The 115,343-nt window shown below is 54.2% G+C and carries 98 protein-coding genes, 3 tRNA genes, 1 pseudogene, 1 riboswitch and 1 other annotated feature (2 of these 104 only partly in view); of the genes and pseudogenes, 64 read left to right on the top strand and 38 right to left on the bottom strand.

The genetic code is table 11. The features are described from left to right. Together KGP22_RS14490 and KGP22_RS14485 are read left to right on the top strand one after the other, a co-directional pair. Nucleotides 1–239, top strand: the 3' portion of a protein-coding gene (locus KGP22_RS14490; RefSeq protein ID WP_182272015.1) for a major capsid protein. It extends 778 nt beyond the left edge of the window; only the last 239 of its 1,017 coding nucleotides appear in the window; its start codon lies off the left edge, out of view; the stop codon is at nt 237–239. Between the two features lie 62 nt (nt 240–301). Beyond that, nucleotides 302–514, top strand: coding sequence for a hypothetical protein (locus KGP22_RS14485; protein ID WP_223579673.1), 213 nt, complete (start codon nt 302–304; stop codon nt 512–514). A 25-nt stretch (nt 515–539) separates the two neighbouring features. On the opposite strand, the gene KGP22_RS14480 is transcribed toward KGP22_RS14485, so the two are convergent. Further along, entirely contained in the window at nt 540–788 is a 249-nt protein-coding gene (locus KGP22_RS14480) for a hypothetical protein (protein WP_223579670.1), read from the bottom strand. Nucleotides 789–1,022: 234 nt separating this feature from the next. Between KGP22_RS14480 and KGP22_RS14475 the strand changes: the two genes are divergently transcribed. The 4 genes from KGP22_RS14475 (at nt 1,023) to KGP22_RS14460 (ending at nt 3,888) form a co-directional block, all read left to right on the top strand. Continuing rightward, nucleotides 1,023–1,199: a DUF3606 domain-containing protein gene (locus KGP22_RS14475; RefSeq protein ID WP_071579603.1), complete on the top strand. Its 177-nt coding sequence runs from the start codon at nt 1,023–1,025 to the stop codon at nt 1,197–1,199. Nucleotides 1,200–1,399: 200 nt separating this feature from the next. After that, nucleotides 1,400–1,496, top strand: a riboswitch (TPP riboswitch). Between the two features lie 35 nt (nt 1,497–1,531). After that, nucleotides 1,532–2,302, top strand: coding sequence for a hydroxyethylthiazole kinase (gene thiM, locus KGP22_RS14470; RefSeq protein WP_223579668.1), 771 nt, complete (start codon nt 1,532–1,534; stop codon nt 2,300–2,302). Further along, nucleotides 2,299–3,099 (top strand): bifunctional hydroxymethylpyrimidine kinase/phosphomethylpyrimidine kinase, encoded by an 801-nt coding sequence (gene thiD, locus KGP22_RS14465; RefSeq protein WP_149366503.1) that lies wholly within the window; start codon nt 2,299–2,301, stop codon nt 3,097–3,099. The genes thiM and thiD overlap by 4 nt, the downstream gene beginning before the upstream one ends. Nucleotides 3,100–3,141: 42 nt before the next feature. Further along, entirely contained in the window at nt 3,142–3,888 is a 747-nt protein-coding gene (locus KGP22_RS14460) for a GntR family transcriptional regulator (protein ID WP_032646519.1), read from the top strand. On the opposite strand, the gene KGP22_RS14455 is transcribed toward KGP22_RS14460, so the two are convergent. Genes KGP22_RS14455 through KGP22_RS14445 form a run of 3 tightly spaced genes read right to left on the bottom strand, consistent with a single transcriptional unit; the run spans nt 3,862 to nt 7,090 of the window. Next, on the bottom strand, nt 3,862–4,815 hold the full coding sequence (locus KGP22_RS14455; RefSeq protein ID WP_149366504.1) for a PfkB family carbohydrate kinase: 954 nt from the start codon (nt 4,813–4,815) through the stop codon (nt 3,862–3,864). The two genes, KGP22_RS14460 and KGP22_RS14455, sit on opposite strands and share 27 nt — an antisense overlap. Then, nucleotides 4,812–5,816, bottom strand: a complete 1,005-nt coding sequence (locus KGP22_RS14450) for an ADP-ribosylglycohydrolase family protein (RefSeq protein WP_149366505.1) — start codon at nt 5,814–5,816, stop codon at nt 4,812–4,814. The genes KGP22_RS14455 and KGP22_RS14450 overlap by 4 nt, the downstream gene beginning before the upstream one ends. After that, a complete protein-coding gene (locus KGP22_RS14445) occupies nt 5,813–7,090 on the bottom strand; it encodes a nucleoside permease (protein WP_047174535.1) in 1,278 nt (425 codons plus the stop codon). Before KGP22_RS14445 ends, KGP22_RS14450 begins: the two co-directional genes overlap by 4 nt. A gap of 259 nt (nt 7,091–7,349) precedes the next feature. Here KGP22_RS14445 and fbaB point away from each other — a divergent pair, with 259 nt between their 5' ends. Beyond that, entirely contained in the window at nt 7,350–8,402 is a 1,053-nt protein-coding gene (gene fbaB / locus KGP22_RS14440) for a class I fructose-bisphosphate aldolase (protein ID WP_008500869.1), read from the top strand. Between the two features lie 53 nt (nt 8,403–8,455). Here fbaB and yegS read toward each other — a convergent pair whose 3' ends face one another. Beyond that, nucleotides 8,456–9,355 carry a lipid kinase YegS gene (yegS, locus tag KGP22_RS14435; protein WP_047174536.1) on the bottom strand — a complete coding sequence of 300 codons (900 nt, stop codon included), beginning with the start codon at nt 9,353–9,355 and terminating at the stop codon, nt 8,456–8,458. Nucleotides 9,356–9,496: 141 nt separating this feature from the next. Between yegS and KGP22_RS14430 the strand changes: the two genes are divergently transcribed. Next, entirely contained in the window at nt 9,497–9,997 is a 501-nt protein-coding gene (locus KGP22_RS14430; protein WP_223579665.1) for a DUF523 domain-containing protein, read from the top strand. Between the two features lie 161 nt (nt 9,998–10,158). Here KGP22_RS14430 and yegQ read toward each other — a convergent pair whose 3' ends face one another. The 8 genes from yegQ to yegD form a co-directional block, all read right to left on the bottom strand. Continuing rightward, complete coding sequence (gene yegQ / locus KGP22_RS14425; RefSeq protein ID WP_111965797.1) at nt 10,159–11,520, bottom strand: tRNA 5-hydroxyuridine modification protein YegQ; 1,362 nt, start codon at nt 11,518–11,520, stop codon at nt 10,159–10,161. Between the two features lie 168 nt (nt 11,521–11,688). After that, complete coding sequence (baeR, locus tag KGP22_RS14420; protein ID WP_111965796.1) at nt 11,689–12,411, bottom strand: two-component system response regulator BaeR; 723 nt, start codon at nt 12,409–12,411, stop codon at nt 11,689–11,691. Next, on the bottom strand, nt 12,408–13,811 hold the full coding sequence (gene baeS, locus KGP22_RS14415; RefSeq protein WP_149366507.1) for a two-component system sensor histidine kinase BaeS: 1,404 nt from the start codon (nt 13,809–13,811) through the stop codon (nt 12,408–12,410). Before baeS ends, baeR begins: the two co-directional genes overlap by 4 nt. Then, nucleotides 13,808–15,223: an MFS transporter gene (locus KGP22_RS14410; protein WP_223579663.1), complete on the bottom strand. Its 1,416-nt coding sequence runs from the start codon at nt 15,221–15,223 to the stop codon at nt 13,808–13,810. Before KGP22_RS14410 ends, baeS begins: the two co-directional genes overlap by 4 nt. Beyond that, the gene (gene mdtC, locus KGP22_RS14405; protein WP_223579661.1) at nt 15,224–18,301 is read right to left on the bottom strand and encodes a multidrug efflux RND transporter permease subunit MdtC; all 3,078 of its coding nucleotides are present in this window, start codon (nt 18,299–18,301) and stop codon (nt 15,224–15,226) included. Continuing rightward, on the bottom strand, nt 18,302–21,424 hold the full coding sequence (locus tag KGP22_RS14400) for an MdtB/MuxB family multidrug efflux RND transporter permease subunit (RefSeq protein ID WP_149366510.1): 3,123 nt from the start codon (nt 21,422–21,424) through the stop codon (nt 18,302–18,304). Beyond that, a complete protein-coding gene (locus KGP22_RS14395; RefSeq protein WP_149366511.1) occupies nt 21,424–22,626 on the bottom strand; it encodes an MdtA/MuxA family multidrug efflux RND transporter periplasmic adaptor subunit in 1,203 nt (400 codons plus the stop codon). The genes KGP22_RS14400 and KGP22_RS14395 overlap by 1 nt, the downstream gene beginning before the upstream one ends. A gap of 212 nt (nt 22,627–22,838) precedes the next feature. Continuing rightward, the gene (gene yegD / locus KGP22_RS14390; RefSeq protein ID WP_149366512.1) at nt 22,839–24,191 is read right to left on the bottom strand and encodes a molecular chaperone; all 1,353 of its coding nucleotides are present in this window, start codon (nt 24,189–24,191) and stop codon (nt 22,839–22,841) included. Between the two features lie 172 nt (nt 24,192–24,363). Here yegD and alkA point away from each other — a divergent pair, with 172 nt between their 5' ends. Then, entirely contained in the window at nt 24,364–25,188 is an 825-nt protein-coding gene (gene alkA / locus KGP22_RS14385) for a DNA-3-methyladenine glycosylase 2 (protein ID WP_223579659.1), read from the top strand. Here alkA and KGP22_RS14380 read toward each other — a convergent pair. After that, on the bottom strand, nt 25,159–28,488 hold the full coding sequence (locus KGP22_RS14380) for a diguanylate cyclase (RefSeq protein ID WP_149366514.1): 3,330 nt from the start codon (nt 28,486–28,488) through the stop codon (nt 25,159–25,161). The two genes, alkA and KGP22_RS14380, sit on opposite strands and share 30 nt — an antisense overlap. 343 nt (nt 28,489–28,831) lie before the next feature. On the opposite strand from KGP22_RS14380, the gene udk reads away from it, so the two are divergent. From udk to asmA, 3 genes are all read left to right on the top strand, one after another. Next, nucleotides 28,832–29,473 (top strand): uridine kinase, encoded by a 642-nt coding sequence (gene udk / locus KGP22_RS14375; protein ID WP_008500855.1) that lies wholly within the window; start codon nt 28,832–28,834, stop codon nt 29,471–29,473. A 91-nt stretch (nt 29,474–29,564) separates the two neighbouring features. After that, nucleotides 29,565–30,146 (top strand): dCTP deaminase, encoded by a 582-nt coding sequence (gene dcd / locus KGP22_RS14370; protein ID WP_111965787.1) that lies wholly within the window; start codon nt 29,565–29,567, stop codon nt 30,144–30,146. Between the two features lie 22 nt (nt 30,147–30,168). Beyond that, nucleotides 30,169–32,019, top strand: coding sequence for an outer membrane assembly protein AsmA (asmA, locus tag KGP22_RS14365; protein WP_111965786.1), 1,851 nt, complete (start codon nt 30,169–30,171; stop codon nt 32,017–32,019). 119 nt (nt 32,020–32,138) lie between these two features. Here asmA and KGP22_RS14360 read toward each other — a convergent pair whose 3' ends face one another. Then, on the bottom strand, nt 32,139–33,722 hold the full coding sequence (locus KGP22_RS14360) for a TerC family protein (RefSeq protein ID WP_115875802.1): 1,584 nt from the start codon (nt 33,720–33,722) through the stop codon (nt 32,139–32,141). A 692-nt stretch (nt 33,723–34,414) separates the two neighbouring features. Here KGP22_RS14360 and KGP22_RS14355 point away from each other — a divergent pair. The 36 genes from KGP22_RS14355 (at nt 34,415) to ugd (ending at nt 74,402) form a co-directional block, all read left to right on the top strand. Beyond that, on the top strand, nt 34,415–35,554 hold the full coding sequence (locus KGP22_RS14355; RefSeq protein WP_014170829.1) for a polysaccharide export protein: 1,140 nt from the start codon (nt 34,415–34,417) through the stop codon (nt 35,552–35,554). A gap of 6 nt (nt 35,555–35,560) precedes the next feature. Further along, the gene (wzb, locus tag KGP22_RS14350; protein ID WP_023312405.1) at nt 35,561–36,004 is read left to right on the top strand and encodes a low molecular weight protein-tyrosine-phosphatase Wzb; all 444 of its coding nucleotides are present in this window, start codon (nt 35,561–35,563) and stop codon (nt 36,002–36,004) included. Between the two features lie 2 nt (nt 36,005–36,006). Further along, complete coding sequence (gene wzc / locus KGP22_RS14345) at nt 36,007–38,169, top strand: tyrosine-protein kinase Wzc (protein WP_223579657.1); 2,163 nt, start codon at nt 36,007–36,009, stop codon at nt 38,167–38,169. Nucleotides 38,170–38,234: 65 nt separating this feature from the next. Further along, nucleotides 38,235–39,077, top strand: a complete 843-nt coding sequence (gene wcaA, locus KGP22_RS14340; protein ID WP_023312403.1) for a colanic acid biosynthesis glycosyltransferase WcaA — start codon at nt 38,235–38,237, stop codon at nt 39,075–39,077. Then, the gene (gene wcaB, locus KGP22_RS14335) at nt 39,077–39,568 is read left to right on the top strand and encodes a colanic acid biosynthesis acetyltransferase WcaB (RefSeq protein WP_115875801.1); all 492 of its coding nucleotides are present in this window, start codon (nt 39,077–39,079) and stop codon (nt 39,566–39,568) included. Before wcaA ends, wcaB begins: the two co-directional genes overlap by 1 nt. Beyond that, nucleotides 39,565–40,782, top strand: coding sequence for a colanic acid biosynthesis glycosyltransferase WcaC (wcaC, locus tag KGP22_RS14330; RefSeq protein ID WP_143345305.1), 1,218 nt, complete (start codon nt 39,565–39,567; stop codon nt 40,780–40,782). Before wcaB ends, wcaC begins: the two co-directional genes overlap by 4 nt. After that, on the top strand, nt 40,757–41,977 hold the full coding sequence (wcaD, locus tag KGP22_RS14325) for a colanic acid polymerase WcaD (protein WP_008499419.1): 1,221 nt from the start codon (nt 40,757–40,759) through the stop codon (nt 41,975–41,977). The genes wcaC and wcaD overlap by 26 nt, the downstream gene beginning before the upstream one ends. Before the next feature lie 16 nt (nt 41,978–41,993). Then, nucleotides 41,994–42,740, top strand: coding sequence for a colanic acid biosynthesis glycosyltransferase WcaE (gene wcaE, locus KGP22_RS14320; RefSeq protein ID WP_219368862.1), 747 nt, complete (start codon nt 41,994–41,996; stop codon nt 42,738–42,740). 15 nt (nt 42,741–42,755) lie between these two features. Further along, complete coding sequence (gene wcaF / locus KGP22_RS14315) at nt 42,756–43,304, top strand: colanic acid biosynthesis acetyltransferase WcaF (RefSeq protein WP_045908623.1); 549 nt, start codon at nt 42,756–42,758, stop codon at nt 43,302–43,304. A gap of 24 nt (nt 43,305–43,328) precedes the next feature. Further along, nucleotides 43,329–44,450 carry a GDP-mannose 4,6-dehydratase gene (gene gmd, locus KGP22_RS14310; RefSeq protein WP_003863514.1) on the top strand — a complete coding sequence of 374 codons (1,122 nt, stop codon included), beginning with the start codon at nt 43,329–43,331 and terminating at the stop codon, nt 44,448–44,450. Between the two features lie 2 nt (nt 44,451–44,452). Continuing rightward, nucleotides 44,453–45,418, top strand: coding sequence for a GDP-L-fucose synthase (locus KGP22_RS14305; protein ID WP_013097874.1), 966 nt, complete (start codon nt 44,453–44,455; stop codon nt 45,416–45,418). A gap of 2 nt (nt 45,419–45,420) precedes the next feature. Beyond that, nucleotides 45,421–45,900, top strand: a complete 480-nt coding sequence (locus tag KGP22_RS14300) for a GDP-mannose mannosyl hydrolase (RefSeq protein WP_115875796.1) — start codon at nt 45,421–45,423, stop codon at nt 45,898–45,900. Next, nucleotides 45,897–47,120, top strand: a complete 1,224-nt coding sequence (gene wcaI, locus KGP22_RS14295; protein WP_223579647.1) for a colanic acid biosynthesis fucosyltransferase WcaI — start codon at nt 45,897–45,899, stop codon at nt 47,118–47,120. Before KGP22_RS14300 ends, wcaI begins: the two co-directional genes overlap by 4 nt. Before the next feature lie 3 nt (nt 47,121–47,123). Beyond that, nucleotides 47,124–48,560: a mannose-1-phosphate guanyltransferase gene (cpsB, locus tag KGP22_RS14290; protein WP_047174549.1), complete on the top strand. Its 1,437-nt coding sequence runs from the start codon at nt 47,124–47,126 to the stop codon at nt 48,558–48,560. A 111-nt stretch (nt 48,561–48,671) separates the two neighbouring features. Further along, entirely contained in the window at nt 48,672–50,042 is a 1,371-nt protein-coding gene (cpsG, locus tag KGP22_RS14285) for a colanic acid biosynthesis phosphomannomutase CpsG (protein ID WP_223579644.1), read from the top strand. A 46-nt stretch (nt 50,043–50,088) separates the two neighbouring features. Beyond that, nucleotides 50,089–51,483, top strand: coding sequence for an undecaprenyl-phosphate glucose phosphotransferase (wcaJ, locus tag KGP22_RS14280; protein ID WP_223579641.1), 1,395 nt, complete (start codon nt 50,089–50,091; stop codon nt 51,481–51,483). 1 nt (nt 51,484) lies between these two features. Beyond that, nucleotides 51,485–52,963, top strand: coding sequence for a colanic acid undecaprenyl disphosphate flippase WzxC (gene wzxC, locus KGP22_RS14275; RefSeq protein ID WP_149367528.1), 1,479 nt, complete (start codon nt 51,485–51,487; stop codon nt 52,961–52,963). A 17-nt stretch (nt 52,964–52,980) separates the two neighbouring features. Continuing rightward, nucleotides 52,981–54,261 (top strand): colanic acid biosynthesis pyruvyl transferase WcaK, encoded by a 1,281-nt coding sequence (gene wcaK / locus KGP22_RS14270; RefSeq protein ID WP_032658813.1) that lies wholly within the window; start codon nt 52,981–52,983, stop codon nt 54,259–54,261. Next, nucleotides 54,258–55,478 carry a colanic acid biosynthesis glycosyltransferase WcaL gene (gene wcaL, locus KGP22_RS14265; protein ID WP_149367529.1) on the top strand — a complete coding sequence of 407 codons (1,221 nt, stop codon included), beginning with the start codon at nt 54,258–54,260 and terminating at the stop codon, nt 55,476–55,478. The genes wcaK and wcaL overlap by 4 nt, the downstream gene beginning before the upstream one ends. Nucleotides 55,479–55,490: 12 nt before the next feature. Next, the gene (gene wcaM / locus KGP22_RS14260; RefSeq protein WP_223579638.1) at nt 55,491–56,882 is read left to right on the top strand and encodes a colanic acid biosynthesis protein WcaM; all 1,392 of its coding nucleotides are present in this window, start codon (nt 55,491–55,493) and stop codon (nt 56,880–56,882) included. A 176-nt stretch (nt 56,883–57,058) separates the two neighbouring features. Beyond that, nucleotides 57,059–57,955: a GalU regulator GalF gene (gene galF, locus KGP22_RS14255; RefSeq protein WP_017383282.1), complete on the top strand. Its 897-nt coding sequence runs from the start codon at nt 57,059–57,061 to the stop codon at nt 57,953–57,955. Nucleotides 57,956–58,310: 355 nt separating this feature from the next. Further along, complete coding sequence (gene rfbB / locus KGP22_RS14250; RefSeq protein ID WP_149367531.1) at nt 58,311–59,399, top strand: dTDP-glucose 4,6-dehydratase; 1,089 nt, start codon at nt 58,311–58,313, stop codon at nt 59,397–59,399. Then, complete coding sequence (rfbA, locus tag KGP22_RS14245; protein ID WP_115875788.1) at nt 59,396–60,259, top strand: glucose-1-phosphate thymidylyltransferase RfbA; 864 nt, start codon at nt 59,396–59,398, stop codon at nt 60,257–60,259. Before rfbB ends, rfbA begins: the two co-directional genes overlap by 4 nt. 15 nt (nt 60,260–60,274) lie before the next feature. Beyond that, complete coding sequence (rfbC, locus tag KGP22_RS14240) at nt 60,275–60,826, top strand: dTDP-4-dehydrorhamnose 3,5-epimerase (protein ID WP_087822992.1); 552 nt, start codon at nt 60,275–60,277, stop codon at nt 60,824–60,826. Beyond that, nucleotides 60,827–61,657: an SDR family oxidoreductase gene (locus KGP22_RS14235; protein ID WP_136196081.1), complete on the top strand. Its 831-nt coding sequence runs from the start codon at nt 60,827–60,829 to the stop codon at nt 61,655–61,657. It abuts the gene before it with no gap. Then, nucleotides 61,654–62,997 carry an O-unit flippase-like protein gene (gene wzx, locus KGP22_RS14230; protein ID WP_115875786.1) on the top strand — a complete coding sequence of 448 codons (1,344 nt, stop codon included), beginning with the start codon at nt 61,654–61,656 and terminating at the stop codon, nt 62,995–62,997. Before KGP22_RS14235 ends, wzx begins: the two co-directional genes overlap by 4 nt. Beyond that, nucleotides 62,984–64,108, top strand: a complete 1,125-nt coding sequence (locus KGP22_RS14225) for a glycosyltransferase (RefSeq protein WP_149367532.1) — start codon at nt 62,984–62,986, stop codon at nt 64,106–64,108. Before wzx ends, KGP22_RS14225 begins: the two co-directional genes overlap by 14 nt. Further along, on the top strand, nt 64,101–65,234 hold the full coding sequence (gene wzy / locus KGP22_RS14220; RefSeq protein ID WP_127731604.1) for an oligosaccharide repeat unit polymerase: 1,134 nt from the start codon (nt 64,101–64,103) through the stop codon (nt 65,232–65,234). Before KGP22_RS14225 ends, wzy begins: the two co-directional genes overlap by 8 nt. After that, a complete protein-coding gene (locus tag KGP22_RS14215) occupies nt 65,234–66,310 on the top strand; it encodes a glycosyltransferase family 4 protein (RefSeq protein ID WP_115875783.1) in 1,077 nt (358 codons plus the stop codon). The genes wzy and KGP22_RS14215 overlap by 1 nt, the downstream gene beginning before the upstream one ends. Further along, the gene (locus tag KGP22_RS14210) at nt 66,307–67,113 is read left to right on the top strand and encodes a glycosyltransferase family A protein (RefSeq protein WP_136196085.1); all 807 of its coding nucleotides are present in this window, start codon (nt 66,307–66,309) and stop codon (nt 67,111–67,113) included. The genes KGP22_RS14215 and KGP22_RS14210 overlap by 4 nt, the downstream gene beginning before the upstream one ends. A 1-nt stretch (nt 67,114) precedes the next feature. After that, entirely contained in the window at nt 67,115–67,663 is a 549-nt protein-coding gene (locus KGP22_RS14205; RefSeq protein ID WP_115875781.1) for a DapH/DapD/GlmU-related protein, read from the top strand. Continuing rightward, nucleotides 67,656–68,627, top strand: coding sequence for a lipopolysaccharide biosynthesis protein (locus KGP22_RS14200; protein ID WP_149367534.1), 972 nt, complete (start codon nt 67,656–67,658; stop codon nt 68,625–68,627). Before KGP22_RS14205 ends, KGP22_RS14200 begins: the two co-directional genes overlap by 8 nt. Further along, nucleotides 68,627–70,054: a mannose-1-phosphate guanylyltransferase/mannose-6-phosphate isomerase gene (locus KGP22_RS14195; protein ID WP_136196087.1), complete on the top strand. Its 1,428-nt coding sequence runs from the start codon at nt 68,627–68,629 to the stop codon at nt 70,052–70,054. Before KGP22_RS14200 ends, KGP22_RS14195 begins: the two co-directional genes overlap by 1 nt. Nucleotides 70,055–70,064: 10 nt before the next feature. Beyond that, nucleotides 70,065–71,435, top strand: coding sequence for a colanic acid biosynthesis phosphomannomutase CpsG (gene cpsG / locus KGP22_RS14190; protein WP_223579635.1), 1,371 nt, complete (start codon nt 70,065–70,067; stop codon nt 71,433–71,435). A 167-nt stretch (nt 71,436–71,602) separates the two neighbouring features. Beyond that, a complete protein-coding gene (gene gndA / locus KGP22_RS14185; protein WP_028013772.1) occupies nt 71,603–73,009 on the top strand; it encodes an NADP-dependent phosphogluconate dehydrogenase in 1,407 nt (468 codons plus the stop codon). Between the two features lie 226 nt (nt 73,010–73,235). After that, nucleotides 73,236–74,402: a UDP-glucose 6-dehydrogenase gene (gene ugd / locus KGP22_RS14180; protein ID WP_111966133.1), complete on the top strand. Its 1,167-nt coding sequence runs from the start codon at nt 73,236–73,238 to the stop codon at nt 74,400–74,402. 48 nt (nt 74,403–74,450) lie between these two features. On the opposite strand, the gene KGP22_RS14175 is transcribed toward ugd, so the two are convergent. Further along, nucleotides 74,451–75,455, bottom strand: a complete 1,005-nt coding sequence (locus KGP22_RS14175; RefSeq protein ID WP_149367476.1) for an NAD-dependent epimerase — start codon at nt 75,453–75,455, stop codon at nt 74,451–74,453. A gap of 192 nt (nt 75,456–75,647) precedes the next feature. Between KGP22_RS14175 and wzzB the strand changes: the two genes are divergently transcribed. Continuing rightward, nucleotides 75,648–76,628: an LPS O-antigen chain length determinant protein WzzB gene (gene wzzB, locus KGP22_RS14170; protein WP_149367477.1), complete on the top strand. Its 981-nt coding sequence runs from the start codon at nt 75,648–75,650 to the stop codon at nt 76,626–76,628. A gap of 39 nt (nt 76,629–76,667) precedes the next feature. Here the strand turns inward: wzzB and hisIE are convergent, their stop codons facing one another. From hisIE to hisL, 9 genes are all read right to left on the bottom strand, one after another. Further along, entirely contained in the window at nt 76,668–77,279 is a 612-nt protein-coding gene (hisIE, locus tag KGP22_RS14165; RefSeq protein WP_111966135.1) for a bifunctional phosphoribosyl-AMP cyclohydrolase/phosphoribosyl-ATP diphosphatase HisIE, read from the bottom strand. Further along, entirely contained in the window at nt 77,273–78,049 is a 777-nt protein-coding gene (hisF, locus tag KGP22_RS14160) for an imidazole glycerol phosphate synthase subunit HisF (protein WP_111966136.1), read from the bottom strand. The genes hisIE and hisF overlap by 7 nt, the downstream gene beginning before the upstream one ends. Beyond that, a complete protein-coding gene (hisA, locus tag KGP22_RS14155; protein WP_149367478.1) occupies nt 78,031–78,768 on the bottom strand; it encodes a 1-(5-phosphoribosyl)-5-[(5-phosphoribosylamino)methylideneamino]imidazole-4-carboxamide isomerase in 738 nt (245 codons plus the stop codon). The genes hisF and hisA overlap by 19 nt, the downstream gene beginning before the upstream one ends. Continuing rightward, the gene (gene hisH / locus KGP22_RS14150; protein WP_127731590.1) at nt 78,768–79,358 is read right to left on the bottom strand and encodes an imidazole glycerol phosphate synthase subunit HisH; all 591 of its coding nucleotides are present in this window, start codon (nt 79,356–79,358) and stop codon (nt 78,768–78,770) included. The genes hisA and hisH overlap by 1 nt, the downstream gene beginning before the upstream one ends. Then, the gene (gene hisB, locus KGP22_RS14145; RefSeq protein WP_127731588.1) at nt 79,358–80,425 is read right to left on the bottom strand and encodes a bifunctional histidinol-phosphatase/imidazoleglycerol-phosphate dehydratase HisB; all 1,068 of its coding nucleotides are present in this window, start codon (nt 80,423–80,425) and stop codon (nt 79,358–79,360) included. The genes hisH and hisB overlap by 1 nt, the downstream gene beginning before the upstream one ends. Then, nucleotides 80,422–81,483, bottom strand: coding sequence for a histidinol-phosphate transaminase (gene hisC, locus KGP22_RS14140; protein ID WP_149367479.1), 1,062 nt, complete (start codon nt 81,481–81,483; stop codon nt 80,422–80,424). The genes hisB and hisC overlap by 4 nt, the downstream gene beginning before the upstream one ends. Next, nucleotides 81,480–82,784 carry a histidinol dehydrogenase gene (gene hisD / locus KGP22_RS14135; protein ID WP_149367480.1) on the bottom strand — a complete coding sequence of 435 codons (1,305 nt, stop codon included), beginning with the start codon at nt 82,782–82,784 and terminating at the stop codon, nt 81,480–81,482. The genes hisC and hisD overlap by 4 nt, the downstream gene beginning before the upstream one ends. Before the next feature lie 5 nt (nt 82,785–82,789). Next, nucleotides 82,790–83,689, bottom strand: a complete 900-nt coding sequence (gene hisG / locus KGP22_RS14130; RefSeq protein WP_000886595.1) for an ATP phosphoribosyltransferase — start codon at nt 83,687–83,689, stop codon at nt 82,790–82,792. Nucleotides 83,690–83,734: 45 nt separating this feature from the next. Continuing rightward, nucleotides 83,735–83,858: a sequence feature (His leader region), on the bottom strand. Continuing rightward, on the bottom strand, nt 83,834–83,884 hold the full coding sequence (hisL, locus tag KGP22_RS14125) for a his operon leader peptide (RefSeq protein ID WP_001364200.1): 51 nt from the start codon (nt 83,882–83,884) through the stop codon (nt 83,834–83,836). It overlaps the preceding feature by 25 nt. A 175-nt stretch (nt 83,885–84,059) precedes the next feature. On the opposite strand from hisL, the gene KGP22_RS14120 reads away from it, so the two are divergent. From KGP22_RS14120 to plaP, 3 genes are all read left to right on the top strand, one after another. Beyond that, a complete protein-coding gene (locus KGP22_RS14120) occupies nt 84,060–84,884 on the top strand; it encodes an SDR family oxidoreductase (RefSeq protein WP_111966141.1) in 825 nt (274 codons plus the stop codon). Nucleotides 84,885–84,925: 41 nt separating this feature from the next. Beyond that, entirely contained in the window at nt 84,926–85,855 is a 930-nt protein-coding gene (locus KGP22_RS14115) for a LysR substrate-binding domain-containing protein (protein ID WP_111966142.1), read from the top strand. 271 nt (nt 85,856–86,126) lie between these two features. Further along, a complete protein-coding gene (gene plaP / locus KGP22_RS14105) occupies nt 86,127–87,485 on the top strand; it encodes a putrescine/proton symporter PlaP (RefSeq protein ID WP_023312362.1) in 1,359 nt (452 codons plus the stop codon). A gap of 123 nt (nt 87,486–87,608) precedes the next feature. On the opposite strand, the gene sbcB is transcribed toward plaP, so the two are convergent. After that, the gene (gene sbcB / locus KGP22_RS14100) at nt 87,609–89,036 is read right to left on the bottom strand and encodes an exodeoxyribonuclease I (protein WP_187695497.1); all 1,428 of its coding nucleotides are present in this window, start codon (nt 89,034–89,036) and stop codon (nt 87,609–87,611) included. 207 nt (nt 89,037–89,243) lie between these two features. Here sbcB and dacD point away from each other — a divergent pair, with 207 nt between their 5' ends. The 4 genes from dacD (at nt 89,244) to KGP22_RS14080 (ending at nt 92,648) form a co-directional block, all read left to right on the top strand. Then, nucleotides 89,244–90,410, top strand: a complete 1,167-nt coding sequence (gene dacD / locus KGP22_RS14095) for a serine-type D-Ala-D-Ala carboxypeptidase DacD (RefSeq protein WP_032646438.1) — start codon at nt 89,244–89,246, stop codon at nt 90,408–90,410. Between the two features lie 119 nt (nt 90,411–90,529). Continuing rightward, complete coding sequence (gene sbmC, locus KGP22_RS14090) at nt 90,530–91,003, top strand: DNA gyrase inhibitor SbmC (RefSeq protein WP_149367481.1); 474 nt, start codon at nt 90,530–90,532, stop codon at nt 91,001–91,003. 92 nt (nt 91,004–91,095) lie between these two features. Next, nucleotides 91,096–92,154 carry an FUSC family protein gene (locus tag KGP22_RS14085; RefSeq protein ID WP_133294755.1) on the top strand — a complete coding sequence of 353 codons (1,059 nt, stop codon included), beginning with the start codon at nt 91,096–91,098 and terminating at the stop codon, nt 92,152–92,154. 158 nt (nt 92,155–92,312) lie between these two features. Further along, nucleotides 92,313–92,648 carry a DUF496 family protein gene (locus KGP22_RS14080; protein ID WP_008499467.1) on the top strand — a complete coding sequence of 112 codons (336 nt, stop codon included), beginning with the start codon at nt 92,313–92,315 and terminating at the stop codon, nt 92,646–92,648. A 48-nt stretch (nt 92,649–92,696) separates the two neighbouring features. On the opposite strand, the gene KGP22_RS14075 is transcribed toward KGP22_RS14080, so the two are convergent. Further along, on the bottom strand, nt 92,697–93,032 hold the full coding sequence (locus KGP22_RS14075) for a gamma-glutamylcyclotransferase family protein (protein WP_111966146.1): 336 nt from the start codon (nt 93,030–93,032) through the stop codon (nt 92,697–92,699). 53 nt (nt 93,033–93,085) lie between these two features. Beyond that, nucleotides 93,086–93,161, bottom strand: a tRNA-Asn gene (locus tag KGP22_RS14070). 161 nt (nt 93,162–93,322) lie between these two features. Between KGP22_RS14070 and emmdR the strand changes: the two genes are divergently transcribed. Further along, nucleotides 93,323–94,777, top strand: a complete 1,455-nt coding sequence (gene emmdR, locus KGP22_RS14065) for a multidrug efflux MATE transporter EmmdR (protein ID WP_149366528.1) — start codon at nt 93,323–93,325, stop codon at nt 94,775–94,777. A 103-nt stretch (nt 94,778–94,880) separates the two neighbouring features. Next, nucleotides 94,881–94,956: transfer RNA gene (locus KGP22_RS14060), tRNA-Asn, on the top strand. 142 nt (nt 94,957–95,098) lie between these two features. Here the strand turns inward: KGP22_RS14060 and KGP22_RS14055 are convergent. The 3 genes from KGP22_RS14055 to shiA all read right to left on the bottom strand — a co-directional run bounded on the left by KGP22_RS14055 (nt 95,099) and on the right by shiA (nt 99,725). Further along, nucleotides 95,099–96,865, bottom strand: a complete 1,767-nt coding sequence (locus tag KGP22_RS14055; RefSeq protein ID WP_223579632.1) for an aminopeptidase P family protein — start codon at nt 96,863–96,865, stop codon at nt 95,099–95,101. Nucleotides 96,866–96,883: 18 nt separating this feature from the next. Next, nucleotides 96,884–98,338, bottom strand: a complete 1,455-nt coding sequence (locus KGP22_RS14050; RefSeq protein ID WP_111966061.1) for an AMP nucleosidase — start codon at nt 98,336–98,338, stop codon at nt 96,884–96,886. Between the two features lie 73 nt (nt 98,339–98,411). Continuing rightward, nucleotides 98,412–99,725, bottom strand: coding sequence for a shikimate transporter (shiA, locus tag KGP22_RS14045; RefSeq protein ID WP_223579629.1), 1,314 nt, complete (start codon nt 99,723–99,725; stop codon nt 98,412–98,414). A gap of 253 nt (nt 99,726–99,978) precedes the next feature. Here shiA and pagP point away from each other — a divergent pair, with 253 nt between their 5' ends. Beyond that, the gene (gene pagP / locus KGP22_RS14040; RefSeq protein ID WP_149366530.1) at nt 99,979–100,554 is read left to right on the top strand and encodes a lipid IV(A) palmitoyltransferase PagP; all 576 of its coding nucleotides are present in this window, start codon (nt 99,979–99,981) and stop codon (nt 100,552–100,554) included. On the opposite strand, the gene KGP22_RS14035 is transcribed toward pagP, so the two are convergent. Genes KGP22_RS14035 through KGP22_RS14025 form a run of 3 tightly spaced genes read right to left on the bottom strand, consistent with a single transcriptional unit; the run spans nt 100,551 to nt 105,660 of the window. After that, nucleotides 100,551–101,516, bottom strand: a complete 966-nt coding sequence (locus tag KGP22_RS14035; RefSeq protein WP_223579626.1) for an acyltransferase family protein — start codon at nt 101,514–101,516, stop codon at nt 100,551–100,553. The genes pagP and KGP22_RS14035 overlap by 4 nt on opposite strands. Then, nucleotides 101,513–104,575, bottom strand: coding sequence for an efflux RND transporter permease subunit (locus tag KGP22_RS14030; protein WP_223579623.1), 3,063 nt, complete (start codon nt 104,573–104,575; stop codon nt 101,513–101,515). The genes KGP22_RS14035 and KGP22_RS14030 overlap by 4 nt, the downstream gene beginning before the upstream one ends. Then, nucleotides 104,575–105,660 carry an efflux RND transporter periplasmic adaptor subunit gene (locus KGP22_RS14025; protein WP_188035086.1) on the bottom strand — a complete coding sequence of 362 codons (1,086 nt, stop codon included), beginning with the start codon at nt 105,658–105,660 and terminating at the stop codon, nt 104,575–104,577. The genes KGP22_RS14030 and KGP22_RS14025 overlap by 1 nt, the downstream gene beginning before the upstream one ends. Before the next feature lie 396 nt (nt 105,661–106,056). Between KGP22_RS14025 and KGP22_RS14020 the strand changes: the two genes are divergently transcribed. The 3 genes from KGP22_RS14020 to ldtA all read left to right on the top strand — a co-directional run bounded on the left by KGP22_RS14020 (nt 106,057) and on the right by ldtA (nt 110,187). Further along, on the top strand, nt 106,057–106,488 hold the full coding sequence (locus tag KGP22_RS14020; RefSeq protein WP_127731568.1) for a universal stress protein: 432 nt from the start codon (nt 106,057–106,059) through the stop codon (nt 106,486–106,488). 47 nt (nt 106,489–106,535) lie between these two features. Then, on the top strand, nt 106,536–109,229 hold the full coding sequence (locus KGP22_RS14015; RefSeq protein ID WP_223579619.1) for a cation-transporting P-type ATPase: 2,694 nt from the start codon (nt 106,536–106,538) through the stop codon (nt 109,227–109,229). Nucleotides 109,230–109,290: 61 nt separating this feature from the next. Continuing rightward, a complete protein-coding gene (ldtA, locus tag KGP22_RS14010) occupies nt 109,291–110,187 on the top strand; it encodes a L,D-transpeptidase (RefSeq protein ID WP_115875759.1) in 897 nt (298 codons plus the stop codon). A 145-nt stretch (nt 110,188–110,332) separates the two neighbouring features. Here the strand turns inward: ldtA and KGP22_RS14005 are convergent. Beyond that, nucleotides 110,333–110,408: transfer RNA gene (locus KGP22_RS14005), tRNA-Asn, on the bottom strand. Nucleotides 110,409–110,728: 320 nt separating this feature from the next. Between KGP22_RS14005 and nac the strand changes: the two genes are divergently transcribed. Continuing rightward, nucleotides 110,729–111,646 (top strand): nitrogen assimilation transcriptional regulator NAC, encoded by a 918-nt coding sequence (gene nac / locus KGP22_RS14000; protein ID WP_111966053.1) that lies wholly within the window; start codon nt 110,729–110,731, stop codon nt 111,644–111,646. 96 nt (nt 111,647–111,742) lie between these two features. Continuing rightward, nucleotides 111,743–112,693: an HTH-type transcriptional regulator Cbl gene (cbl, locus tag KGP22_RS13995; protein WP_111966052.1), complete on the top strand. Its 951-nt coding sequence runs from the start codon at nt 111,743–111,745 to the stop codon at nt 112,691–112,693. 43 nt (nt 112,694–112,736) lie between these two features. On the opposite strand, the pseudogene KGP22_RS13990 reads toward cbl, so the two are convergent. The 3 genes and pseudogenes from KGP22_RS13990 to KGP22_RS13980 form a co-directional block, all read right to left on the bottom strand. Beyond that, nucleotides 112,737–113,009, bottom strand: a pseudogene (locus tag KGP22_RS13990) (glutathione S-transferase); the annotation flags it as partial. A gap of 19 nt (nt 113,010–113,028) precedes the next feature. Further along, complete coding sequence (locus KGP22_RS13985) at nt 113,029–113,910, bottom strand: nucleoside-specific channel-forming protein Tsx (protein WP_111966051.1); 882 nt, start codon at nt 113,908–113,910, stop codon at nt 113,029–113,031. Nucleotides 113,911–114,105: 195 nt separating this feature from the next. Then, a protein-coding gene (locus tag KGP22_RS13980) for a bifunctional UDP-sugar hydrolase/5'-nucleotidase (protein ID WP_111966050.1) crosses the window boundary here: on the bottom strand, nt 114,106–115,343 show its 3' portion. Its footprint extends 316 nt past the window's final position; only the last 1,238 of its 1,554 coding nucleotides appear in the window; its start codon lies beyond the right edge, outside the window — the gene reads right to left on this strand; the stop codon is at nt 114,106–114,108.

Raw genomic sequence — 115,343 nt, 5'->3', positions numbered from 1 at the left:
AAGGCTACATGCTGGCGACGTTCTCCAATGTTGTTGAAGGCGACCTTTCACCTTATATGACTTATCAGACTCCGGCGAGCCGTCATGCTGAAGTTGCTAATGGTCCGGTTTATCCGTCTTACCATTACGTTCTGCGTGATAAGTTCATGAACTATGAGGTGGTCAGTGAGTTATCACAGATTCAGATCCCAATGCGTCCGGACTTCGTTCTGAAGGTCACTATGGACGACGCAGCGTAAGACAGCGGATTTTGGGGGCGCATTGCCCCCGCTGCTGGCGAGGCAAAGAAGAGGAGATACATATGAAATTAGCTTTGATCGGTACTGGCAACATGCCGCTGATGCAGTGGATTCTGGACGGTAAAGGCGATGATGCGATCATCAACATGTCAGCGTTAGCACGCAGGCTTGAGTGTAGTCGTTCCAGCCTACTTGACCGCATCCATACGTATGGATTCGACAGCGCTATCAGGTACTACTTGAGCGAACAGCGACAACGAAAACTGAAAACATGAGAGCCGGGTTAATCCCGGCTTTTTTTTAGCGCTTTTTATTCGATTGGGAAACAACCGAACCAGCTAAGGTTTTAGTAACCTCGCTTGAACGTGGGTTTTTCAATGCTGCTGATGCTTTGGCTTCCATGTCCGCGCCAGTCTGATTTTTTGTTCCTGCTTGTGATAGCACCGAACCCGCTAAACTTTTCTGAATCGCAGAGGCGTTTGGGTTGTTTAGAGTCTCAGCTGCCAGATGAGCTACATCTTTCGAGGATTGCTTATCATTGTTCGCCATGTTAACACCTATTCACGGGATGGATGTTTGGATATATTGTATTTGTTATATCAATAAACACAATATGTAGTGGTTATGATAGAAGCTAAGCGGCAAAGTTAGCAAGCTCGGAAAAAAGTTTTTACTGGTTTTATGACCAGTGTCAATTGTTTGATAACTGACCGTTTACGAAGCTGCAGAGTAGTCATATAGGTAGTGTGCAGGCATAAGCTTGTAATACTCAGGACAAACCAAATGGCAGATAACTTACAGCGTCGCCAGCCAGAAGATAAACGTTTCATCAGCTTGAGTGAATCTTGGGAAGTGGCATATTGGACCCAAGCGTTAGGTGTTACTGAATCTCAGCTTAGGGCTGCTGTTAGAGCTGTTGGTAATGGCACCGCTAAGGTAAGAGCACATCTAGGTAAATAGGTTTGTGAAGGCACCTTCAATGTGCTGTTGAGGCTGGGGAAACCCGGCCTTTTTTGTGTTCGGTGTTTGGTGCTGTGAGCCACAACCTGGGACACAAGCTGGCACACAGAGCATTTTTTAGGGTTGAGTCTTTGGCTTCCCGCTGGCATGATCCAGAACAGGGATTAACGGGACGTTAATCGCAAGCTTTTGATTTTGTTTTATTTGACTCGGGGTGCCCTTCTTTGTGAAGGCTGAGAAATACCCGTATTACCTGATCTGGATAATGCCAGCGTAGGGAAGTCAGATGCCTTCCCGGTCATCGCTTCTTCACGCAAGGCAGGAGCGAACCCATGCAGCCTGACCTGCTCGATTTACACGTTTTACATCACTTCCGCACCCGTTCTCCGCTGACCCATTGTATGACCAATGATGTCGTACAGACCTTTACGGCCAACGTTCTGCTGGCGCTTGGCGCATCCCCGGCGATGGTGATTGAGGCCGAAGAGGCCGAGCAGTTTGCCGCGATCGCCGATGCGCTGCTGGTCAACGTTGGCACGCTGACCGCGCCGCGCGCCCAGTCGATGCGCCGGGCGATTGAGAGCGCGGTGGCGGCAGGCAAGCCCTGGACGCTGGACCCGGTTGCCGTGGGCGCCCTGACGTTCCGCACCCGGTTTTGCCATCAAATCCTTGCCCTGAAACCGGCGGCCATTCGCGGCAATGCCTCTGAAATCCTTGCTCTTGCCGGGATGAGCCCGGGCGGGCGCGGCGTTGATACGACCGATACCGCAGCCAGCGCGGTGCCCGCTGCACAGGCGCTGGCTCGCCAGACCAATGCCGTTGTGGTCGTCACCGGCGAGGTGGATTACATCACGGACGGGCAACGTACCCGAACGGTTACCGGCGGTGACCCGCTGATGACGCGCGTGGTGGGCACCGGGTGCGCGCTCTCTGCCGTTGTGGCGGCGAGCTGCTCGCTGCCGGGTGACCGGCTGGATAACGTCGCTGCCGCCTGCGGATGGATGAAACGAGCCGGAACGGTCGCGGTTGCGCAGTCGCGTGGCCCGGGCAGTTTTGCCAGCGCGTTCCTGGATGCGCTCTATACGCTGGAGGAGCAGGCATGAAGCGGATTAACGCCCTGACCATTGCCGGCACCGATCCCAGCGGCGGCGCGGGTATCCAGGCTGACCTGAAAACATTCTCGGCCCTTGGCGCGTACGGCTGCTCGGTCGTTACCGCGCTGGTGGCGCAAAACACGCGCGGCGTGCAGTCGGTCTACCGTATCGAGCCGGATTTTGTTGCCGCGCAGCTGGATTCTGTGTTCAGCGACGTGCGCATCGATACCACCAAGATCGGCATGCTGGCCGAGACGGATATTGTGGAAGCGGTGGCCGAGCGGCTTAAACGCTATCAGGTGCAAAACGTGGTGCTGGATACCGTCATGCTGGCAAAAAGCGGCGACCCGCTGCTTTCGGCCTCCGCCGTGGAGACGCTGCGTACAAAACTGCTGCCGCAGGTGGCGCTTATCACGCCCAATCTGCCGGAAGCCGCCGCGCTGTTAGGCACATCGCATGCGCAAACGGAACGCGAGATGAAAGCGCAGGGAAACGCGCTGCTGGCGATGGGCTGCGGCGCGGTGCTGATGAAGGGCGGTCATCTTGACGATGCTGAAAGCCCGGACTGGCTCTTTACCCGCGATGGCGAAGTACGTTTTACCGCGCCGCGCGTGCAGACCAAAAACACCCACGGCACGGGCTGCACGCTCTCCGCCGCGCTGGCGGCGCTGCGTCCCCGGCATGAAGGCTGGGCCGATACGGTTAGCGAAGCGAAAGCCTGGCTCTCGGCGGCGCTGGCAAAAGCCGATACTCTGGAAGTCGGTCACGGTATTGGGCCGGTTCATCATTTTCATGCATGGTGGTAACCCAGTATACTGGCAGGAAACACCACGCCTGAGAAAACAGAGATGGAACAAGCGCATACCCGGTTAATCGCTCAACTGAATGAACGGATCGCCGCGCCGGACAACACGCCGCTGTACCTGAAATTTGCCGAAACGGTAAAAAATGCGGTGCGCAGCGGGGTGCTGGAGCACGGGAATATTTTGCCCGGCGAGCGCGATCTGAGCCAGTTAACCGGCGTGTCGCGCATCACCGTGCGAAAGGCAATGCAGGCGCTGGAGGAAGAGGGCGTGGTGACGCGTTCCCGTGGATATGGCACGCAAATCAACAACATCTTTGAATATTCGCTGAAAGAGGCGCGCGGGTTCTCGCAGCAGGTGGTGCTGCGCGGCCAAAAGCCCAATACGCTGTGGGTCAACAAGCGGGTGGTGAAATGCCCGGAAGAGGTGGCTAATCACCTGTCGATCTCCCCGGACAGCGAGGTTTTTTTACTTAAGCGCATTCGCTATGTGGATGACGATGCGGTGTCGATTGAAGAGTCCTGGGTCCCGGTCGGGTTAATTCCCGATCCGGATGCAATTGGCATTTCGCTGTACGACTACTTCCGCAGTCAGAACATCTTCCCGCAGCGCACCCGCTCAAGGGTGAGCGCCCGCATGCCGGACAGCGAGTTTCAGGCGCACATTAAGATGGATGAAAAAATACCGGTGCTGGTGATCAAGCAGGTTGCGCTTGACCAGCAGCACCGTCCGATTGAGTACAGCATCAGCTACTGTCGCAGCGATCTATACGTCTTTGTGTGCGAGGAGTAATTCCTCACGAGTCGGGGCGCAATCGCCGCCGCGGTGGCTGACCACCCAGGACGCCACGGCATTCCCCAGCAAAACGGCGTCTGCCAGTGACCATCCCGCTGCCAGCCCTGCCAGCGTGCCGCCCGCGTGGCTGTCGCCAGCACCAATGGTGTCCACAACCGTCGCCGGGAACGCCGGAACAACGCCCGAGGCGTCACCCTCATACCACATAGCACCGTCTTTATCATGGCGCACAATTAGCGCGGCGCCGAAGCGTTGCTGCCACACTTCACCCAGGTTTTCAGACTCCACACCTAATCTTTCAGCTGCAAGTTCCGCTTCCTGACGATTGAGCGACACGATTGGCCTGCAGGCCATAATCCGCTCCATCAGCGCGTCGGGAATATCCGCGATGCGGGGGCCGAAATCGATCAATGCCGTCACGTCCTGTAATCCCTCCAGCCAACGTGTCAGCAGCTCGCCGCACGGCGATGCCAGCTGGTAGCCGGACAAATAAACCAGACTGTTTTGCGGAACGTAAAGCGCATCCAGCCAGCGCTGCTGCCACTGGTTCTCCACGCCGCTAAAGGACATAAAGGTACGTTCGCCGTCAGGCTCAACCAGCGCCAGGCACCAGCCGTTGTCGCCCGTATCGGCCTCCACGGCGCTGTGCAGATCCTGCTTCGCCATGGCGTTGCGGATAATATCCGCCCAGACGCCGTGACCGACGGGCAGAGCGTTTTGCGCCATAATGCCGAGCCGCTTCAGGGCGATGGCGATATTCAGCGCGCAGCCGCCGATATTCACGCCCTGCTGTTTAAGCTCGATATCGCACCCGCGCCAGGGCAGGGCGTAGGCGTCGGCGATGACGTCTATCACCGCTGCGCCCAGCACCGTCACCGGGCGCGTGGCGTGCAGGGTGTCGAGACGTTGGGCAAATGCATTCATACGCCCTCCCTTTGCTCCCGATAGTGCAGCAGTTTCTCGCAATAGTGACCGAAATCGAGCCGGTTAACGGCGTCGAGCTCGGCCTTCAGCGCCGGGTCAATCGCCTGAACGCCGTGGAGCGCGCCGCAGATGGCTGTCGCCATGGCGCCAATGGTGTCCGTATCGCCGCCCAGGTTGGCGCATAAAATGGCGCAGCGGTTCGGATCGGTTTCCGCCAGTTCGACCATCGCAATGGCCGCCGGGACGGACTCAATGGTGCTGGTTCCTGCGCCGACAAGCTGATAAATCTGCTCGCTGGCGGAGTCGATGCCGTTGGCTTCCCGTACGGTCTTAAGCGCCAGCTCAATACGCGCCGCCAGCGACGCGCTGAAGGTGGTGGTTTTCGCCTCCTGCGCATAGCGGGCGATACCCGGCAGGGCATCGACGATGTTCTGCCAGCTTTCGCCGTCGACGGCACGGGAAACCGCCCACGCAATCACCACCGCGCCGGCAATGGCGAGGTCCGATTTATGGGTCGGGCTGGAGGCCAGCGCCACCTGCTCAACAAAGTGTTCCAGACGCGTCGCCGGAAGCAGGCAGCCCAGCGGGGAGGCGCGCATCGCCGCCCCGTTGGTCACGCCGTTGTTTTCCAGCTCGCTGACCGGCTTGCCGTCACGAATTGCGTTAAGCGCGATTTTGGAGGTCGGGCCGAGCACGTTCTTATTAAACGCATCGAAATCCAGAGCCCAGCGCAGAATATGCTTGCCGATAACGTCCGCGTTGATCTCCCCGTCGCACTCGACGATCGCATCAGCCAGGCACAGCGCCATTGAGGTATCGTCGGTAAACTCTGCCTGTTTGAAATAGCAGGCCGCATTATTCTCTGCCGGGCCGGGTAAAAAGCGGTCAATCCAGCCGAAGTGCGCCTTGACGCGCTTTCTCGGCCACAGCTCCGACGGCATGCCCATCGCATCCCCTAAAGCCTGCCCGTAAAGGGCACCGAGAACACGTTCTTGTTTCATTTAACTTCCCCTTGTGTCAGCGCGGTATCGCCATCAACCACCGCAATTGCGGCGATCTCTTTGTCCGATTCGCGGAAAAACAGCATAAACAGCACGGCAATCACGGCAATCATGATTGCACCAAACGTCCACATTCCGGCCCAGTTGAAGGTCAGCCCATTCACCGGCTCTTTGTATGCGAACATTTTTTCCATCATCACGCCGCCCAGGCGGTAACCCAGCAGGCTACCAAAGCCCTGGCAGCACAGCGTAATCAGGCCCTGTGCGGCGGTGCGCATGTGCACCGGCGCTTTTTTATCCACGTAGATATACGCGGTGACGTAGTAGAAGTCGTAGCTCACGCCGTGCAGCAGAATCCCGAGGAACAGCAGGGCGTAGGTGAAGTACTGTTCCGCACCACCGTATACGAAGAACCCGTAGCGGATGGCGGCGGTAATCAGACCCAGCAGTAAGACCTTCTTAATACCAAAGCGTTTGGTAAAGAACGGCAGGGCGAGCATAAAGAAGATTTCGGAGAACTGGCCGAGCGTCATCCAGCCGGTGGCGTTTTTCATTCCCACTTCGGTGAGATAGCCGTTGGCGAAAATGTAGTAGAAGGCCAGCGGCATGGCGAACAGGAACGAGCAGAAGAAGAACACGAGGAAGTTTCTGTCGCGCAGCAGGATCAGCGCGTCCAGCCCGAGCATCACTTTGAAGTCCAGCTTGCCGGTACTTTTCGGCGGGGTGTTCGGCAGGAACAGGGCAAAGACGCCGAGCAGGGCGGAGCTGGCGGCCGTCATCAGCAGCGGAATATTGGTATCGGAAATATCGCTGTAGCCCAGCATCTGCGGCAGGAACCCACACGCCAGACCGGAGGCGATCCAGCCGATAGTGCCCATCACGCGGATACGCGGGAAATCGGCTTCGACGTCATCCACGTTCGCGAAGGCAATACTGTTGGTCAGCGCGATGGTGGGCATGTAGGTCAGGGAGTAAACCAGCAGCAGCGGGAAGAAGGTGCTGAACTGGGTTTGCTGTGCGGCGAAGTACATCAGAATCGCGCCGGCAAACATCAGCACCGCCAGCACTTTCTGCGCGGCGAAGAAGCGGTCCGTCAGTGAGCCGACCAGAATCGGGGAGAGGATAGCGGCAATGGCAGTACAGGCGTAAGACCACCCAATTTCCCCCGCGGTAAAACCGCTTTTGCTCAGCCACAGCCACAGCGGCACAAACCACGCGCCCCAGATAAACCATTCAACAAACATCATGAATGACAGTTGGACTTTCGTTTTCATTTTTTAATCCTGCATGTCAGAGAGGGTACGCCTTTAACATACCATTCAATAATACCTTTTAAATACCTTTGTGGCGATTGTTTGATCAATGTAACAGTTTTGTTGTACACGAATCGAGCCAGCAGATTGTGCTGAAAAAAAATGCAAAGGCTGGAAAATCTGGAAAATCTGTTAAGTCGGTACCAGGCTTAGTCTGCCCATAAATAATGGGACTGGATTAACGCACACCGACATGACGTCGAACTTACGGGAGTATCACATGACTGATATTGCGCAGTTGCTTGGCAAAGACGCCGACAGCCTTTTACAGCATCGTTGTATGACCATTCCAGCCGACCAGCTTTACCTGCCTGGTCATGATTACGTTGACCGCGTGATGGTCGACAACAACCGTCCCCCTGCCGTGCTGCGAAATATGCAGACGCTCTACAACACCGGACGGCTCGGCGGCACCGGGTATCTCTCTATTCTGCCGGTAGACCAGGGCGTTGAGCACTCGGCGGGCGCCTCCTTTGCGGCGAATCCGCTCTACTTCGATCCGAAGAACATTGTTGAACTGGCGATTGAAGCGGGCTGTAACTGTGTAGCCTCCACCTACGGCGTGCTGGCCTCCGTCTCGCGTCGCTATGCCCACCGCATTCCGTTCCTCGTGAAGCTGAACCACAACGAAACCCTGAGTTACCCTACCGAATATGACCAGACGCTCTACGCCAGCGTCGAGCAGGCGTTCAATATGGGGGCGGTTGCCGTTGGGGCGACGATTTACTTTGGCTCTGAACAGTCCCGTCGTCAGATTGAAGAGATCTCTGCGGCGTTTGAGCGCGCTCATGAGCTCGGCATGGTGACCGTGCTGTGGGCGTACCTGCGTAACTCGGCGTTCAAAAAAGACGGCGTGGATTACCACGTGTCGGCCGACCTGACCGGCCAGGCGAATCATCTGGCGGCGACCATTGGCGCTGATATCGTGAAGCAGAAAATGGCCGAGAATAACGGCGGCTATAAAGCGGTGAACTTTGGCTACACCGATGACCGCGTTTACAGCAAGCTGACCAGCGATAACCCGATCGATCTGGTGCGCTACCAGCTGGCGAACTGCTATATGGGACGTGCTGGGCTGATTAACTCCGGCGGCGCGGCGGGCGGCGATACTGACCTGTCAGATGCGGTGCGTACGGCGGTTATTAACAAACGTGCGGGCGGCATGGGGCTGATCCTGGGCCGTAAGGCGTTTAAGAAATCGATGGCCGACGGCGTGAAGCTGATCAATGCGGTGCAGGACGTCTATCTGGACAGCAAAGTCACGATTGCCTGACCTGAGGGCGAAGTGTAGGCCGGGTAAGGCGTAGCCGCCACCCGGCAATACCATCAGCGCAAAAGCACACAGTCCGGCGGCAACCGACACTGCAGCGCGCCGGGCAACACCTCAATGCGGAACTGCGTCCCGCTCAGCGGCTCTCCGTCGAGGTTAAACGTCATCCCGTGCGGCGCATTTACCTCAAACCACGCCGATTTCCCGTCAATGATATTTGGACTCTCTTCCGGCTGCGTCAGCGTGGTAAACAGCGCGGGCAGCAGGCCGTCGCCCGTGAAAATCCTCAGCTGTAGCTGACCGTCATTGATTAGCGCCTCCGGGCACAGCTGCTGACCGCCGCCTGCCTGTCGACCATTGCCAATGCCAATTACCAGCGCGTCACCCTGCCACTGAAAATCCTCGCCGCGAATTTCACAACGGTCAGGCTTGAGGGTGTCCATGCGCATCAGGCCGTGGATCAGGTATGACACGCCGCCCAGCGCCGCCTTCAGCTTTTCCGGCGTTTCGCTGGTGATGCGCGTGCCAAACCCGCCGGTCGCCATATTGATAAAGCAGGTTTTATCATTCACCTGCGCAATATCTACAGCGGTGGCTTTACCGAGGATCGCCAGCTGGAGCGCCTTCTCTAACTCCTCCGGGATCCCGGCGCTGGTGGCAAAGTCATTGGCGGTGCCGAGCGGTAAAATGCCCATCACCGGGCGGTTTGCCGGGGGCAGGTCGATTAGCGCTGAGGCAATCTCATTGATAGTGCCATCGCCGCCGCCGGAAATGATGGTCTCAACGCCAAGCCCGAGGGCTTCATTGATATAGCGTGCCGCGTCGCCTTTTTCCCACGTCACCCTGACGTGAATGCGCGCGCCGTCGTCGCGCAAGCCGTGAATTGCCTGACGCAACAGATCGTTGCCCGCGCTTTTGCCGTTGAGAATCAATAGACTGTCTGGATAGGTTGCCATCCGCGCTGCTCCCTTTTTTAGCGTTAGTAAGAGTGTATAGCAGAGAGGAAAAAAGCGGGTAAGAACAGGATGAAAGGAACAAAATATGCCCGAAAGCGCGTTACACTCCAGCGATGATATGAACGTAATCACAGGAAAGTGATGATGAATACAATTTTGGTAAGCGCGTGCCTGATGGGCTTCAGGGTTCGTTATAACGCAAGTGAGAAAGCGCGAATGGGTGAGCAACTTGCTCGCTGGCAACAGGAACAACGTCTGGTTATCCACTGCCCTGAACTGGCGGCCGGGTTGCCTGTACCTCGTCCTCCGGCAGAGATTATGTCCGCTGATGGGAAAGACGTGATGCACGGGCAAGCCAGAATTATTGAAAATACCGGGCAGGATGTGACCGCACATTATCAGCTTGCAGCCTGGCTTGCGCTACGCGCTGCTCAGGAGTCGGGGTGTAGCGCTGCATTGTTAACCGATGGCAGCCCAACGTGCGGCAGCGAGTTCATTTATGACGGATCGTTTCGCGGCATACATAAAGCGGGGAGGGGGGTTGCGGCATCGTTGCTCGCTGAGCATGGGATCGCCGTGTTCTCAGAGAAGCAAATCGACGAACTCATTGCCTGGATTGAGGAGAGAGAAGGCAAAAAATAAGCCCGCGTAAGGGAGATTACGCAGGCTAAGGAGGTGGTTCCTGGTACAGCTAGCATTTATGGGTTATGTTTTTCAGCGGGGGGATAATACCCGTATTGAACGAAGCGGTATGTGATCCGATTCTAAGAATTATCCCAGCGCGAAAAAATTTCCCTGATTGACTATTTGCCGTGTGGGTTTCGGGTGCTTTCACCGTTGAAGTTACGCATCAGCAGCGCGAACTTCAGCTCCACCTCTTCCGGAACCGGCAGCCAGACGGTATGCCCGTCACCCGGCGCCACGTCAATCGCTTCGCCTTTGCCGTTTTCCAGATGCTCCAGCGTGAAGTTCATGTTGCCCTGCGGGGTCATCAGCTCCAGGCTGTCGCCTTTGGTGAACTTGTTTTTCACCGCGACGGCCGCCAGCGCGCCTTTACGCTCGCCGGTGAAGTCACCGACAAACTGCTGGCGCTCGGAAACGGAGTAGCCGTGCTCGTAGTTCTGGTAGTCGTCGTGGGTATGACGGCGCAGGAAGCCTTCGGTATAGCCGCGATGCGCCAGGCCTTCCAGAGTTTCCAGCAGGCTGGTATCGAACGGTTTACCGGCGACCGCATCGTCGATGGCTTTACGGTACACCTGCGCGGTACGCGCGCAGTAGTAATAGGATTTGGTGCGGCCTTCAATCTTCAGGGAGTGCACGCCCATCTGCGTCAGACGCTCGACGTGGGCGATGGCGCGCAGATCTTTTGAGTTCATGATGTAAGTGCCATGTTCGTCTTCAAAGGCGGTCATGTACTCGCCAGGACGTTTGGCTTCTTCAATCATAAACACGCTGTCGGTTGGCGCGCCGATGCCCAGCGTCGGCTCAACGTTGGTCACCGGAATAGGCTCGTGCTTGTGGACGATGTTGCCGATGTCATCCTCTTTGCCTTCCTGGACGTTATATTCCCAGCGGCAGGCGTTGGTGCAGGTGCCCTGGTTCGGGTCGCGCTTGTTGATGTAGCCGGAAAGCAGGCAGCGGCCGGAGTAGGCCATGCACAGCGCGCCGTGGACGAAGATTTCGATTTCCATATCCGGCACCTGAGTGCGGATCTCTTCGATCTCTTCCAGAGACAGTTCGCGGGACAGAATGACGCGGGTCAGCCCCATCTGCTTCCAGAACTTCACCGTCGCCCAGTTGACGGCGTTAGCCTGTACGGAGAGATGAATATCCATCTCCGGGAAATTCTCCCGAACCAGCATGATTAAACCCGGGTCCGACATGATCAGCGCGTCCGGCCCCATATCCACCACCGGCTTCAGGTCGCGGATGAACGTTTTCAGCTTGGCGTTGTGCGGCGCGATGTTCACGACCACGTAGAATTTTTTGCCCAGAGCATGCGCTTCGTTGATGCCGAGCTGCAGGTTCTCGTGGTTGAATTCGTTGTTACGCACGCGCAGCGAGTAGCGCGGCTGGCCCGCATACACGGCGTCGGCGCCATAGGCGAAAGCGTAACGCATATTTTGCAGCGTTCCCGCCGGGGAAAGGAGTTCCGGTTTAAACATGTTTGTTCTCGTTCTGATGACAGGTCAGATCCGCGTGCACCTGGTGCAGCGGTAAGGGGAGATCCCCCACTTTAAGGGCGGGCATTGTAGCGCTGCGGGGCAGGGAGGTAAAGTTATTGTGCCGGGTGGCGGCTTCGCCTTACCCGGCCTGGATTGACCTGCGGATGACTAGGCAATCCTGCACGCATCCGCTTCCCAGCGATACCCCACGCCATACACCGCGCGAATAAACGACTGTTCGGCGTCCAGCGCTTCCAGCTTGCGGCGCAAGTTTTTGATATGGCTGTCGATGGTGCGGTCGGTCACTACGCGGTAATCGTCGTACAGGTGGTTCAGCAGCTGTTCGCGGGAAAAGACTTTCCCCGGCTCGTGGGAGAGGGTTTTCAGCAGGCGGAACTCCGCAGGGGTCAGGTCCAGCAGCTTGCCGCGCCAGCTTGCCTGGAAGCGGCTTTCATCCACAATCAGCGGGCTTTCAGCGTCCAGCACCTGAAGCTCGCGCTGCGGCCTGCAGCGGCGCAGAATGGTCTTCACGCGGGCTACCACCTCGCGCGGACTGTAGGGCTTGCAGATGTAGTCGTCCGCGCCGATTTCGAGCCCCAGCAGGCGGTCAATCTCTTCAATTTTGGCGGTGACCATGACGATCGGCACGTCGGAGAAGCGACGAATTTCCCGGCACAGGGTCAGGCCATCAACGCCTGGCAGCATTAAATCAAGCAGGATAAGATCCGGCGGAGTCTGGCGTACATACGGCAGCACCTGGTCGCCGTGGCTTATCAGAGTCGGGGCATAGCTGGCCGCGCGTAAGTAGTCGATCAGCAGCTGTCCCAGCTTGGGTTCGTCTTCGACGATCAAAATGCGCGGCGTGTTTTCGTCAATCGGTAACTCGGTCATACTTCTCTCGATAAATCCCGTTCCAGAGGTAACTCTACTGTAATGCTAACCCCGCCAAAAGGCGAATGGGCGGCGCGGATCGTGCCATTATGCGCCTCGACGATGTTAACGCAAATCGCCAGCCCCAGGCCGGAGCCGCCGCTGGCGCGGTTGCGGGAGCCTTCGGTACGGTAGAAACGTTCAAACAGTTTTTCCAGCTGCACGTCCTGCACGCCGGGGGCGGAATCCGCGAAGGTGAGGGCAAAGCGCCCGTTTTCCTGCCTGCCGGAGATGTGCAGCCCTCCGCCGCTGTCGGTGTAACGCAGGCTGTTTTCCAGCAGGTTGTTGAACAGCTGCATCAGCCGGTCTTTGTCGCCAAACACCACCGCGCTGTCCGGCAGGGAGAGGTCGATTTTCAGGTCGCGGCTGGCAAACCGCTCGCGGAAGGCGCCGCTCGCCACTTCCAGAATGTTAATCACGTCCACCGGCGCTTTCTGGTAGGCCAGCGCGCCTTCGTCAGACATGGAGAGCTGGTGGAGATCGTCCACCAGCTTGGTGAGCGTACCCACCTCCGCCTGCAGGGAGGCCACCGATTCGGGCGTAAACTGGCGCACGCCGTCCTGAATGGCCTCCAGCTCGCCCCGCAGCACCGCCAGCGGGGTGCGCAGCTCGTGCGAGATATCGGCCATAAAGTCGCGGCGCATCTGCTGGTTTTTCTCCAGCGTGCTGGCGAGCTGGTTAAAATCCTGCGCCAGCTTGCCCAGTTCGTCCTGGCTGCGGGTATCGACGCGGGTGGTGAAATCCCCGGCGGCCAGCTTGTGCGTGCCTTCCACCAGCCGTTTCACCGGGGCGAGCAGGCCGCGCGCCAGCGGGAAGGTGGCGAGCGCGGCGAGCAGCGTGGAGAGGGCGACAATCAGCCAGCTTGTGCGGCGCTGCTGGCGGTCAAAGTTGATGTCGGTGTTGCGCGTCAGGCGCTCCACCGGCGAGGCGATCACCCAGCCCACGGTGGCGTTATTCACTTTAATTGCCCGCCGGGTGCCGTCCGGCGGTATCGGCGCGCGCGGGCCAACCAAGGGGCGCATATCCTGGTCGATCACCCAGAACTGGGTGCGCCAGCCGTGCGGCGGCATGCCCGGCCCCGGGCGATCGTCACCGGTATCGTGCTCCAGCGAGCGCAGGATCTGGAAAATAAAGCGGTCGTTATTGCGCAGAAAACGCCAGTTGCCGTGTTGGGCGTACTGTTCACTCAGCGCATCGCTTAAGCCCTGTAAACGCTGTTCATTGCCATGCTTGATGTAATCAATAAAGCCGCGCTCGAAGCTTACCCGCACCGCCCAGTGCATGGTGATCAGCAGGACGATACAGGTGGCGAAGATCGCTACAAAGAGCTTGCCGGTAATACCCGGACGCCAGAATTTCATGAGCCACTCCTTTTGCCGCGCCTAATCACGACGTTCTTGCTGGTATCATCCGGCACTCTGGCGAAGATGAAAGCGGGCAGGGCGATGATGACCGCCATGCTGAGGTAGGTATACAAAAAGACCTGATGCGCCACCGGCGTGTCGACGCTGAGATGGTGCTGGCCGTACATGCCGAGCAGCAGGCCGGCAATGGTGACGCCCACGCTCATTGAGAGCTGCATGATCATCGACAGCAGGCTGTTGCCGCTGCTCGCCAGATCGTCCGGCAGGTCCTTCAGCGTCAGGGTGTTCATCGACGAGAAGCGCATGGAGTTGACAATCCCCTGGCAGAACAGCACCAGCGGTAGAGCGTAGTACCAGCCCATCAGCGCCACGGCCATAAACAGTAGGCTGACCAGCGCCAGCCCCAGCGTGGCGGCCACCAGCACGTGCCGGTAACCAAAGCGGTTGACGACCTGCACCACGATGCGCTTCATCCCCATGCTGCCGAGCACCATCGGGATCATCATCAGGCCCGCGTGGAACGGCGAAAAGCCCATGCCAATTTGCAGAAAAACGGGCGTCATAAACGGCAGCATCCCGCTGCCGACGCGCCCGGCGAAGCTGCCGAACAGGCCAAGGCGGTAGGTAGGGTTTTTAAACAGGTTCAGGCTGAACAGCGCCTTATCGTTACCTCTGGCATGCCGCAGATACCACAAAATAGCGATGACGCCGAGAGCGACCAGAATACCCAGCGTCAGGGGGGAAATCCCGAGCCCTTTTTGCCCGTCCAGCGCCAGGGTAAGCGTAGCCATGCCCGCCGCCAGCAGGATAAAACCGAAGAAATCAAAGCGCCGCGTCTGCATTTTGTAGTTCGGCATCAGCGCCAGGGTGGCGATGGCACCGATGATGCCCACCGGCAGGTTGATTAAGAAGATCCAGTGCCACGAGGCGTACTCCACCAGAATGCCGCCCAGCGCCGGGCCCAGCAGCGGCCCCACCTGACCGGGTAGGGTCACAAAGGTCATCGCCGCCATGTACTGCTCGCGCGGCACAATCTTCATCACCGTTAGCCGCCCGACGGGCACCATCATCGCCCCGCCGATGCCCTGCAGCACGCGCGCCGTCACCAGCTGGTCGAGGGTATTGGCCTGGGCGCAAAACAGCGAGCCGGTGGTAAACAGCACGATGGCGGTAAAAAAGATGTTCCGCACGCCGACCTTATCGGCCAGCCAGCCGCTGGCGGGCAGCATCACGGCCACCGTCAGCACGTAGGAGACAATCACCATGTGCATATGCAGCGGGCTCTCCCCCAGGCTTTTCGCCATGGAGGGGAGGGCGGTGTTGACGATGGTCGTATCCAGCGACTGCATAAAGAAGCCGAAGGCGACTATCCATAACTGCCAGCGAACGTTGGCGGGGAGATCGGTCATTTACTCGGTCACCGTGGTTCTGTTTTTACGCGAGAAGCGCAGCCGCAGGCGGTCGAAGAACAGATAGACCACCGGCGTGGTGTACAGCGTCAGCAGCTGGCTCATCACCAGGCCGCCGACAATGGTGATCCCCAGCGGCTGGCGCAGTTCTGAGCCGTCGCCGCCCGAGATAACCAGCGGCAGCGCGCCAAAAAGCGCCGCCAGGGTGGTCATCATAATCGGACGGAAGCGCAGCAGGCAGGCCTGGAAGATGGCTTCTTCCGGCGACAGATTGCCGTTGCGCTGGGCGTCCAGCGCGAAGTCCACCATCATGATGGCGTTTTTCTTCACGATACCGATCAGCAGCATGATCCCGATGAGCGCGATAAGGCTGAACGGCGCGCCGAACAGCTCCAGGGCCAGCAGTGCCCCCACGCCCGCCGACGGTAGCGTCGAGAGAATGGTCAGCGGGTGCACGTAGCTTTCGTACAGCACGCCCAGCACAATATAGACCGTGGCGATGGCGGCCAGAATCAAAATTACCTGCGAGTTCATCGTCTCCTGGAACACCTGCGCGGTCCCGGCAAAGCTGCCGCGCACGGTGGACGGCACGCCAAGCTGGGTCATCGCGCGGTTGATTGCGTCGCTGGCCTCAGAAAGTGACGAACCGGCGGGCAGGTTAAAGGAGATGGTCGATGCCGCCGAAAGCCCCTGATGGTTCACCGACAGCGGCGCGTTGGCAGGCTGCCAGCTGGCGAAGTAGGAGAGTGGAATCGCCTTGCCGTCGTTGTTAATCACAAACATTTTGTCCAGGGCGCTGATGTCCTGGGTGTAGCGCGGGTCAACTTCCATTACCACCTTGTACTGGTTCATCGGCTGGTAGATGGTGGAGATCTCGCGCTGGCCGAAGGCGTTGTTCAGCAGGCTGTTGGCGGCTTCAACATTAATACCCAGCCGCGACATGGTTTCGCGGTCGTAGGTCAGCGCCATCTCGGCACCGTTGTCCTGCTGATCGGAGTTCACGTCCGCCAGCTCCGGCAGGGCGGCTAGCGCCTTGCGGATCTTCGGCTCCCACTCGCGCAGGGCGGCCAAATCGTCCGAGAGCAGCGTGTACTGATAGCTGGCGTTCGCCTGTCGCCCGCCGACGCGGATATCCTGAACGGCCATCAAAAACAGGTTTGCCCCCGGCTCTTTGGCGAGCTTCACCCGCAGGCGGTCAATCACCTGCTGGGCGGTTTCGTTGCGCTCGCCGCGCGGTTTCAGGGTAATAAACATCATCCCGCTGTTAACGCGTGACCCGCCGGTAAAGCCGGTGACGTTATCCACGGCGTTGTCTTCACGAATGATCTTCATAAAGTCCTGCAGCTTGCCGCGCATCGCCTGGAACGAAATGCTCTGGTCCGCCTGAATCCCCCCCATCAGCACGCCGGTGTCCTGCTCCGGGAAGAAGGTTTTCGGGATGGTGATGTACATCCAGACGTTAAGCACGATGGTGCCGATCAGCACCAGACCGACCAGTCGGGTATGGTTCAGCACCCACTTCAGCGATTTGCCGTAGCCTTCCTGCATGGCGATCAGGAGGCGACCAAAGCCTTTGCGGCGCGGCTGCGAATGGGGTTTGCTGCGCTTGAGCATCCAGCCGCACATCATTGGCGTCAGCGTTAAGGAGATGACCAGCGAAATGCCGATGGCGACGGAGAGAGTGACGGCAAACTCGCGCAGCAACCGGCCCGGCAGCCCGCCCATCAGCAGCAGCGGCAGGAACACCGCGACCAGCGACAGGCTCATGGAGAGTACCGTAAAGCCCACCTCGCGCGTGCCCTGCAGCGCGGCCTGCAGCGGTTTCACGCCCGCTTCCAGATGGCGGGAAATGTTCTCCAGCACCACGATGGCGTCATCCACCACGAAACCCGTCGCAATCGTCAGGGCCATCAGCGACAGGTTGTTGAGGCTAAACCCGCACAGATACATGGCGGCAAAGGTACCGATCAGCGAGACCGGCACGGCGACCGCCGGAATAAGCGTCGCGCGGCCGGATCGCAGGAACAGGAAGACCACCAGGATCACCAGCGCGACGGAGATCACCAGCGTTTGCTCTACCTCTTCCAGCGAGGCGCGAATGGTCGGGGAGCGATCCTGGGCAATTTGCAGATCGATCGCCGCCGGTATGGTCTCCTGCAGGTCCGGAAGACGGGCGCGAATGCTGTTCACCGTCTCGATAATGTTGGCCTCCGGCAGCTTGCGGATCATCAGCAGAATCGCCGGCTTTGCGTTAGTCATCCCGGCGTTACGCACGTCCTGCACCGAATCGGTGACGCTGGCAACGTCGCTTAATCGCACCGCCGCGCCGTTGTTATAGTGGATGATGAGCGGTTGATATTCCGCCGCGGTTTTCAGCTCGTCGTTGGTGTGGATCTGCCAGCGGTGGCTGCCGTCCTCAATCGCTCCCTGCGGTTTACGCACGTTGGCGTTGCTGATGGCGGAGCGCACGTCGTCCAGCGACACGCCCTGGTTAAACAGCGCCTGCGGGTTTAACCCCACGCGCACCGCGGGCAGGGAACTCCCGCCAACGCTCACGTCGCCGACGCCGTTAATTTGTGAGATTGTCTGCGCCAGCTGGGTGGATGCAAAGTCGTACAGCTGCCCCTGCGAGTACGTATCCGAGGTCAGCGTCAGGATCATGATCGGCGCGTCGGACGGGTTGGCCTTGCGGTAGGTTGGGCGGCTCGGCATCCCGCTCGGCAGTAGGCTTTGCGCGGCGTTGATGGCCGCCTGCACGTCGCGCGCTGCGCCGTTAATATCCCGGTCGAAGCTGAACTCCAGAATGATGCGCGTGCTGCCCAGCGAGCTGCTGGAGGTCATCTCGTTGACCCCCGCAATCCGCCCGAGCGAACGCTCCAGCGGCGTGGCAACCGACGAGGCCATGGTTTCCGGTGAGGCGCCTGGCAGCGAAGCGCTGACCATGATCACCGGGAAATCCACCTGCGGCAGAGGCGCTACCGGCAGCAGCCGGAAGCCCAGCACGCCGCAGACGGTAATGGCGAGCGAGATTAAAATCGTCGCCACCGGGCGATAAATGAAGAGGGCGAAAAACTTCACTTACGCCTCCTCTTCACGTTTCGGGAAGCGGCTTTTGGTCCACAGCGCCAGGCGGTCAAACAGCAGGTAGATCACCGGCGTGGTGAAGAGGGTCAGCACCTGGCTCACCAGCAGACCGCCTACCATGCCGATACCCAGCGGACGACGGAGCTCCGCGCCGACGCCGGTGCTCAGCATCAGCGGCAGCGCGCCCAGCAGGGCGGCCAGCGTGGTCATCAGGATGGGGCGAAAACGCAGCAGGCAGGCCTGGAAAATCGCATCGCGCGGCGACATGCCCTGCTCGCGCTCGGCGGCCAGGGCAAAGTCGATCATCATGATGGCGTTTTTCTTCACGATCCCGATAAGCAGAATAATGCCGATGATGGCAATCACGTCCAGCTCGCTGCCCGCCAGCATCAGTGCCAGCAGTGCCCCCACGCCCGCCGTCGGCAGGGTAGAGAGGATGGTGATCGGGTGGATAAAGCTTTCATACAGCACGCCGAGCACGATGTACATCGCCACGACCGCCGCCACGATCAGCCAGATGGTGTTACCCAGCGCGGCCTGAAACGCCAGGGTGCTGCCCTGGAACTGGGTCTGAATATCGGACGGGAAGCTGAGATCTTTTTCCGCCGCCTGAATGGCCTCCACCGCTTCGCCCAGAGAATAGTTGTCCGGCACGTTAAATGAGATGGTGGTGGACGGGAACTGATCCAGATGGTTGATCGACAGCGGGGTATAGCGTTCTTCCACCGTGGCGATAGCGCTCAGCGGCACAATGCCGCCGTCTTTGCTGGTCAGGCGCACCGAGTCCAGCCCCGCCAGGCCGGGCGTGTTCTCCGTGTTGTGCTCCAGCACCACGCGGTACTGGTTCGCCTGGGTGTAGATGGTGGAGATCAGGCGCTGACCGAAGGCGTTGTACAGGGCGTTGTCCACGTCCGCCATGGTGATACCCAGACGGCTGGCGGTATCGCGGTTGACGTTAACGTACGCCGCCAGCCCTTTGTCCTGCCAGTCGCTGCTAACATCGGAGAGCTGGGGCAGGGTGTTAAGCTTGTTCACCAGCTGCGGCACCCAGGTGCTGAGGGCATCCAGCGTGGTGGCCTGCAGCGTGAACTGGTACTGCGTGCGGCTGACCTGCGTATCAATGGTCAAATCCTGAATCGGCTGCAGGTAAAGCTCAACGCCCGGCACGCGCGCGACGGCGTTTTGCAGACGCTCAATGACGGCGTTGACGCGATCGTCGCGTTCATCCAGCGGCTTGAGGTTGATCTGCAGACGCGCGCTGTTGAGCGACGGGTTGGTGCCGTCGACGCCCACGTAGGAGGTCAGGCTCTCGACCGCCGGATCCTTCATGATGATTTCAGACACCTGCTGCTGGCGCTGTGCCATATTGGCGAAGGAGACCGACTGCGGGGCCTGAAGCGTGCCCTGAATAATGCCGTTGTCCTGGATCGGGAAGAAGCCTTTCGGAATGAAAATCCACAGCATCACGCTGAGCGCCAGCGTGCCGAGCGCCACGCCGAGCGTTGCCCACGGATGGTTCAGAACTTTCGCCAGCACGCGACCATAGGCGGCAATAATGCGCTCGAACATGCGCTCGGAGGCGCGCGAAAAGCGGTTTTGCTTGCGCAGGGACTCGTGGCTCAGCATGCGGGCACACATCATCGGCGTCAGAGTCAGCGACACCACGGCGGAGATCAAAATGGCGACCGCCAGCGTCACGGCAAACTCGCGGAACAGCCGCCCGACGATATCGCCCATAAACAGCAGCGGGATCAGCACCGCAATCAGCGAGAAGGTCAGCGAGATAATGGTAAAGCCGATTTCCCCTGCGCCCTTCAGCGCGGCGGCCAGCGGTTTTTCGCCTTTCTCGATATAGCGCGAGATGTTCTCGATAACGACGATGGCGTCATCCACCACGAACCCGGTGGCGATGGTGAGCGCCATCAGCGTCAGGTTATTGATCGAAAAATCGAGGAACACCATCACCGCAAAGGTGCCGACCAGCGAGAGCGGTACGGCGACGGCAGGAATAATGGTCGCCGGGACGTTACGCAGGAACAGATAGATGATCATAACCACCAGCGCAATCGCCAGCATCAGCTCAAACTGGGTGTCGGTGACCGACGCGCGAATGTTGGTGGTACGGTCGGAAAGCACCTTCACGCTGACCGATTTCGGCAGGCTTTCGATCAGCTGCGGCAGCATGGTGCGGATGCTGTCGGCGGTTTCGATGATGTTCGCGCCCGGCTGGCGCTGCACGTTCATCACGATCGCCTGCTGCCTGTTGGCCCAGGCTCCCAGCCAGCTGTTTTCCGCACCTTGTTCTACGGTCGCCACGTCGCCCAGACGCACCGGCGCGCCGTTCTGGTAGGCGATAATCAGCTGACGATATTCGTCGGCGGACTGCATCTGGTCGTTCGCCGAGAGCGTCACGGCGCGGGTTGGGCCGTCCAGCGAGCCCTTCGCCGAGTTGACGTTGGCGTTGCTAATGGCGGTGCGGATGGTTTCACTGGTGAGCCCCAGCGCGGCGATGGCCTGCGCGTTCAGCTTGACGCGCACCGCCGGGCGCTGTCCACCCGCCAGGGTGACGAGGCCGACGCCGGAAACCTGAGAAATTTTTTGCGCCACGCGCGTTTCGACCATGTCCTCTACCTGGGTCATCGGCATGGCGGAGGAGGTGACGGCCAGCGTCATGATCGGCGGATCCGCCGGGTTCACCTTGCTGTAGACAGGCGGGTTAGGCAGATCCGACGGCAGCAGGTTGGTGGCGGCGTTGATGGCGGCCTGCACCTCCTGCTCGGCGACGTCCAGCGACAGCGTCAGCTGGAACTGCAGCGTCACGACGGATGCGCCGCCGGAGCTCTGGGAGGACATCTGTTTTAGCCCCGACATCTGGCCGAACTGGCGCTCAAGCGGGGCGGTGATGGCGGACGTCACGACATCAGGGCTGGCGCCGGGATAGAGCGTCACCACCTGAATGGTTGGGTAATCCACTTCCGGCAGCGCCGATACGGGCAGGAAGCGATAGCCGATAATCCCGGCGAGCAGGATCGCCACCATCAGCAGCGTGGTGGCGACAGGACGGAGGATAAACAGGCGTGATGGCCCACCTGTAGAGCCTGGCGGCAGCACCTGCATCAGGAGGTCGCTCCCTGTTTCGCCGGTTCAACCACTTCTACTTTGGCTCCTTCGGTCAGACGGTCAATACCGTCGGTGACCACGCGGTCGCCTGCGGAAAGGCCGGCGCTGATGACCACCGTCTGGCTGTCCTGAATTCCGGTTTTTACGAGATGCTTGCTGACCTTATTGTCGCTGTTAAGCACCCAGACAAAGTTACCTTCATTACCCATCTGCAGTGCAGCGGTGGGGATCACCACCGCGTTCTCTTCGGTCGCGACCAGCATGCGCGCATTGACGAACTGGTTCGGGAAGAGGGCATCGTCCTGGTTATTAAAGCGCGCCTTCAGCTTGATGGTGCCGGTGGTGGTGTCGATCTGGTTATCCAGACTGAGCAGGGACCCTTCACTCAGTTTCTGCTTGTTGGTGCGGTCCCAGGCTTCCACCACCAGGCCTTTACCGGTTTTTTGCGCCTGCATGACGGTCGCGATATCGCTTTCCGGCAGGGTAAAGACTAAATCAATCGGGTGGGTTTGGGTGATCACCACGATGCCCGTGGTGTCGCCGCTGGAGATTTGGTTGCCGATATCGACCTGCTTCAGGCCGACGCGTCCGTCAATCGGCGCGGTGATGCGGCTCCAGTCCAGCTGCAGCTGGGCGCTGGCAACGGCGGCTTCGTCGGCTTTGATAGTGCCCTGCGTTTCGCTGACCAGCGACTGCTGGGTATCAAGCTCCTGACGAGACACGAGGTTGGTTTTCACCAGCTGCTGGTAGCGCGCTAAATCCCGGCGGGCGTTGGCGAGCGTGGCTTTGTCTTTCGCGAGCTGTCCCTGCGCCTGGGCGAGGGCAACCTTAAACTGGCTCGGGTCAATTTCGGCCAGCAGATCGCCCGCTTTGACCTGCTGACCTTCCTGGAAGTGGATCGCGACGAGCTGGCCGTCGACGCGGCTGCGCACCGTGGCGGTATTGGCGGCGGTAATGGTCCCGAGACCTGTGAGATAGCGAGGAACGGCTTTATTCACCGCCGTCGCCGCCTGTACCGGCGCCAGGGCTCCGCCGCGCATGCCGTGACGCCCTCCGCCTGCCGGGCGCTGTGCCTGATTGCTGGCACCGGCGGGAGCTGCGGAGTTCGCGGATTGGCTGTGCCAGTACCAGGCGGCGGCAAGGGCCACCACAATGATGCCAGCGGCGATTGCCCAGCGGGGTTTGTTACTGCCTTTCATCGTTATACGTTCTCATCCTGAAGACTTCGGGGAATGATACTAGTTTAGTCAGCTAACACAGCGGAAAAATGGAGGAAATATGGAAGACTGTCAGGAATGGTCTGAATGGAGGTAAACGCAAAACGGCAACATCCGCTGCCGTTTTTGGTGTTTTATCCCTCTCCCTGTGGGAAAGGGGCGGTGTGAGGGCACCAGGCCGCACCACAACAACGCTAGCTAAACATCACCTGCGCCCAGCGCGCCAGCCCTGCTGTAACGGAACCAAAATCATCGCCCCCTGCAATCGGAATACCCGGCAGCTGTTCGGCCAGCGCTTTCTTAATCAGCGGTGAACGGGCGCTACCGCCGGTCAGGTAGATGACGTCCGGCTTCTCTTTGCCGTTCTCCAGCGCCAGCTGCACCTGTTCCAGAATGCGCTGCAGCGGCTGGGCAAGCGCCGTCTCCAGACCGTCCTGCGAAATGGCGGTGGCCAGTTCGTCGCTGATGAACGGCAGGGAGACCGCATGCTCGGCGCGGTCGGAAAGGGCGATTTTACTCTCTTCCGCGGTACGTACCACGCGGTAGCTCAGACGCTGGCGCCACACTTTATAGAGGAGGGCGACTTTTTCGGCGTCCTGCGCGTCGCGAACCAGATCGTTAAGGAAGCGGCCGTTCGCGGTGCTGTAAAAATCACTTTGCGCAGGTACATCGTTGATAGCAATCGCATTCCACCACGGCAGGATCGGCAGGGCGATGCCTTTTTCCGTCTGACCGCCCATGCCGAGCAGCGGCATCAGGCTTTTGAATGCCAGCGCGATATCGAGATCGTTACCGCCTACGCGGCAGCCGCTGTGCCCGAGCAGGCTGTTTTCACGATCGCGACGGTTATGCCATTCGGGGCCCATCAGCAGCAGCGAGCAGTCCGTCGTGCCCCCGCCGATATCCACGACCAATACGCGCTTCTCTTCCGTCAGCGTGGCTTCAAAGTCCAGCCCCGCGGCAACCGGTTCATACTGGAATACCACATCGCGGAAGCCTGCGCGGTGCGCCGCGCGTTCAAGGATCCCCTGCGCCTGCTGGTTGGCCTCGTCGCCGCCCAGCCCCTGGAAGTTGATCGGGCGGCCAATCACCGCCTGGGTAATCGCATCGGTGACCTGCGTCTGCGCCTGATTGCGAATATGCAGCATCATCGCGCACACCAGGTCTTCGAACAACGCGACCTGCTGCGGCTTCAGGCCGCTGGCGCCGAGGAAGGATTTTGGCGACTTAACGAAATAGACTTCTTCGTGATCTTCAATGTAGTGCCCGAGCGAAGAGAGGCCGAACTGCACGCTGGACGGCGTAACGTCGATATCTTCCTCACGGTTAAAGCTGACCGCCCGGCGCAGCAGCGCCTGGGTCTCCGCCGCCGTGGCCGGAACCTGATGGTGGCGGAACAGCCATTCGCTCACCGCTTCACGCGTCGGTGCGCAGAGCATAGACGGCAGCAGCGTGCTCTCTTTTTCCATTTTCAGGAGCCGTGGCTGCCCGTTTTGCATAATCGCAACCGAGCAGTTTGCCGTACCGTAGTCAAATCCAATAAACACGATGAATCCCCATGCCGGTGAGAAGGGGCGAGACTTTAACGAAATGTCCGCATGGCGACAACAGGAATATGAAAGCAAGGCGAAACAGGACCTTTCCGTTTATGCTGTGAAGAACCCAAAAGGAGAGACGATGTACACCCTGAACTGACTTCCCCCTTACGACTGGCAGTGGATGTTTGGCTTTCTTGGCGCGCGTGCGGTGACGAGCATTGAAACCGTCACAAACGACTACTACGAGCGCAGTTTTGCCTGCGAAGGGCATCAGGGAATATTTCGCGTGACGCCGGATATCGCAGCCCATACGCTGACCGTGACGCTCAGTCCGGGGTTGATTCCGGTTGCGCAGGCATGCCTCGAGCGCATAGAACGCCTGTTCGATCTCTCCTGCAACCCGCAGCACATAGCGGATACGCTGGGCGATCTCGGGGCTGCAAGGCCGGGCTTACGTTTGCCGGGATCGATGGATGCGTACGAGCAGGGCGTCCGGGCGATCCTCGGGCAGCTCGTGAGCGTAGCAATGGCGGCGAAGCTGGCTTCGCGCGTGGTGGCGTTATGTGGCGAACCGGTGGCGGATTGCCCGCGCTATCTCTGCTTCCCCACGCCGCAGGCGCTGGCCGCAGCGGACCCGCTGGCGCTGAAAGCGTTGGGCATGCCGGTAAAGCGGGCGGAGTCGTTAATTCACCTGGCGCAGTCGGTTATCGACGGGACGTTTCCGCTTTTCCCGCCCGTGAATATAGAAGAGGGGATGAAGGCGCTACAGCAGCGGCCGGGGATAGGGCGCTGGACGGCAAATTATCTGGCCCTGCGCGGCTGGCAGGCGAAAGATGTGTTTCTGCCGGATGATTACCTGATTAAGCAACGCTTCGCAGGAATGACGCCCGCGCAAATTCGTCGTTATGCCGAACGCTGGAAACCGTGGCGCTCCTACGCGCTGCTGCACATCTGGTATACCAACGGCTGGGCACCGTCAGTTGATGGCGAAATAGCTGGTGTTTAGCAGAAGATCTAATGGCTGCGGCTCGGCGATAGTGTCGCCATAGATAAAATCAATGCCGATGCCCGAGAGCGTATCCATCATGATGGGCTGATTACACGGCCCTGCTATGGTCTTCATTCCCAGACGCTGGGCGTGGCCCTGAACAATGGTCACCATCATCTCATCCATCAGATTGCCATAGACGTTGCTGACCACCTCTGCGTCCAGCATCAGATAGTCGGCCATGTTCGGGCTCAGGTGCGTGAAGACGTTCATGTCGCGTCCTATCTGACTGAAGATCACACGGCAGCCCGCCTGGCGAAGCTTTTGCAGACCCCGTTGCAGGTTTTTATCCGGGCTGCACACCACGTCGGCAGAGATAACCAGATGCAGGAGACGGCCCGGCATGGGGCTTTTATCCAGCAGCTCGAGAAGTTCATCGACCAGCGTTACGCTGGCTAAACCGGCCTCAGAAAGCGGCAGTGCCACGCCCATGCCTTTACTGGCCACCTGCGCGGCGGAGGCACGGAAAAATTCACTAAAGATACGTCTGTCGAGGGCGTGCAAAAGCTCAGGCTCCGCCAGGCCCGAACGGAAGGCATGCTCCTCCTGTACTTCACCCTGGCTGGTCCACAGGCGTAACGAAAGCAGCCAGAAATTACTGCTTTCCGGGATGCGCGGGGAGGCGACGCTGCGGGCGATCATCATCAGATGATTGTCTTTAATCATGTGCCACTGTTCATCAAGCGACATCATGCTGCGCGTGTTGTGATCCCGCTCCTGCTGGGGTTCGTAAACCGTCACAGTACCGCGCCCGTTGTTTTTTGAGGCGTAACAGGCAATATCCGCCTGCGACATTACCTCTGACGCCTGATGGTTATTTTCATCAATCAGCGTGATACCTGCGCTGGCGCCGATCCGGTGCAGGCGGCCTTCCCACATAAAGTGATAGTCGTTGATGGCATGAATCAGGCGACCGGCAATATAGCGCGCGCTTTCAATATTGCATTCCGGTAACAGTAACCCAAACTCATCCCCGCCCAGACGCGCCAGCACGTCGCTGGAGCGGAGCATGGTCAGCATCAGAGAAGAGAGTTCCCGCAGCAGGGCATCGCCCGCCGCATGGCCCGCCGTATCGTTGACGGCTTTAAAGCGATCGAGATCGATAAAGACAAGGGCATGGCGCTGTCGCGTTTCGCGAACGGTCTGCAGGAGTCGTTTGAGATGATTTTCGAAGCTGACCCGGTTTGCCAGATGGGTCAGGGCATCGTGGGAGGCGCTGTAGCTCAGCTGGCGCAGCATTTTGCGCGACTCTGTCACGTCCTGAATCACGATAACCGAGCCAATATTCTGTCCATCCAGCGTGCTGAGCGGCGTAATGCTGTAATGAATATCAAAATTACCACCGGTACGGCAGTTCAGCACCACGTCCTGATCGATATCAGAACGGGACATATCGCCGCTGTGAATATTCTCCATCAGCGGCCCTTTTTCACCAAAGGTGATATGCAACACCTTCAGGATCGGCTGGCCGATAGCTTCGGTCTGCAGCCAGCCGCTCATTTTCTCCGCGACCGGGTTCATAAAGGTGACGTTCATGTTGATATCGGTGCACAGCACCGCTTCACCGATAGAGTCGAGCGTGATGTGTAGCCGCTCTTTTTCCTGGAAAAGCGCCTCGTTAAGCTGCTTAACCTCGGTCATGTCCATGTTGATACCGAGCAGCCGTTCGACTTCGCCCTGCTTATTGAGCACCCGGTTCGCCAGGGAGCGAATATGGCGCACGCCTTCCTTCACGCGGATGCGGAATTCCAGCTTAAACGGCAGACGGGATATCAGCGAGTCCCGCAGCACCTTCTCAGCGTGGGCACGATCTTCCGGCAGCATCGTATCGTGCCAGAGCTGCCAGGTAGGCTTGATATGCGGCGGGATTTCATACAGCTCAAACATCCGCTTGTCCCAGCTGATGATGTCTGGCTCGAGATCCCACTCCCAGATGCCGATGCCGCCCGCTTCGTTAGCAAGCGTAATGCGCTCCATCAGGCGCTTATTGACCCACTCGGTCTGCTTCAGGTCGTTAATGTCTTCAATCTGGGCGATAAAGTAGAGCGGCGAGCCGTCGGCATGGCGCACGACGGAGACGGCAAGCAGCGCCCAGACCACTTCCCCGTCGCGGGTGTAATAGCGCTTCTCGAGGGTGTAAGTGTTGATGTCGCCGTTGACCAGCTGTTCGAGCTGCTCCAGGTCGGTATTCAGATCTTCCGGCCAGGTGAGCTGCTGGAAGGTCAGCGACTGGAGCTCCGTCTGGCTGTAACCGAGGAAATTGCACAGCGCCTTGTTAGCCTGAAGCCATTTACCTTCGATGCTGACCAGCGCCATACCGATGGCGGAATACTCCATCGCATTGCGGAAACGCTCCTCGCTTTCGGTAATGTGCTTGCGCTCGGCGCGGAAGGCGTACATCACCATGGTCATCACGTTGGCAGGCAGGAGCAGCATCAGAAACGGCAGCCAGGGGGCGTTCAACATCGGCCCGACGTGCTGGGTTGTCAGCGCCACAGGGTTCCGGGCAATCATCAGCGACACAACCATCACGGTGACAAGAAACACCATGAACGCTTCCATTCGCGGCAAGCGCACCGCGCTCCACATAAGCAAAACGATAACGCAGGTGAAAGGCCACGGCAGCCAGGTAATGGCTGCCCAACTGAGGGCCAGCGTCACGGCCAGGGTGGTCAGGGTTTCCAGCAGCAATCGTGGGTCACGGTGGCGCAGCAGATAATGCGGTTTAAACAACAGTCCCAGTGGTACCACCGCCAGCGCGCCAATGGCTTCAGACAACACCCAGACGAAGAAATTACGCGCTGGTTCAGGGCCGGGCGCCAGCAGAGATACCAGGACGCCGCCCACCAGGGGCGGTATCACGGCGCTGCCGATGGCCACCCGGATCCAGTCATTCAGATTCTGCAGCGGGTTGTACCACGGCAGCAATTTGCGCAGCAATAACGCACCGGTAAAGGCTTCAACCACGTTAATTGAGGTGTAGGTGAGGTTTATCGATCCCCACGAAAACAGCATCCATGTGGCCAGAATATTGCCGAACGAACAGGCCAGGGCGATTCCCGGCCACATTTTTCCTGCATGGCGGTAAAACGCCACCATCATAATGGCGGTGGGGAACCAGAGCGGGGCCAGCAGGGTGCCGAACCGGGTGAGCTCCAGCGAAAATAAGGTAAAGATAAAGGTGACCAGGCCCAGACAGACAAGTCGTATTAAAGGATGTGGGGTGGTAACCAAAACCCGCTGGTATTGTTTATTCATTACCGCTTTATCCAGAGACGCCATGCCGTCAGGGAAGATGTCCGAACGCGTGAATTTGATAATTTGGTTTATGCTAGTACAAACAATTTACAATTCATATGGTGACCGCTCAGAATTTGACACCACAGACTTATTAAATAGAAGCTCCGTGAAAAAAAACGGTTAAACGCTGAAAAAACGCTCATTTAAATTTCACTCAGGGAATAAGACGTCACTTTTAGCCCAGTCTCGCAGAACCTGTGCATTCGACTGGTATCACGCCCGCGAAATCCCTATAATTGCCGCGTTTGACGCTCCGGCGTCGTCCTTCCTTAACATCCAGGTTAATCAGGTCGCTAAATTTATGACTGATAAGTCTCATCAGTGCGTCATTATAGGCATCGCCGGCGCATCGGCTTCAGGTAAAAGTCTAATTGCCAGTACGCTTTATCGCGAACTGCGTGAACAAGTAGGTGATGAGCATATCGGCGTCATTCCCGAAGACAGCTATTACAAAGATCAATCCCATCTGTCGATGGAAGAGCGCGTTAAAACGAACTATGACCACCCAAATGCAATGGATCACAGCTTGCTGTTCCAGCATTTAGAAGCGCTCAAAAGCGGCCAGGCGATTGAACTGCCCGTTTACAGTTACGTAGAACACACCCGCACCCAGGAAACCATCCGCATCGAGCCGAAAAAGGTCATTATCCTCGAAGGCATCCTGCTTCTGACCGACGCCCGCCTGCGTGAATCCATGAACTTCTCGATTTTCGTTGATACTCCGCTGGATATCTGCCTGATGCGCCGCATCAAGCGTGACGTGAATGAGCGCGGCCGTTCGATGGACTCCGTCATGGCGCAATACCAGAAAACGGTTCGCCCGATGTTCCTGCAGTTTATTGAGCCATCCAAACAATACGCCGATATCATTGTGCCGCGCGGGGGTAAAAACCGCATTGCTATAGATATCTTAAAAGCGAAAATCAGCCAGTTTTTTGAATAAGCCGCGTGAATTGTGTACCGTTCAGAGATAACCTGGTTTTACCCTGAGCGCTTACCGCCTCAGGGTACGATGCATGAAAGGAGAAAGTGCCATGCGTCTTTGTGATCGCGATATAGAAGCCTGGCTGGATGAAGGCCGTTTGTCTATTACCCCACGTCCACCCATTGAGCGTATCAATGGTGTGACCGTTGATGTACGGTTGGGGAATAAATTCCGCACCTTTAGCGGCCATACCGCACCGTTCATTGACCTCAGCGGGCCGAAGGACGAAGTCAGCGCTGCGCTCGATCGTGTGATGAGTGACGAAATCGTTATCGACGAGGGCGAAGCTTTTTATCTGCATCCGGGTGAACTGGCCCTGGCGGTGACGTTTGAATCTGTAACCCTGCCTGCGGACCTGGTCGGCTGGCTTGATGGCCGTTCTTCGCTGGCGAGACTGGGGCTGATGGTTCACGTGACCGCGCACCGTATCGATCCCGGCTGGTCGGGGCGTATCGTTCTGGAATTCTTCAATGCCGGTAAATTACCGCTGGCGCTGCGTCCGGGAATGATGATCGGCGCGTTAAGTTTTGAACCGCTGTCAGGCCCGGCAGATCGTCCTTATAACCGTCGGCAGGACGCAAAATATCGCGACCAGCAGGGCGCGGTTGCCAGCCGCATTGATAAAGACTGATCGTTAGCCCATTGAGGATGCCATGAGAAGAGTTCTGACAACGCTGATGATTTTGCTGGTGGTGCTGGTGGCTGGCCTTTCGGCGTTGGTTCTGCTGGTTAACCCCAACGATTTCCGCACTTACATGGTGCGGCAGGTCGAGGCACGCAGTGGTTATCAACTGAATCTTGACGGGCCGCTGCGCTGGCACGTCTGGCCGCAGCTCAGCATTCTCTCTGGCCGCATGTCGCTCACCGCGCCGGGAGCGTCCCAGCCGCTGGTGTCCGCAGACAACATGCGCCTTGATGTGGCGCTGATCCCGCTCATTTCCCATCAGCTGCAGGTTAAGCAGGTGATGCTGAAAGGCGCGGTGATTCAGCTCACCCCACAAACCGAAGCCGTGCGTGATGCAAATGCGCCGGTCGCGCCGCGCGAGAATACCCTTCCTGATGAGCCGTCCGATACTGGCTGGTCTTTTGATATCGGCAAGCTGAAAGTTGCCGATAGCGTGTTAGTTTTCCAGCATGAACACCAGGAGCAGGTGACCGTTCGCGACATTAACCTACAGATGGAACAGGATGCTCACCACCTTGCGACGGTAGAGTTTAGCGGACGCGTGAATCGCGATCAGCGTGATTTGACCCTGTCGCTGAATGCGAATGTGAATGCGTCAGACTACCCGCATCAGCTCACGGCTGATATCCAGCAGCTTAACTGGCAGCTGACGGGGGCAGATCTTCCCGCCCTGGGGATCGCCGGGCAGGGAACGCTGCAGGCCGTATGGCGCGAAGAACAAAAACAGCTGGAGCTGGATAATCTCAACCTGCAGGCTAATGACAGTAGCCTGAAGGGGCAGGCGAGCGTCACGCTCGAAGAGAAGCCGAAGTGGGTGCTGAATCTGCAGTTTGACAGGCTCAACCTTGAAAACCTGTTGCCGCCTCTGCCAGCCAGCGCCACGGACAGCGATGCCACGCAGACGGGGCAAAGCCAGGCACCGGTATCACGTCCGGTCATCTCGTCTAATCTCGATCAGCCTGACTATAACGCCCTGCGTGGATTCACGGCGGATATTCTGCTGAAAGCCAATAGCCTGCGCTGGCGAGGCATGGAATTTACCGACGTGAGCAGCCAGATGTTTAACCATAACGGTTTGCTGGTGATCTCCGAACTGAGCGGTAAGATGGGCGCAGGAAACCTCTCGCTGCCCGGTACGCTGGATGTCCGTAAAGACGTTGCCAGCGCCGAATTCCAGCCGCGTCTCGACAATGTTGAGATAGGCACCATCCTGAAGGCGTTTAACTACCCGATATCCCTGACGGGGCAGTTGACGCTCGCGGGTGACTTCTCAGGTTCGCAAATTGATGCCGATGCTTTCCGCCGCGAGTGGCAGGGGCAGGCGCATCTCGATCTGAAAAATTCCCGTATGGAAGGGCTTAACTTCCAGCAGCTGGTGCAGCAGGCGGTTGAGCGCAGCAGCGATGTAAAAGCCCAGGATAACTACGACAGCGCCACCCGCCTCGAGAGCTTCACCGCGGACCTGACGCTGGACAACGGCCAGCTTACTCTCGACGGAATGCAGGGCGACTCTTCACTCTTATCTGTGACCGGTGAAGGCAAGCTGGATCTGGTGAAAGAGACGGCGGATACGCGCTTTAACGTTCGGGTACTTTCCGGCTGGCAGGGTGAAAGCAAGCTCATCGACTTCCTGAAAGAGACGCCGGTCCCGCTGACCGTATACGGCAAATGGCAGGCACTGAATTACAGCCTGCAGGTGGATCAGATCCTGCGCAAGCATCTGCAGGATGAAGCGAAACGTCGGCTTAGCGGCTGGGCGGATCGTAATAAAGATTCACAGGACGGCAAGGATGTGAAAAAGCTGCTGGATAAGCTGTGATGTCCGTTGTGCCTCGCCTTACCCGGAGGCCAGTGCGGCCTGATGCCCTCACCCCGACCCTCTCCCACGGGAGAGGGAGCAAATACTAAAACGGCAACCGGGTTGCCGTTTTTTTTTACCTAAACCTCAAAATCCAGTTCTTCTTCATCCCGCAGCGGAATGAGCTGAACCTTCTGCACGCGATGGTTTTCAATCTGCAGCGTTTTGAGCAGATAGTCTCCCACCTGAACCTCTTCTCCCGGCTGCGGGATACGCTGCAAGTACTCCATCAGCAGGCCGGCAATGGTGTGATATTCTCGTTTTTCATCCAGCGGCAGCGGCACGTATTGCACCAGGTCTTCCAGCGGCATGTGGCCGTTAGCCGTCCAGGAGCCGTCTGCGTTTTTCTGAATGTCGTGGCGCGCGTCAATCTCATCCACCTCGTTAGGCAGATTACCGGCGATCGTTTCCATCACGTCGCTGAGCGTGACCAGCCCTTCCACTGAACCAAACTCATCTACTACAAAGGCAAAGTGCGTGCGCGCGTTACGGAATTGCTCCAGGGCGGAAAGTAGCGGTAGCCCTTCCGGGAATACCAGCGGCTGGCGGACCAGGACGCGGAGATTGAGCGGCTCACCGTGAAGCTGCTGCTGGAGCAGGTCAATAACGTGCACCACGCCCAGCAGCTCATCTTCTTCTTCACCGCCGGTCACCACCACGCGGGTGTGCTGGTTTTTATCCAGCAGTGCGCGAACGTGCGCTTCCGGGGCCGTCAGGTCGATATGTTCAATGTCATGTCGCGATGTCATGATGCTGCTAACCGTCCGCTGATTGAGATTGAGCACCCGCTCAATCATCAGCCGTTCCTGCGGGTTAAAGATCTGCCCGTCGCTGTGATCGGCCAGCATGGCGGAGGATTCGGCGTCAAGCTCGGCATCCTCTTTCTTACCGCTTAACAGGCGCATAACCGTGTCGGCCGTGCGCTGACGCAGGGTCTGATTCGCGGAAAGGAAGCGGCGGCGGTTAAATATCGCCAGCTGGTTAAGCGCTTCAATCATGACGGAGAATCCGATGGCGGCATACAGGTAGCCTTTCGGAATATGGAAGCCAAAGCCGTCGGCCACCAGGCTAAAGCCAATCATCAGCAGGAAGCTCAGACAGAGGATCACGATGGTCGGGTGACTGTTCACGAAGCGGGTCAGCGCCTTGCTGGCCATTACCATCAGCGTGATGGCAATAATGACTGCGGCCATCATCACCGCAAGGTGGTCCACCATCCCGACGGCGGTGATCACCGAGTCAAGGGAGAAGACCGCATCCAGCACCACGATTTGCGCCACCACCGGCCAGAATTTCGCCCCGCGGCGCTGGGTCGGGTTCTCGCTGTCTTTGCCCTCCAGCCTCTCGTTGAGCTCCACGGTGGCTTTAAACAGCAGGAACAACCCGCCGAAGAGCATGATCAGATCGCGGGCGCTAAAGCTCAGACCGTGAATGGAGAACAGAGGCTGAGTGAGCGTCACCAGCCAGGAGATAGAGGCCAGCAGCAGTAGCCGCATCACCATAGCCAGCAGCAGACCCGTTACGCGCGCGCGGTCGCGCTGGGAAGGAGGCAGTTTTTCAGCGAGGATGGCGATAAAGACCAGATTATCAATCCCGAGCACCAGCTCGATGACGACCAGCGTAACCAGCCCGGCCCAGATTGAGGGATCGGCAATCCATTCCATAGTAATAGCAATACCTTCTGTAATATGACAAATGTCACACTTCGATCATGGATAAAGCTGGGGGAAATTGCAATGCCGGGCTGAGATTTCTCTTAATACGACGGGTAAAAAAGAGAGCATTCTCAATAATCTGTAAATAAGCGAAATACGTATATTTAATTACAGGGAAAACATTTTAGGATATATCGCAGGCGATGATTTTTACTTTCATTTTGTCAATATAAAGAAAATCCTAAAAGGTCAAAAATTTGCTCTTAATATTAATCTTAAAAACCGATATTAGGACAGTTGTCTCCTTGCCTGCTATTAGGTTAGCTGCAACAATTCTCCCAGCATCAAATGTTAAATCTCGGTGTTGCTATTAATGTTCGGTCTTCAGGGATGGTTATTCATTATTCGTCGGGTTTCTCAAGCGACTGATATATTTCCAGAAGACCTTGCTCAAGAGGGTGTCTATCCATAACACATTGTTTAGTCAGTGGATTGGTAACTGAAAGCCAAGGGCGGTAGCGTGCCTGAAAGCGTGTGAATCAGCCTCGATTATTCTGTCAAGAGCCAATGGATGAATAAGCTTTTTTTAGGACTGATGCCAGTTATATTTCTATTTGATTAACTGCATGCTGAAACCCAATACGACTCGAGCTTATTTAAATTGCACAGGATAATTACTCTGCCAAAGTGATAAATAATCAATGATGAAATCCAAAATGAAATTGATGCCATTATTGGTGTCTGTGACCTTGATGAGTGGTTGCACGGTCTTTCCCGGCAGCAATATGTCAACAATGGGTAAGGATGTGATCAAGCAACAGGATGCCGATTTTGATCTCGACAAAATGGTGAATGTTTATCCACTTACGCCTCGTCTGGTCGAACAATTACGTCCACGTCCGAATGTTGCCCAGCCGAATATGTCGCTGGACCAGGAAATTGCGTCCTACCAGTATCGCGTGGGGCCGGGTGACGTGATCAACGTGACCGTCTGGGACCACCCTGAACTGACCACGCCTGCGGGCCAGTACCGCAGCTCAAGCGACACCGGTAACTGGGTGCAGTCAGATGGCACCATGTTCTATCCCTACATTGGTAAAGTCCATGTTGCGGGGAAAACGCTTGCCGAGATCCGTAGTGATATTACCGGCCGCTTAGCGCAGTACATCGCCGATCCGCAGGTGGACGTTAATATCGCCGCATTCCGCTCGCAAAAAGCCTATATCTCGGGCCAGGTGAACAAATCCGGCCAGCAGGCCATCACCAACGTTCCTCTGACCGTACTGGATGCCATCAACGCCGCGGGCGGGTTAACCGACGGCGCCGACTGGCGCAACGTCGTGCTCACCCACAACGGGAAGGAGCAGCGCATTTCGCTACAGGCGCTGATGCAAAACGGCGATCTGACCCAGAACCGCCTGCTTTATCCGGGCGACATTCTCTACGTGCCGCGCAATGACGATCTGAAAGTCTTCGTGATGGGTGAAGTGAAGAAACAGAGCACCCTCAAGATGGACTTCAGCGGTATGACGCTGACCGAAGCGCTGGGCAATGCTGAGGGTATCGATCTGACGACCTCTAACGCGACCGGTATCTTCGTGATCCGTCCGCTGAAAGGTGAGGGCAGCGCGAAAGGCAAGATCGCCAACATCTACCAGCTGGATATGTCCGATGCGACCTCTCTGGTGATGGCGACGGAGTTCCGTCTCCAGCCATACGATGTGGTGTATGTCACCACCGCGCCGGTTGCCCGCTGGAACCGTCTGATCAACCAGTTGCTGCCAACCATCAGTGGCGTTCGCTACATGACGGATACGGCGCGCGACATTCATACCTGGTAATCCGCGATGTTTAACAAAATTCTGGTGGTATGCGTGGGGAACATTTGCCGTTCCCCTACGGCTGAACGGTTGTTGAAACACTACCAGCCCGAACTAACCGTTGATTCGGCAGGGCTGGGTGCACTGGTCGGTAAAGGTGCCGATGAGCGCGCAACGAGCGTAGCGCGGGATCATCACCTCTCTCTTGACGGTCACGTGGCCCGCCAGGTCACTGGCCGCATGTGCCGGGAGTATGACCTGATCCTGACGATGGAAAAACGCCATATTCATGCGCTGTGCGATATCGCTCCGGAGATGCGCGGCAAGGTGATGCTGTTTGGTCACTGGGACAATGAACGTGAAATCCCCGATCCGTATCGCAAAAGCCATGAGGCCTTTGAGGCGGTTTACACCTTACTTGACCAGTCTGCCCAACAGTGGGCGCAGGCACTGAAAGTTCAGCAGGGATAACAATGACAGAAAAAACAAGACCTTCTGCCGCCCCGACTTCGGGCAGTGATGAAATTGATATTGGGCGCCTGGTCGGCACTGTTGTAGAGGCAAAGTGGTGGGTGCTTGGCATTACCGCCGTATTCGCCGCGGCGGCCGTCGTTTATACGCTGTTCGCCACCCCTATCTACAGCGCCGACGCGCTGGTGCAGATCGAGCAGAATACCGGCAACTCGCTGGTGCAGGATATCGGCTCCGCGCTGGCGAACAAGCCGCTGGCATCCGACGCTGAAATTCAGCTCATCCAGTCACGTCTGGTGCTGGGTAAAACGGTTCACGATCTCGGGCTCGATATCTCCGTCACCAAAAATACCTTCCCAGTCTTTGGTGCCGGCTGGGACCGTCTGATGGGGCGAAGCAATGACACGGTGAAAGTCACTGACTTTGTGCTGCCGAAAGGGGCTGCCGATCAGACGTTTACCCTGACGGTTCTTGGCCCGAAACAGTATCAGCTAACCAGCGACGCAGGTTTTAGCGCCCGCGGTGAAGTGGGGCAGATGCTGACCAAAGACGGCGTCAGCATGATGGTCAGCGCGATTAACGCCCAGGAGGGCGGTGAATTCACCGTCACCAAATTCTCCACGCTGGGGATGATCAACAATCTGCAAAACAACCTGACCGTCACCGAAAACGGTAAGGACACCGGCGTGCTGAGCATGACCTTTACCGGTGAAGATAAGGATCAAATCCGCGACATCCTGAACAGCATTACCCGCAACTACCTTGAGCAGAACGTCGAGCGTAAGTCGGCGGAAGCGGCGAAAAGCCTGGCGTTCCTGTCAAAACAGCTTCCGGAAGTGCGCGCCCATCTCGATGAAGCCGAGAACAAGCTGAACGCTTATCGTCAGGATAAAGACTCCGTTGACCTGCCGCTGGAGGCAAAATCGGTCCTTGATTCGATGGTCAACATTGATGCGCAGCTCAACGAGCTGACCTTCAAAGAGGCGGAAATTTCCAAGCTTTATACCAAACGCCACCCGGCCTACCGCACGCTGCTGGAGAAACGCCGTACGCTGGAAGAGGAGAAGGCGAAGCTCAATGACCGCGTGACCGCGATGCCGAAAACGCAGCAGGAGATCGTGCGTCTGACCCGCGACGTGGAGTCCGGACAGCAGGTTTACATGCAGCTGCTGAACAAGCAGCAGGAGCTGAAAATCACCGAAGCCAGTACCGTCGGTGACGTGCGTATCGTCGACCCGGCGATTACCCAGCCAGGGGTGCTGAAGCCGAAGAAAGCGCTGATTATTCTCGGCAGCATTATTCTCGGCCTGATGCTCTCCATCGTCGGTGTACTGCTGCGTTCGCTGTTCAACCGCGGAATCGAAAGCCCGCAGGTGCTGGAAGAGAGCGGTATCAACGTCTATGCCAGCATTCCGCTGTCTGAGTGGCAAAAATCCCGTGACAGCGTGAAAACCATCAAGGGCGTTAAGCGTTACAAACAGAGCCAGCTTCTGGCGGTGGGTAACCCAACCGACCTCGCTATCGAAGCGATTCGCAGCCTGCGCACCAGCCTGCACTTCGCGATGATGCAGGCCAAAAACAACGTCCTGATGTTAACCGGCGTTAGCCCCTCAATCGGTAAAACCTTCGTCTGCGCCAACCTGGCGGCCGTTGTCAGCCAGACCAACAAGCGCGTGCTGCTGATCGACTGCGATATGCGTAAGGGCTACACCCACGAACTGCTGGGCACCAACAACGTTAACGGTCTGTCGGAAATCCTGCTCGGTAAAGGTGACATCAGCCAGAGCGCGAAACCTACAACGGTGTCGAAATTCGATCTGATCCCACGCGGTCAGGTGCCGCCTAACCCGTCCGAACTGCTGATGAGCGAGCGCTTCACCGAACTGGTGGAGTGGGCGAGCAAAAACTACGACCTGGTGCTGATCGATACGCCGCCGATTCTGGCCGTGACCGACGCAGCCGTCGTTGGCCGCCATGCGGGCACCACGCTGATGGTAGCGCGTTACGCGGTTAACACCCTGAAAGAGGTGGAAACCAGCCTGAGTCGCTTCGAGCAGAACGGGATTGAGGTGAAAGGGGTGATCCTGAACTCCATCTTCCGCCGCGCGACCGGGTACCAGGATTACGGGTATTACGAGTACGAATATAAGTCTGACAGCAAATAACAATCCCCCTCACCCTAACCCTCTCCCGAGGGGAGAGGGGCGGGGTGAGGGATCAGGGGAAGATCATGACCACACAACGCCCTTTAGTTTCAATCTATATGCCGACATGGAATCGTCAGCAGCTGGCGATCCGCGCAATCAAGTCGGTGTTACGTCAGGATTACGATAACTGGGAGCTGATCATCGTTGATGACTGCTCTTCCTCGTATGAACAGCTGCAAAAGTTTGTGACTGACCTCAACGACCCGCGGGTGGTCTATACCCACAACGCCATCAACTCCGGCGCCTGTGCGGTGCGTAATCAGGCGATTATGCAGGCCAAAGGGCAGTATCTCACCGGAATTGACGACGACGACGAATGGACGCCTAACCGCCTGTCTATTTTCCTGTCGCATAAAGAACAGCTGGTTACGCACGCTTTCCTGTACGCCAACGACTATGTCTGCCAGGGCGAGGTCTACTCGCAGCCCGCCAGCCTGCCGCTGTACCCGAAATCACCGTACTCACGCCGCCTGTTCTACAAGCGCAACATCATTGGTAACCAGGTATTCACCTGGGCCTGGCGTTTCAAAGAGTGCCTGTTTGATACCGAACTCAAGGCCGCGCAGGATTACGATATTTTCCTGCGCATGGTGGTGGAATACGGCGAGCCGTGGAAAGTAGAAGAGGCTACGCAGATCCTGCACATCAATCACGGGGAGATGCAAATCACCTCCTCGCCGAAGAAGTTCTCCGGCTACTTCCATTTTTACCGCAAGCACAAGGACAAGTTTGACCGTGCCAGCCGTAAATATCAGCTCTTTACCCTCTATCAGATCCGCAATAAGCGCATGAACTGGCGCACGCTGCTGACGCTGCTGTCCGTGCGTAACGGCAAGCGTCTGGCTGATGGACTTCGGGGGAAATAATGTTTCTGGAAGATTGCCGCGCTAACAGCTGGAGCCTGCGTCCGTGCTGCATGGTTCTGGCGTACCGCATCGCGCACTTTTGCTCGGTGTGGCGCAAGAAAAATGTGCTGAACAATATCTGGGCGGCACCCGTGCTGGTGCTGTACCGCATCATTACCGAATGCTTTTTTGGCTATGAAATTCAGGCCGCTGCCACCATTGGCCGCCGCTTTACCATCCATCACGGCTATGCGGTGGTGATCAACAAGTTCGTGGTTGCCGGGGATGATTTCACCATCCGCCATGGGGTGACCATTGGCAACCGCGGGCCGGACAGCCTGGCCTGCCCGGTTATCGGCAATAACGTCGAGCTGGGCGCGAACGTGGTGATCATCGGTGACATTACGATTGGTAATAACGTCACGATTGGTGCTGGCAGCGTGGTGCTGGACAGCATTCCGGATAACGCGCTGGTGGTGGGAGAAAAAGCCCGCGTGAAGGTGATTAAATGAACATTCTGCAATTTAACGTACGCCTCGCAGAAGGCGGCGCGGCAGGCGTGGCGCTGGATCTGCACCAGCGCGCGCTGCAAAAAGGACTCCAGTCTCGTTTTATTTACGGCTATGGCAAAGGCGGCAAGAAAAGCGTTAGCCACGATAATTTCCCGCAGGTGCATAAGCACACGCCGCGCCTGACCTCGATTGCTAACATTGCGCTGTTCCGTCTGTTTAACCGCGATCTGTTTGGCAACCTGAACACGCTGTACCGCACGGTAACCCGTACCACCGGCCCGGTTGTGCTGCATTTTCACGTGCTGCACAGCTACTGGCTGAATCTGGAAGAGGTGGTGGCGTTTTGCCAGAAGGTGCAGGCCCACAAGCCCGACACCCGCTTTGTCTGGACGCTGCACGATCACTGGAGCGTAACCGGGCGCTGTGCGTTTACCGACGGCTGCGAAGGCTGGAAAGATAACTGCCAGAAGTGCCCCACATTAAGCAACTATCCGCCGGTGAAGGTGGATCGCGCGCATCAGCTGGTCGCCGGAAAGCGCCAGCTTTTCCGCGACATGCTGTCGCTCGGCTGTACGTTTATCTCCCCGAGCCAGCACGTGGCCGATGCCTTCAACAGCCTGTACGGGGCAGGGCGCTGTCAGATTATTAACAACGGCATCGACGTGGCGACGGAAGCCATTCTCGCCGAGCTGACGCCGGTGGCAGAAACCGCGGGCAAACCGAAAATCGCTATCGTTGCGCATGACCTGCGCTACGACGGGAAAACAAACCAGCAGCTGGTGCGCGACATGATGGCGCTGGGTGACAAAATTGAGCTTCATACCTTCGGCAAATTTTCCCCGTTCGAAGGGGCTAACGTGGTGAACCACGGGTTTGAAACCGATAAGCGCAAGCTGATGAGCGCGCTTAATGAAATGGATGCGCTGGTATTCAGTTCACGCGTGGATAACTATCCGCTGATCCTTTGTGAAGCGCTCTCCATCGGCGTGCCGGTGATTGCCACCCACAGCGATGCGGCACGTGAAGTGCTGGAAAAATCCGGCGGCAAAACTTTTGCGGAGCAGGAGGTTCTGCCGCTGGTTCAGCTGCCGAAGGCGCAGATCGCTCAGGCCGTTTTTGGCACTGACCTGGAATCGTTCCGCAACCGCAGCCGCAAGGCCTACAGTGGACAACAGATGCTGGAGGAATATGTCTCGTTCTATCAGAATCTGTAGTTATCTGCTGCTGCCGCTGATCTACCTGCTGGTCAACGTCAAAATTGCCCAGCTCGGCGAAAGCTTCCCGATAACCATCGTCACCTTCTTGCCCGTTCTGCTTTTGCTATATGTCGATAAAATCAACCTTAAGAAGCTGATGATTGCCTTAGGGTTGGGCACGGGCCTGACGCTGTTTAATTACATCTTTGGCCAGTCGCTGGATGCCAGTAAATACGTCACCTCGACCATGCTGTTTGTTTATATCGTTATTATTATCGGAATGGTCTGGAGTATTCGCTTCAAAACGATTTCTCCGCACAATTATCGGAAAATCCTCAGGTTCTTTTATATTGCCGTTGCGTTAATTGTTATGCTTGCTGCAATGGAGATGGCGCAAATTATTCTTACCGGCGGCAGCAGCCTGATGGAGATAATTTCGAAATATCTCATTTACAGCAACAGCTATGTATTGAACTTCATCAAGTTCGGCGGGAAGCGTACCACGGCCCTCTATTTTGAACCGGCGTTTTTCGCTCTGGCGTTAATCTCAATTTGGCTCAGCATCAAACAGTTTGGTATCAAAACGCCTAAGACCGATGCTATGATTCTTGCAGGAATTGTTCTCTCTGGATCGTTCTCAGGGGTAATGACATTTATCCTGTTTTACCTGCTGGAATGGGCGTTTCAGTACCTGAACAAAGATGCGATTAAGAAAAAACTGCCGCTGGCGATTATCTCCCTGACGGTATTTATGGTGGGCGTGATATTTGCCTTCCCGTACATCTCAGAACGTCTGGGTGATTTGGGAACGGAAGGGTCTTCGTCCTATTATCGCATCATTGGACCGCTGGTGATGGTGGGTTATTCCTTAACCCATATTGATGGTGTAGTAAGATTCGGCTCACTTTACGAATATGTTGCATCATTCGGAATCTTTAACGGTGCGGATGTCGGTAAAACCATAGACAATGGTCTGTATCTGTTAATTATTTATTTTTCATGGTTCGCCGTACTGTTGACGCTGTGGTATCTGTTTAAAGTTTTCAAAATGATGATTAACGCGTTTGGTGATAACCAGAACTTTCGCGTGCAACTTTATCTGTTTACGCCGGTGTCGCTGTTTTTTACCGGCTCAATATTTAGCCCGGAATATGCTTTCTTGATTGTCTGTCCGTTTATTCTGCGCAAAGCGCTTAATATTACGCACGTATGACGAAATGAGGTGATTTATGTTTCTTAGCGTCATTACTGTCGCTTTTCGTAATTACGAAGGGGTGGTAAAAACCTGGCGCTCGCTGCGCAACCTGGCGCGCGATCCAAGCCTCACCTTTGAGTGGATTGTGGTCGACGGCGGCTCGAACGATGGCACGGCGGAGTTTCTGGAAAAACTCAACGGTGAGTTCAACTTACGCTACATCAGCGAGAAAGATAAAGGCATCTACGATGCGATGAACAAAGGCATCAATATGGCGCAAGGCCGTTATGCCATCTTCCTGAATTCGGGTGATATTTTCCATGACGACGTCGCGCTGTTTGCCCGTCAGCTGGCGCGCCAGAAAGAGGACGCCATGTATATTGGCGATGCGCTGCTTGATTTTGGCGACGGACATAAAGTGTGCCGCAGCGCGAAGCCGGGCTGGTATATCTACCATAGTTTGCCCGCCAGCCATCAGGCCATTTTCTTTCCGGTAAAAGGTCTGAAAAAACAGCCTTATGATTTGCAGTATAAAGTGTCATCCGATTATGCGCTGGCAGCCAGTCTGTATAAGTCAGGTTACCCGTTCCGCCGAATTAAAGGGCTGGTATCTGAATTTTCAATGGGTGGTGTGTCAACCTCGAATAATCTGGAGTTGTGCCAGGATGCCAAAAACGTACAGCGTAAAATATTACGCATGCCGGGGTTCTGGGCGGAATTATCTTATTTTTTACGCGTGCGCACCACGAGTAAAACGAAAGCCTTATATAACAAAGCCTGAATATAAGGAAACGTAATGCAGGATCTGAACGGTTTCTCCGTACCGAAAGGTTTTCGGGGGGCGGGCGGTATTAAAGTGCAGCTATGGTGGGCCGTTCAGGCCACCTTATTTGCCTGGTCACCGCAAATACTGTACCGCTGGCGAGCATTTTTATTGCGCCTGTTTGGCGCAAAAATAGGAAAAAACGTAGTCATTCGGCCTTCGGTGAAGATTACCTATCCGTGGAAATTAACGCTCGGGGATTATGCCTGGGTAGGGGATGACGCGGTGTTATATACCCTTGGCGAGATTACGATTGGCGCAAATTCGGTGGTTTCACAGAAATGTTATTTGTGTACCGGAAGCCATGACTTTATGAGTCAGCATTTTGATATTACCGCCTCGCCTATTGTGATTGGCGAAAAATGCTGGCTGGCAACGGATGTTTTTGTTGCACCGGGTGTATCTGTTGGCGATGGCACGGTAGTCGGTGCCCGCAGCAGCGTTTTTAAATCGCTACCGGCAAATAAAGTTTGCCGTGGCAACCCCGCAGTGGTGATACGCGAACGCGTTGAAACTGATTAAATTCATAAGTAGAGGAATATAAACATGTCTAAAGTCGCTCTCATCACCGGCGTTACCGGGCAGGATGGTTCTTACCTGGCAGAATTACTGCTGGAAAAAGGTTATGAAGTACACGGTATTAAGCGTCGTGCGTCTTCTTTCAACACCGAACGTGTGGATCACATCTATCAGGATCCGCACGCGGCGAACCCGAAATTCCACCTGCACTACGGCGACCTGACCGATACCTCCAACCTGACCCGTATCCTGCAGGAAGTGCAGCCGGATGAAGTCTACAACCTGGGCGCGATGAGCCACGTTGCGGTCTCCTTCGAATCCCCGGAGTACACCGCTGACGTTGACGCCATGGGCACGCTGCGTCTGCTGGAAGCGATTCGCTTCCTGGGCCTCGAGAAGAAAACCCGTTTCTATCAGGCATCCACCTCTGAGCTGTACGGTCTGGTGCAGGAAATCCCGCAGAAAGAGACCACGCCATTCTACCCGCGCTCTCCGTACGCGGTAGCGAAACTGTACGCTTACTGGATCACCGTGAACTACCGTGAATCCTACGGCATGTACGCCTGTAACGGCATTCTGTTCAACCACGAATCCCCACGTCGCGGCGAAACCTTCGTGACCCGCAAAATCACCCGCGCTATCGCCAACATCGCGCAGGGTCTGGAGTCTTGCCTGCACCTTGGCAACATGGATTCCCTGCGTGACTGGGGCCATGCCAAAGACTACGTGAAAATGCAGTGGATGATGCTGCAGCAGGAACAGCCAGAAGACTTCGTGATCGCGACCGGCGTGCAGTACTCCGTTCGTCAGTTCGTTGAAATGGCTGCCGCACAGCTGGGCATCAAGCTGCGCTTCGAAGGCACCGGCGTGGAAGAGAAGGGCATCGTGGTTTCCGTGACCGGCCATGACGCACCGGGCGTGAAGCCTGGCGACGTGATTGTGCAGGTTGACCCGCGCTACTTCCGTCCTGCTGAAGTAGAAACCCTGCTGGGCGACCCAACCAAAGCGCACGAGAAGCTGGGCTGGAAACCAGAAACCACTCTGCAGGAGATGGTTTCCGAGATGGTAGCCAAAGATCTTGAAGCAGCGAAAAAACACTCCCTGCTCAAGTCTCATGGCTACGAGGTTGCCATCGCGCTGGAGTCCTGAGAATGACAAAACAACGTATTTTTGTCGCCGGTCATCGCGGAATGGTGGGTTCCGCGATTGTTCGCCAGCTCGAACAGCGTGGTGACGTTGAAGTGGTTGTACGCACGCGCGACGAGCTTAACCTGCTCGACAGCCGTGCGGTACAGGACTTCTTTGCTAACGAACGCATTGACCAGGTGTATCTGGCGGCGGCTAAGGTGGGTGGCATTGTTGCCAACAACACCTACCCGGCGGATTTCATCTACGAAAACATGATGATTGAGAGCAACATTATTCACGCGGCGCATCTGCACAACGTGAACAAGCTGCTGTTCCTCGGCTCATCCTGTATTTACCCGAAAATGGCGAAACAGCCGATCGCTGAAAGCGAGCTGCTGCAGGGCACGCTGGAAGCCACCAACGAGCCGTACGCGATTGCCAAGATTGCCGGGATCAAGCTGTGCGAGTCCTACAACCGTCAGTACAACCGCGACTATCGTTCGGTGATGCCGACCAACCTGTACGGACCGCACGACAACTTCCACCCGAGCAACTCGCACGTGATCCCGGCGCTGCTGCGTCGCTTCCACGAGGCGACCGCCGAGAACGCGCCGGACGTGGTGGTGTGGGGCAGCGGTACGCCGATGCGTGAATTCCTGCACGTGGACGACATGGCTGCGGCCAGCATTCACGTTATGGAGCTGGATCGCGAGGTGTGGCAGGAGAACACCGAGCCGATGCTGTCGCACATCAACGTCGGTACCGGCGTGGACTGCACCATTCGCGAGCTGGCGCAGACCATCGCGCAGGTGGTGGGCTATAAAGGCCGCGTGGTGTTTGACGCCACGAAACCGGACGGCACGCCGCGCAAGCTGCTGGACGTGACCCGTCTGCATCAGCTGGGCTGGTATCACGAGGTGTCACTGGAGCAGGGTCTGGCCAGTACCTACCAGTGGTTCCTGGAAAACCAGCACCGCTTCCGGGGGTAACGATGTTTTTAAGTCAGGAAGATTTTGCCACGGTAGTGCGTTCCACTCCGCTCATCTCAATTGATCTGATTGTGGAGAACGAACGCGGCGAGTTCTTGCTGGGGAAACGAACCAACCGTCCTGCACAGGGCTTCTGGTTCGTGCCCGGCGGGCGCGTGCAGAAGGATGAGACGCTTGCCGATGCGTTTGAGCGTCTTACTCTGGCGGAACTGGGCCTGCAGCTGCCGATGGCAGCGGGCCAGTTTTACGGGGTCTGGCAGCACTTCTATGACGATAACTTTTCAGGCACCGGGTTCACCACGCACTACATCGTGCTGGGGTTCCGCCTGAAGGTGAGTGAGGCAGACCTGCGTCTGCCTGATTCTCAGCACGACGACTACCGCTGGCAGACGCCAGAGGCGCTGCTGGCGAGCGACAATGTGCATGACAACAGTCGCGCCTATTTCCTCGCTGAACGTCAGTCCGGGGTGCCGGGCTTATGAAGATCCTCGTATACGGAATCAACTACTCGCCGGAATTAACCGGCATCGGTAAATACACCGGCGAGATGGTCGAGTGGATGGCGAGCCAGGGACATGACGTGCGGGTCATTACCGCGCCGCCGTACTACCCGGAATGGAAAGTGGGGGAGCGCTACTCAAGCTGGCGCTACCGTCGCGAAGAGGGCGCAGCGACCGTCTGGCGCTGCCCGCTGTATGTGCCTAAGCAGCCCTCGACGCTGAAGCGGTTGATTCATCTCGGCAGCTTTGCTCTGAGCAGCTTCTTCCCGCTGATGGCGCAGCGTCGCTGGAAGCCGGATCGCATTATCGGCGTGGTGCCGACGCTGTTTTGCACGCCGGGCATGCGCCTGCTGGGCAAACTCTCCGGCGCGCGCACCCTGCTGCACATTCAGGATTATGAAGTGGACGCCATGCTGGGCCTGGGGATGGCAGGCAAAAGCAAAGGTGGAAAGGTGGCGAAGCTCGCCAGCGCCTTTGAGCGCAGTGGCTTACACAACGTGGATTACGTCTCAACTATCTCGCGCTCGATGATGAACAAGGCGCAGGAGAAAGGCGTCCCGGCGGAGAAGGTGATCTTCTTCCCGAACTGGTCCGAAGTGGCGCGTTTTCGCGACGCGACTGAGCAAGACGCTCAGGCGCTGCGCGCGCGGCTCGGTTTGCCTGAAGATCAAAAAATCATTCTTTACTCAGGCAACATCGGCGAAAAGCAGGGGCTTGAGAGCGTGATTGAAGCGGCTCAACAGCTGAACGAACATCCATGGACGTTTGTGATAGTCGGGCAGGGCGGTGGGAAAGCGCGTCTGGAAAAAATGGTCAGCGAACGCGGCCTGACCAACGTGAAATTCTTCCCGCTTCAGTCTTACGAGGCATTGCCTGCGCTGCTGAAGATGGGCGACTGCCATCTGGTAGTGCAAAAACGCGGCGCGGCGGATGCGGTGCTGCCGTCCAAGCTGACCAACATTCTGGCAGTGGGCGGCAACGCGGTGATTACGGCCGAAGCCGAAACTGAATTAGGCCAGCTGTGTGACAGCTATCCGGGGATTGCCGTGTGCGTAGAGCCGGAATCGGTTCCGGCGCTGGTCACCGGAATTGAGCTGGCACTTGCCATGCCAAAAGTGAACACGGTGGCACGTGAATATGCCGAACGCACGCTTGAGAAAGAGAACGTGCTGAGCCAATTTATTGCAGATATACGGGGATAAATCATGAGTCAAACCACTTTGTATCCGGTTGTGATGGCTGGTGGCTCTGGTAGCCGGTTGTGGCCGCTGTCCCGCGTGCTCTATCCAAAACAGTTCCTCTGCCTGAAAGGGGATCTCACCATGCTGCAGACGACGGTGAACCGTCTCCACGGCGTGGAGTGTGAAAGCCCGGTGGTGATTTGTAACGAACAGCACCGCTTTATTGTTGCCGAGCAGCTGCGTCAGCTGAACAAACTAACAGAAAACATCATTCTGGAGCCTGCCGGACGCAATACCGCGCCTGCGATCGCCCTGGCGGCGCTGGCGGCAAAACGCAGCAGCCCGAACTGTGACCCGCTGATGCTGGTGCTGGCGGCAGACCATGTCATCCAGCAGGAAGAGGCCTTCCGCGACGCGGTGCGTGCGGCCATTCCTTACGCCGAAAGCGGTAAGCTGGTGACCTTCGGCATCGTGCCGGATCTGCCGGAAACCGGCTACGGATACATCCGTCGCGGCAACGTGACGCCGGGTGAAGGCGACAGCGTGGCGTTTGACGTGGCGCAGTTCGTTGAAAAACCGAATCTGGAAACCGCGCAGGCGTATGTCGCCAGCGGTGAGTATTACTGGAATAGCGGGATGTTCCTGTTCCGCGCCGGACGCTATCTGGAAGAGCTGAGCAAATATCGCCCGGATATTCTGCACGCCTGCGAGAAAGCGATGGCGGTGGTGGACCCGGATCTCGACTTCATCCGCGTGGATGAAGAGGCGTTCCTCGCCTGCCCGGAAGAGTCGATTGACTACGCGGTGATGGAACGCACGGCGGACGCCGTTGTGGTACCGATGGATGCGGGCTGGAGCGACGTGGGCTCCTGGTCCTCCCTGTGGGAGATCAGCGCCCATACCCCTGAGGGTAACGTCCACCACGGCGATGTCATTAGCCACAAAACGGAAAACAGCTACGTCTACGCCGAGTCCGGCCTGGTCACCACGGTTGGGGTTAAGGATCTGGTGGTGGTCCAGACCAAAGACGCGGTGCTGATTGCTGACCGTAACGCCGTGCAGGACGTTAAAAAAGTGGTGGAGAAGATCAAGGCGGATGGACGCCACGAGCACCACATTCACCGTGAAGTCTACCGTCCCTGGGGTAAATATGATTCCATCGACGCAGGCGACCGCTATCAGGTGAAACGCATCACCGTGAAGCCGGGCGAGGGGCTGTCGGTGCAGATGCACCATCACCGCGCCGAGCACTGGGTGGTGGTTGCGGGTACCGCTAAAGTCACTATCGACGGTGAAGTCAAACTGCTGGGCGAAAACGAGTCCATTTATATTCCGCTGGGGGCGACGCACTGTCTGGAGAACCCGGGGAAAATTCCTCTCGACTTAATTGAGGTGCGCTCCGGCTCGTATCTGGAAGAGGACGATATCGTGCGCTTCCAGGACCGCTACGGGCGGGTGTAGCACTCTGCATTATGCCCGGTAGCGTTACGCTTACCGGGCCTACGAATGACAAAAAAATCAATTTGGCCATTTAGTGGTCAGGGCCGACTGTTGCCTGAAAAAGGGGTCATCATGGAAAAATTAACCTGTTTTAAAGCCTACGATATTCGCGGCAAGCTGGGCGAAGAGCTGAATGAGGATATCGCGTGGCGCATTGGCCGCGCGTACGGCGAATACTTAAAACCGCAGACCATCGTGCTGGGCGGTGACGTGCGTCTGACCAGTGAATCCCTGAAGCTGGCCCTGGCGAAAGGGCTGCAGGATGCAGGCGTGGACGTGCTGGACATCGGCCTTTCCGGAACCGAAGAGATTTACTTTGCCACGTTCCACCTGGGCGTGGACGGCGGTATCGAAGTGACGGCCAGCCACAACCCGATGGACTACAACGGCATGAAGCTGGTGCGCAAGGGCGCCCGTCCTATCAGCGGCGACACCGGCCTGCGCGACGTGCAGCGCCTGGCGGAAGCCAACGATTTCCCGCCGGTGAACGAGTCGAAGCGCGGCAGCTACAAAAAAATCAACCTGCAGAAAGAGTACATCGACCACCTGCTGGGCTACATCAACGTGGCAAACCTGAAGCCGCTGAAGCTGGTGATTAACTCCGGCAACGGCGCGGCCGGCCCGGTTGTCGATGCCCTGGAGGCGCGCTTTAAGGCCCTGAACGTGCCGGTGACCTTCGTGAAAGTGCACAACACCCCGGACGGCAACTTCCCGAACGGTATTCCTAACCCGCTGCTGCCGGAGTGCCGCGACGACACCCGCAACGCGGTGATTGAGCACGGTGCGGACATGGGCATCGCCTTTGACGGTGACTTCGACCGCTGCTTCCTGTTCGACGAGAAAGGGCAGTTCATCGAGGGCTACTACATTGTCGGCCTGCTGGCGGAAGCGTTCCTTGAGAAAAACCCGGGCGCGAAAATCATTCATGACCCGCGTCTTTCCTGGAACACCGTCGACGTGGTGTCAGCGGCGGGCGGCACGCCGGTGATGTCCAAAACCGGTCACGCCTTCATCAAAGAGCGCATGCGCGAAGAAGACGCCATCTACGGCGGCGAGATGAGCGCCCACCACTACTTCCGTGACTTTGCCTACTGCGACAGCGGGATGATCCCGTGGCTGCTGGTGACAGAGCTGCTGTGCCTGAAGGGACAGACGCTGGGCGAGCTGGTGCGCGACCGTATGGCGGCGTTCCCGGCGAGCGGGGAGATCAACAGCAAGCTGGCGGAGCCGGCCGAGGCGATTGCCCGCGTGGAGCAGCACTTTGCGATCCACGCGCTGGAAATTGACCGTACCGACGGCATCAGCATGGCGTTCCCGCAGTGGCGCTTTAACCTGCGCTCGTCCAATACCGAGCCTGTGGTGCGCCTGAACGTGGAGTCCCGCGCTGACACGGCGCTGATGGAAGCCCGAACGAAGGACATTCTGGCGCTGTTGAATCAGTAATACTTGCCCCTCCCGGTGGGAGGGGGAACCGAATACAGGAACAACGATGACGAATCTAAAAAAACGCGAACGAGCGAGAACGAATGCATCGTTAATCTCTATGGTGCAGCGTTTTTCTGATATCACCATCATGGTCGGTGGATTGTGGGCGGTGTGTCGGATCGGCGGGCTGCCGTTCTTATACATGCATCTGCTGATGGCCCTGATTGCGCTGGTCGTATTTCAGATGATTGGCGGAATGACCGATTTTTACCGCTCGTGGCGCGGCGTGAAAATGACCACCGAACTGATGCTGCTGCTGCAGAACTGGACCCTCAGCCTGATCTTCAGCGCAGGCCTGGTGGCGTTCAGCCATGATTTTGATAATCGCCTCGTCACCTATCTCTGCTGGTATTTAATAAGCAGCGTCGGCATGGTGGTGTGCCGTTCTCTAATCCGCTTCGGTGCGGGCTGGCTGCGTAACCGCGGCTATAACCGTCGCTTCGTTGCCGTAGCAGGCGATCTGCCGGTTGGTAAGGTTCTGCTCGACAGCTTCCGCAAAGAGCCGTGGTTAGGGTTTGAAGTGGTCGGGATTTACCACGACGCGAAGCCGGGCGGCGTGCCGTCGGACTGGGCGGGCAATTACGAACAGCTTATTGAAGACGCGAAAGCCGGTAAAATTCACAACGTCTACATCGCCATGCAGATGAGAGACGAATCCCGCATTAAGCAGCTGATGCGCGAGCTGACGGACACTACCTGTTCGGTGATCCTCATCCCGGACGTCTTTACCTTCAACATCCTTCATTCACGCATTGAAGAGGTGAACGGCGTGCCGGTGGTACCGCTGTACGACACCCCGCTGTCGGGCATTAACCGCGTGCTCAAGCGCGTTGAAGATATCGTGCTCTCGTCGCTGATTTTACTGCTCATCTCCCCGGTGCTGTGCTGCATTGCCCTGGCGGTGAAGCTGAGCTCTCCCGGCCCGGTTATTTTCCGCCAGACCCGCTACGGTATGGACGGTAAGCCGATTATGGTGTGGAAATTCCGCTCCATGAAGGTGATGGAAAATGACAAGGTGGTGACCCAGGCGACGCAGAACGATCCGCGCGTCACCCGCGTGGGGAACTTCCTGCGCCGTACCTCGCTGGATGAACTGCCGCAGTTTATCAACGTCTTTACCGGCGGAATGTCGATTGTTGGCCCGCGTCCGCACGCGGTGGCGCATAACGAGCAGTACCGCTCGCTGATTGAAGGCTACATGCTGCGCCATAAGGTGAAGCCGGGCATTACCGGTTGGGCGCAGATCAACGGCTGGCGCGGCGAAACCGACACGCTGGAAAAAATGGAAAAACGCATCGAATTCGATCTGGAGTACATCCGTGAATGGAGTATCTGGTTCGATATCAAGATTGTTTTTCTGACCATCTTCAAAGGTTTCGTGAACAAAGCGGCATACTAAGATGAGCTTACGTGAAAAAACCATCAGCGGGGCGAAGTGGTCAGCGATGGCGACCATCGTCATCATTGGCCTCGGCCTGGTGCAGATGACCGTGCTGGCGCGCATCATTGATAACCACCAGTTCGGCCTGCTGACCGTCTCGCTGGTGATTATCGCGCTGGCCGATACGCTGTCTGATTTTGGTATCGCCAACTCGATTATCCAGCGCAAAGAGATCAGCCATCTTGAGCTGACCACGCTCTACTGGCTGAACGTGGGGCTGGGGATTTTCGTGTTTGTGCTGGTGTTCCTGCTGAGCGACACCATCGCCAGCGTGCTGCACAACCCGGATCTCGCCCCGCTGATGCGCACGCTGTCGTTTGCGTTCGTGGTGATCCCCCACGGGCAGCAGTTCCGCGCGCTGATGCAGAAAGAGCTGGAGTTCAACAAGATCGGCATGATCGAGACCAGCGCCGTGCTGGCGGGCTTTACCTTTACCGTCGTGAGCGCCCATTTCTGGCCGCTGGCGATGACCGCAATTCTGGGATACCTGGTTAACTCTGCCGTGCGTACGCTGCTGTTCGGCTACTTTGGCCGCAAAATTTACCGTCCCGGGCTTCATTTCTCTCTTGCGTCCGTCTCGTCCAACCTGCGCTTTGGCGCGTGGCTGACGGCGGACAGTATCATCAACTATGTGAATACCAACCTGTCGACGCTGGTGCTGGCGCGTATTCTTGGTGCGAGCGTGGCGGGGGGCTACAACCTGGCCTACAACGTCGCGGTGGTGCCGCCGATGAAGCTGAACCCGATAATCACCCGCGTCCTTTTCCCGGCGTTTGCCAAGATTCAGGACGACACCGAGAAGCTGCGCGTCAACTTCTACAAACTGCTTTCCGTGGTGGGGATTATTAACTTCCCGGTGCTGCTGGGGCTGATGGTGGTTTCCAGCAACTTCGTGCCGCTGGTGTTTGGTGAGAAGTGGAACGGCATCATCCCGATCCTGCAGCTGCTGTGCGTGGTGGGGCTCCTGCGCTCCGTGGGGAATCCGATTGGTTCCCTGCTGATGGCAAAAGCGCGCGTGGATATCAGCTTTAAGTTCAACGTGTTCAAAACCTTCCTGTTTATTCCGGCAATTATCGTCGGCGGGCATATGGCGGGCGCCATCGGCGTCACGCTGGGCTTCCTGCTGGTGCAGATAATCAATACCGTTCTGAGCTACTTCATCATGATCAAGCCGGTGCTGGGCTCCAGCTACCGTCAGTACATCCTGAGCCTGTGGCTGCCGTTCTATCTCTCGTTGCCGACCCTGGCGGTGAGCTACGGCCTGGGCATCATCCTCAGCGGTCACCTGCCGCTGGTCGCGCTGCTGGCGGTGCAGGTTGCCGCGGGCGCGCTGGCATTTGGCGTGATGATTGTGCTGTCACGCAATGCGCTGGTGGTGGAGATGAAGCGCCAGTTTTGCCGTAACGAAAAAATGAAAACGCTGCTTCGCGCAGGCTAGTTATTTAAGAGGCCATTATGAAATTATTAATTCTTGGCAACCATACCTGCGGCAACCGTGGCGACAGCGCCATTCTGCGCGGTTTACTGGATGCAATTAACACCCTTAAGCCTGAGACCGAAGTGGACGTGATGAGCCGTTATCCGGTTAGCTCATCCTGGTTACTGAACCGCCCGGTGATGGGCGACCCGCTCTACAGCCAGATGAAACAGCACAACAACGCCGCGGGCGTGATGGGCCGCGTGAAGAAAGTGCTGCGCCGTCGCTACCAGCACCAGGTGCTGCTTTCCCGCGTGACCGATACCGGCAAGCTGCGCAACATCGCGATCGCCCAGGGCTTCACCGACTTTGTTCGTCTGCTGTCCGGCTATGACGCTATTATCCAGGTTGGCGGTTCGTTCTTCGTCGATCTCTACGGCGTGCCGCAGTTTGAGCATGCGCTTTGCACCTTTATGGCGAAAAAGCCGCTGTTTATGATTGGTCACAGCGTCGGGCCATTCCAGGATCCGCAGTTTAACCAGCTGGCAAACTATGTCTTCGGCCACTGCGACGCGCTGATCCTGCGCGAGTCGGTCAGCCTCGACATGATGAAGCGCAGCGAAATAGACACCTCAAAAGTTGAGCACGGCGTGGACACCGCCTGGCTGGTGGATCACCAGGACGACAGCTTCCAGCCGAGCTACGCGGTGCAGCACTGGCTCGACGTAGCGGCGAAACAGAAAACCGTCGCGATTACCCTGCGCGAGCTGGCACCCTTCGATAAGCGTTTAGGCACGACGCAGGCGGCGTATGAGAAAGCCTTCGCCGACGTGGTGAACCGCGTGCTGGACAGCGGGTACCAGGTGCTGGCGCTGTCCACCTGTACCGGCATCGACAGCTACAACAAAGATGACCGCATGGTGGCGCTGAACCTGCGCAACCTGGTGAACGATCCGTCCCGCTATCATGTGGTGATGGACGAGTTGAACGACCTGGAGATGGGCAAGCTGCTCTCCGCCTGCGACCTGACCGTCGGCACGCGCCTGCACTCGGCGATTATCTCCATGAACTTTGGAACGCCGGCCATAGCCATCAACTACGAGCACAAGTCTGCCGGCATCATGCAGCAGCTTGGAATGCCTGAAATGGCCGTGGATATCCGTCATCTGCTGGATGGTTCGCTTGGCGCGATGGTGGGGGATACGCTCGGCCAGCTGCCTGCGATCAACGAGCGTCTGGCCGTTGCGGTGAAAGCCGAGCGCGAAAAAGGCATTGGAATGGTGAAATCGGTACTTGACCGCGTACGGGAGGGGAAATGAAGGTTGGTTTCTTCTTACTGAAATTTCCGCTGTCGTCTGAGACCTTTGTTCTGAACCAAATCACCGCGTTTATCGATATGGGATATGACGTGGAGATTATCGCCCTGCAAAAGGGCGATACCCAAAATACCCATGCGGCGTATACCCAGTATGGGCTGGAGGCGAAAACCCGCTGGCTGCAGGATGAGCCGTCCGGGAAGCTGAGCAAGCTACGCCACCGTGCCAGCAAGACGTTGCGCGGGATCCACCGCGCGTCGACGTGGCGGGCGCTGAATATTTCCCGCTATGGTTCGGAATCACGCAATTTAATTCTCTCGGCCATCTGCGGGCAAACGGCGCAGCCGTATCGTGCCGACGTGTTTATCGCCCACTTTGGCCCGGCGGGCGTCACCGCCGCGAAGCTGCGCGAGCTGGGCGTGATTGACGGTAAAATCGCGACCATCTTCCACGGTATCGACATCTCCAGCCGCGAAGTGCTGAACCACTACACGCCGGAATACCAGCAGCTTTTCCGGCGTGGCGACATGATGCTGCCCATCAGCGAACTGTGGGCCGGACGCCTGAAAAACATGGGCTGCCCGGGAGAGAAAATTGCCGTTTCGCGCATGGGCGTAGATTTAACGCGCTTTACCCGCCGTCCCGTGAAGGTGCCTGGCAAACCGCTGCAGATCATCTCCGTTGCCCGTCTGACCGAGAAGAAAGGGCTGCATGTGGCGATTGAAGCCTGCCGCCAGCTGAAAGCGCGCGGGGTGGATTTCCACTACCGCATTCTCGGCATTGGGCCGTGGGAGCGTCGTCTGCGCACGCTTATCGAACAGTATCAGCTGGAAGATGTCGTAGAGATGCCCGGCTTCAAGCCGAGCCACGAGGTCAAGGCCATGCTCGATGAGGCAGATGTATTTCTGCTGCCTTCCGTAACGGGTGCCGATGGCGACATGGAAGGCATTCCGGTGGCGCTGATGGAGGCGATGGCCGTCGGTATTCCGGTGGTATCGACTCTGCATAGCGGGATCCCTGAGCTGATTAAGTCTGACCATTCCGGCTGGCTGGTGCCGGAGAATAACGCGATGGCCCTTGCGGACCGATTAGCTGCCTTCAGCGACATCGACCAGCAGTCGCTGGAGCCCGTGCTCCATAACGCCCGACAAAAAGTTGAAACCGATTTTAACCAGCAGGTGATTAACCGCCAGCTAGCGAGCCTGCTGCAAACGCTGTAACGCCGAGGATGTATGCTGAAAAAGATTACCCGACGCACCTTTGTCTCTTCTCTGTCCGTTCTGGCGGCCACGCCCCTGCTGTCGTCCCGCATTGCGCGGGCGGCAAGCGGCAGAACGGTCTCTGTCAATCAGTACAATAACAACGACTGGATCGCCGCTTTTAAGCAGGCGTTTAATGACGGTGACACCGTCGTGGTCCCGGCCGGACTCACCTGCGAAAACATCAATGCGGGTATTTTCATTCCCGACGGTAAAACCTTGCTGATCCGCGGGGCGTTAACCGGCAACGGGCGCGGCCGCTTTGTTCTGCAGGAAGGCAGCAAAGTGATAGGCGAAGGTGCTGGTCGCACGGAGAACATTACACTCGACGTTCGCGGCTCTGACTGCGTTATCAAAGGGCTGGCCATGAGCGGTTTTGGCCCGGTGACGCAGATCTACATCGGCGGCAAGAAACCCAGCGTGATGCGCAATCTGCTGATTGATAACATCAGCGTGAGCCAGGCCAACTACGCCATTCTGCGCCAGGGTTTCCACAACCAGGTGGATGGCGCCCGCATCACCAACAGCAAATTTAGCCATCTGCAGGGGGATGCGATCGAGTGGAACGTTGCCATCAACGATCGCAATATCCTGATCTCCGATCACGTCATCGACAACATCAACTGCACCAACGGCAAGATCAACTGGGGCATCGGCATTGGCCTCGCCGGGAGCACCTACGATAACGACTATCCGGAGAAGCAGACCGTCAAGAACTTCGTGGTGGCCAACATCACCGGCAGCAACTGTCGCCAGCTGGTGCACGTTGAAAACGGCAAGCATTTTGTTATCCGCAATATCAAAGCCAAGAATATTACTCCCGACTTCAGCAAAAAGGCGGGCATAGACAACGCCACGGTGGCCATTTATGGCTGTGATAATTTCATTATTGATAATGTCGACATGGTTAACAGTGCCGGAATGTTAATCGGCTATGGGGTAATTAAAGGCGATTATTTGTCCATCCCGCAGAACTTCAAGCTCAATAATATTCACCTCGATAACCGCCAGCTTGCATATAAATTGCGCGGGATACAGATTTCATCCGGCAACGCCACGTCGTTTGTGGCGATAACCAATGTGGAAATGCAGCGTGCAACGCTGGAACTGCACAACAAGCCACAGCATCTTTTCTTACGCAATATCAATGTGATGCAGGAAGCCGCTGTGGGGCCCGCCCTGAAGATCAACTTCGACCTGCGCAAGGATGTGCGGGGTAAATTCATGGCGAAAGACGAGACGTTGCTGTCGCTGGCGAACATAAAAGCAGTGAATGAGAAGGGGCAGAGTTCGGTGGATATTGACCGGGTCGACCAGCAGGTGGTGAATGTGGAAAGGCTTAACTTTGCTCTTCCGCACAGATAATCGACAAACGCCTGTTTTGAGACTATTCCTGGCATAAAAGCGCGATCTAATCAGATTACAACTACAGAAATTTGTGATGCTGAGGCGTAAGATTGCCTAAGGATTACGGCAAATCATGCTGGCGAAAACAGGTTTAAGAGCTATAATTCGTCAACCATTTTAAGGTGGAAGAAATAATGATTAATTTGAAAGCAGTCATTCCGGTAGCAGGCCTGGGCATGCATATGCTGCCAGCCACAAAAGCCATTCCAAAAGAGATGCTGCCGATCGTCGACAAGCCAATGATTCAGTACATTGTCGACGAGATTGTTGCTGCAGGGATCAAAGAAATCGTCCTGGTTACGCACTCGTCCAAGAATGCGGTAGAAAACCACTTCGACACCTCTTACGAACTCGAAGCGTTGCTTGAGCAGCGCGTTAAGCGCCAGCTGCTGGCGGAAGTGCAGTCTATTTGTCCGCCGGGCGTGACCATCATGAACGTCCGTCAGGCGCAGCCGCTGGGGCTGGGTCACTCTATTCTGTGTGCCCGTCCGGTTGTGGGTGATAACCCATTCATTGTCGTGCTGCCGGATATCATCATCGATACCGCTTCTGCCGATCCGCTGCGATACAACCTGGCGGCAATGGTGGCACGTTTCAATGAAACCGGCCGCAGCCAGGTGCTGGCGAAACGCATGAAGGGCGATCTCTCCGAGTACTCCGTCATCCAGACCAAAGAACCGCTGGAAACGGAAGGGCAGGTGAGCCGCATCGTTGAGTTTATCGAGAAGCCGGATCAGCCGCAGACGCTGGACTCAGACCTGATGGCGGTTGGCCGTTACGTTCTGAACGCTGATATCTGGGCAGAACTGGAAAAAACTGAGCCAGGTGCCTGGGACCGTATCCAGCTGACCGACGCGATTGCCGAGCTGGCGAAAAAACAGTCCGTTGACGCCATGTTGATGACCGGCGACAGCTATGACTGCGGTAAGAAAATGGGGTATATGCAGGCGTTCGTAAACTATGGGCTGCGTAACCTGAAGGAAGGGGCGAAGTTCAGAAGCCGTATCGAGAAGCTGCTGGCTAACGACTGATATTTCTCTCTCCGACCTGCGCAAGCGGCAGTCATTATTTTGGTGTGTTGATATCCAACCAAAATGATGACTGCCGTTTTTCTTTATAAATTCAATATTTACATGGAGTTATCCAGGCTACTCATGGACTGCTTTGTAGCGATTTGTGCTTGTTTCTGAGGTCGTTTAGGACGACAATTAACGCCAGTTTTTTGCCTGTATCCAGGTAAGTCGTATCTTTTAATCAGACATCGCTCAGTACACTGGTAGCTGTTAAGCCAGGGGCGGTAGCGTGCTCAATTTCCGGAACTTTTTATAAATTCTCCGGTTACAGAACGCCAGTATCCAGACATATACACTAGACGGAACAGATAACGTGAAAATTCTTGTGACGGGTGGGGCCGGCTTTATCGGCTCAGCGGTTGTACGACATATTATTAAAAATACCCAGGACGATGTCGTCAACGTGGACAAGCTGACCTATGCCGGCAACCTTGAGTCGCTTAGTGAAGTCAGCGACAGCGACCGATATGCCTTTGAGCAAGCGGATATTTGCGATAAAGACGCTATGGATCGCATCTTCGCAAAGCATAAGCCTGATGCGGTGATGCACCTGGCCGCAGAAAGTCACGTCGATCGTTCTATTACCGGCCCGGCAGCGTTTATCGAAACCAATATCGTCGGCACGTATGTGCTGCTGGAAGCCGCTCGTGCGTATTGGACAACGCTGGAGGAACAGGCGAAGAAAGCGTTTCGTTTCCATCATATCTCTACCGACGAAGTGTATGGTGATTTGCCGCATCCTGATGAGCATCCAGCATCAGCGGATCTGCCGCTCTTCACCGAAACCACGGCTTATGCACCCAGCAGCCCGTATTCAGCATCAAAAGCCTCAAGCGACCATCTTGTTCGTGCCTGGCTGCGTACCTATGGTTTCCCAACTATTGTCACCAACTGTTCGAATAACTACGGTCCGTACCACTTCCCGGAAAAGCTGATCCCGCTGGTAATTCTGAATGCGCTGGACGGTAAAGCCCTGCCGATTTACGGCAAAGGCGACCAAATCCGTGACTGGCTGTATGTAGAAGATCATGCGCGTGCACTCTACACCGTTGTCACTCAGGGGAAACCGGGTGAAACGTACAACATTGGCGGTCATAACGAGAAGCAGAACCTGGATGTGGTCCATACGATTTGCGATCTGTTGGATGAGATTGTGCCGAAAGAGGGGTCATATCGCGATCAGATTACGTATGTGGCTGACCGACCGGGTCATGACCGTCGCTATGCGATTGATGCGCATAAAATTGGTGTTGAACTAGGCTGGAAGCCTGAGGAGACGTTCGAAAGCGGAATTCGTAAGACAGTGGAATGGTATCTAGCGAATGAGCAGTGGGTAAGTAATGTTAAAAGTGGAGCATATGCTTCATGGCTTTCAACACAATATGGAGATAACAATAAATGAAAGGCATTATTTTAGCCGGTGGTTCAGGTTCACGCTTGCATCCAATTACATTGGGAACCTCGAAACAGTTATTACCGATTTATGACAAGCCAATGATTTATTATCCGCTTTCAGTGCTAATGTTGGCTGGTATTAGGGATATCCTTATTATCACAACTCCTGAGGATTGTGATAGCTTCAAACGTCTCTTGGGAAATGGTGCTCGTTTAGGCATTAATCTTAGTTATAAAGTTCAACCTTCACCAGATGGCCTCGCGCAGGCGTTCATCCTCGGAGAAGAGTTTATTGCGAATGATAAAGTATGTTTAGTCCTGGGGGATAATATCTTTTTTGGACAGGCATTTGGTAAACAATTGCGGCATGCAGTAGATAATTTGAGCGGCGCCACGGTGTTCGGTTATAAAGTAATGGATCCAGAAAGATTCGGTGTAGTCGAATTTGATGATAACTTCAATGCTATTTCCATCGAAGAAAAACCGAAGCATCCGAAATCAAATTGGGCCGTTACGGGGCTGTACTTTTATGATAATCAGGTAGTTGAAATAGCAAAAAAAGTGAAACCGTCTGATAGGGGTGAGTTAGAAATAACGAGTATTAACCAAGAATATCTCAACCAGGGGGCTTTAAAAGTTGAGCAATTAGGACGTGGATTTGCATGGCTTGATACTGGAACACATGATTCTCTTCTTGAAGCTTCGCAATTTGTGCAAACTGTCGAGAAGCGACAGGGATTCAAGATCGCTTGTCTCGAAGAAATTGCTTATAATCAAGGCTGGCTGAGTAAAGAAGATATTAAGTCGATAGGGAGTTCACTTTCTAAAACAGGTTACGGCAATTATTTATTAAGCCTTATCAAGTAAGAGTATTTTGAATAAATGAATATCATAAAAACTAAATTAGATGGTCTTTTAATAATTGAACCAAAAGTGTTTGGTGATGAACGTGGTTTTTTTTATGAGACATATCACGAGCAACGCTATAAAAACGCTGGAATTAAAGAGAGTTTTGTTCAGGACAATCGCTCCCGTTCCACAGGTAATGTGCTCCGTGGTTTACATTTTCAAAAAAGAAAACCGCAAGGTAAATTGGTAACAGTCACCGCTGGTACAGTTTTCGATGTAGCGGTAGATCTACGTGAAGACTCCCCAACTTTTGGGCAGTATGAATCGATTATTCTTTCTGGTGATAATAGGCTCCAGTTTTATATCCCACCTGGGTTTGCCCATGGATTTTGCGTTTTGAGTGACATTGCTGATTTTCAGTATAAATGTACGGATTTTTATGATCCTACGGATGAAGGAGGAATTATTTGGAATGATAATTCTATAAATATCAATTGGCCGATTTCTGAGCCAAATTTGTCTTTAAAAGATAAGGAGCTTCCTTCATTGGAAGACGTTCGTAAGCAATTGAAATTTGGAAAGTAAATGAGTATTTATACAGTAGTTGGCGGGAATGGCTTCATTGGAAGTGAAATAGTAAGACATCTACATTTTTTGCACAAAGATGTGTGGATTCCTGAACGGAACGATCCAAATATTTTTTCAAAAAAACTTGGCACCTTGATTTATTGCGCAGGCAATGGCGATTGCCAACTAAAACCATTTGATGTCTTGACTGCTAATTGCTTATTACTCTCTGAACTTCTCCAGAATGCTGACTTTGACCGCTTAATATATGTTTCTTCCACGAGATTATATATGAATGGGGATGAAAGCTCTGAAACAAGCGATCTGATAATCAGGCAGGATGATAATCGCCGTCTCTTTAATCTAACAAAATTAGTCGCGGAAGAATTATGCTTTAAAAGTGGTAAGCCATTTACTATTGTGCGCCCAAGTAATGTTTATGGGGTAGCACTAAAAAGTCCCTTGTTTTTGCCTTCTATAACACGTAATGCAATAATCAACGGACGCATCGATATGTACGTTGATAAAAACTATGAAAAAGATTATGTCTCAGTTACTGATGTAGCGGAAAGTGTCATAAAGCTGAGTAATAAAAAAGAAGCTGAAGGGGAAATAATTAACATTGCCTCAGGAATTAATATATCATCAGAACAGATCGCTAGCGTGCTTATTCAAAATACAAATTGCGTTGTGAATTGGCATGAAAATAATGCGACAAAAGAGGTATTCCCTATTACAGATATTTCATTACTAAAAAAATTGATTCCTGAATACAAACCTCGATCTGTTCTGTCTGATTTGTCAGACATGATTCAATTATTCAAAAGTGAATTACAAATTAAATCATGAAACATGTAGTTAGAAAAAAGGATGTATTATGGGGATACCTCTCTCAATTCTTGAGCATTGCATCCAGTTTACTACTATTGCCCTTTATTCTTAGATATTTGGGGCAAGAAGAAATAGGGTTATGGTATGTTTTTGTTGCTCTTGCAGGACTGGTACAGCTTTTAGAATTTGGTCTGTTACCTACAGTTTCTAGGTTTATATCTTATGTATATTCTGGGGCCAAGGATATATCTTATAATAAAACACCAGAATGCAAAGATGAAGAGATAAATAAAGAGCTTCTGAATGATTTAATAATAGCGGCGAGGGAAATTTATTTTAAAATAACTACTCTTGCGTTTGTAGGGATCGTGATACTTGGGAATATATATTTGTATAGTTTGCACACAACTCTAGATTTTTTCTATGTGATGAGTTGTTGGACTCTTTATGGTATAAGTATATGTGTTCAATTGTATTTTGGATATTATAATTCAATTTTGAAAGGAAGGGGGGATCAAACTGTTTTAAATAAAGTTATAGTGTTAACGAAGTCTGTCCTTCTGGCTGTTAGTATCCCCATGTTAGTAAGTGGTCAAGGATTAATATCCCTCGCAATAGGATCTGTCATTGCTGTAATCATCGATAGATGGATTATAACCAAGTGTGTCTACAACAATGATCATTACATTATTAAAAATTATATCCCTCTTCAAGCAGCAAAAGAGTTAAAAACAATTGTCTGGCAAAGTGCTAAAGACATGGGAATAGTTCAATTAGGTAACTTCCTGTGTGTAAGGGGTAGTATCCTTATAGTATCAAGCTTCATTGGTTTGAAAGCTGCAGCCGCTTATGGATTGACGGTACAAGTAACGATGGTTATTGTGATTGTCGCCTCTATGTTGTTTGGTCTTAATTTACCACGTATGACTTCTGAACAGGCATTACAGAAATATTCATCTGTTAAGCGGTTATTTAAAAAATCGCTATTGACAGCTAATGCTATTTATATGGCTTCTGCTTTTTCCTTGGTTTTTCTTGGTGATTTTCTTCTAAAATATATAACGCAGCAAACACATTTTTTGCCAACAGAAATGCTAGTGTTATATTTGATCTGCAGTTTACTAGAAATGAATTACTCATTATGCACTTCATATCTAACAACAAAAAACCAGATTCCATTTGTTAAAAGCATGATAATAACGGGGGTGTCAATTATTTTTCTTTCTTTTGTGGCCACTTATTACTTAAAGGCAGGGTTGTTAGGGGTGATATTATCTCAATTGTTTGTACAGTCACTCTATAATAACTGGAAATGGCCGCTAACTGTTTATCAGGATCTAAGAAATGTCAAGAGCTGAAGTCGCAATAATTGATTTGCTCAGAAAGAAAGAAGAGCATTATGTTTTTAATTCTTTAACAATTAAAGCAATTAGTGAAGAGAATAAAGCAACTATTTGGTTATCAGATGATGCAACACTAATATCCGAATTAAACTCGGATGTTAAAGTTAATAAAATTAATATCTTGAGGACAAAATTATACCTCTGGCTATATTCAACATTGCATCTGGCTGTCATTTTATTAAAGTTACCTAAAACATTAAGTTCAGTCTTTGTTCTGTCTGCAACACCTCTTCAGTACGCCTTATTAAGTGCATTGAGCCTAATTATAAGGCCAAAAATTTTTCTTTTTATGCACGGAGAGCTTGGTTATTTAAAAACCCCATCTGGTTTTGGTCAGAAATTAGGACGCTTCTTTATTTCGTTGGGCTTTAGATTTGGTGATGTAAAATTCATTTGTATTAGTTCATCAATACATGAAAGTTTGTCGCAGTTTTTCAAAAACAGAACATTTTATTATGTGCAACATCCTATATCCACGCATAAAAAATTGCTAAAAAGCAGAAAGGATATAAACTTTGGGAGCTTTGGCATCCAAAGTGGAAATAAAGGTAGCGACAAGATTTATGAGCTTGCGAATTATCTAAGTTCGATGGATATGACCTGTATCAGGTTGATGACCGTAGGGGTGAGTGATGGAGGGTTTATTTATGATAAATGTACAAATGTTGAGCACTTATGCAAAGGATATCTTAAAGAGTCGCTGATAAGTAAAAATGAATTTTATAGTAATGTTCAGAAAATAGATGTCGCACTTATTTTTTCTGGTCAGTCTACAATTTCTGACACGGCATATGACCTGGTATCAAGCGGTGTTTTTGCTGATTGTATTGCCTTTAATATGCCTGTAATAGCTATGCGCAATAAACAGCTGGCTCATTATTTTGAAAGATATGGACAGTTTGGTTTCCTTTGTGAATCTGTAAGGGAAATGGCTGATGCAGTCTTGGAAATTGCACAAAATAGAGAACTACTTGATAAATTCGAAGAGGTATTAAGTATAGTTCGTGAAGATTTTAAATTTGAAAATTATAAAGTAAGAATCGCAGAGATTATGCGGAATGAATAAAATTTCTAAGTATATGGTGTATGTATATATTGCACCAATTATCGTGTCACTATATTTTATTTATAATACTGGATATCTGTTAGGTGATTTTAGAAGTTATTCCTATAACTTGGATTTCACTGAAGCATCCAGTATTTTCCTTTTTTACATACTGCCATTGCTTTTTATATATTACATGGTGAAAATTTCTGGGCATGTATATATATATGATTGTGAAAATAAACGCCTCGATGTTATATTTTTTAGATTGTTATTGCTAACGGGTATCATTACTTTACTCTTTGGTGCAAACCAGATTGGGCAGGTTGCGCAATCTGGGTTTTCCGGTTTAATGATAAAAATTGCAAGTAAGTTAAACCCTTTAGCGATACTACCATTACTCACTTTCTCTGCAATATCACACCGAAAGTTTTTAGTAAGTGTATTGATTGTGATCTTCTTTTCTTACATGCAACATTCCTTGCAGGGAATATTCATTAGTATTTTATGTATTGGTGCGTATTACATTGTTAACAACAAAATAAATAAAATCACACTGAACTTTTTATTTTTACTCCCACTCATTTTTATAGGTCCATTACTTGACTTAATAAGCTATGTATATACGCTTAGGAATGAAATGCGTGGAGTGGCTTTCGATTCTAATGAAATACTGTCTCTTGCGATTGGTCGGATATCGACAACATCCTCTTTGATTGAAATTTTGCACAATAATTACTTTAGTCAATCAGTTTCTGACTTCTTTAGTCTGGGAATAATGCTCGAAAGGTTGCTTGGGATAACACTCTTTGATACAACCTCCCCATCAAATATATTCAACCTGGCAATCGTGGGGCAAGATGCTGGATACAGTATATTTATGGGGATGCCTGGTTTTTTAGCCTTTCTCATGAAAGGAGATATAACTAGTTTTATATTTAACGTTATAATAATATCATTAGTGCTTGTCAGCATTTACTTGCTAATTCCTGTTTTCAATAGACGTTACAGGATAGTTGCTTTTTTCCTCATTATGTATTTATCTTTTTTGTCATTTGATGTATGGGAAATATCTATTGCCTTTCAGACTGTAGTACTCTGGCGCATAATTTTGTTATTTAATAATCTGAGCTTTCGAAGGATATAATGAAGAGTATTTTATTTATAATACCATCAATGTCTCCTGCTGGTGGTATTGAAAGAGTAATTTCAACACTCGTTAATAAACTCTCGGAACTATATGAGTGTGATGTACTTACTTTTGACAATAAAGATTATTTTTACCATGTCGATAAAAATGTTGGTCGGCACACCTTAAATCAAAAACTCAATCTTGATATGAATCATAGATGGAGGCGTTTAATACAAGTCGGCACTAATTTTTGGATAACGATATTTAATCTAAAAAGATTTTTTTCGACCAACGTCTACGACTATGTCTATGTAACTCACCCTTTGGTCCATTTAATACTACTCCTTGCAGGCGTTAACTCGAGAAAAATAATTATAAGTGAACATGGGGCACGTAATAATTATAATAAAATATATAGATTCATTCGAAAAGTTACGTATAAACATTGTCATGCGTACTGTTTACCAACTAAAAGTGATTTTGCCTTTTATAAGGAAATGGGTTTTCCGGTGCGGTATACGCCTCACTATAAACCTAATCTAAAATATAGAATGCATGCTGATGATGTTAGAACTGTTTTATGTGTGGGAAGACTAACACCCGATAAACAGCACTTACTTTTACTAGACATCTGGAGAGAGTGTATACACCAACTACCAAAAGGTTGGTTGCTCCATATAGTGGGTGATGGTGAATTAAAACCAGATATCGAGAAATTTATCACCAACAATAAACTTGAAGATAATGTTAAGTTAAGTTGTGCTGTCCGGGATGTATCAGATTTATATTATAACTCTTCAATTTTTGTTTTGACTTCACGTAGTGAAGGCTTTGGAATGGTGTTGCTTGAGGCTATTTCTTTTGGTCTGCCCGCTATTAGTTTTAATTGTCCTTCAGGACCAATGGATATTATCAATGATGAAAACGGATTTTTAATAGAAGATGGTAATCGAGATTTATTCAAAAATAAATTAATTGAATTGATAAATTCAGACGAGTTGCAGGATAGCTTAAGTACTGGTGCTTATAAATCAGCACAGCAATGGAATGACGAAAAGATAACAGAGTATTGGCAGGATATTTTTAAATGAATTTATCAGTAGTTATACCTGTATACAATGGCGCAAAAACAATTGTTAATGCAGTCAAGTCAGTAGTTGAACAAAAAAAACCTGCTGACGATTTTAATATTGAAATTATCGTTGTTAATGATGGTTCTGTGGATAATACACTACAGGTGTTGAATGAATATGTTTTGGCTCATCGAGTGAAAAATATTTCAATATATACGACTGAAAATGGTGGCGTTTCCAGGGCCAGAAATTATGGAATAAAGAAATCGCGTCATGACTGGATTGGTTTCCTTGATGCTGATGATGTTTGGATTAGTAATAAACTTGAAATACAATATAAATATCTTACTGAATCTTGCATTGAACCCGTTTTTATAGGTTCCGCTCGCAACAAAGAAGTTCTTTCTTTATATGGTAAAAAGATTACTTCATTGTATAAAGCACGTTTAATAGATCTACTCATTAAAGTTTTTCCGCAAACGTCTACAGCACTGGTACGCAAAGATGTGATAATGGATTGTGGTCTATACGACACTAACATGACACATAGCGAAGACGCAGATTTATGGGTCCGAATTTGCGCCAGTGGAGGTAATTTTTATTACCACCCTGAATCTACGGTTTTAACAGGCTCTGGAAAGCATAATTTTGGTGACTCTGGCTTATCAGCGAACTTGAAGTTAATGGAGAAAGGAGCCTGTTATATGTTACACAAGGCTCGTAAACGTGGAGATATATCTTTTTTAGTTTATGCTCTCTTGTATATTTTCTTTAAAATTAAGTATTTAAGACGTTTGATAATTGTCAAGCTTAGGGGATGAAATGTTTTTCAAAATAAAATGGTTATTCTCAGCATTATTTTTATCTCTCTTTTTAAAAAAAATTAGATTCCCTACGTTTATTGCCTTTCCAGTTTTTTTTAAAGGCCTGAACCGCGTTTCCATTGGAAAACATGTTCGTATTTTCCCTGGGTGTCGGTTAGAAACTCATGGCGATGGTGAAATAATTATAGAAGATGATGTTTCATTAGCTCAAAATGTTCATATCACTTCTGGGACTAAATTAGTTATCAAGCAGGGAACATTAATTACTGCTAATGTATATATAACTTCTATTGATCATAATTATGAAGAAATTGGCGTGCCAATTCCACGGCAGAGCCACAAATATAGCGAAACTATCATTGGCAAAAATTGTTTCATAGGTATGGGTGTTGCAATTCAGGCTGGTACAATTCTTGGTGAACAGTGCATTGTTGGTGCGAATTCCGTAGTGCGAGGAACTTTTCCTGATTATTGCGTAATAGCTGGGGTTCCTGCAAAAATAATCAAAATATATAATAAAGAATCAGGAGAGTGGGTTCGTGTTTGAGTCTAAAAAAGCTTTAGTTTTCTGCCCAAAATTTTTCTCATATGATATTGAGATAAAGAAAGCAATTGAAAACCAAGGCTATGATGTTGAGCTGCATGATGAACGTCCATCCACGAATATATTTATTCGTGCACTTATAAGGCTTGGTTACAACGACATTTTGAAAAAAAAGATCGAAAGTTATTATCTGAAAATTTTTAATACATTGACCGAGCCAGTGGACTCTCTGATCATCATTAGCCCTGAATGTATTACGCCTGAAATACTAAAAAAATTTAGAGAAAAATGCAGTAATATAGTTGTTTATATGTGGGATTCTTTTAAAAATAAACCACAGGCACTAGATTTAATACCCTGTTCCGATGCGTTTTATACTTTTGATTCAGATGATGCTGAATTATATAACATTAAACTTAAACCGCTCTTCTATTCAAATGTCTATAAGATTGATGAGTTGAGTGAAAGTCCACAGTTCGATATATCTTTTATAGGGACTGTGCATTCATCGAGATACGAACAAGTAAAAAAAATATGTAGTGGCTTTAGGTGTTATGTGTTTTTCTATTGCCCGAGTTACATCGTTTTCTTATTTAAGAAATATATAACTCGTGAAATTAAAAGAGTTTCGCTTAAAGATGTTTCATTTAGTTCTCTGAGTAAAAAAGATGTTGTTTCGGTAGTTATTAATTCCAGATGTATTCTTGACATATCTCACCCGTTACAACAAGGACTTACCATGCGCTCTATAGAAACATTGGGCGCTAAGCGCAAACTAATCACAACTAATAAGAATATCTGTCATTATGATTTTTATAACGAAGACAATATACTTGTAATTGATGGTTCGGTTACAAAAAATCAAATTCAAAACTTCCTGCAAAAAAACTATAAAGCATTAACGGCAGAGTTGTATAATAAGTATTCTGTTGATTACTGGGTTAAAGATTTCTTGAGAGATAATTAATGAAAATTATTCCTATAATTATGGCTGGCGGCAGCGGTTCGCGCCTGTGGCCACTTTCGCGTTTGACTTATCCCAAGCAGTTCTTAACGCTTGAAGGTGAGCAAACTATGCTTCAGCAAACAATTTCACGACTAAGTAAGCTTGAAGTTGAATGTCCTGTAGTTATTTGTAATGAAGAACATCGATTTATTGTTGCTGAACAGCTTAGGCAAATAAATGCTCTCAACGAAATCATTCTTGAACCCATTGGTCGCAATACTGCTCCTGCAGTTGCGTTAGCAGCAATTCAGTGTTTAAAAGATCTTGCTGATAATGAAGATGCGCTTTTATTAATTTTAGCGGCAGATCATATTATTAAAGATAACACTGCCTTTATTAACGCCATTAAGATTTCCACATCCTATGCTATAGATGGTAATTTAGTTACTTTCGGTATTGAGCCTTCCTCGCCAGAAACAGGTTTTGGTTATATTCAGGCTGGTGATGAAATTAGCAGTGGTGGAGTTTCTGGTGCCTTCAAAGTTAATGCCTTCGTTGAAAAACCAGAACGGGCAGTAGCAGAAGGTTTCTTATCTGACGGCGGATATTATTGGAACAGTGGAATGTTTATGTTTGGTGCTCGGAAATATCTCTCTGAGCTACATAAATTCTGCCCTGATATTTATGATTCTTGTAGTAAAGCGATACAATCGCCTGACAAGGATCTATGCTTTATCCGCATTGATTACGATATCTTTTCTCGTTGCCCTGATCTTTCTATTGACTACGCTGTGATGGAACATACAGCTAATGCTGTTGTTGTACCGATGAGTGCGGGTTGGAGTGATGTGGGATCATGGTCTTCATTATGGGACATTAGTGTTAAAGATGAACGAGGAAATGTTTTAATTGGTGATGTCATAGCTCACAATAGTTCAAACAATTATGTCCATGCACAATCTGGACTTGTCACTATGCTTGGCGTTGAAGATTTAATTGTTGTCCAAACTAAAGATGCCATCTTAGTAACTAAACACAATGCCGTCCAGGATGTTAAAAAAATTGTTGAAGAGTTGAAAACGGCCGGTCGTAGTGAATACAGAATCCATCGAGAAGTTTATAGACCATGGGGGAGATGTGATTCTATTGATGCTGGTAAGCGGTATGAAGTTAAAAGAATTGAAGTAAATCCAGGTGAAGGTATCTCCCTTCAAACACATTTCCATCGATCGGAGCATTGGGTTGTCGTTGCTGGTACTGCGAAAGTTACTCTAGAGGATAAACAATTCTTATTAGGTGAAAATGAATCGGTGTATATTCCGGTAGGAGCGCAACATTGCCTTGAAAATCCGGGCAAAATTCCACTAGAAATTATTGAGGTTCGCTCTGGTCCTTACCTTGGGGACGATGACATCGTTCGGATAGCTGATCGATATGGTCGAGTTTAATTTATATACTATGAATACATTATCTTGTTTTAAAGCCTACGATATTCGCGGCAGGCTGGGCGAAGAGCTGAATGAAGATATCGCGTGGCGCATTGGCCGTGCGTACGGCGAATACTTAAAACCGCAGACCATCGTGCTGGGCGGCGACGTGCGTCTGACCAGTGAATCCCTGAAGCTGGCCCTGGCGAAAGGGCTGCAGGATGCGGGCGTGGACGTGCTGGACATCGGCCTTTCCGGAACCGAAGAGATTTACTTTGCCACGTTCCACCTGGGCGTGGACGGCGGTATCGAAGTGACGGCCAGCCACAACCCGATGGACTACAACGGGATGAAGCTGGTGCGCAAGGGCGCCCGTCCTATTAGCGGCGACACCGGCCTGCGCGACGTGCAGCGCCTGGCGGAAGCCAACGATTTCCCGCCGGTGAACGAGGCGAAGCGCGGCAGCTACAAAAAAATCAACCTGCAGAAAGAGTACATCGACCACCTGCTGGGCTACATCAACGTGGCAAACCTGAAGCCGCTGAAGCTGGTGATTAACTCCGGCAACGGCGCGGCCGGCCCGGTTGTCGATGCCCTGGAGGCGCGCTTTAAGGCCCTGAACGTGCCGGTGACCTTCGTGAAAGTGCACAACACCCCGGACGGCAACTTCCCGAACGGTATTCCTAACCCGCTGCTGCCGGAGTGCCGCGACGACACCCGCAACGCGGTGATTGAGCACGGTGCGGACATGGGCATCGCCTTTGACGGTGACTTCGACCGCTGCTTCCTGTTCGACGAGAAAGGGCAGTTCATCGAGGGCTACTACATTGTCGGCCTGCTGGCGGAAGCGTTCCTTGAGAAAAACCCGGGCGCGAAAATCATTCATGACCCGCGTCTTTCCTGGAACACCGTCGACGTGGTGTCAGCGGCGGGCGGCACGCCGGTGATGTCCAAAACCGGTCACGCCTTCATCAAAGAGCGCATGCGCGAAGAAGACGCCATCTACGGCGGCGAGATGAGCGCCCACCACTACTTCCGTGACTTTGCCTACTGCGACAGCGGGATGATCCCGTGGCTGCTGGTGACCGAGCTGCTGTGCCTGAAGGGACAGACGCTGGGCGAGCTGGTACGCGACCGTATGGCGGCGTTCCCGGCGAGCGGGGAGATCAACAGCAAGCTGGCGGAGCCGGCCGAGGCGATTGCCCGCGTGGAGCAGCACTTTGCGATCCACGCGCTGGAAATTGACCGTACCGACGGCATCAGCATGGCGTTCCCGCAGTGGCGCTTTAACCTGCGCTCGTCCAATACCGAGCCGGTGGTGCGCCTGAACGTGGAATCCCGTGCTGACACGGCGCTGATGGAAGAGAAGACGCAAGAAATTCTGGCTTTGCTCCGGAAGTGAGGGGCTGCCGCCAGCGTATATCTGGCGGCTTGACTGTACCTGGATTGTGCAATCAGTGTGACATAGATCAGCAAAAGCTATTCATGTCACCTAATACTGAGTTAACATCTCAACCACATTTCAAGCCGCGCATAAGCCGTGGTGACCACACCTGACAGGAGTATGTAATGTCCAAGCAACAGATCGGCGTTGTCGGTATGGCAGTGATGGGGCGCAACCTGGCGCTGAACATCGAAAGCCGTGGTTATACCGTCTCCGTTTTCAACCGCTCCCGTGATAAGACCGAAGAAGTCATTGCCGAGAACCCTGGCAAGAAACTGGTTCCTTTCTATACGGTGAAAGAGTTCGTTGAGTCTCTGGAAACGCCTCGTCGTATCCTGTTAATGGTGAAAGCTGGCGCAGGTACCGATGCAGCTATCGACTCCCTGAAGCCTTACCTCGAAAAAGGTGACATCATCATTGATGGCGGTAATACCTTCTTCCAGGACACCATTCGTCGTAATCGTGAACTTTCTGCTGAAGGCTTTAACTTCATCGGTACCGGTGTTTCCGGTGGTGAAGAGGGCGCTCTGAAAGGCCCATCCATCATGCCTGGCGGCCAGAAAGAAGCATACGAACTGGTTGCGCCTATTCTGACTAAAATCGCTGCTGTTGCAGAAGATGGCGAGCCGTGTGTGACTTATATCGGTCCTGACGGTGCCGGTCACTATGTAAAAATGGTGCATAACGGCATCGAATACGGCGACATGCAGCTGATTGCTGAAGCTTATTCCCTGCTGAAAGGCGGTCTTAACCTTTCTAACGAAGAGCTGGCTGAAACCTTTACCGAGTGGAACAAAGGCGAACTGAACAGCTACCTGATCGACATCACCAAAGATATCTTCACGAAAAAAGATGAAGAAGGTAAATACCTGGTTGATGTGATTCTGGACGAAGCAGCGAACAAAGGCACCGGTAAATGGACCAGCCAGAGCTCTCTGGATCTGGGCGAACCGCTGTCACTTATCACCGAATCCGTCTTCGCGCGTTACATCTCTTCCCTGAAAGAGCAGCGCGTTGCGGCATCTAAAGTGCTGTCTGGCCCTCAGGCTAAACCAGCGGGTGATAAAGCCGAATTCGTTGAAAAAGTGCGTCGTGCACTGTACCTGGGTAAAATCGTCTCTTACGCGCAGGGCTTCTCTCAGCTGCGTGCGGCATCAGACGAGAACAACTGGGATCTGAATTACGGTGAGATCGCGAAGATCTTCCGCGCGGGCTGCATCATTCGTGCGCAGTTCCTGCAGAAAATCACCGATGCCTATGCTGAAAACGCCGGTATCGCCAACCTGCTGCTGGCACCGTACTTCAAGAAAATTGCCGACGAATATCAGCAGGCGCTGCGTGATGTGGTTGCCTACGCTGTCCAGAACGGTATCCCGGTTCCGACCTTCTCTGCTGCAGTCGCCTACTACGACAGCTACCGTGCGGCTGTTCTGCCAGCTAACCTGATTCAGGCACAGCGTGACTACTTTGGTGCGCATACTTACAAACGCACCGATAAAGAAGGCGTGTTCCATACCGAATGGATGGAATAAGTTAGCTTACTCGCTGTAATCAAAACCCGGAGCCTGTCTCCGGGTTTTTTTATGCAAAAAATGTCGCCCGTTATTCGAAGTAGTCTGAATCTCGGCCCGCTCGTAGCCATTACTCCTGGTTTGCCTTGACAGTTCAGTTTGCCAGGAGGTACAAAGCCCAACAGTTATGTTTATCGCGATGGTCTGGTGGCCATCAGTACAGTTAACTCACAGAAGTCATTAGCGAATGAAAATAACAATCTCCGGAACAGGGTATGTCGGTCTTTCTAACGGCATTCTGATTGCCCAGAATCATGAAGTGGTTGCGCTGGATATCGTGCAGGCCAAAGTGGATATGCTCAATCAGAAAAAATCGCCGATTGTGGATAAAGAGATCCAGGACTATCTTAGCCATAAAACGCTGAATTTCCGCGCCACGACAGATAAAGAAGATGCATACCGCGATGCGGATTACGTCATCATTGCGACGCCTACTGACTACGATCCTAAAACCAACTATTTCAACACCTCAACGGTAGAAGCGGTAATCAAAGACGTTATCGCGATCAACCCTGATGCGGTGATGGTGATTAAATCGACCATCCCTGTCGGTTTTACCAAATCCATTAAAGAAAAATTCGGTATTGATAATATCTTCTTCTCGCCGGAATTCCTGCGTGAGGGGAGAGCGCTTTACGATAACCTGCATCCTTCGCGTATCGTTATTGGCGAACGTTCTGAGCGCGCTGAACGTTTTGCTGCGTTGCTACAGGAAGGGGCGCTGAAGAAAGATATTCAGGTGCTGTTTACCGACTCCACTGAAGCTGAGGCGATCAAGCTCTTCGCGAATACCTATCTGGCAATGCGAGTAGCTTATTTCAATGAACTGGACAGCTACGCAGAGAGCCTTGGCCTGAATACCCGTCAGATTATTGAAGGGGTATGTCTCGACCCACGCATTGGCAACCACTATAACAACCCGTCATTTGGCTACGGTGGCTATTGCCTGCCAAAAGACACGAAGCAACTGCTGGCAAACTATCAGGCGGTGCCGAATAATCTCATTTCGGCGATTGTTGATGCGAACCGTACCCGTAAAGATTTCATCTCTGACTCCATCCTCGCGCGTCAACCCAAAGTGGTGGGCGTATATCGTCTGATCATGAAGAGCGGTTCCGATAATTTCCGCGCTTCTTCTATTCAGGGGATCATGAAGCGCATTAAAGCCAAAGGGGTTGAGGTTATCATCTATGAGCCTGCCATGCCGGACGATCAGTTCTTCAATTCTCGAGTGATCCGCGACCTGGATGCATTCAAGAAAGAAGCCGATGTCATCATTTCAAACCGCATGGCTGAAGAACTGGCTGACGTAGCGGACAAAGTCTATACCCGAGATCTCTTCGGTAGCGACTAATTCTCTTGCTCCATAAAAAACCCGGCGGATAAGCCGGGTTTTTTATTTTCAGACTTTGTAAAACTCGCGGTACCAGTTAACGAAGTTTTTCACTCCATCCTTAACCGAGGTTTGCGGTTTAAATCCGATCACCTCATAAAGAGCCTGGGTATCGGCACTGGTCTCCAGAACATCCCCTGGCTGGAGAGGCAGCATGTTTTTCTCTGCTTTTGTACCCAGTGCTTCTTCCAACGCGGTAATGTAATCCATAAGTTCGACCGGCGAGCTGTTACCAATATTGTAAACGCGATACGGCGCGGAGCTGGTCGCCGGGGAACCGGTCTCAACGGTCCAGTCTGCATCGGCCTGAGGAATGACATCCTGCAGACGAATAATGGCTTCGGCGATGTCGTCGATGTAAGTGAAGTCGCGCTTCATCTTGCCATAGTTGTAAACGTCAATGCTTTTGCCTTCAATCATCGCTTTGGTGAATTTAAATAGCGCCATATCCGGGCGGCCCCATGGACCATACACGGTAAAGAAGCGCAGCCCGGTGGTCGGCAAGTTGTAAAGATGCGAATAGGTGTGCGACATCAACTCGTTGGCTTTTTTAGTCGCGGCATAGAGCGAGACCGGGTGATCCACGGAGTCGTCAGTGGAGAAAGGCATCTTGCGGTTGAGACCGTATACGGAGCTCGACGAGGCATACAGAAGATGCTGAACATTGTTATGGCGGCAGCCTTCCAGCACGTTAAGATGCCCAATAAGGTTGGCATCAGCATACGCGTGCGGGTTTTCCAGGGAGTAGCGCACACCCGCCTGCGCGGCAAGATGAATCACACGATCAAACTTCTCAGCCGCGAAAAGCGTGGCCATACCTTCCCGGTCGGCTAATTCCAGCTTGTGAAAGTTGAAACACTCAGATTTTAACAGTTCCAGGCGTGCCAGCTTCAGGTTGACATCGTAGTATTCATTGAGGTTATCGATACCGACAACCTGATGACCAGCCTCAAGGAGGCGTTTACTGACATTCGCACCGATAAAACCTGCGGCACCCGTGACCAAAAATTTCATAGCTTCCCTCATAAACCCTATTCTTTAGATGCCGTAACGCATCACATGGCGTCTATGATAGCGCGAAGGGGGTTAGTTACATAACCCATCTTTCCGATATTACTCATCGGATTCTTATAGAAAAATCGCCAGTAATCGATAAACTATACAAACTTAATTATGTTTGCCCTTTTTTTATCAGTTAGGGATTGTATGACGCAAAACAACAATAGCCAGGTCAGCAGAAGCAATGATCCTGAGCAAATTGATTTATTTGATTTAGTGTTCCAGCTGTGGCGTGGGAAGTGGGTGATAGCAGTCTTTGTTGTTGTTTGTATCGCCCTGGCAATTGGATATTTATCCGTTGCAAAAGAAAAGTGGACCTCTAGCGCAATTATTGCACAACCTGACGCAGCTCAGATTGCCAGCTATTCTAATGCGTTGAATATCCTGTATGGTACCGCCGCACCTACAATGAATGACAACCAAACGCGTGCTATCGGCCGTTTTAGCTCATCATTCTCGGCGTTGTCGCAGGCGCTCGAAAACCAGGCTGTACCTGAAAAACTGACAATTGAGCCCAAGGTTAAAGATCAGCCATTCCCGTTAATTGTATCGTATACCAGTTCATCGGCAGAAGCCGCGCAAAAGCAGCTGGCGCAGTACATCCAACAAGTCGATGAGCAGACTGCAAAAGAGCTAGCTCTTGACCTTAAGGACAATATCAAAGAGCAGATCAGGACCCTGAACGATTCTCTGAAAAACCAGGAGAAGGTCGCTCAGGAGCAAAAGGATCTGCGTATCAAACAGATTGCTGAGGCGTTGAAGAACGCAGAAGCGGCGAAAATTACCTCGCCTCAGCTTCAGCAAACCCAGGAAGTAACTCAGGAAACGATGTTCCTGCTGGGAAGTGAGGGGCTGAAATCAATGATTGACAACGAAGCTTCTCTCCCGTTGGTTTTCCCAAGAGCCTATTATCAGACCAAACGAAATCTGCTGGACATCCAGAATCTGAACGTAAACCCGGACACAATCCACGTTTACCGTTATGTCATGAAGCCGGAACTCCCTGTACGTCGTGACAGCCCGAAAAAAGCGATAGTTCTAATTCTGGCCGTGCTGCTGGGCGCAATGATTGGTTCTGGCGTGGTGCTTGGCCGCAACGCATTGCGCAACTACAAACCAAAAGCCTGATTTGCAGGTAAAAAAAACCGGGGATATTCCCCGGTTTTTTTATTTGTGCCGTTTGCGAAGATTTTCAATCACCGCCGTCAAATCCAGCTCCTGGTCTTGCAGCAGCACCAGCAGGTGATACATCAGGTCCGACGCTTCATTCGTCAGCTCCTCGCGGTCATGCACCGTCGCGGCCAGCGCGGTTTCAACGCCTTCTTCACCTACCTTCTGCGCAATACGCTTGGTTCCGCTGGCGTACAGCTTTGCGGTATACGAACTTTCAGGGTCAGCCGTTTTACGCTCTGCCAGCAGCTGTTCCAGTTGATACAGGAACAACCACTGGTGGCTCGCCTCGCCGAAGCAGCTGCTTGTGCCCTTATGGCAGGTTGGGCCGATTGGGTTTGCCAGCACCAGCAGGGTGTCGTTATCGCAGTCTGGCGTAATGCTCACTGCATTCAGGAAATGACCCGAGGTCTCGCCTTTGGTCCACAGGCGCTGTTTCGTGCGGGAGTAGAAGGTCACTTTGCCGCTGGCGAGCGTTTTCGCCAGCGCGTCCTGGTTCATATACCCCAGCATCAGCACTTCGCCTGAGACTGCATGCTGGACAACCACCGGCAGTAATCCGTCCGTTTTTTCCCAGTCCAGCTGCGCCTGTTGTTGCTCTGTTAACATACCCTGATCTCCACGCCCTGGTCGGCCAGGTACGTTTTTAACTCACCAATATTAATAATCTGCTTGTGGAACACGGAAGCGGCCAGCGCGCCGTCCACGTTCGCATCGCGGAAGGCTTCCAGGAAATGTTCCATGGTGCCCGCGCCTCCGGAGGCAATCAGCGGAACGTGGCAGACCTCACGAACTTTTTTCAGCTGTTCGAGGTCATACCCGTTACGCACGCCATCCTGATTCATCATGTTGAGGACAATCTCGCCAGCGCCACGCTTTTGCACTTCCTGCACCCAGTCGAGCGTTTCCCACTGCGTCACGCGCGTGCGGCTTTCATCCCCCGTGTACTGGTTGACGTGATACTTGCCCGTTGCGGCGTCATACCAGGTGTCGATCCCAACCACAATACACTGCACGCCAAAACGATCGGCAAGGCGGGTGATCAGCTCCGGGTCGGCCAGGGCAGGGGAGTTGATGGAAATCTTGTCGGCGCCAAACGAGAGAATTTTGGCGGCGTCGTCAGCGGACTTAATTCCGCCCGCCACGCAGAACGGAATGTCGATCACTTCCGCCACGCGTTCCACCCAGCTTTTGTCGACCACGCGGCCATCGCTGGACGCGGTAATATCGTAGAACACCAGCTCGTCTGCGCCTTCATCAGCATAGCGTTTTGCCAGCGGAACGATGTCGCCAATGATCTCGTGGTTGCGGAACTGCACGCCTTTCACGACCTGGCCGTCACGTACGTCCAGGCAAGGGATTATCCGTTTTGCCAGCATTGAATCGCCTCCGTCACAGTAAATTTACCTTCCAGCAGAGCCCGGCCCACAATCACACCCTGCACACCGGTACCGCGCAGCGCGGCTACGTCGTCTATATCACCGATACCGCCGGAAGACTGGAACGCTATCTGCGGATAACGCGCACAAACCTCTTCATAAAGCGAGACGTTGGAGCCAGCCAGCGTGCCGTCGCGGGAGATGTCAGTGCATAACACGTGCTTCAGGCCAACGGGCAGATAGATATCAACCAGCTCTTCCAGCGTCACGCCGGAGTTTTCCTGCCAGCCGCTGACGGCCACCTGCTTGTTGCCCTGTTCGTCAATACGCACGTCCAGCGCCAGTACAAGGGCGTCGGCGCCAAAGAGGCGGAACCAGCCCTTCACCGTCTCAGGATCTTTCACGGCGGTCGAACCTACCACCACGCGGGCCACGCCAGCGTCCAGCAGCGCCGCGACGTCATCTTCCGTACGCACGCCGCCGCCAACCTGTACCGGCACATCAACACCCGCAACAAGTTGTTTAAGCAGCGGGATCTGGCGTTTCGCCGGGTCTTTCGCGCCAGTCAAATCCACAAGATGCAGTACCTGCGCACCCTGGGCGGCATAATCCTGCAGACGCGGCAGCGGATCGTTTCCGTAGTCTCGCTGCTGCCCGTAATCACCCTGATGCAGACGGACAACCGTACCGTCAATTAAATCTAACGCGGGAATAATCATCACATCTCCAGGAAGTTTTTCAGCAACTGCGCGCCCGCGGCGCCAGAGCGCTCCGGGTGAAACTGCACGCCGAAGAAATTGTCTTTCTGTACGGCTGCCGTAAACGCCTCGCCGTAAGTGCACTGGGCGATCGTATTCACGTTCACCGGCATGGCGTAGCTGTGCACGAAGTAAAAATACGCGCCGTCTTCGATGCCGCGAAACAGCCTGTCGCCCGCTTTGGCGTACACGCGGTTCCAGCCCATATGCGGCAGAGGCAGACCGTGGTCAGTCATTTTCGGCACGTCTTCGTCAATAATGCCCAGCAGGTCAACGCCGTTATTCTCTTCGCTGCGGCGGCCCAGGATCTGCATGCCCAGGCATATGCCCAGCACCGGCTGGGTACAGGCCTTGATCAGATCGATCAGATCGCGTTCGCGAATCTGATCCATTGCAGCCTGCGCGGTACCTACGCCCGGTAAAAAGAGTTTGTCGGCGCGCAGCACCACGTCCGGGTCACGGCTCACCACCGGCTCGTAGCCGTGGCGCGCAATGGCCGATTTTACGGAGTTCAGGTTGGCGCATCCGGTATCCAGAATCACCACATTCATTACAGTACTCCTTTCGATGAAGGCAGGGCGTCACCTTCCACGCGAATTGCCTGGCGCAGGGTACGACCAAAGGCTTTGAAGAGACTCTCCACGCGGTGGTGGTCGTTCTTACCTTTGGTCTTCAGGTGCAGCGTCAGGCCCATGGTATAAGACAATGAACGGAAGAAGTGCTCCACCATTTCGGTGCTCAGATCGCCCACGCGCTGGTAATTGAAGTCTGCTTTATATTCCAGGTGCGGGCGACCGGAGATGTCCATGGCGCAGCGCGCCAGACACTCGTCCATCGGCAGGACAAAGCCAAAACGGTTAATGCCGCGTTTATCACCGAGCGCAAGCTTCAGTGCTTCACCCAGCGCCAGGCCGGTATCTTCCACGGTGTGGTGATCGTCGATGTAGAGATCGCCTTTTACCGTAATTTCCATGCGGAAACCGCCGTGGGTGGCAATCTGGTCGAGCATGTGGTCGAAGAAACCTACGCCAGTATGGATCTTGCTGCCGCCTTCGCGGTCCAGCCAGACCTTCACATCAATCTGCGTCTCTTTGGTGTTACGTTCAACGTGCGAGTAGCGGTCGCGTTTTGTCAGCTGCTCGCCAATCATCGTCCAGTTCAGGTTGTTGCGGTCGTATCGCAGTCCCGCGATGCCCATGTTTTCCGCCAGCGTAATATCGGTTATGCGATCGCCGATAACATAGCTGTTGGTTTTATCCAGCGCATCTTCAGCCAGGTAGCGCTCTACCAGCTTCACCTTTGGCTTACGGCAGTCGCACTCGTCGGCCGGCATGTGCGGGCAAATCAGCACCTCATCAAATACCACGCCCTGAGAGGTCAGCACCTGCATCATTAAATTATGCGGGCCGTCAAAGTCTGCCTGCGGGAAGCTGTCGGTACCCAGACCATCCTGATTGGTGATCATCACCAGCCTGTATCCGGCTTTTTGCAGCTTGAGCAGCACCGGAATCACGTCCGGTTCAAAGGCCAGCTTGTCGAATCGATCGACCTGAAAATCGGCTGGTGGCTCCGAAATAAGGGTGCCGTCACGATCGATAAAAAGGATCTTCTGGGTCATACTTTCTCCGCTTTCAGGGCGTCAATTACGCGCTGGCTCTCTGCGCGGGTGCCGACGGTAATGCGCAGGCATCCGCTCAGGGAAGGTTGTTTATTCTGGTCTCGTAAGATAATGCCCTGATCCCACAAAGATTTAAATACGGCACTCGATGCGGTGAAGCGTACCAGGATGTAGTTGGTTTCCGAGTCGAACACCTGCTCCACGCACGGGATATCCTTCAGGGCAGTCACCAGATACTGACGTTCCTCCAGGATTTGCGCCACGCGCTCGCGCATCGCGTTGATCCCCTGAGGCGTCAGCGCCTGTGCCGCAATATCGGCTACCGGCGTCGAGAGGGGGTACGGAGCGATCACCTTCAGCAGCAGGTCGATGACCTCTTTATTCGCCAGCGTAAACCCGCAGCGCAGGCCCGCGAGGGCGAAAGCCTTTGACAGCGTACGCAGCACCACCAGGTGCGGATACTCTTCCAGCCAGCCAGCCAGCGTCGCCTGCGGGCAGAACTCGATGTAGGCTTCGTCGGCCACCACCAGCGCTTTACCGTTCGTCATCTCCAGCAGGGTGCGGATATCCTGCGGGTTAATAATCTGCCCGGTCGGGTTGTTTGGGCTGCAGACAAACACGACTTTTACGCCGTCGAGATTGTCGGCAATCCCCTGCAGATCCAGCTGCCAGTTCTCCAGCGCCTGCACGTTGCGGCACGCCACGCCGAAGGTTTCCGCGCTGACGCTGTACATGCCGTAGGTCGGCTGGCAGTACATGACGGCGTCTTTGCCCGGCTCGCAGAACGCGCGGATCAGCAGTTCAATGCCCTCATCCGCGCCGCGGCTGACCAGCACCTGCTCTGGCTTCACGCCCGCGTACTGCGCGTAGTTTTCGATAACCGCTTTCGGCTGACACTCCGGATAGCGGTTCAGCGTTTGCTGCGACAGCTCAAACTGCACCGCAGTCGGGAATTCGTTAGCATTCAGCCAGACATCCCCTTTGCCGCCCAGACGACGCGCAGACTGATAGGGCGTCAGGCGACGGACATTTTCGCGGGCTAATTCTTCAATGTTCATGCTTGCTCCTTCAGGGCTGCAACGCGCAGCGTAACGGCATTTTTGTGGGCGGTCAGGCGCTCGGCGGCAGCCAGGGTTTCAATGGTCGAGGCCAGTGAGGCAAACCCTTCGCGGGAGAGTTCCTGCACGGTCATGCGCTTCTGGAAATCCGCCAGGCCGAGGCTGGAACAGGTTGAGGTGTAGCCGTACGTTGGCAGCACGTGGTTGGTGCCGGAGGCGTAATCGCCCGCTGACTCCGGTGACCAGTCGCCGAGGAACACCGAGCCCGCGCTGGTAATGCTGTCGACCAGATCGCGCGCGTTGCGGGTCTGAATAATCAGGTGCTCCGGGCCGTACTGGTTAGAAATGGCAATGCACTGCTCCATATCGCGCGCCACAATCAGGCGGCTGGCCGCTAACGCCTGGCGTGCCGTTTCGGCGCGGGGCAGGTCGGCAAGCTGACGCTCAACGGCTTCGCCCACGCGTTTTGCCATGTTGGCGTCCGGCGTCAGCAGGATGACCTGCGAGTCCGGGCCGTGTTCCGCCTGTGAAAGCAGGTCGGACGCCACGAAATCCGGCGTTGCGCCGCTGTCGGCAATCACCAGCACCTCAGACGGGCCGGCAGGCATATCGATGGCCGCACCGTCCAGACGCTGGCTGACCTGGCGCTTGGCTTCGGTCACATACGCATTGCCCGGACCAAAGATTTTGTCGACCTTCGGAATGGATTCCGTGCCGAACGCCAGGGCAGAAATCGCCTGCGCGCCACCCACTTTATAGACCGCCTGCACGCCGCACAGCTTCGCCGCGTAGAGGATCTCGTCGGCAATCGGTGGCGGCGAGCACAGCACCACTTTCTGACACCCGGCAATCCGCGCGGGAGTCGCCAGCATCAGTACGGTGGAGAAAAGAGGCGCAGAGCCGCCGGGAATATAGAGGCCGACGGACGCAACCGGGCGCGTTACCTGCTGGCAACGCACGCCGGGCAGGGTTTCGACATCTACGGTCTGCAGCTTCTGCGCGGTGTGGAAGGTATCAATATTTTTCACCGCAACAGCCATTGCCTGCTTGATGTCGTCACCCAGACGATTGCTGGCATCAATGATTTCCTGCTCGGTAACCTGTAATGCGCCGACTTCCGTCTTATCAAACTTCGCGCTGTATTCACGCAGCGCGTCATCGCCACGGGCTTTGACGTTATCCAGGATCTCTGCCACGGTGCGCGAGATGCTTTCAGAGGCGGAAATCGCCGGGCGCATCAGCAGCTCGCGCTGCCGTGCGTCGCTACAGGTATTCCAGTCGATGATTGTGTTAAAGCTCATGGCCATTACTCCATCATCTTCTCAATTGGCAGCACCAGGATGGAGCTTGCGCCCAGCGCCTTCAGTTTTTCCATGGTTTCCCAGAACAGGGTTTCGCTGCTCACCATGTGCATCGCCACGCGCTGCTGATCGCCCGCCAGCGGCAGGATGGTTGGGCGCTCGGCGCCCGGCAGCAGGGCAATCACTTCATCCAGGCGCTCGGTTGGGGCGTGCATCATGATGTACTTGGACTCACGCGCCTGAATGACGCCCTGAATGCGGGTCAGCAGTTTGTCAATCAGCTGCTGCTTGGCATCCGCCATCTCGCCGTCGCGCTGAATCAGGCACGCTTTGGAGCGGTAGATCACTTCCACTTCGCGCAGGCCGTTCGCTTCCAGCGTCGCGCCGGTAGAGACCAGGTCACAGATGGCGTCCGCCAGGCCCGCACGCGGCGCCACTTCAACGGAGCCGTTCAGCAGGCAGGATTTAAACTGCACGCCTTTCTGATCCAGATAACGCTTTAACAGGTGAGGGTAGGAGGTGGCAATACGTTTGCCGTTCAGCGCGGCCGGGCCGTCCCAGGCTTCATCAACCGGCGTTGCCAGCGACAGGCGGCAGCCGCCGAAGTCCAGACGACGCAGGGTGAAGTAACGCGGATCTTCGCCCTGCGCGCGGCGGGTCAGCAGCTCTTCTTCCAGCACGTTTTCCCCGATGATGCCGAGGTCAACGACGCCATCCATGACCAGGCCGGGAATATCGTCATCACGCACGCGCAGAATGTCGATGGGCATGTTTTCAGCCAGAGCAATCAGGCGCTGGGTGTGCAGGTTAATTTTAATCCCGCAGCGGGCCAGCAGTTCGCGTGAATCGTCACTCAAACGGCCTGATTTTTGAATAGCTATGCGTAAACGTGAGTTATCTAACATTCTTTATTCCTCGTTAACCTGTTTTAACCTGTCTGAATTCGGTCCAAAAAAAAGCCCCCGGAAGAAGATCTTCCGGGGGCTTTTTCATGCGTTCATGCACCACTGGAAGATCCAAACGTCTTCCAGCACACATCGCCTGAAAGACTAGTCAGGATGATGGTGATGATGGTGGTGTTTAAATTGAACGCGTGTCATATAAATTCTCGATGAATGCTTATTCATTTGATGTCTTTTAACCTAAACCAGTTGTGCGACATATTGCAAGGGCTTTTTTTGATCATTAATTCATTTCATATTGATGCTATGAATTGTGTGTTCTGCCGGGCTGGCGTAGCCTTATGAAAGACGAGTAAGAGTCAGGAGAATTCGCATGAAAAAGGTCGCGATTGTCGGTTTAGGATGGCTGGGAATGCCGCTGGCGATGTCATTAGCCGCGAAAGGCTGGCAGGTGACCGGGAGTAAGACCACCCGAGATGGGGTCGAAGCGGCGCGCATGTGCGGTATTGATGGCGTTGAACTGCGTCTGGAGCCGGAGCTGGTGTGTGATGCGGACGATCTGGACACGCTGATGAACGTGGATGCGCTGGTCATTACGCTACCCGCGCGGCGCAGCGGCCCGGGCGAATCATTTTATCTGCAGGCGATGCAGGAGATTGTCGACAGCGCGCTGGCGCATCACGTACCGCGCATTGTTTTCACCAGCTCGACGTCGGTCTATGGCGATGCTGAAGGTGTGGTAAAAGAGAGCTCCGAGCGCCGTCCCGTTACGGCGAGCGGTCAGGTCCTGAAAGAGCTGGAAGACTGGTTGCATAATCTTCCCGGCACGCAGGTCGATATCGTGCGTCTGGCAGGATTGGTGGGGCCTGGACGCCATCCGGGACGCTTTTTTGCCGGAAAGACGGCGCCAGACGGCCAGCACGGCGTGAATCTTGTCCATCTTGAGGATGTTATTGGCGCGATTGAGTTACTCTTACAGGCTCCGAAAGGCGGACACATCTATAATATATGTGCACCGTCTCATCCAGCGCGCAGCACCTTTTACCCGCTGATGGCACGTCAGCTTGGCCTGGCTCCGCCGGTCTTTAGTGAGGCAAAAGATGACAGCAAAGGCAAAATTGTTGATGGCAATCGCATTTGTCATGAGCTGGGGTTTGAGTATCAGTATCCCGATCCGCTGGTGATGCCCATGGAATAAGACCCGCAGCGGAGACGATCGCACACCAGAAGGGGGCGAGCATGAAACCGCTGCTGGATGTTCTTATTATTCTGGATGCACTGGAAAAAGAGGGGAGCTTTGCCGCTGCGTCGGCAAAGCTCTACAAAACCCCATCTGCGTTGAGCTATACCGTTCAAAAACTGGAAAGCGATCTCAATATTCAGATCCTCGATCGCTCCGGGCACCGCGCACGTTTTACCCGAACCGGACAGATGCTGCTGGAAAAAGGCCGCGAAGTTCTGCATACCGTTCGCGAGCTGGAAAAACAGGCTGTTAAGCTCCATCAGGGATGGGAAAACGAGCTGGTTATTGGCGTGGATGATACCTTTCCATTTTCTCTCCTGACGCCGCTGATTGAAGCTTTTTATCAACATCACAGCGTGACCCGTCTTATCTTTATAAATGGCGTGCTGGGTGGCTCCTGGGATGCTTTAACCCAGGGCAGGGCGGATATTTTTGTCGGTGCACTCCATGAGCCTCCCCAACTGAGCGATTTTGGTTTTGCCCGGCTCGGCGTGCTGGAGCAGGTATTTGCCGTGGCGCCCCATCATCCCCTGGCTCAGGAACCAGAGCCTCTTAACCGTCGTATGATTAAAGGCTACCGCGCCATCGTGGTTGGGGACAGCTCTCGTCCGGAATGTTCGGCCTCCTCGCAGCTGCTTGATGAGCAGGAGGCCATCACCGTTTTCGACTTTAAAACCAAGCTGGAGCTGCAAATAAGCGGCCTGGGCTGCGGCTATTTGCCCCGCTATCTGGCGCAGCGGTTTATTGACAGCGGTGCGCTTGTTGAAAAACAGGTACTTGCTCAAAACAGCCATGAGTCGGTGTGGGTGGGCTGGAATGAACAGACCGCCGGGCTGGCAAGTGCCTGGTGGCGCGACGAAATTTTAGCAAATAGTGCTATCGCCGCTGTTTATGCTCAGGGCAGCGTCGAGAAATCAGCCAGTTAGCAAAAAGAAAATTACCCGCTGCGTTGCAAAGTATTGCCTTTTGTATCCGATGTGGGGCAAAATGCCGCCGCTGCAACCAAATGAATAATCGACGATATAAAAGGCGTCGGTTATTTTTTTTTGCATGTACGAAACGAAACTAAAAACCAAGAGGCCGGGCTTCGTACCGGATAGATATTTACTAAAATCCGACAGTTGTTGTCGCTGAGGAAGAAACAAATGGGGCAATTTTTCGCTTACGTGGCGGTTATCACCTTAAAGGAGAATAACTATGTCGCATAACGCAACTCCAAACACCTCTCGCGTGGAATTACGTAAAACGCTTACGTTGATTCCGGTTGTTATGATGGGCCTGGCCTATATGCAACCGATGACGCTGTTCGATACATTCGGTATCGTATCAGGCCTCACAGACGGTCATGTGCCGACGGCTTACGGCTTCGCGCTGATTGCGATCCTCTTTACCGCGCTGAGCTACGGTAAGCTGGTTCGCCGCTATCCGTCTGCCGGTTCCGCCTACACCTATGCACAGAAATCCATCAGCCCGACGGTTGGCTTTATGGTGGGCTGGTCTTCGCTGCTCGACTATCTGTTCGCGCCGATGATCAACATTCTGCTGGCAAAAATCTATTTTGAAGCGCTGGTGCCATCGATTCCATCCTGGATGTTCGTCGTGGCGCTGGTGGCCTTTATGACGGCCTTCAACCTGCGTAGCATTAAGTCTGTTGCCAACTTTAACTCCGTTATCGTTGTGCTTCAGGTTGTCCTGATTGCCGTTATTCTTGGCATGGTGATCTATGGCGTGTTCCACGGCGAAGGCGCGGGCACCCTGGCGAGCAGCAAACCGTTCTGGTCTGGTGATGCGCATGTGATCCCGATGATTACCGGGGCAACCATTCTGTGCTTCTCCTTTACCGGTTTTGACGGCATCAGCAACCTGTCCGAGGAAACGAAGGATGCAGAGCGCGTGATCCCTCGCGCAATCTTCCTGACGGCGCTGATTGGCGGTCTGATCTTTATTTTCTCGACCTATTTCCTGCAGCTGTACTTCCCGGATATCTCCCGCTTCAAGGATCCGGATGCGTCTCAGCCAGAAATCATGCTCTATGTGGCGGGTAAAGCGTTCCAGGTTGGTGCGCTGATCTTCTCCACCATCACCGTACTGGCGTCCGGTATGGCCGCGCATGCAGGCGTTGCGCGTCTGATGTACGTAATGGGCCGCGATGGCGTATTCCCGAAAAGCTTCTTCGGCTACGTGCATCCAACCTGGCGTACCCCGGCGATGAACATCATCCTGGTCGGTGCGATTGCGCTTCTGGCAATTAACTTTGATCTGGTGATGGCTACGGCGCTGATTAACTTTGGTGCGCTGGTGGCGTTCACCTTTGTTAACCTGTCGGTTATCTCTCAGTTCTGGATCCGTGAAAAGCGTAACAAAACGCTGAAAGATCACTTCCAGTATCTGTTCCTGCCGATGTGCGGTGCCCTGACCGTGGGCGCGCTGTGGGTTAACCTGGAAGAGAGCTCGATGGTGCTTGGCCTGATTTGGGCGGGTATCGGCCTGATTTACCTGGCCTGCGTTACGAAGAGCTTCCGTAACCCGGTTCCGCAGTACGAAGACGTCGCGTAAGACTGTGTCGGGTGGCGGTTACGCCTTACCCGACCTACATAACCCGTAAGCCCGCGTAAGCGCAGCGCCGCAGGGCAAAAAAAAACCGGAGACCATCGCCTTCGGTTTTTTTATTTCTGACTTTCAGACTATCTCTTGCGCGTACTGGAACAGGGATTTCAACAGTGCCTGTTTCTCAGCATTCCCTTCATACTGGCCATAAAGCATTTCCAGCTCCTGAGCGTAGCTGTGCAGATACTCTGGCGTAAATACGTTGCGACGGTGCTGCAGCCAGCGTTCCTGCTCGGCTTCATCCAGCGTGCCGGGGTAGTTACGCGCGCGGTAATTAAACATCAGCTTTTCGATGCGCTTATCGGCGAAGGTGATATCAAGCGCCGGTAAGTTACGCGGCTCGGTTTGCAGAACGATATTCATGGCCGCGCGATCGGCATCGCTGAAGAAGCCGTTATAGAGCTGGGCATCCACGTTTTCAGACGGCACGAATGGCTCCGCCTCGGCAAAGATAGCAACCACTTTCTCGCGCACCTGCGGGTTTTCGCGCAGCACTTTCAGGTTATCGAGGCAGTGCTGACGGTTGATGCCCAGCCTGTCTGCATCTTCCGGGCGCAGCGTGTTCGCCTGAGCGAGTACCGGACATTTATTTATGTGCACCAGTTTGACCGGCACCGCGGGCAGATCGCCGAGTTCATTTTTTGGCGTGTACAAACGTTCGCGCAGGGTATCGCTGTCGAGCTCCAGCAGGGGTGAAATATCGCCCGCCAGGTCCACCATGATGACCGCATTACGGTTGTCCGGATGCCACGCCAGCGGCGCAACCCAGCTGGTATTGCCGCGCCATGCGCCAAACATGCCGGAAATATGCACCAGCGGCTTCATCTGCGGTACATCAATCAGCGTGATCAATTTCTGTTTACTGCGGTGGCTCAGCAGATACTCGAACAACCGGGGCTGTGCGCTTTTCACCAGCTTCGCCATGGCAATGGTGGCATAGACGTCCGCCATCGCGTCGTGGGCGTTGCTGTGCTCGATACCGTTGGCGCGCGTCAGGTGTTCCAGCCGGAAGCTGGTCAGCCCTTCCTCATTTTCCGGCCAGTTAATGCCTTCAGGACGCAGGGCGTAGCAGGCACGCATGATGTCGAGCAAATCCCAGCGGGAATTGCGGTTCTGCCAGCTCCAGGCATAGGGATCGTAGAAGTTGCGATAGAAGATATTGCGCGTCACTTCGTCATCGAAGCGGATGTTGTTGTAACCAACCACGCAGGTATTGGGAACGGTAAACAGATCGTGAATGCGTCGGGCGAACTCTGCCTCGTTAACGCCTTTCTCCCGCGCTTCCTGCGGGGTGATGCCGGTAACCATGACCGCACCGGGCTGCGGCAGGTAGTCATCAGCCGGTTTGCAGTAAAAGACCTCGGGCTCGCCAATAATGTTGAATTCGTCGTCGGTACGGATGGCGGCAAACTGCGCCGGTCGGTCCAGCGCCGGGTGAGTGCCAAAGGTTTCGTAGTCGTGGAACAAAAAAGTCGGGCGAGCGGCAGAGTCAGACACCAGTAATACCATCCTGTTAAAAAATGACGTCACTATGGTAAACGATCGCGCGGGTCAGACCGAATAAAAAGCACCGCCGCGAGGCAAATTTGCGCGCCAGCTTCAGAGAAAAATCTGCGTTCTGTCACATTTTTTTGCAATTAAGCCAGGTAACGACATCAGAACTCCCGTAAAAAGGTCATCGATTTTTACTGACCTGAGGATATACCGTTGAAACGCCGTCTGTTTATTGCTGTTTCTTTACTCGCTTCGAGTGTCTCATCTGCTTTTGCGGCCGAACCACTGGATTTTTCGCCGCAGCCTCCGGCCATTCAGGCTGGCTCCTGGGTGCTGATGGATTACACGACTGGTCAGATTTTAACGGCGGGCAACGAACATCAACAACGTAATCCGGCGAGCCTGACCAAGCTGATGACGGGCTATGTGGTGGATCGGGCCATTGATAGCCACCGCATTACGCCGGACGATATTGTCACCGTAGGGCGCGATGCCTGGGCAAAAGGAAACCCGGTTTTTGACGGCTCGTCGCTGATGTTCCTGAAAGAGGGCGATCGCGTCTCCGTGCGCGATCTGAGCCGCGGCCTGATAGTCGATTCCGGCAACGACGCCTGCGTGGCGCTGGCCGATCACGTGGCGGGCGGGCAGCCGCAGTTCGTGAAAATGATGAACGACTACGTGCAGAAGCTGAACCTGCGCGATACGCATTTTGAAACCGTCCACGGGCTGGACGCGCCGGGCCAGCACAGCTCCGCCTATGACCTGGCCGTACTCTCCCGGGCCATCATCCACGGCGAACCTGAGTTTTACCATATGTACAGCGAAAAGAGCCTGACCTGGAACGGGATCACCCAGCAAAACCGTAACGGCCTGCTGTGGGATAAAACCATGAACGTGGACGGCCTTAAAACGGGGCATACCTCGGGGGCTGGCTTTAACCTGATTGCGTCTGCCGTAGACGGCCAGCGCCGTTTAATCGCGGTGGTGATGGGGGCGGACAGCCCGAAAGGGCGTGAGGACCAGGCCCGAAAACTGCTGCACTGGGGACAGCAGAATTTCGATACGGTGCAGATCCTGCATAGCGGAAAAAAAGTGGGGACGGAGCGCATCTGGTACGGCGACAAGGAACAGGTGAAACTGGGAACCGACCAGGACTTCTGGCTGGCCTTGCCGAAAGCGGAAGTACCGAACATCAAAGCCAAATACGTGCTGGATAAAAAAGAGCTGGAAGCGCCGATTGCCGCGCATCAGCGGGTCGGAGAAATCCAGCTCTATGACCGCGACAAAGTGGTAGCCCACTGGCCGCTGGTAACGCTGGAAGCCGTTGATAAAGGCGGCCTGTTCTCTCGACTGAGCGATTACCTGCATCACACGCTATAAGTCCTGCTGAGCAGACTGGCAGGGTTGCGAGTCTGCTCACATAATAAACACTCCTCGTTTGCTGATAATGATAATCCAGTTTTATAGTGTATAAATATACAGTAATAAATGGAGGCAGCATGGACTACAGCATTAAGCAGCAACAGAAACGTAAGATTGCCGGTTTTCATTTGGTCGGCCCGTGGGAACACACGGTAAAGCAGGGCTTTGAACAGCTGGTCATGTGGGTTGACGGGCGTCACATTGAGCCGCTGGAGTGGGTGGCGGTCTATTACGATAACCCGGATGAAGTCCCGGCAGAAAAACTGCGCTGTGATACGGCCGTTACCGTACCGGACGATTTCGTTATTCCGGAAAACAGCGAAGGCGTCATGATGACGGAAATCGCGGCCGGGGACTATGCCGTGGCGACGGCTCGCGTGGAAAACTACGACTTCGCCACGCCCTGGTATCAGTTCTTCAATTCCCTGCTGCAGGACAATAAGTACCAGATGGCGCTTAAGCCCTGCTTCGAACGCTATCTCAATGACGGCAATGCGGACGGCTACTGGGATATCGAAATGTATATCGCCGTCGAGCATAAAACGGTTTAAGCCTGCTAAATGAAGGGTTTTTCAGCCGGGATCGATCCGCCCGGCTGAAAACACAGTACAATTGTGGTTTGCCGTGTAGCTGGAGAGCGGGTGTGCGTCCCGACAAATCATTAACTCCTTTTGAAATTCGGTTGTATAAACATTACCGCGTTGTGCACGGGTGTCGCATCGCGCTGGCTTTCGTATTGACGTTTGTACTGGTCCGTTTGCTGGACGTTCCGGAAGGGACGTGGCCGCTGATCACGCTGGTGGTGGTGATGGGGCCCATCTCGTTTTGGGGGAACGTGGTCCCGCGCGCCTTTGAACGAATTGGCGGGACTGTTCTTGGCTCGGCCCTGGGTCTTATTGCGCTGAAGCTGGAGCTCATCTCATTTCCGGTGATGCTGGCATGGTGTGGTGCCGCTATGTTCCTCTGCGGCTGGCTGGCGTTGGGCAAAAAGCCCTATCAGGCGCTGCTGATTGGTATTACTCTCGCGGTGGTTGTCGGGGCGCCCGCCGGGGATATGACCACGGCGCTGTGGCGAAGCGGGGATGTCATCCTGGGGTCGCTGCTGGCCATGCTTTTTACCGGTATCTGGCCGCAGCGGGCTTTTCTGCACTGGCGTATTCAGATGGCTAACTACGTTACCGCCTTTAACCGCGTTTATCAGGCCGGTTTTTCCCCTAATCTGGTCGAGCGCCCGCGGCTGGAAAAGCACCTGCAAACCATCCTTAACGACGTGGTTAAAATGCGCGGCCTGATCACGCCCGCTAGCAAAGAAACCCGCATTCAAAAATCGATTTTCGAAGCTATCCAGACGGTAAGCCGCAACCTGGTCTGCATGCTTGAACTGCAAATCAACGCCCACTGGGCTTCGCGTCCCAGCCATCTGTTGATGCTTAATGCGCAGACCCTCAAAGAGACTCAGCAGATGACGCAGCAAACGTTGTTGACCATCGCTCATGCGCTCTATGAAGGCAACCCGCAGCCGATACTGGCCAACAGCGAGCGACTGAATGAGATCGTCGCGGAGCTGAAGCAGTTAATCAATGAACGCCAGAGCGATAACGTGGCGGAAACGCCTATTCATGGCTACGTCTGGCTGAGCATGGAACTGGCGCGGCAGCTTGAGCTGTTATCGCACCTTATTTGCCGGGCGCTGCGCAAATAAAAGGCGTATGTGACGGCTGCTGCTTCGATTCAGCAGCAATTGGGGTTATGATAGCTTTAAACGATATACTCATTGTCATTCGCAGCCGCTGTCAGTAAGGTTATTGTTACAACGGTTGCCTTAACGAATCCGACTCTCACATTATCAGGGGTGTAAAAATGGAAACTACCAAGCCTTCGTTCCAGGATGTTCTGGAATTCGTCCGCCTGTTCCGCCGCAAAAACAAACTGCAGCGTGAAATCCAGGACGTTGAGAAGAAGATCCGTGACAACCAGAAACGTGTTCTGCTGCTCGACAACCTGAGCGACTACATCAAGCCAGGCATGAGCGTTGAAGCTATTCAGGGCATCATCGCCAGCATGAAGAGCGACTATGAAGACCGCGTTGATGACTACATCATCAAAAACGCAGAGCTGTCCAAAGAGCGTCGCGACATCTCCAAGAAGCTGAAAGTGATGGGCGAAATCAAAAACGGCGAAGCAAAAAGCGAGTAATCGCAGCGAATCGTGAAAAAGGCTCTCTGGTGACAGAGAGCCTTTTTTTTATGACTCAGAACGCGGCTGCAGCTGATAAATCCAGGCCTGAACCTGCTTGCCTTCAGAGGTGGTCACTGCGACCTCAACCCGGTCATAGCCGTCTTCAAATTCATCCAGCAATTGCCAGTGTGCGGCAAGGTTATCAGAGATAAACAGATAGCCTTCGACGCGGGGACCATCGGGGTGGAGCACGATCCCCGGGAAGTCCGCCGCAGCACCCCAGCCGCGTTCGTAAAACGTGCCGGATACGGAACCGGCCAGCCATTCGCCGCCGATGTTCTCAAGAATATGCGCATTAGAGTGGCCCGGGCGCAGCGTGCCGTAGACAAACAGAGCGTTCATTTTCCCTCATCCGCAAAGCAAAAAGCCTGCTTTAAAAGCAGGCTTTTTAAATTTGGCTCCTCTGACTGGACTCGAACCAGTGACATACGGATTAACAGTCCGCCGTTCTACCGACTGAACTACAGAGGAATCGTTGTGGAGGCTTATCTTAGCGGCGAAAAAAGTTTTGTCAAACCTGATCTTAGGGAAAATCGACCGATTGCTGATTCTGTCGTCAGTTTGTTGTAAATCCACACATCTTTTTCTGGAAAATACTTTGCAGGATTAGCATTTGTCCCCCATCATTTGAAATGGAGTTTCAACTTTTCTCGCTAAGGTCCATTTTGAACGTCACTGCCTCCTTACGCCAGGCGATAACGCGCACGCCATGGTATGCAAAACGTAAAAGCTATCGTGTCCTGTTCTGGCGTGAAATCACCCCTCTTGCTGTGCCTATCTTCCTGGAAAATACCTGCGTTCTGCTGATGGGGGTTCTGAGCACCTTTCTGGTGAGCTGGCTGGGTAAAGAGGCGATGGCTGGGGTTGGGCTGGCGGACAGCTTTAACATGGTGGTGATCTCGTTCTTTGCCGCCATAGACCTCGGGACGACGGTGGTGGTGGCCTTTAGCCTCGGCAAGCTGGATCCCAAACGTGCACGCGAGGCGGCCCGCCAGTCGCTGATGATCATGACCATTTTTTCGATCGTCCTGGCGGCGGTGATCCACTATTTTGGTAAAGAGATTATCGACTTTGTCGCCGGGGAGGCCACGAACGAGGTTAAAGACCTGGCGCTGACCTACCTGGAGATGACCGTCATAAGCTATCCGGCAGCGGCCATTGCCCTTATTGGCAGCGGCGCGCTGCGCGGGGCGGGCAGCACCAAAATTCCGCTACTGATCAACGGCGGGATGAATATCCTCAATATCATTATCAGCAGCGTGCTGATCTACGGCGTGTTCTCGTGGGACGGGCTCGGCTTCGTCGGCGCCGGACTGGGTTTAACCATTTCACGCTATATCGGTGCGGCAGCCATCATCGGGGTACTGATGGCGGGGATCACCCCCTCGCTACGCCTTACGCTGAAAAGCTATTTCCGCCCCTTTAATTTCGCCATTATCTGGGAAGTGATGGGGATCGGTATTCCTGCGAGCATTGAGTCGGTGCTGTTTAACGGCGGGAAATTGCTGACGCAGATGTTTGTCGCCGGGATGGGCACCGACGTGATCGCCGGTAACTTTATCGCTTTTTCCATCGCCTCGCTGATTAACCTGCCGGGTAACGCGCTGGGGTCGGCATCGACCATCATCACCGGTAAACGGCTCGGGAAAGGGCAGATAGGCCAGGCGGAGCGGCAGCTGCGGCATGTTTTCTGGCTGTCGACCATTGGACTGACGCTGATCGCCTGGGGAACCGCGCCCTTTGCCGGGCTGATGGCCTCGTTTTATACCCACGAAGACGACGTTAAAGAGGTCGTTAAGATCCTCATCTGGCTCAACGCGGCCTTTATGCCCATCTGGGCGGCCTCATGGGTATTGCCCGCCGGGCTGAAGGGGGCGCGCGACGCCCGCTTTGCGATGTGGGTTTCGATGCTCGGCATGTGGGGATGTCGCGTTGTGGCGGGGTATACGCTCGGGGTAATGCTCGGATGGGGAGTGGTCGGCGTCTGGCTGGGGATGTTCCTCGACTGGGCCGTACGTGGGGCGCTGTTCTACTGGCGAATGGTCAGCGGGCGCTGGCTGTGGAAATATCCGCGGAAAAATGCCTGACAATTGCGCGAAGTGGAGAATAATTCGGCAAACGATCGGAAATATGCATTCTGCCTTTGACATCCCGGGGGAGCATCGATAATATGCGCCCCGTTCACACGATTCCTCTGTAGTTCAGTCGGTAGAACGGCGGACTGTTAATCCGTATGTCACTGGTTCGAGTCCAGTCAGAGGAGCCAAATTTGAAAAGCCTGCTTTTGAAGCAGGCTTTTTGCTTTTCTGCGCAAGGTAAATGCAAAACGGCAACCAGGTTGCCGTTTTTAGTGTTAACTCCCTCTCCCGTGGGAGAGGGAAGGGGTGAGGGCACCAGGTCGCACCAAATTACACGCGAACCGGTGCTGTCGCCTCTTCCAGCCACGAACGCGCATCGCCGTTCACCAGCGGTGACAGCGCCTCACGCACCTGCTGGTGATATGCATCCAGCCACTGTTTTTCCTGCTCGCTCAACAGATGCAGCTCAACCTGACTTAAGTCGATCGGGATAAGCGTCAGCGAGGCAAATTTGCAGAATCCCGGTCGGCTCTCCACAACCTCCACCTGGTTTTCAATACGAATACCGTGGCTATCGCCCAGATAGTATCCCGGTTCAATCGTCATGATATTGCCCGCCACAAGCGGCCACGGGTTGACCTTTTTCGCGATGCGATGCGGGTTCTCATGGATCAGCAGCTGGTGCCCCACACCGTGCCCCGTACCGTGATCGTAATCCAGCCCCATCTCCCACAGCGGGCGACGCGCAAATGCATCCAGCTGATGTCCCTGAGTCCCGGAAGGGAACTGCAGGGTAATCAGCGACAGGAAGCCTCTCAGCACGGCAGTGTAGTGCAGGCGCTGCTCCGGCTCGACCTGACCCCATGCCAGCGTGCGCGTGGCGTCAGTGGTGCCATTAACGTACTGACCGCCGGAATCGTTCAGGTAAAAATGGTCATGGCCGATGGGCTTATTGCTGGCCTCGCTCGAATGATAGTGGCACATCGCCGCATTGCTCGAAGAGGCGGAGATGGTCGCAAAACTCTGCTCGATGAACCCCGGCTGCTGTTTACGGAACGCCAGCTGCTGCGCCTGGACTTCCAGCTCGGTGAGCGGATCTCCTGCCGCCTCGCGAAGCGGCACTTCGCGGCTCAGCCAGGCGAGGAAGTTGACCCACGCGGCACCGTCCTGGTAATGACAATCGCGATAGCCTGCCAGTTCTACCGGGTTTTTGGTGGCTTTCATCAGGGTGATGGGGTCGGTCCGCCAGACAATCTCCCCCCGTGGTTCAATGGCGAAGCGCAGGGCAACCGGCGCGGAATCGGCATCCACCATCACCCGTTTGCCTTCAGCAATCTGCTGGCAGCGTTCGACAAAGGCCTTCTGTGGCGCAATGGTGAACGCACTGCGGACGTATTCAGGCAGGGCGCCGAGCTTGTTGTCGTTAACAAACCACTCAACGTGACCGTCACGTCCAAGAAGGGCAAAGGAGAGCGGTACCGGGCTGTATGGGATATCCGCGCCACGCACGTTTAACAGCCAGGCGATATTATCCGGCAGCGTAACGGCGAGATAATCGGCATTGTTCGCGGCCAGCACGGCAGCGACGCGCTGGCGTTTGTCCGCGCTGCGTTCGCCGCTGTGTTCAATCGGCATATTCCGGATAAGCCCCGCCGGCGCGGCAGGGCGATCGGTCCATAAGGTGTCAAACGGCGAGGCTTTCAGCGGGACCAGCTCGCAAGGCGTGGCGGACAGTTGCTCAAACTCCGAGTGGGTCATCAACAGCGGGTCAAAACCGATGCGCGTGCCTGACTCAACGTTTTCTGCCAGCCATTCAGCCAGCGGCTCGTTGTGCAGGTGGTGGATTTCAATCTCGTCCAGATTCACCTGAACGCGGGCCTGGACCTGATAGCGCCCGTCAACGAACAGCAGCGCTTTATCCTTCAGTATCAGCGCGACGCCGGCAGAGCCGTCAAAGCCCGTCAGCCAGGCCAGCTTTTCGTCGTACGGCGCGCAGTATTCGCTCTGCCATGCATCCGCGCGCGGGACGATCATCCCGTCGAGATGGCTGGCCTCAAGCCAGTGGCGCAGGGCAGAGAGCGGTGATGTGCTGGACATTGTTTTTCCTTATCGTTATTAGCGGAACGGCGGCTCGTTGAAGGTGCGCAGCTTGCGGGAATGGAGCCTGTCACCTTCCGCCCGAAGCAGGTCGATAGCGCGAATGCCGATTTGCAGATGCTCTGAGATAGCCCCTTCGTAGAAACGGTTGGCCTGGCCGGGCAGCTTAATTTCGCCGTGCAGCGGCTTATCGGAGACGCACAGCAGCGTGCCGTACGGAACGCGGAAGCGATAGCCCTGTGCGGCGATGGTGGCGCTCTCCATATCGATCGCCACCGCGCGGCTCAGGTTGAAGCGCAGCGCCGATGCGGAGTAACGCAGCTCCCAGTTGCGGTCATCCGTCGTGACGACCGTACCGGTGCGCAGCCGCTGCTTAACTTCTTCTCCCGGCATGCCGCTGACCTCTTTGGTGGCGTCGTACAGCGCACGCTGCACTTCGGCGATGCTCGGGATTGGAATATCCGGCGGCAGCACCGCATCAAGCACGTGGTCATCGCGCAGATAGGCGTGGGCGAGCACGTAGTCGCCAATCAGCTGGCTTTCACGCAGGCCGCCGCAGTGACCAATCATCAGCCACACGTCCGGGCGCAGTACCGCCAGATGGTCGCAGATGGTTTTGGCGTTTGACGGGCCGACGCCGATGTTGATCAGCGTAATGCCCTGACCGTCGGCGGTAATCAGGTGCCAGGCGGGCATCTGGTGTTTTTTCCACGCCAGATCGGAGATAGCCTGCTCGGGCGCTTCGGTCTCCGCGGTGATCCAGATCCCGCCCGCGCAGGAGAGCGCGATATACGGGCTTTCGGGGTCGAGGATCTGGCTGCAGCCCCAGCGGACAAATTCGTCAACGTAGCGGGTGTAGTTGGTAAAGAGCACGAACGGCTGGAAATGTTCGACTGGTGTACCTGTGTAGTGGCGCAGGCGCGCCAGGGAGAAATCGACCCGGCGGGCGTCAAAGTGCGACAAAGGAGAAAATTCGGCCGGGTGATAAATCCCGTCCGCGGTCTCATCGCCAATCTGCGAAAGCTCGGTGGTCGGGAAGTGGCGGGTCAGCCCCGCGCTCATGGAGCGGTCAAGGGTTAACGCCGAACCGTCAATCACGTACGGATAAGGGATCTCATGCTGCGAGGGCTCAACGGAAATGTGCGCGCCGTAATCCTGGTACAACAGCGTAAGCTGTTCTTCAAGATACGGGCGGAAAAGTGCAGGGCGGGTGACGGTGGTGCTGTAGCAGCCGGAGTGGGTAAAACGGGCGTAGGCGCGGGTTTTGGGATTACTGCTGGCGCTGCCGTCCCAGGTCACAGAGAGCGATGGATAAACAAAAAGGCCCTCGGTTCTGGCCTTTTGGTCGGGGAGTTTCCCTGTTTCGATATATTCGCTAATGGCGCTGCGCAGCGCGTTGACGGACTGTTCATACAGCGCGTCGAGTTTTTCCAGCGCCTGAGCCGGGGTCAGGCTGGAGCCCTTATTATTCATCTCTGTCTCCTTGTTCCACAGGTGTGCGACTCTACCCGATAGTATGTCACACGCCTGTGAAACAAAAGTGAGATCAGCGGTGGCTCGTCTCTTTCATCAGCAGCGCCGTTGCCGCCGACAGCAGGCAACCGGCCAGAAGATAAATCGCCACGCTGTGCCAGTTGCCGCCGGAGAAGGTCACCAGCGCAGCGGCAATAAACGGCGTAAACCCGCCGCCAACCACGCTTGCGACCTGGTAGCCCACGCCCGCGCCGCTGTATCGGTAGCTGGCGCCGAACAGCTCGGTAAACATCGGCTGCTGCACGCAGACCACCATATCGTGAGCGATGTTCGCGAGCATGATGGCAAAGAAAACAATCCAGAAAACAGACTGCGCCTCCAGCGCCATAAAGAACGGCCAGGCGCTGAGGGTCCCAATCAGCGCCCCGGTGATGTAAACGCGACGGCGGCCAAACCGGTCCGCCAGCCAGGCGAAGCAGGGGATGGTCAGACAGCTGATCCCGCCGACCAGCAGGCCAATATTCAGGAACAGTTCGCGCGGCAGGCCGAGATTCTGCGTCGAGTAGTTCAGGGCAAAGGCGGTGACGATATACATCGTCAGCAGCTCGCACAGGCGCAGGGCGATAATTTTCAGAAAAGCGCCAGGGTGCCGGACAAGGGCTTCCATGACAGGAAGTCTTCTGTTAGCAGCCGGTTTTTCCTGCTGCTTTTCGAACTCTGCCGACTCCTCCATTCCGTTACGGATCCAAAGCGCGGCAATGACCAGCACGATGCTGAAGATGAACGGAATGCGCCAGCCCCAGCTCAGGAACTGCTCGTCGGTGGTGAGCTGGCTGATTAACGACACCAGCCCTGTGGAAAGCAACAGCCCTACGCCGTACCCGACCTGCACGCCGCTGCTGTAAAACGCTTTCTTATTTTTTGGCGCGCTCTCAACGGATAGCAGCGCCGCGCCGCCCCATTCGCCGCCCACGGCAAAGCCCTGAATAGCGCGTAATGTCACCAGCAGCACCGGTGCCCACCAGCCAATGGCGGAAAACGAAGGGAGAATGCCAATCAGCGCGGTGGCGATCCCCATCATCCAGACGGTGAGCATCAGCATGCGCTTGCGGCCGAGACGGTCGCCGAAGTGGCCGAAGATCACACCCCCCAGCGGGCGAAACAGAAAGCCAACGCCGAAGGTGGCAAACGCGGCGAGCGTGCCCATCGCAGGGCTGACCTGGGGGAAGAATTCGCGGTTAAACACCAGCGCGGCGGTAATGCCGTAAAGCAGAAAATCATACCAGTCGACGACGGCACCCGCGAAGCTGCCGAGTGCGGCGCGGCGGGCACGATTGAGCGAAGGGATCTCCTCGTTGGGACGATCGGAGATGAGGGTGGAGTCCATAGTTGTCCTGTCCGTACTAATTTTTAATTATTGGTATAAGAAAAGGTCACTCACATTGCGCCGTCATATAAACGGAACCTATGAGACTACCGCGACAAAACGCCTGAGAAAACGTTTTTATCTTTCCTGAAGGTGCTGAATAAATAAATTTCATCTTCGCCTGCAGCGAGATAATTGTGTCTTCTGGCTCCGTTACAGGCTGAATGGTTTACAGTAATAGTGACCGCGCGTGAGTTAAGCTGAGGGAATAACGATGCAACGCACCTTTTCGGCATTCTGGATGATTCTGTTTTTATTCGTCGCACCGCTTCATGCGGAGCCCAACGTCTATGGTGAACAGCGTATCAGCGGCTGGTGGAACGCGCTCACTGACGATATTTCGCAAACCTGGGAGCAGCCTCAACGTTACGATCTGTACCTGCCGTTTCTGAGCTGGCACGCTCGCTTTATGTACGACAAAGAAAAAACCGATAAGTACAACGAAATGCCGTGGGGCGGTGGCCTGGGCGTTTCCCGCTATAACGAAGAGGGCAACTGGAGCGCGCTTTTCGCGATGATGTTCAAGGACTCGCACAACGAATGGCAGCCCGCGATGGGCTATGGCTGGGAGAAGGGCTGGTATCTGGATAATGCCAAAGATTTCCGCCTTGGGCTCGGTGCTGCAGCGGGCATCACGGCGCGAGATGATTTTGCAAACTATATACCGCTACCCTTCATTTTCCCGCTGTTCTCTGCCGGCTACAAGCGCGTTACCGTCCAGTTCACCTATATTCCTGGAACCTATAACAACGGCAACGTGCTTTTTGCCTGGCTGCGCTTAGGCTTTTAAAGGGTGATCACCTTTTTTGCCACGGCGTTAGACAATACCAGCATGGAAAAGAGAACAGAGGTGACGAACGTAAGCACAATCAGCGCCAGCTTCATTCCGAGAGAGGTCACCGGTATCAGCGCCGTCAGCAGATGAAACACCGAGTAGTGCACAATATATACGCCGGTCATCGTTTTGCTGATGGCGGCCAGAATGGACTCCTTGAATTCAGCATTGCGGCGAAAGCGCACTCCGTTCGCCGCAATCACCAGGGCAATAATCAGGATGTAGATCTGCGAGCCGGTGAGAATAAAGGCGTTTCTGTCGGCCTTAAACAGGGCAAAAAAGAAGTGGCGCTCGTAAAACCAGGTGAAAAGATAGATAAACGGGATGGCGATAACCGCCGCCCTGACTACATTTTTGCGGCTTATCCACTCGGCGATTTTAGGGTCGCAGAAAAGTTGCCCCGTCAGATAAAACAGCAGCCACGTCCACAGCCGATACTGCGGTGAAAGAGAAAGGACGTGCGTTTCAGGATAAAGCGCCGATAGCAGATCGTAGCCGTAAGAAAAGAACAGCAGGGCAGCAATTACGCCGCTGAACAGCGCTCTTCGCTGGCTAAGCCACTCAACCACCGGGTGGAAGGTGTAAATTACGACAAAGGCGAACACGAACCAGGGCTGGATTAAATACCCGCGCTGATAAGGTTCCCACAGGTAGTAGATCGTTATCCAGAACAGAAAAACAATCACCAGACTTTTAATTTTACCCAGTTGCCAGCGCGTGCCGTGCCGCGATTGTCCGTCGAGATAGCCCGACACCACAAAAAACAGCGGTGTGGCAATCGTCGAGATAAAGGTTAAAAACCCCAGGATCCAGTGATAGCCATAATCATAATGATCCCAGGTGTTGTAGATGGTAAAGAAGGTCACCGCCGTCATACAGCCCAGCGTCTTGATAATGTTCAGCCCTGTCGCATTCATTGTTGTTTGGCTTCGTCCTTACGATGGAAACACGCGTAGATCACGGGGAGTACCAGCAGCGTCAGGATTGTAGCAAACCCCAGTCCAAACATAATCACAACGGCCATGCTCTGGAAGAAAACATCCAGCAGCAGCGGAGCCAGGCCAAGTACGGTAGTGAACGCGGTGAGCAGGATAGGGCGCAGGCGCGAGGTGGCGGCATAAACGATCGCGCTGTGCTGATCCTTTTGCATTTTCTGCTGTTCAATCTCTTCCACCAGCACGATGCCGTTGCGGATGAGCATTCCGCTCAGGCTCAGCAGACCTATCAGCGCCATAAAGCCAAAGGGAATGCCGGTAATTAAAAATCCTGGCGTGACGCCAATCAGCGCCAGCGGTACGGTCAGCCAGATTGCGACGGCATTTTTTACAGAGCTGAACATCAGCACCGTAATGACAAACATCACCAGATACCCGAGAGGCAGCGTAGTGAATAGCCCTTGCTGCGCTTCGCTGGAGTTTTCCGCATCGCCTCCCCACTCGATGCTGTAGCCGTGGGGCAGGGGAAGGGCATCCACTTGCGGCTTGACGCGGGCGAGAATATCGCCGGAGGTTTGCTGGCTCAGCGGGTCCGGGTCCGTCTGAACCGTCAGTACCCGCGAGCGGTCGCGTCGAAGGATGAGCGGATCTTCCCACTCCAGCGAGAAGCTGCTGACGACGTTACTCAGCGGGATATACTGCTGCCGCGCCTGGCTCCACACCAGCACGTTGTTCAGGTGACTGGCATCCAGCCTTTCACTTTCCGGGGGCCTCACCACCACGGGCAGCAGGTCGCTGCCTTCCCGATACAACCCCGCCCGGCTGCCGGAGAAATTCATTTCCAGCGCGTTGTCGACGTCCTGCTTATCCACGCCAAGCTCGCGTCCCAGCGCGGCGACGTACTGCGGACGGATCACCTTGCTGCGGTTTTGCCAGTCGTTTCGGACGCTCCCCGTGGCCGGGTCGCGCGCCAGAATATCGTCCACCTGGCTGGCAATCAGGCGCAGCCTGTCAGGATCCGGGCCTTTAATACGCACTTCAATGGCGCTGTCGCCGGAGGGTCCAAACATCACCCGCTTCGTGCTGGCGTTGACCTGCGGGTAGTTTCGCGCGATGTACTCATCCACGTAGCGCGTCAGAGCGGAGATGTTGCGCTGGTCATCCATGCGCACCATGATCTGCGCGTAGTTGCTGTATTGCCGCTGTCCGCTGTAGGTCAGAATAAAGCGCATGCTCCCCTGACCGATGGTAGAGACGGTGGTTTCCACGCCGGGCTGGCCCGTGATGATTTTCTCAATATCGCCGGTCATTTTCTCGGTCCATTTGATATCGGTCCCGTAGGGTAACCACAGGTCGACAAAGAAAATCGGCGTATTGGACGACGGGAAAAAGTTTTGCCGCACCGCGCCAAACCCCCAGACAGACGCGGCCAGCAGGGCGGCCATCACTACCAGCGTCGGTGCCTTATGGTGCAGCAGCGTGTTAAGCAGGCGCTGGTAGAGGCGGTAGAGACGTTTGTCGTAAGGATCTGACTCGTCGGCGTTGTCCGGCGCGCTGTCGTTTTTAAACAACCACCACTTAATCAGCACCGGGGTGAGGGTGAGCGCCGAAAACCAGCTCAGCATCAGGGAAATCAGCAGCACCTGGAAAAGGGATTTACAGTATTCCCCGGTGGAATCCTGCGACAGCCCGATAGGCGCAAACGCCAGGATGGCGATCACCGTCGCCCCCAGCAGCGGCAGGGCGGAGCGGCGGATGATATTATTAACGGCGGTTAACAGCGGTGAGCCCTGCTGCCGGGCAATCAACACCCCTTCGACAATCACGATGGCGTTATCCACCAGCATGCTGAGGGCAATAATCAGCGCCCCGAGCGAGATCCGCTGCAGCTCAATGCCACAGAGATACATAATCAGCAGCGTACCCAGCACGTTAAGGGCCAGAGAAACCGCGATGATTATCCCGCTGCGCACCCCCATAAAGATCAGCAGCACGCCGATGACGATCGCCAGCGCCATCAGGAAGTTAATAATAAAACCGTTAACAGAGTGGCCCACTTCGGCTGCCTGATCGTAAAACAGGGCTATCTGTATGCCTGCCGGTTTTTCCGCCGACATCTGGTTTAGCTTCGCCTCCAGCGCGTGGCCCACGTCGATCACATTCACGCCGGGAATAAACGAGACGCCCATGGTGACGGCTTTTTTGCCGTTGGCATGGTAGATACTGGCCGGCGATTCGTTTAGCCCGCGCGACAGCGTGGCGATGTCCCGCAGACGCGTCGCCGCCCCGGTGCCGGAAGGCGTGATGATGAGATCCGCCAGTTCATCAAGATTCTCGAATTCGCCGGTCGGGTGCAGACGAATGGATTCGCTGCCGGAAGTGATTTCTCCGGCGCTGGAAACGACGTTAAGTCTGCTGAGCAGAGCGGAAAGCTGGTTCAGCGTAATGCCGCGCGCGGCCATTTTGGTCAGAGAGATATCGATGTTGACCTGCTGGCTAATGGCCCCGCCGATGGCGACCTTCGCAACCCCGGGAACCAAAATTAACTCGCGGCGCAGCTGTTCCGCATATCTCACCAGTTCAGGATTACTGAATTCATCCCCGGAAATGGCGAAGAAGAAGCCGAATACGTCGCCGAAATCGTCATTTACAAAGGGCGTGACGACGCCGGGCGGAAACTGACGCGAGGCATCGCCCACGCGGCGACGCAGTTCATCCCAAATCTGCGGCAGTTCGTTCGAGTGATAGCGTGACGCGATGTTAACGGTGATTTGCGACAGACCGTTTGAAGAGATAGAGCTCACGTTGTCCAGATAAGGCAGCTGCTGAAGGGCATTCTCCAGCGGAAGCGTCACCTCTTCTTCAACCTGCTGAGCGGATGCGCCGGGGTAGTGGGTGACCACCACTGCGGTTTTGATGGTAAAGGCGGGATCTTCCAGCCTGCCGATATTTAACAGGGCGAAAATACCCCCGATGCCCAGCAGCAGAATCGTTAGCCAGACGCGAACGGGGTTATTAATAAATTGACGAGAAATATCCATTACAGTCCCCGTTCACGCGTCCAGATACGCACCGGCTGGTTAGCATGGAGTTCCCCAACGCCTGCGGCAACCACGCGTTCGCCCGCTTTAAGCCCGCTGACGATCGTCACGCCTTCGCTACTCACTTGACCTACGCTGACCTTGCGGTCTTCAAGATGGAGCGCGTCGCCTTCTCCCGCCACGACCCAGACGTGCGGCTCATTGCGCGGGCTGTTGTCCGGGTTAAAGACGGCCTCAACCGGTACGACCAGCGCCTGAGCGCCTGCGCCAGCAGGGAGGTTGGTTAAATTGATGGTCACAGTACCGCTTACGCCACCGACGGCGGGAAAATCATCTGGTCGCGGCATGGTCAGTATCACCTGCCAGGTCAGGGTATTGCTGTCGCTGCTGCCCGAGTGCTCTTTGTAGACGGCGGTAAATTCCCGATCCGGAATGGCGTTAATTCTTACCACGGGGCGATACTGCGCGTTGCGGATATCAAAGGTCTTAAACAGGTTCTCAGGAATACTAAACACAACGTCCAGCAGGTCGGTGCGGGTTAACGTCGCGATAGGCTGACCGGCTGACACCACCTGATGGTTTCGGACATGTACGCTGGCCACCGTCCCGCTGAAGGGGGCGACGAGCGTCATCTGATTCAGCTCTTCTCGGGCAATCTGCAGCGCCGCATTCGCCGAATCGCGGTTCGCGCGCTGCACGTCCATTTCTGCTTTCGAAATCGCCTGGCGGCCCGCCAGCGTCTGGAAGCGATCGAATTGCCTCTGGGCCAGCGTCGCCGCCGTTTGTCTGTCGTTAACCCGCTGCTGGGCTTCACTGGCGTTCAGTCTGGCAAGCTGTTGCCCCTGTTTGATGGTTGCGCCCTGACGCACATCGAGCGCTTCAATTTGACCTGCGCGCTTGAAGGAAAGGTCTGTAGCATCGCCCGATTCAATGCGGGCGGGGAAAACGCGCTGCTGGGCATGACCGGGAACCGTCACCTCCGCCACTTTTACCATCCTGGGCAGGGGGGACGCTTGCTTGGGTTTCGGGTCGCACGCCGTGAGCGTTAACAAAACGAACGGTAAAAGAGAGAGGTAGCGGTTCACTGTATTCCCCTAATAAATAACTGTTTTATTTATTCCATAACCTGGACAGGGGTGACACTATTCAGCCAGAACAGTGACGACCATATAGGTAAATAAACCAATCGCCGTGCTGGCGATAATAGCAAGCGCGATAAACATACCCAGGCGGATCAGGCTTAAACCATACATAAATTCCTCCATGAGCCGGAAGCGGTGGCTGACTATGAGCATAGTCTGCGAAAAGATAAATGTTAAATAACCATTATCAGTGGGCAAGCGCTAAACCTGATATTCCTGTGCTACGTTTAATATCATCCATCTCTTTTTACCGTAACTGGCATTAAGGGCAACCCCCTGCATTTAATGCGTTTTTTTGCTTCATTCACTCTCGTGTTGGTTATAAAAAGGATGATCGATATGTATAAAAACATTCTCGTTCCGGTGGATGTCTACGAGACAAGCCTGGCGGATAAAGCGTTGCAGCATGCACATTTTCTGGCGCAAAGTGCATCGGGTGACATTCATTTGCTGCACGTCATGCCCAAATTTTCAGCCGAACTGACGCGCGGTTTTATTTCAGATGCGCGCAAGATGGATGAATATATGATTAATAATTCGAAAGAAAAACTGTCTGACCTGGTCAAAAAATTGAATCTGCCGGAAGATCGTGTTCATCTCCACGTTCGTAGCGGAAATGTTCGTGATGAGGTTATTAAGCTGGCGGATGAACTTGCTGCTGGCGCGATTATTGTCGGCTCTCGAAATCCCAATATTCAAACCCATTTGTTAGGTTCGGAGGCGGCAAGTATTGTCCGTTACGCCCATGTTCCTGTTTTCGTTATTCGTTAATTACATGAAAGCAAGGTGATTTCTGAATAGAACCTGAGGAAGGAACGATGAAAACAGGAAAACCTGAACGTCCGTATTATCAACAAACCGTTGACGAAACCCTGTCGAATATCCACTCCACTCTGGAAGGACTTAGCGGCACTGAGGCATCAGCCCGACTTCAGCAGCATGGTGAGAATGCGTTGCCGCAAAAAAAGGGCAAACCCGCCTGGCTGCGCTTCCTGGCGCATTTTAACGATGTATTGATTTACGTTCTGCTGGTGGCCGCGTTGCTTAAGCTCTTTATGGGCCACTGGGTAGACATGTTTGTGATCCTTGGGGTTGCCATCATTAACGCGCTGATTGGCCATATCCAGGAGAGCAATGCTGAAAAATCGTTGCAGAGTATTCGCAATATGCTCTCCAGCGAAGCCGTGGTGGTACGACAGGGGAATCATGAAACGATCCCCACCACGGCGCTGGTGCCGGGAGATATCGTGGTGATCCGTGCCGGGGATCGTATCCCTGCGGACCTGCGCGTCATTGAAGCGCATAACCTTCGCGTGGAGGAGGCCATCCTGACCGGCGAATCCACCGTTGTTGAGAAAAACAGCGATGCGTTAAGCGGGGAACTGCCGTTAGGTGACCGGTATAATCTGCTCTACTCAGGCACCACCGTTAGCTCCGGCGGCGGTAAAGGCGTGGTGGTGGCAACCGGGGGCGAGACCGAGCTTGGCCACATCAATCAGATGATGTCCGACATTGAAAAGCACCGCACGCCGCTGATGGTGCAGATGGATAAGCTCGGTAAAACCATCTTTATTACTATCCTGGTCATGATGGTGGCGCTGTTCGTCTTTAGCCTCCTGTTCCGGGATATGCCGGTTTCTGAACTGGTGCTGTCGCTTATCAGCCTCGCCGTTGCCGCCGTGCCGGAAGGCCTGCCGGCCATCATCTCCATCATCCTTTCGCTTGGCGTACAGGCCATGGCGCGCCGCAAGGCCATTATTCGCAAGCTGCCTACGGTGGAAACGCTGGGCGCAATGACGGTCATCTGCTCGGATAAAACCGGCACCCTGACGATGAATGAAATGACGGTCAAAGCGGTGATTACCGCTGACACGACCTATCGCGTGGAGGGCGACAGCTACGAACCGGTGGGGAATATTCACCCCGTAGATGACCCGACGCCCGTCAGCGTGACGCAGGGTTCCCTGCTGGAACGCTACCTGCGAACAATCGACCTCTGCAATGACAGCCAACTGATCAAAGACGAGCAGGGGCTGTGGAAAATCACCGGCGGTCCGACCGAGGGCGCGCTGAAGGTGCTGGCGGCGAAAATTCCGCTTCCACCGCTTGATACCGAAATGCGCAGCAAAATCCCGTTTGATTCGCAGTATAAATACATGTCCACCCTGTACCGGCTGGGCGAAGAAGAGGCGATTTTAATCACCGGCGCGCCGGACGTCCTGTTCCGCCTCTGCCAGTACCAGCAGACGAATGACGGACTGCAGCCTTTCGATCAGCCTTACTGGGAAGGAAAGATTGAAGAGTATGCCCGGGAAGGGTTGCGTATGGTGGCTGCGGCCTGGAAACCTGCCCGCGAGGGACAGCGCGAGCTGGATCATCCGGACCTCCATGATGGCGTGATCCTGCTGGGTATTGCAGGGATGATGGATCCGCCGCGTCCGGAGGCCATAACCGCGATTGCCGACTGTCTGCAGGCCGGGATCCGCGTGAAAATGATCACCGGCGACCACCCGCAAACGGCCATGAGCATTGGGCAAATGTTGGGGATTGGTAACGCCGCAAGCGCTATCACCGGACGCGAGCTGGAGGCGATGGACGATAGTCAGCTGAGCGACGCCGCGCAGCAGTACGATATTTTCGCCCGAACCAGCCCGGAGGATAAATTCCGCCTCGTGCAGGCCCTGCAAAGTAAACAGGAAGTGGTGGGCATGACCGGGGATGGCGTAAATGACGCCCCGGCGCTCAAGCGTGCAGATGTGGGTATCGCTATGGGGATTAAGGGGACGGAAGTCACCAAGGAGGCCGCCGACATGGTGTTAACGGATGACAACTTTGCCACCATTGCCAGTGCGGTGCACGAGGGTCGTCGGGTTTACGATAACCTGAAAAAAACGATTCTGTTCGTTATCCCGAGCAACATCGCGCAGGCCCTGCTGATCATCATCGCGCTGCTGGCGGGAAACCTGATCCCGCTGACCCCGGTCCTGATCCTGTGGATGAACATGGCGACGTCGGCAACGCTGTCGTTTGGCCTGGCGTTTGAAGCGGGTGAGAAGGACATCATGAACCGCCCACCGCGTAAGGCGAATCTGCATGTGATGGATGGCTATGCCATCTGGCGCGTGGTGTTTGTCGGTCTGATGATTGCCATTAGCGCCTTCGTGCTGGAAGCGTGGCTACAGCCGCGCGGCTATTCGGCGGAATTTATCCGCACCGTGCTGCTGCAAACCCTGGTGACCGCGCAGTGGTTCTACATGCTTAACTGCCGCGTTAATGATGGCTTTTCGCTGAGCAAAGGCCTGCTGGCGAATAAAGGGATTTGGATCGTGAGCGGCGTACTGCTGGCGCTACAGCTTCTTATCATTTACGCACCGTTCATGCAGATGCTGTTTGGCACCGAAGCGCTGCCGTTCCGCTACTGGGTCATCACCTTGCTGATTGGTTTTGTGATGTTCCTTATTGTCGAGGCGGAGAAAGTGCTGACGCGCAGGTGGCGCAAAACCGAAGCGTAATAGCGTAAACTGAGAAAGCCTGCCTGAGCCCGGGCTTTCTCTTTTTTGAGCACAGGAAATTATGATGCGACTTACCTGGTTCGTCCTTGCGCTGTGTGCCGCTATACCCGGCGCGTTTGCCGTAACCTATACCCTACCGCCGGAAGGCAGTCGTCTGGTGGGAACCCCGATTATCATCACCGTTCCTGAAGGTAACACGCTGCCTCTGGAAGCCTTTGCCGCGCAGTACGGGCAGGGGCTGAGCAATCTGCTGGAAGCGAACCCGGGCGTAGATCCTTTTTTGCCTAAATCCGGCACCCGGCTGACGATCCCTCAGCAGCTGATTCTGCCCGACACCGTCCGCGAGGGCATTATCGTGAATGCCGCGGAAATGCGTCTCTACTATTATCCGCCTGGCGGCAATACCGTTGAAGTTCTGCCCATCGGCATCGGTCAGGCCGGACGAGAAACTCCGCGTAACTGGGTGACGGCCGTTGAGCGTAAGCAGGAGGGGCCAACCTGGTCTCCGACGCCGAACACGCGCCGTGCCTATGCGGCAGAAGGGAAAACGCTTCCGGCATTCGTACCCGCCGGGCCGGATAACCCGATGGGCCTGTATGCGATTTATATTGGCAGGCTGTATGCCATTCACGGCACAAACTCGAATTTCGGCATCGGGCTGCGGGTGAGCCAGGGCTGTATCCGTCTGCGCAATAACGACATCAAATACCTTTTCGATAACGTTCCCGTAGGAACCCGCGTGCAGCTTATCGACAGGCCGGTTAAAGTCACCACCGAGCCGGACGGCAGCCGCTGGGTGGAAGTTCACGAGCCATTATCACGAAACCGCGCGGAATTTGAATCGACCCGGAAAGTGCCGCTGCCCATCTCCGCCGCGCAGCGGACGCAGCTGATAAACGAGGGGGCAGGAGCCGAACTGGAACGGCGGTCCGGGATGCCGGTGAAGCTCGGCATGTAAAGGAATAGTGCGGGCTGGTGCCCTCACCCCACCCCTCTCCCACGGGAGAGGGAGCACACACTAAAAACGGTAACTCGGTTGCCGTTTTGCATTTAACTTGCGCAGAAAAGCAAAAAGCCTGCTTTAAAAGCAGGCTTTTCAAATTTGGCTCCTCTGACTGGACTCGAACCAGTGACATACGGATTAACAGTCCGCCGTTCTACCGACTGAACTACAGAGGAATCGTGTGAACGGGGCGAATATTATCGACCTGCGTTCGCCTTGTCAAAGGGTGGATCAACGCCTTTTGATCGTTTGCTGACAAAATCGGCAAAGTGATGTTTTTGGCAGCGGAATGCACCGTCATGGTGCGGGTATACCCCTAATGGGGCAGATCATAAACTGCTGTTTCGGTAATAAAACCCCCCTCCATGATTAGGTTTCCTTATTTTCAGGCGCTTAGCGCCCAATTCAGACCGCCTGGTAAAAGTGGCATTCATATTGCAAAACCTGTTCAACAACGACAGCCGGTTCCGGCACAGCATTTCGAACAGGGGGCAAAATGAACTTAAGACGACTGAAATACTTCGTAAAAATCGTCGATATCGGCAGCCTGACTCAAGCGGCAGAAGTGCTGCATATCGCACAGCCTGCGCTGAGCCAGCAGGTGGCTACTCTGGAAGGCGAGATGGATCAGCAGCTACTGATTCGTACCAAACGCGGCGTTACGCCAACGGAAGCAGGCAAAATCCTCTATACCCACGCGCGCACCATTCTTCGCCAGTGTGAACAGGCGCAGCTGGCGGTGAACAACGTAGGCCAGACGCTGAGCGGGCACGTTTCAATCGGCCTGGCGCCGGGAACGGCTGCGTCCTCTATTACCATGCCGCTGCTGCAGGCCGTCCGCGCCGAGCTGCCTGAAGTTCTGGTCTATCTGCACGAAAACAGCGGTTCCGTACTGAATGAAAAACTGCTCAACGGCCAGCTGGATATGGCGGTTCTTTACGATCGCTCCCCGGTCGCCGGGATCACCAGCCAGCCGCTGCTGAAAGAAGATCTCTACCTCGTGGGCACCCGCGACTGTCCGGGTCAGAGCGTAGACCTTACCGCCGTGGCAGAGATGAACCTCTATCTGCCGCGCGACTACAGCGCCGTGCGCGTGCGCGTGGACGAAGCGTTCTCCCTGCGCCGCCTGACGGCCAAAATCATCGGTGAAATTGACTCAATCTCCACGCTCACCGCAGCCATTGCCAGCGGGATGGGGGTGACCGTGCTGCCGGAATCCGCAGCCCGCTCGCTGTGCAGCGCGGCAAACGGCTGGATGGCGCGGATCACCACGCCATCCATGAGCCTGCCGCTGTCGCTGAACATGTCTGCTCGCGGTTCGCTGTCGCCGCAGGCGCAGGCGGTAAAAGAGATTTTGATGTCGCTGGTCAGCAAGCCGTCGCTTGAGAACCGTGAACTCCAGCTCGTGAGCTGATATTCCATAAAAGCATAAGATGCTGGTTTTTATTATTTGTTCTGCAGCGCGACAGACTCTAACAATAGAGCTATGTCAGATGCGCCGGAGTGAATCGTGAATTTCCAGCAACTTAAAATCATCCGTGAGGCGGCCAGGCGGGACTACAACCTGACCGAGGTCGCCAATATGCTTTATACCTCTCAGTCCGGCGTCAGCCGCCATATCCGCGAGCTGGAAGAGGAACTGGGCATAGAGATCTTTATCCGTCGCGGCAAGCGACTGCTCGGCATGACGGAGCCGGGTAAGGCTTTGCTCACCATCGCAGAGCGGATCCTCAACGAGGCCAGCAACGTGCGTCGTCTGGCGGATCTCTTCACCAATGACGCTTCGGGCGTGCTCACCATCGCCACCACCCACACCCAGGCGCGCTACAGCCTGCCGCCTGTGATTAAAGCGTTCCGCGAACTTTTCCCTGACGTCCGTCTGGAGCTTATTCAGGGCACGCCGCAGGAAATTGAAGTGCTGCTGCAAAACGGTGGGGCGGATATCGGTATCGCCAGCGAACGCCTGAGCAACGACCCGCTGCTGGTGGCGTTCCCCTGGTTCCGCTGGTATCACAGCTTGTTACTCCCGGTCGACCATCCGCTCAATCAGGTCTCTCCCCTGACGCTGGAAGACGTTGCGAAATGGCCGCTCATTACCTACCGCCAGGGGATCACCGGACGCTCGCGTATTGATGAAGCCTTCAACCGTAAAGGGTTAACGCCGGACATCGTGCTGAGCGCGCAGGATTCTGACGTGATCAAAACCTACGTTGAGCTGGGGCTGGGCATTGGGCTGGTGGCGGAACAGTCCAGCGGAGAACGCGAAGACGGTAACCTGGTGCGTCTTGATACGCGTCATCTGTTTGACGCCAACACCGTATGGCTTGGCCTGAAGCGCGGACAGCTGCAGCGCAACTATGTGTGGCGCTTTATCGAGCTGTGCAATGCCGGGCTGTCGGTGGATGAGATTAAACGCCAGGTGATGGAGCCGGAAGAAGTGGCGATTGATTATCAGATATAGCTGCTGGCTTGCCCGGCAGCGCTGCGCTGACCGGGCTAGTTACTTACTTGAACGGATATTTTCTAAAGACCGCCTGTGATTCGAATGATTCGACAACCGCCTGAATCTCTCTAAAATCCTCTGCGTTAACAACGTGCGGGATCATCGACTGAATAAACGTCCAGACAATCGTGCTGGTAATGGCCACCTGATTGGGCACTGTGGTGACCGGACGTGCCTTCAGTAATCTATTCCATTCCCTGCAGGCCGCCAGCAGCTGGGTTGTAATGCGTTCGACCCATGAATCGTGCTGCTTTTCCGGCGGGCGAAGATTGTGTTACCCCTTGATGCTATATTTAAAAGGCGTAGCCAACAGTTAAATAGTATGCCCATCCCGTTGAGTCTATAGAGATGATGTCTCCGTCGCTGCTAAATGCTTTGCTACCTTCGTCAAATTGTCCACCATGATAGAAATAGCGAAGTGTCGCGCCATAGTTCCAGTGGGGATAAACTAAGCTGAGTACGTTGGTGGAAACAATAGAGCTATTGGTACGGGAGTAAAACTTCTGCTCACCGCCTGACTCGTCTTTAAGATCTGAACCAAAATCAAAATTGGTAAAGCCGACGTAATTTAGTTTTCCACCAAATATTGTTGTAATTGGGATGACATATTTGACTTTGAAGCGATATCCATCCCATTCGTTTTCGTTGGCTGCATTATAGTTGTTTCCTTGATATTTGGCATAGATGTTTGCAGATAACGTCATCGGTAGCCCAGTATCAATATCGGTTCCTATCCCCATATACCATGTGCTCTGACGCTGTCCTGAATTCGTTCCTGCGTCATAGATATAGTTGTGGGCAAAATACCATTCTTTGAATGGACCAAAACTTAGGTCGATTCCCGTCAACTTGTCGATGCTAAAACGCGGTTCTATCTCCGTAAAAAATGGAGAGCCATTATCCCAAATGCCGATATCATTATCATTGCCCATACCAAAAAACTTAGGTAAGTCCGCATAGCCATAGAAATCAAACCAATCTACATGTGTCCACGCACGATACTCGGGATATAAATCCGCTCTTTTTAGTGGCCCAAAACGAGTTGAGTTACTCCCTACGATATTAATACTTTGATGCCACCAGTCTGATAGATATTCGTTATTCCCGACGTCTGCCAATGCTACCGTGGGTAAAAGCATAAATGCGCCTGATAATATAATTTTTACTTTTTTCATATGTAGGGATTCCTTCCACAGAGATTTATTAATTAAGACTCTTTATCTTATTGAAACTACTTAGCTGCGCTTACATCTACCACTCTCATTTAAAGATTGGGTTTCAATGGGTTATCCCTTTAAAAAAAACAATGGTTTAAATAAGGGTTCATGTAAATGTATGAACCCTTTTAATATGCACAGTCGAATAAACTATTATTTTTTCACATCAACAACGCGCATGCCTTTGAGCTGTTCATCCGTGATGTTATTGCCTGCCTTGAAGTAATCGATTACAGCATTAGAAACGTAGTAACCGCCTGTTGTATTGCGCGATTTACCTTCGGTAAAGGTAGTAAAACCATCACCGCCGTCAGCAAGGAAGCTCTGGGTGGCAATGTGGTAAACTATCGCATCCTCAATCGGCTTGCCATTAAGGGTTAATGCGACGACCCGCTGATCGATTGGTTTACTGCTGTCATACCTCATCTCCACGCCTTTCGATACCTGCAAGACACCATTGCTTAAGCTTGCGGCATGTTCCATCAAAGTACGTAACTGTTTACCCGTGAGATCCATCGTGGTCAGTTCGTTAGGGAATGGGAACGTACTAATGACGCCGCCTATTGTAATCGCACCAGACGGGATTTCATTACGAATACCCCCTGAGTTGGTTAAGGCCAGCTGCGTATTTTTACCTGCTGCTGCCAGCAAAGCATCCGCAGCCAGATTACCCAGAGAGGCTGATTCACCATACGCACGCGTCAATTCTACCGGAGACTGCGCCACCGTTTTTTGAACCTCTTGATCAAGTTTCTTATTCCAGCCGTCGATTACTTGTTTCGTCTGCGGGTCGGGCTTCCATTCATCCGCATAAATAGTTTTAAGTTCAAATTTTTTCACCGTAAACTGATGCGGCTTCGTATAATCCAGTACCAGTTTCCCCACATCAATGCCGCCGCTGTCGGTCGAGAGGATAAGCGTCTTGCCTACTTTGATCGGTTCCGGCGTACCAACATGGGCATGTCCCGTAATCAGAATGTCCAGACCTTTCACCTGACTTGCCGTTTGAATATCTTTATCCAGGGCACGGCGTACGTCGGTTACCCCCATGCTGGACTGGCGCGCCGGCGTGCCTTCATGAACCAGCAATAAGGTTAAGTCGACTTTTCCTTTCAGTTCATCGAGATAGCTCTGTAGCCACTTAATTTCATCCCGAGCTTCAATACCTACGCGGGTTGCCGCAGAAACGGTATCATTGAAGGCAAAGACGCCGTGCAAACCAATGACGCCTATTTTTACGCCATCTTTTTCGATGATAGTATAGGGCTTATCCCAGAATAATTTGTTGCTGTCCTGATAGAATATATTGCCCTGTACAATAGGGAATTTCGCCTGGCTTAGCTGTAATAACGTGTTATCCCAGCCATGATCAAATTCATGATTACCCATCG

Source organism: Enterobacter sp. JBIWA005 (assembly GCF_019968805.1).
GTDB classification, from domain to species: domain Bacteria; phylum Pseudomonadota; class Gammaproteobacteria; order Enterobacterales; family Enterobacteriaceae; genus Enterobacter; species Enterobacter vonholyi.
Note: the sequence above shows the minus strand (reverse complement) of the source record. Positions and strands in the feature narration are given on the sequence as shown.

Excerpts from the sequence above, each read along its gene's own strand:
- KGP22_RS14485 (WP_223579673.1), top strand. The coding sequence starts at position 302 with ATGAAATTAGCTTTGATCGGTACTGGCAACATGCCGCTGATGCAGTGG.
- KGP22_RS14480 (WP_223579670.1), bottom strand. The coding sequence starts at position 788 with ATGGCGAACAATGATAAGCAATCCTCGAAAGATGTAGCTCATCTGGCA.
- KGP22_RS14475 (WP_071579603.1), top strand. The coding sequence starts at position 1,023 with ATGGCAGATAACTTACAGCGTCGCCAGCCAGAAGATAAACGTTTCATC.
- thiM (WP_223579668.1), top strand. The coding sequence starts at position 1,532 with ATGCAGCCTGACCTGCTCGATTTACACGTTTTACATCACTTCCGCACC.
- thiD (WP_149366503.1), top strand. The coding sequence starts at position 2,299 with ATGAAGCGGATTAACGCCCTGACCATTGCCGGCACCGATCCCAGCGGC.
- KGP22_RS14460 (WP_032646519.1), top strand. The coding sequence starts at position 3,142 with ATGGAACAAGCGCATACCCGGTTAATCGCTCAACTGAATGAACGGATC.
- KGP22_RS14455 (WP_149366504.1), bottom strand. The coding sequence starts at position 4,815 with ATGAATGCATTTGCCCAACGTCTCGACACCCTGCACGCCACGCGCCCG.
- KGP22_RS14450 (WP_149366505.1), bottom strand. The coding sequence starts at position 5,816 with ATGAAACAAGAACGTGTTCTCGGTGCCCTTTACGGGCAGGCTTTAGGG.
- KGP22_RS14445 (WP_047174535.1), bottom strand. The coding sequence starts at position 7,090 with ATGAAAACGAAAGTCCAACTGTCATTCATGATGTTTGTTGAATGGTTT.
- fbaB (WP_008500869.1), top strand. The coding sequence starts at position 7,350 with ATGACTGATATTGCGCAGTTGCTTGGCAAAGACGCCGACAGCCTTTTA.
- yegS (WP_047174536.1), bottom strand. The coding sequence starts at position 9,355 with ATGGCAACCTATCCAGACAGTCTATTGATTCTCAACGGCAAAAGCGCG.
- KGP22_RS14430 (WP_223579665.1), top strand. The coding sequence starts at position 9,497 with ATGATGAATACAATTTTGGTAAGCGCGTGCCTGATGGGCTTCAGGGTT.
- yegQ (WP_111965797.1), bottom strand. The coding sequence starts at position 11,520 with ATGTTTAAACCGGAACTCCTTTCCCCGGCGGGAACGCTGCAAAATATG.
- baeR (WP_111965796.1), bottom strand. The coding sequence starts at position 12,411 with ATGACCGAGTTACCGATTGACGAAAACACGCCGCGCATTTTGATCGTC.
- baeS (WP_149366507.1), bottom strand. The coding sequence starts at position 13,811 with ATGAAATTCTGGCGTCCGGGTATTACCGGCAAGCTCTTTGTAGCGATC.
- KGP22_RS14410 (WP_223579663.1), bottom strand. The coding sequence starts at position 15,223 with ATGACCGATCTCCCCGCCAACGTTCGCTGGCAGTTATGGATAGTCGCC.
- KGP22_RS14400 (WP_149366510.1), bottom strand. The coding sequence starts at position 21,424 with ATGCAGGTGCTGCCGCCAGGCTCTACAGGTGGGCCATCACGCCTGTTT.
- KGP22_RS14395 (WP_149366511.1), bottom strand. The coding sequence starts at position 22,626 with ATGAAAGGCAGTAACAAACCCCGCTGGGCAATCGCCGCTGGCATCATT.
- alkA (WP_223579659.1), top strand. The coding sequence starts at position 24,364 with ATGTTTGGCTTTCTTGGCGCGCGTGCGGTGACGAGCATTGAAACCGTC.
- KGP22_RS14380 (WP_149366514.1), bottom strand. The coding sequence starts at position 28,488 with ATGAATAAACAATACCAGCGGGTTTTGGTTACCACCCCACATCCTTTA.
- udk (WP_008500855.1), top strand. The coding sequence starts at position 28,832 with ATGACTGATAAGTCTCATCAGTGCGTCATTATAGGCATCGCCGGCGCA.
- dcd (WP_111965787.1), top strand. The coding sequence starts at position 29,565 with ATGCGTCTTTGTGATCGCGATATAGAAGCCTGGCTGGATGAAGGCCGT.
- asmA (WP_111965786.1), top strand. The coding sequence starts at position 30,169 with ATGAGAAGAGTTCTGACAACGCTGATGATTTTGCTGGTGGTGCTGGTG.
- KGP22_RS14360 (WP_115875802.1), bottom strand. The coding sequence starts at position 33,722 with ATGGAATGGATTGCCGATCCCTCAATCTGGGCCGGGCTGGTTACGCTG.
- KGP22_RS14355 (WP_014170829.1), top strand. The coding sequence starts at position 34,415 with ATGATGAAATCCAAAATGAAATTGATGCCATTATTGGTGTCTGTGACC.
- wzb (WP_023312405.1), top strand. The coding sequence starts at position 35,561 with ATGTTTAACAAAATTCTGGTGGTATGCGTGGGGAACATTTGCCGTTCC.
- wzc (WP_223579657.1), top strand. The coding sequence starts at position 36,007 with ATGACAGAAAAAACAAGACCTTCTGCCGCCCCGACTTCGGGCAGTGAT.
- wcaA (WP_023312403.1), top strand. The coding sequence starts at position 38,235 with ATGACCACACAACGCCCTTTAGTTTCAATCTATATGCCGACATGGAAT.
- wcaB (WP_115875801.1), top strand. The coding sequence starts at position 39,077 with ATGTTTCTGGAAGATTGCCGCGCTAACAGCTGGAGCCTGCGTCCGTGC.
- wcaC (WP_143345305.1), top strand. The coding sequence starts at position 39,565 with ATGAACATTCTGCAATTTAACGTACGCCTCGCAGAAGGCGGCGCGGCA.
- wcaD (WP_008499419.1), top strand. The coding sequence starts at position 40,757 with ATGTCTCGTTCTATCAGAATCTGTAGTTATCTGCTGCTGCCGCTGATC.
- wcaE (WP_219368862.1), top strand. The coding sequence starts at position 41,994 with ATGTTTCTTAGCGTCATTACTGTCGCTTTTCGTAATTACGAAGGGGTG.
- wcaF (WP_045908623.1), top strand. The coding sequence starts at position 42,756 with ATGCAGGATCTGAACGGTTTCTCCGTACCGAAAGGTTTTCGGGGGGCG.
- gmd (WP_003863514.1), top strand. The coding sequence starts at position 43,329 with ATGTCTAAAGTCGCTCTCATCACCGGCGTTACCGGGCAGGATGGTTCT.
- KGP22_RS14305 (WP_013097874.1), top strand. The coding sequence starts at position 44,453 with ATGACAAAACAACGTATTTTTGTCGCCGGTCATCGCGGAATGGTGGGT.
- KGP22_RS14300 (WP_115875796.1), top strand. The coding sequence starts at position 45,421 with ATGTTTTTAAGTCAGGAAGATTTTGCCACGGTAGTGCGTTCCACTCCG.
- wcaI (WP_223579647.1), top strand. The coding sequence starts at position 45,897 with ATGAAGATCCTCGTATACGGAATCAACTACTCGCCGGAATTAACCGGC.
- cpsB (WP_047174549.1), top strand. The coding sequence starts at position 47,124 with ATGAGTCAAACCACTTTGTATCCGGTTGTGATGGCTGGTGGCTCTGGT.
- cpsG (WP_223579644.1), top strand. The coding sequence starts at position 48,672 with ATGGAAAAATTAACCTGTTTTAAAGCCTACGATATTCGCGGCAAGCTG.
- wcaJ (WP_223579641.1), top strand. The coding sequence starts at position 50,089 with ATGACGAATCTAAAAAAACGCGAACGAGCGAGAACGAATGCATCGTTA.
- wzxC (WP_149367528.1), top strand. The coding sequence starts at position 51,485 with ATGAGCTTACGTGAAAAAACCATCAGCGGGGCGAAGTGGTCAGCGATG.
- wcaK (WP_032658813.1), top strand. The coding sequence starts at position 52,981 with ATGAAATTATTAATTCTTGGCAACCATACCTGCGGCAACCGTGGCGAC.
- wcaL (WP_149367529.1), top strand. The coding sequence starts at position 54,258 with ATGAAGGTTGGTTTCTTCTTACTGAAATTTCCGCTGTCGTCTGAGACC.
- wcaM (WP_223579638.1), top strand. The coding sequence starts at position 55,491 with ATGCTGAAAAAGATTACCCGACGCACCTTTGTCTCTTCTCTGTCCGTT.
- galF (WP_017383282.1), top strand. The coding sequence starts at position 57,059 with ATGATTAATTTGAAAGCAGTCATTCCGGTAGCAGGCCTGGGCATGCAT.
- rfbA (WP_115875788.1), top strand. The coding sequence starts at position 59,396 with ATGAAAGGCATTATTTTAGCCGGTGGTTCAGGTTCACGCTTGCATCCA.
- rfbC (WP_087822992.1), top strand. The coding sequence starts at position 60,275 with ATGAATATCATAAAAACTAAATTAGATGGTCTTTTAATAATTGAACCA.
- KGP22_RS14235 (WP_136196081.1), top strand. The coding sequence starts at position 60,827 with ATGAGTATTTATACAGTAGTTGGCGGGAATGGCTTCATTGGAAGTGAA.
- wzx (WP_115875786.1), top strand. The coding sequence starts at position 61,654 with ATGAAACATGTAGTTAGAAAAAAGGATGTATTATGGGGATACCTCTCT.
- KGP22_RS14225 (WP_149367532.1), top strand. The coding sequence starts at position 62,984 with ATGTCAAGAGCTGAAGTCGCAATAATTGATTTGCTCAGAAAGAAAGAA.
- wzy (WP_127731604.1), top strand. The coding sequence starts at position 64,101 with ATGAATAAAATTTCTAAGTATATGGTGTATGTATATATTGCACCAATT.
- KGP22_RS14215 (WP_115875783.1), top strand. The coding sequence starts at position 65,234 with ATGAAGAGTATTTTATTTATAATACCATCAATGTCTCCTGCTGGTGGT.
- KGP22_RS14210 (WP_136196085.1), top strand. The coding sequence starts at position 66,307 with ATGAATTTATCAGTAGTTATACCTGTATACAATGGCGCAAAAACAATT.
- KGP22_RS14205 (WP_115875781.1), top strand. The coding sequence starts at position 67,115 with ATGTTTTTCAAAATAAAATGGTTATTCTCAGCATTATTTTTATCTCTC.
- KGP22_RS14195 (WP_136196087.1), top strand. The coding sequence starts at position 68,627 with ATGAAAATTATTCCTATAATTATGGCTGGCGGCAGCGGTTCGCGCCTG.
- cpsG (WP_223579635.1), top strand. The coding sequence starts at position 70,065 with ATGAATACATTATCTTGTTTTAAAGCCTACGATATTCGCGGCAGGCTG.
- gndA (WP_028013772.1), top strand. The coding sequence starts at position 71,603 with ATGTCCAAGCAACAGATCGGCGTTGTCGGTATGGCAGTGATGGGGCGC.
- ugd (WP_111966133.1), top strand. The coding sequence starts at position 73,236 with ATGAAAATAACAATCTCCGGAACAGGGTATGTCGGTCTTTCTAACGGC.
- KGP22_RS14175 (WP_149367476.1), bottom strand. The coding sequence starts at position 75,455 with ATGAAATTTTTGGTCACGGGTGCCGCAGGTTTTATCGGTGCGAATGTC.
- wzzB (WP_149367477.1), top strand. The coding sequence starts at position 75,648 with ATGACGCAAAACAACAATAGCCAGGTCAGCAGAAGCAATGATCCTGAG.
- hisIE (WP_111966135.1), bottom strand. The coding sequence starts at position 77,279 with ATGTTAACAGAGCAACAACAGGCGCAGCTGGACTGGGAAAAAACGGAC.
- hisF (WP_111966136.1), bottom strand. The coding sequence starts at position 78,049 with ATGCTGGCAAAACGGATAATCCCTTGCCTGGACGTACGTGACGGCCAG.
- hisA (WP_149367478.1), bottom strand. The coding sequence starts at position 78,768 with ATGATTATTCCCGCGTTAGATTTAATTGACGGTACGGTTGTCCGTCTG.
- hisH (WP_127731590.1), bottom strand. The coding sequence starts at position 79,358 with ATGAATGTGGTGATTCTGGATACCGGATGCGCCAACCTGAACTCCGTA.
- hisB (WP_127731588.1), bottom strand. The coding sequence starts at position 80,425 with ATGACCCAGAAGATCCTTTTTATCGATCGTGACGGCACCCTTATTTCG.
- hisC (WP_149367479.1), bottom strand. The coding sequence starts at position 81,483 with ATGAACATTGAAGAATTAGCCCGCGAAAATGTCCGTCGCCTGACGCCC.
- hisD (WP_149367480.1), bottom strand. The coding sequence starts at position 82,784 with ATGAGCTTTAACACAATCATCGACTGGAATACCTGTAGCGACGCACGG.
- hisG (WP_000886595.1), bottom strand. The coding sequence starts at position 83,689 with ATGTTAGATAACTCACGTTTACGCATAGCTATTCAAAAATCAGGCCGT.
- KGP22_RS14120 (WP_111966141.1), top strand. The coding sequence starts at position 84,060 with ATGAAAAAGGTCGCGATTGTCGGTTTAGGATGGCTGGGAATGCCGCTG.
- KGP22_RS14115 (WP_111966142.1), top strand. The coding sequence starts at position 84,926 with ATGAAACCGCTGCTGGATGTTCTTATTATTCTGGATGCACTGGAAAAA.
- plaP (WP_023312362.1), top strand. The coding sequence starts at position 86,127 with ATGTCGCATAACGCAACTCCAAACACCTCTCGCGTGGAATTACGTAAA.
- sbmC (WP_149367481.1), top strand. The coding sequence starts at position 90,530 with ATGGACTACAGCATTAAGCAGCAACAGAAACGTAAGATTGCCGGTTTT.
- KGP22_RS14080 (WP_008499467.1), top strand. The coding sequence starts at position 92,313 with ATGGAAACTACCAAGCCTTCGTTCCAGGATGTTCTGGAATTCGTCCGC.
- KGP22_RS14075 (WP_111966146.1), bottom strand. The coding sequence starts at position 93,032 with ATGAACGCTCTGTTTGTCTACGGCACGCTGCGCCCGGGCCACTCTAAT.
- emmdR (WP_149366528.1), top strand. The coding sequence starts at position 93,323 with ATGGAGTTTCAACTTTTCTCGCTAAGGTCCATTTTGAACGTCACTGCC.
- KGP22_RS14055 (WP_223579632.1), bottom strand. The coding sequence starts at position 96,865 with ATGTCCAGCACATCACCGCTCTCTGCCCTGCGCCACTGGCTTGAGGCC.
- KGP22_RS14050 (WP_111966061.1), bottom strand. The coding sequence starts at position 98,338 with ATGAATAATAAGGGCTCCAGCCTGACCCCGGCTCAGGCGCTGGAAAAA.
- shiA (WP_223579629.1), bottom strand. The coding sequence starts at position 99,725 with ATGGACTCCACCCTCATCTCCGATCGTCCCAACGAGGAGATCCCTTCG.
- pagP (WP_149366530.1), top strand. The coding sequence starts at position 99,979 with ATGCAACGCACCTTTTCGGCATTCTGGATGATTCTGTTTTTATTCGTC.
- KGP22_RS14035 (WP_223579626.1), bottom strand. The coding sequence starts at position 101,516 with ATGAATGCGACAGGGCTGAACATTATCAAGACGCTGGGCTGTATGACG.
- KGP22_RS14030 (WP_223579623.1), bottom strand. The coding sequence starts at position 104,575 with ATGGATATTTCTCGTCAATTTATTAATAACCCCGTTCGCGTCTGGCTA.
- KGP22_RS14020 (WP_127731568.1), top strand. The coding sequence starts at position 106,057 with ATGTATAAAAACATTCTCGTTCCGGTGGATGTCTACGAGACAAGCCTG.
- KGP22_RS14015 (WP_223579619.1), top strand. The coding sequence starts at position 106,536 with ATGAAAACAGGAAAACCTGAACGTCCGTATTATCAACAAACCGTTGAC.
- ldtA (WP_115875759.1), top strand. The coding sequence starts at position 109,291 with ATGATGCGACTTACCTGGTTCGTCCTTGCGCTGTGTGCCGCTATACCC.
- nac (WP_111966053.1), top strand. The coding sequence starts at position 110,729 with ATGAACTTAAGACGACTGAAATACTTCGTAAAAATCGTCGATATCGGC.
- KGP22_RS13985 (WP_111966051.1), bottom strand. The coding sequence starts at position 113,910 with ATGAAAAAAGTAAAAATTATATTATCAGGCGCATTTATGCTTTTACCC.